The organism is Streptomyces sp. WAC03905, from assembly GCF_057371075.1.
This window is the reverse complement of the sequence record NZ_JBXYDZ010000001.1, coordinates 57,143-139,378: the sequence shown is the minus strand read 5'-3', so window position 1 is coordinate 139,378 and position 82,236 is coordinate 57,143. Positions and strand designations below refer to the sequence as shown.

Genomic DNA, 82,236 nt, shown 5'->3' with positions numbered 1-82,236 from the left:
GTCTTGGTCCGGCCGGGGGGTTTCGTCGGCGTCGGTGGTGTCTGGTGTGCCGGTTTCCCGTCCGTCTGGTCTGTCATTGCACGGCTGGTCTGGCGTGGGGGTGTGGGAGGCCTCACCGTCCGTCCCGCCGCTGTCCGCGGCTGGTCGCGGTTGTCCGCGGCTGTCCGCGGCTGGTCGTTGTCCGGCCGGCCTGTGGCGTGGTGTGGCCTGCCCGGGTGGGGTGTGCCGGACGTGGTGGGGTGTGCCGGCGGTGGGGGGAGATGGCGGTTCTGTCAGGCAGGAAACCCGCGGAAGTCAGCAGAAGGCGGCGGAAGTCGCTGGAAGTCGGCCGCCCCATGCCCCGCCTCCGCCCTCGTCCACGCCTTGCCCGCGCCCCGCCCCCCCCCCCCCCCCCTCCCCCCCCCCCCCCCGTGTTTGCCCCGTCCTCGCCCGCGCCCTACTCCGCGCCCCATCCCCGCCCCGTCTCCTCCCCCCGCCTTACCCCGTGTCCCGTCTCCGCCCCGTTACGCCCCACCCCGCGCCCCTGCCTTGGCTTGCCGGTGTGACGTGTGCCATGTGGGTCTGACCGGTCCTGTCCCGCCCATTCAGCATCAAATGGGTACAAGTCGTGCATTTGTCGCATTCAACTGGTTTGGTTTCATATGGGGGTTGAGGGTGTGTCAGGGGAGGACCGGCGGGGCATAATCGGCTCCGGTCGTCTCCGGTAGAGGGAAAGGTGTGCTGCTCCCGGCGGGGCACCACCAGCCCCCTGTTTGCACCCCCCCTTCTTTTTTTGGGGGGGGTTTTCGTACCGGACCGATCTTCAAGGCGCCCGTAGATGTCTCTGGCCCGCCGCACCCGCCCCGCGGCCGTGCTCGCTGCTCTGACCGTTGCTGCCGCTGGTGTGACGACCTGGGCCCACGGTTACGGTGCCGCTCCGGTAACGGCTGCCGCTGCCCGGGCCGCCCAGTTGCCGTCGAGTGTGACGCGGGGCACGGTCGTGCAGGTCGTCGCTCACCCCGACGACGACCTGTTCTTCATGAATCCCGACCTGAGCCGTTCCATATCCACCGGGGTGAAGGTCACCACCGTCTACCTCACCGCGGGGGAGTCCGACGGCCGTAACGAAGCCCACAGCCCCCATCTGCAGGACCCCGCCCGTCCCGCCGATCACGCCGCTTACGCCGAAGCCCGCCAGAACGGCATACGTGCCGCCTACGCCGAGATGGCCACCGGCCGGCGTACCAGCGCCTGGCAGCGTACGTCGCTGCCCACGGCCGGCGGTGGCAGCGCCGAGGTCGATGTCCTCCTGGCCCGGCCCGAGGTCAACCTCGTATGGATGCAGATGCGTGAAGCCCGCAGCATCTCCGGGGACAATCCCGACAGTCTGCGCGGCCTGTGGGACGGCAAAGTCCCCGCGCTCGGCTCCCAGCTCGCCTCCGGTACCCCCGTGCAGGCTCCTTTCACCTACACCCGTGACCAGGCCGTCCAGGCCATCGCGGGCATCCTGGCCCTCTACCGGCCCACCACCATCCGCACCCAGGACCCCACCCCGGGCCGTACCCAGCCCGCCGGCGCGTTCGCCGACCACCAGGACCACCTGTACGGGGCCCGTTTCGTGCAGGCCGCCACCGCACGTTACGCGGCCACCACCGGCCGGCCCCACTTCACGGTCCAGAACTACGTCAGCTACCCCAACAGCTCCCTGCCGCCCACCCTGGATGCGAAAGCCGCCGAGGAAAAACTCGGCTACCTCAAGACCTACGCCTGGAGCGACCACCAGGACTGGTGCGGCAGTCCCGCCGGCTGCGGCGACCGCAAGACCGCCACCCGCCCCACCGGCGCCGGTTGGAACCAGACCATCCGCTACAGCCGCGGTGAGAGCACCAGCTGGCTGACCGAGGGCACCGCGGGCAGCCTCCACGCCTTCGCCGTCCTCGACGGACAGATGGCCCACTGGTCCCGCCCCGCCCCCGACGCCGACTGGCAGGGCCCCCGCTTCCTGCCCGCCACCGCCCCCGGCACCACCCTCGACGCCGGCGCCACCACCGTGCGCCTGCCCGACGGACGCATCGCCGTCCTCGCCACCCGCACCACCCTGGCCCCCACCCCGCAGGACTACCGGCGCGAGACCGTCTACGCCCTCCAGAGCGCCCCCGGCGCCGGCTTCGCCGCCTGGCAGAGTCTGGGCACCCCCGACACCGGCGACCTCGCCGCCGCCTCCGCGATCGGCGCCCCCACCGCCGCCGCCGACCCCGCCGGCCGTATCACCGTCTACCAACGCGACTCCCGCCGCACCCTGCGCGCCCGTACCCAGAGCGCCCCCGGCGCCGGCTTCGGCCCCTGGCACGACCTCGGCGGCGCCGCCCTCCAGGGCGACCCCGTCACCGCCACCGACCACACCGGCCGCCGCCACCTCTACGCCGCCACCGACCGTACCGTCCTGGCCTGGACCCAGCCCGCCCCCGGCGCCCCCCTCGCCGGCCCCTTCCCCACCGGCCTGCCCGCCACCACCGGCGTCCTGTCCGCCACCCCCCAAGGCGACGGCATACGCCTGTCCTTCCGCACCCCCGGCACCGGCACCGTCACCACCACCCAGGCCACCGCCACCGGCGCGGCCCCCGTCCTCACACCGCCCGCCCCCACCGGCGGCGACGGCGGCTACGGAGCCGTCGCCACCACCGGCGCCCTCCTCGCCGGCCGCGCCGCCACCGGCACCGCCGCCGTCACCCTCCCCGCCACCACCCCCGCCTGGCACGAATCCCAGATGCTCTACACCGGCGCCCCCTCCGCCGTGACCGCCCCCGACGGCAGCGGCCTGACCGCCGCCCTCGGCCTGGACGCCGACCTCCACACCACCACCACACCCCCACCCACCCCCAGCCCGGCACCCGTTCCCGCCGGACCGGCCCCCACCACCCCCTGGCACCGGGCCGTACCCCCCACCGCCCTCGCCCAGGCCGCCCGCCCCCACTGAAAACACCCACCCCCGACCAGCAACCTCCGGCCCCCACACCCTCCCGCTCCCGCAGGGGCAGCAGTTCACAGCCAACCCCACCCCCCGCGGCCGAAGCCCCACCCCGAACCCCGCGCCTCAATCACCGGCCGGGGGGCTGGATGCGCCGGCCCGGTGGCTGCGCGGGGTGCGGGGTGGCTTCCGCCGGTGTGCCAGAGGCCCGGCCCGGGCCCGAGCCGCCGGGACCCCGCCCCGGACCCCGCGCCGGTGCTGCCGGGGCTCGGCCCCGGCCCCCGCGCCTCAATCGCCGGCAGGCCTGGACGTGCCCGGTGGCTGCGTGGGGGTGTGGGGCGGCTTCCGCCGGGGTTGGCAGAAGGTGACCTGGGCCGGTCCCGCCGGGGCCCCGCCCCGGACCCCGCGCCTCAATCGCCGGCGAGGCTGGATGTGCCAGGTGGCTGCGTGGGGGGCTTCCGCCGGGTGGCAGAGGGTGGCCCGGGCCGGTGTGCTGGGGCTCGGCCCCGGACCCCGCGCCCTCCCGCTCCCGCGGGCGCAGCAGTTCACAGACAGCCCCAGCGGCCGCGGCCGGAGCCCCGCCCCGAACCCCGCGCCTCGAACGCCGGTGGGGTCAAATGTGCCGGCCCGGTGGCTGCGTGGGGTGCGGGGTGGCTTCCGCCGGTGTGGCAGAGGCCCGGCCCGGGCCTGTGTGCTGGGGGCTTGGCCCTGGACCCCACACCCTTCCGCTCCCGCGGGGCAGCAGTTCGCATACGGCCCCGGCCAGCGCCCCGCCCCGAACCCCGGGCCTCAATCGCCGGCGGGGCTGGGTATAGCGGCCGCGGCCGGAGCCCCGCCTCGAACCCCGGGCCTCAATCGCCGGCGGGGTCAAATGTGCCGGCCCGGTGGCTGCGTGGGGTGCGGGGTGGCTTCCGCCGGTGTGGCAGAGGCCCGGCCCGGGCCTGTGTACTGGGGCTCGGCCCCGGACCCCGCGCCCTTCCGCTCCCGCGGGGCAGCAGTTCGCATACGGCCCCGGTCGGGGCTCCGCCCCGGGCCTCAATCGTCGGCGGGGCTGGGTATGCGGCTTGGTGGCTGCGTGGGGGTGTGGGGTGGCTTCCGTCGGGGGAGGGGGCTCAGCCTGGGCCGGTGCTGCCGGTGCTGCCGGTGCTGCCGGCGCCCCGCCCCGGACCCGGGCCTCAATCGCTGGCGGGGCTGGATGTGCCCGGTGGCTGCGTGGGGTGGTGCCCCGCAGGAGTGTCTCCTCGGCGTCCCGTCCTTCTCGGCTGTGCTGTGCCCCGGGGGGCGTCCTTGCGGGGACACTCCGCCGTGCTCCCGCCCCGCCGTACGGCCGCGAAGCCCGCCTGTCGCGGGGAGCGGGGACGGTGAGGGGTGTCCCCGCAGGACGAGCGCGCAACCCCCGGCCCACGACCGTGATGGCCCGCGCGCGCCGAGCCGAGGAGACACCCCTCGGCGGCCCCGCGCACCAGCCTCCGCCGCACTCGTACCCCGGTCCGCAAAACCGGTACGGCCCCGGACTGCTCCCCCCCGCCGGCACAGGAGACCCTGCCCCGACGTCCCGACGTCCCGACGTCCCGACGTCCCGACGTCCCGACGTCCCGACGTCCCGACGTCCCGACGTCCCGACGTCCCGACGTCCCGACGTCCCGACGTCCCGACGTCCCGACGCCCCGACGCAGCGCGGGAGTGGTATCCCCGCACCCCCGCCGGCACGGCACCGGCCCCCGCCGCAACGCCGCACACCCGCAACGCAGGACCGCAACCGCCCCCGCTACGGCCCCCCCCGCTACGTCCCCCGTTACGGCCGTGCCGGTTCCGGTGCGGGTGCGGGTGCGGGTGGTGGTGTGGGCAGGCCGCCGTCCTCGAGCGCCACCAGCGACAGCAGCACGATCGACCCCGTCCACGCCAGCGGCGCCACCGACGCCGCCCGCCCCGCCCGGTCCACCTTCTCCGGCAGCTCACCGAGCACGTTCCGTTTCGCCAGCACCCACTCCAGCACCGGCCCCGCCAGCGCCGGCCGCCCCGAGGCCGCCCACGCCAGCGCGAAGAACGCCGTACTGGGCGTCCACGCCGTCGCCCCCCACGGCGCCCCCGGGTCATCACCCGGCGTCAGCCCCCCGTTGGGCAGACGCAACGCCCGCCACGTCGCCTCCAACGCCGCCGCCACCCCCACGCCCGCACTGTTGAAAGGCGGCGCCATGAACGCCACCGCACTGTCCCGCCCGTGCCGCCCGTCCACCGTGCGCTGATAACCCAGCGGGAAGAACCGCTTCGCGATCCCCGCCGACAGCCGCCGCGCCGCCCCCGCCCACCGCGCCGCGTCCCCCGGCCGCCCCGCCTCCCGCGCCAGATCCGCCGAGGCATTGAGCCCGGCCAGCAGCGGCGCGGCCGTACCGATGTTCGCACTCGACGTCATCAGCTCCCAGTAGTCCGGAGACGCCGGAGGCAGCCCGTCCGCCCCCAGCGACCGCACCGCACGGTCGGCCGCCCCGGCCACCATCGGATACAGCGTCATCAGCCTCGCCCGCCGCCCCTGGACCGGCGCCGCCCGGTACCACTGCCACACCGCCCACGGCACCCACCCGTTCGCATCGAGCTGCCACCGCCTGCCGTCCGGCGGCCCCGAACCGTCCAGCTTCGTACGCGCCTCCCAGCTGCCGTCCCCCCGCTGCGTGGCAGCACTGTGCCGCAGGATCCGGAACGCCTCCGCGTCATGCCCGGTGTGCGCGAACGCCGCACACGCGAAACTCGAATCCCGCGGCCAGGAATACATCCAGCCCGGACTCCACCCCGCCGCCATCGCCCCGTTGGGCCGCAGCAGCGCCCGCATCGCCAGCAGCGCCCGCCCGGCCGCCGCCCGCTCACCCGCCGACCGGCCCGGAACCCGCCCCGACGCCAGCCACGCCCGGCTCTGCCCGATCTGGCGCACCGCCCCCGCATCACCGGCCGCGACCACCACCGACACCGTCCGCCCCGCCGGCAGGTACAACCACCGCCCCGACGCCAGCCGCAGCACATTGCTGCCCTCCACATACCGCGCCCCGGACGCCCGCGCCGACGAAACCCCCTCCGCGGCCGTCACATTGGACAACACCCCCACCGCCGGGGCGGTGAACCCCGACAGCGGCGCATGACCACCCGCACCGCACACCGGAACCGCCGCACCGGCCAGCACCGCCGTGGCCACCGCCCAGCAACCCAGGACAACGGGCACCGCCACTCCCTCCGCCGCACCGCGTACGCGCGGACGCTGACCCCCACTCATCCTCGAAGACCCCCGCCCGCCCCGCCAAGCAGACCCCGCCGCCCGAGTGACCCCGCCCCGCCCCCTCACCCCCACACACCCCCGACCCGCCGACCGCCGGCCCGCCCCCACCACGCCGGCCCGCCCCACCGCGTCGGCCCGGGCCACGCCACCCCGCCCCCCGCCCCTGGTCCGGTCCCACCGCCGGTCCGGCCCGCGCCGGCCCGGCCACGCCCCCCCCCGGCCTCGGGTCCCGCCCCACGCCACCCCCGCCCCGCCGCCGGTCCCGCCCCCTACCGCCGGCCGGCCACACCCACCCGGGCCCCACCCGGGCCCCGCCCGGGATGCCACCCGGCCCCCACCCGGGATGCCACCCGGGCCCCGCCCGGGATGCCGCCCCCGACGAACCGTGCACATCATGGGTGTTCGCGGGCCGTGCGATCACCACAGCCGGCCAGGGCGCACCGGCCGCCCCGGCCCCGGCCGGCGGCCCCGGCCCGACCGGCGGCCCCGCCCGCGCAGGCCGCGAACACGTGGGAAAGGGTGGCCCATGAGCACCACGGCGGCCGAGGACGAGGACCTCGTGACCCCCTGCCCACCGACCCGCCGCACCACCGGCGGCCCCCGCCACCTCCTGCGCACCCTCCTGATCACCGCCGCGGCCACCCTCACCGCCACCGCAGGAGCCCTCGTCGCCGTCGGATGCTTCCTCGGCCTCTACATCCGCCCCACCTCCGACGACTGGTGCGCCGCCTGGAAAACCCGCGACCTGGGAGTCCTCGGCATCACCGCCGACTTCTACACCACCCAGAACGGCCGCATCACCAACGCCTTCCTCAGCGGCCTCCTCTACGGCGGCGGACCGGCCGGCCCCAAAATCCTCCCCACCCTCATCACCGTCTGCCTCACCGCCGCCCTCGTCCTCCTCGGCCGCCGCCTCCTGCACGCCCTCGGCCGCACCCCGCCCCTGCTCGCCCTGACCGCCTGCGCCCTCGCCCTCCAGGCACTCCTCTACTACGCCGGCACCCGCAGCTACCAGGTCCTGCTGTGGGCCCCCGCCACCATCTCCCACACCATCCCCTCCGTCATCGGCCTGTGGGCCCTCCTGCTGGCCCTGGCCACCACCGGCCACCCCCGCCCCGCCGTCCGCACCGCAGGCCTGGCCGGCGCCCTCCTGACCGGCTTCGCCCTCGGCACCCTCAGCGAACCCTTCGCCCTCGTCAGCGCACTCCTCGCCGCCCTGACCGCCCTGCTGTGCCTGCCCCGCCTGCGCCTGGCCGCCACCTGGCGCCCCTTCACCTGGTGCCTGCTGTGGTGCACCGGCCTCGCCCTCGGCCTCGCCGTCCTCTACACCTCCCCCGGCGCCCGCTGGCGCCGCGCCCAGCAACCCGAGAAACCCCCGCTGCTGTCCCCGGACGAACTGCGCGCCACCTTCGAGGACTGGCTGCGCATGTGGGACACCGTCACCAACCAGTGGGCCTACCTCGCCGCCGCGGCCGCCGGCCTCCTGCTGGGCCTGACCGCCACCCTGCGCACCCCCCGAACCCGCCGCCCCACACCCACACCCACACCCGCGCCCGTGTCCGCGCGCGTGGCGGCCGGCGGCATGACGGCCGGGACCGGCGCCGGACGCACGACCCGGGCCGCCCTGCTGCTCCTGCCGCTGCCCGTGGTGATCCTGGGCTCCTTCGCCGTGGCCGCAGGCCTGCGCAGCGGATACGGCCCCACCGGCTGGACCTACGCCCGGACCTGGACGAGTTTCCTGCTGCCCATGGAACTGGCCCTGTGCGGCTACGGCATCCTGCTGGGCACCTGGGCCGGCTCCCGCCCGGCCGTCCGCCGCCCCGCCACCGCCGCGGCCGCCACCACCGCAGCCCTCGGCCTGACCCTCACCGCGATGGCCTCACTCGTCCCGCACCTGCAACAGCTCACCACCACCACGGTGGCCCGCTCCGCCGCCTGGGACGCCCAGAACACCCGCATCCGCGCCGAAGCAGCACGCGGCGCCACCGACATCGGCTACCGCCCCCTGCACATCGCCAGCCTCGCCGAACCCTTCTTCACCGCCGACTACGACCGCGACTGGGTCGCCGCCTGCGTCTCCCGCTGGTACCGCATCGACCGCATCCACCCCCGCTGAACCCCACGCGCCTGCCCGCGCCAGGTCGTGTCGTCACAGTCCCGTCTGCCCGATGGAGCCTGGCACGCACGCACGCACGCCGTCGTCGCTCACCAACGCACCCGCGCCGATTCCCTCCCCGCCTTGCGACCGCACGCACCAGGCCCCACCGGCCCCGCCCTTCAGGCAGCCAACGCCCCTTCAACGACACCCCCGACCCCCGATGGCCCGCGCCTAGCCCCGCACTTTCCCGGCCTGAGCCACGCGCTTGCCGGCGTCGAGCCCCGAGCGGTCGTCGTGCTGTTCGGCTCGGGCGTCGACGCGAGCCTGATCACGGACGGCTGGCCGGACGGCGGAACCCCGGGGGCACGGACCCCGCGCCCGGCGCCAAACCACATCTCCGCCTGTCCGAGGGTGCGCGCGCCTGGGCCTCGATGGCCCGCGCCGAGTCCGCGCTCCGGGACCTGCGATGGCCGCGCCGAGCCCCGCCCCAGCCCCGCGATAGCCCGCGCCTGAGCCGCACGTCTGCGTCCTTCGGCCCACCGCGCTCCCGGCCCCGGGCGGACGCCCCCGCGCCCGGTGCCGCGAGCGGGCCGCCCCGCGCGGACCACCACCGGCCACACCCTCCAAAGCACCGGCTACATCATCGGGCCCGGCCTCGGCCCCCGGCCCTCAGCCTCCAGCCCCCGGCCCCAGCCCCCGCCCCCGGCCACGGGCCCGCCCCGTTGTCCTTGCGTGAACGGGGCCCGCTGCGCAAGCGCGTCGGCCTCCCCTCCGCCGCCCGCCCCGGCCGTTCTCACGCCCGGGCCGGCCTGCCGGGTCCCCGGCCTCGCCCCCGCCGTCCTCGTGCTCGGGCCCGGCCCCCGGCCACGGGCCGGCCCCGTCGTCCTCGTGCCGGTCCTCCCCGGCACCGAACGGGGCCCGCCGCGCAAGCGCCTCGGCCTCCCTTCCGCCGCCCACCCCGGGCGTGCCCGGGCCGGCCCGCCCAGCACCCCGGCTCACCCCGGGCGGGCTCGTGCCCGGGCCGGCCCGTCCGGCACCCGGTTGTCTCACCCGCGCCGTGCCCTGGCCCGGGCCGGCCGGGGGCCGGGGTCGGTCGCCAGCCGCGCGTGCAGCTCGACGTCGTAGCGGACACCCCCGTACGCGAGCCTGCGCCGCTGGACCCCCTCGACGGCGAAGCCCGCGGCCCGGGCCACCGCGCACGACGCCGGATTGTCCACCCGGTGGCCCAGCTCCAGCCGGAACAGCCCGGCGTCCTCGAACGCCCAGGCCGCCACCGCACGGCAGCCGCCCGAGGCGACACCCCGCCCCCGGGCCGCCGCGGTCGTCCAGTACGACACCCAGCCGGTGCCGTGCCGCCGCTCGACGGAGCCGACCGCCACATGCCCCAGCACCCCGTCCGCCCCGTCGACGACCGCGAACGCGTACCCCGACCCCGCCTCCCACTCCTGCGCCCTGGCCGCCAGCCAGCGCCGCGCCGCCGCCGGCGTCACGACCGGCTCGGCGGCCTGCCGCGACATCACCGGCTCGGCGAAAGCCGCCAGTACCGCCCCGGCATCCGCCGGCGCCCAACGCCGCAGCCGCAGCCCCCGGGACACTTCCAGTCGATCACGCACCCGCGCAGTCTTCCCCGCCCCCGCACCACCCGGCCACCCGATATCCCCACCAGCACCCCGGCACCCCACCCCCGGCACCCGGCCAGGCCCGCGCGGGCCCACCGCCGGGGGCCGGGCCCCCGCCGGGGCCGGGCCCGCCGCCGGGTGCCGGCGGCCGGGTCAGGACTCGCGGTCCATCACCCGGCGGGCGGCCTCGGCCTCCGCCGCCGGCGGCGAGAGCTCATCGAGGGTGTCCAGCTCGTCGTCCGAGCCCAGCTCCTCCTCCCACGCCGCCGCCAGCCGCTCCTGCTCCTCCCGCGGCCTGCCCGCCACCGCCTCCCGCCGGTGCGGCTCCAGAGCCGCGAGGAAACGCCCGACCGCGTCATCCGTCGCCATGCCGTACTCCTTCTCACCGTGGAACGGGAAAACAAGGGCGGCGCCGGCCCCGGCGCCGCGCCCGGCCCAGCATCCGCGAACCGGACCCCGCCACCGCCCCGACACGGCACGCCGCCACCCGAATGCACCCGCCCCCGCCCCGCCACCCCTTCGCACGCACCCGCGAAAACGCCTCCGGCATACGAGAACCCCCCTACGCCCCGACGCCTCGACGCCTCGACGCCCCACGCCCTACGCCCCGGCGGCTTACGCCACCACCGCACCGGAACCCGAACCCGCCGACGCCCCCCAGTACTTCCTGACCAGCTCATAGGAACCGATCCGCTCACCCAGGTCGTAGACGGGCGTGGCCAGCATCAACTCCTGCGCCCCCGTCTCCCCGGCCAGCTGCGCCAGCCGCCCCACCACCGCCTCGGGAGCACCCACCGCCTGCTGCGCACGGAACGCCTCCAGCGCCTGCCGCTCCTGCGGCGTGAAGGGATGGACGGCCGCCTGCGCGGGCGTCGGGAACGGCGCCTGGCTCAGCCCCTTCAGCAGCCCGGCCTTGACCACGTTCATCGGCCCCGCCCGCCACACGGCCTCCTCCTGCGTCGGCGCGCACACCGTCTCCACGCACAGCATCACCCGGGGCTGCTCGCACCACCGGGACGCGGTGAACGCCGCCCGGTAACCCTCCACCGCCGCAAGGGTGTTGTCCGGCCGGATGTGGTGCGCGATCGCGACCGGCAGACCCAGGGACGCGGCCAGAGCCGCCCCCGCAGTACTGGAAGCCAGCAGCCACGGCTCCGGCAGCGGCCCGAGCGCCACCTCCTCCACCAGGAACGACAGGACCGCGGCCACGTCCTGCCGGTACTCCTCCTCCGTCGCCGGACCCGCCCCGCGGCGCAACGCCCGCGCGATGCCCTCGTCGAACGTGCCCGGACCCCGGCCGATCCCCAGGTCGACCCGGTCCTCGTGCAGGGCGGCCAGCGTCCCGAACTGCTCCGCCACCATCAAAGGCGCATGGTTGGGCGCCAGCACCCCACCCGACCCCAGACGGATCACCGACGTCGAAGCGGCGGCATGCGCCGTCAGCACCACCGGCGGGAACGCGCCGATCGCGGGGGAGTGGTGATGCTCCGCGTACCACAGACGCCGGTAACCCAGCCGCTCCATTCCCTGCGCGAAGGCCGCGGTGTCCCGCAGGGTGTCCACGGCGCGGGTGCCCGTCTGCACCATCGCGACTTCCAGCGCTGAAAGAGGTATGTCGAGCATCCCGTCAGCATAGGGATCACGCCGCCCCCCAACCCCGCCGATGATCGTTTTCACGCCACCGCGGGACAGACCAGGCGAGCAGCCCCTGCGGAACCACCGGCTTTCCGGCTAACCCGTATCCGCGAAAACGTCAAGCCCCGAATTCGCGGAACGTGACCGCCGCCGCCCCCGAAGTGCTTACTGGTGATGCGCCTCACCGGCAAGGAAACGAGGTCGCAGACAAGGGCGGAAACAATTCCACCCCGTCATGAAGGCCCCGAATTCCCGGAACCCGTACAAGGTCCGATCCGATCAGGAGAAACACCATGAACCGTAAGCTCGAGACGTCCGAGTCCACCCGCCCCAAGCGCCGCGGCTTCCGCCTCGCCACCGCCGTCGCGGCCGCCGCGATCGCCGGCGGGATCCTCATCCCCACGTCTTCCGCGATGGCAGCCCCCACCACGTCGGTAGAGAGCGTCGTCAGCCACAACAAGCACGACCACCACAAGCACGACAAGGACCACAAGAAGAAGAAGCGCAACAAGGGCGGCAACACCCAGGGCGGTACGCAGGGTGGCGGTAACGGCAACACCCAGGGCGGTACGCAGGGTGGCGGTAACGGCAACACCCAGGGCGGTACGCAGGGTGGCGGCAATGGCAACACCCAGGGCGGTACGCAGGGTGGCGGTAACGGCAACACCCAGGGCGGTACGCAGGGTGGCGGTAACGGCAACACCCAGGGCGGTACGCAGGGTGGCGGTAACGGCAACACCCAGGGCGGTACGCAGGGTGGCGGTAACGGCAACACCCAGGGCGGTACGCAGGGTGGCGGTAACGGCAACACCCAGGGCGGTACGCAGGGTGGCGGTAACGGCAACACCCAGGGCGGTACGCAGGGTGGCGGTAACGGCAACACCCAGGGCGGAACCCAGGGTGGCGGCAACGGCAACACCCAGGGCGGAACCCAGGGTGGCGGCAACGGCAACACCCAGGGCGGAACCCAGGGTGGCGGCAATGGCAACACCCAGGGCGGAACCCAGGGTGGCGGCAATGGCAACACCCAGGGCGGAACCCAGGGTGGCGGCAATGGCAACACCCAGGGCGGAACCCAGGGCTGATCAGGCCCGCCCCACAGCGCATCACCTCGCAGAGGCTCCTCTGCGAGGTGATGCCGCATGCCCGCCACACCTCCCCACCACCCCCCCTCTCAGCCGTTGCGGTCCCGACCAGGTCGGGACCGCAAACAGTGGCACCCGCGCCCCAAGGCCGCACCGGCCCACCCCCTCCCACACCCCCCACACACACCCGCTCGCCCCCCCTCACCAGGCACGACATGACCGCCCATCCGCCCGCGCATCTGTCAAGCCCCGAATCTCCGTCGCTTTCCCCCTCCGCCCGGAAAGGGCAATCTGAATACAGATAAACCGCTCGGCCACCAAGCGGAACTGAGACACCAGGCAAGTCGAATCCCCGGCTCGCAGAGATTCTCAGAAATCCGGGCCGGCCCATTCAAGGGAGATTTAAATGTCGAGGAAGAAGCACGTCGCCAACATTGCCGGTCTTTCCTGCGTCACCGCGATTCTCGCCGGAACGGCCGGGGTGGCATTCGCCCAGCCTTCCCTGGCCTCCACACTTCCGACCGCGGCTCCTGCGGCGGTGTGCAGCCTGAAGGGCGCAGAGATCCACGGCAACGGCTTCGCCCTCAAGCACACCTACGACGTCAAGCGCAACGGCAAGACCGTCGCCCGCGTCGCTGCCGGACCGAAGGGCGAGATCCGCGTCGGAGTCACCGGCAGCGGCCCGTTCTCCGTCGGCACCGTCAAGTGCACCTCCGCCGGATCCTCCGCGGCCTCCACGAAGACCGACGTGGCAGCGGCAACGGCCCGAGGCGCGGCCGCGGCCCAGCAGGCGGCCCGCGGCGGAGCTTCCAAGACCCAGGCGGCCGCCATCGGCCGGAAGGCGGCGGCCTCGGAAGCCAAGCGGCTCGGACTCGCGCCCGCCGTGGTCAACCAGGTGACCAACAACGTGACGAACATCGTCAACAACACGATCATCGGCGGCTCCAACAACACCATCGGCGGCACCCAGGTCGGCAACGGCAACACCCAGGGCGGAACCCAGGGCGCCGGCAACGGCAACACCCAGGGCGGAACCCAGGGTGGCGGTAACGGCAACACCCAGGGCGGAACCCAGGGTGGCGGTAACGGCAACACCCAGGGCGGGACCCAGGGCGGTGGCACGGGTAACACCCAGGGCGGGACCCAGGGCGGTGGCACGGGTAACACCCAGGGCGGCACGCAGGGTGGCGGCACGGGTAACACCCAGGGCGGGACCCAGGGTGGCGGGACCGGTAACACCCAGGGCGGGACCCAGGGCGGCGGGACCGGTAACACCCAGGGCGGGACCCAGGGTGGCGGGACCGGTAACACCCAGGGCGGGACCCAGGGCGGCGGGACCGGTAACACCCAGGGCGGGACCCAGGGTGGTGGCACGGGTAACACCCAGGGCGGGACCCAGGGTGGCGGCACGGGTAACACCCAGGGCGGGACCCAGGGTGGCGGCGCCGGCAGCACCCAGGGTGGAACCCAGGGCTGACCAGCGACCACCACAGCGGCCACCCGACCTTACGGCCCACGAACGGTCGAGCACGAGCGCAGCACCTCGCAGAGGCGACCACCTCCGCGAGGTGCTGCCGCGCGTTCCGCGCCCCCACACCCCGCCCCGCCCGCCCCCGCCGGATGCGGGTGTCGGCCGGACGGGGCCGGGTAGGCGACGAGTGCGGGGTGCGGTTCTGGCCCTCATGGCTGCGACGGGGACCGCATCCCGCCCAGCCCCCAGCCCCCAGCCCCGGCCCCCGGCCCGGGCCCAGGCGGCCGGTCTGCTCTCTTCGCCCCCGGCCGGGCCCGGTGGCTCAGCGCAGTGCCGGGATCACATCACGCGTCTCGTCGACCTCCAGGACCGCGATACGACGGCCCGCCGGCTCCGGCGGTGTCTCGTCCGCGCACACCGTGCCCCGCGCGGGCAGCGCCAAAGACGCCAGGTAAGCGGTGGCCAGGGCGCTGACGCACGCACTGCGGTTGTAGGCGGTGTGCCCCTCGGCCTCGAAGGTCAGCAGCCGGCCGTTCTCCAGCGTCCCGGCCAGGGCCACGGCGTCCCGGTAGGGGGTGTCGGGGTCCCCGGTCGTACCGAGGACCAGGATCGGGGCGGACCCGGCCGCCCGGTAGGAGCCCTCGAAACGGCTCGGCCGGTCCGCCTGCCACTGCACGCACGCCGGCGCATGGTTGTGGTCGTAGGCGGGCGGACCGAAACCGATCGCCGGCCCAAGCAGCGGAGCCGACGCGGCGTGCGCGCCGACCAGCACGCCCAGCAGGGTCCGGCCGGCCGGATAGACCCGGTCGGTGCACTCCACGGCCGTGTTCACGTTCAGGAAGTCGAACGACGCCGGCGACGGCGGGGCCAGCAGGAACGACGCCTGCCGGTCCTGCGCCGCCCGCAGCGCCTCACCCAGGTAGGGCCAGATCTCCCGGCCCGCGTTGATGTTGAACATCAGCCGGTAGGCGAGGGTGTAGCCGGTGGCCGGGCGGCCGCTCGCGGTGATGACCGGGTCGGCGTCCAGCGCCCGCTTGAGGGCGGCGAAGGCCTCCCGCGGCCGGCCGTCCCCGAACCCGCAGACGGCGGCGTTGCCCGCGCACCAGTCCAGGAACCGCCCGACCGCCGAGTCCAGCGCGGTGAACTGCGCGCCGTCGTAGGCGTAGGGGACGTCGGCGTAGCGGTGCGGGTCGTAGGCCCCGTCCAGGACCATCGCACGCACCCGCCGCGGGAACTGCGCGGCGTAGACGGTACCGACGTAGCTGCCGAACGAACGCCCGTAGAAGGAGAGCTGCCCCTCACCCAGCGCCCGGCGCAGCAGGTCGATGTCCTTGGCGTTCGAGCCGGTACCGACGAACGGCAGCAGGCCGCCGGAGCGTTGCCGGCAGGCAGCCGCGAAGTCCGCGCCCTGGCGCACCGCGGTCCGCAGGGCGCCCGGGCCGGGAACACCGCGCGCCGCGTCGACGGCCGCCGCGTACTGCGTGTCGTCCCAGCACTCCACCTGACCGCTGCGCGCCACACCGCGCATGTCGTACCCGACGACGTCGAAGGATTCGCGCAGGACGGCGGGCAGGGCAGCGCGGCTGTTACGGGCGAAGTCCACACCGGAGTTGCCCGGCCCGCCCGGGTGCAGCAGCAGGACACCCTTGCGGCGGGCGGGACCGGCGGCGAGGTGCCGGGTGACGGCGAGGGCGATCGTGGGCCCGGCGGGCCGGCGGTGGTCCAGCGGTACGCGGGCGGTCGCGCACTCGAAACCGTCCTGCGGGCCGCTGCAGGGCCCCCAGGACAGCACGGGCACGGGCGGGCCGTCCCACAACGCCGCCCCGGCGGGGCCGGGCGCCGCCCCCAGCAGCGCGGTGACCACGATCAGGACGAGGGTCACCGCCCCCGCCACACGCCCGCGCGGGGCGTCGGCACAACGGATCTGCATGCTGCGAACCTCCGTGATGGGCGTCGCGAACGGCCGCCAACGTAGCCGCCCGCCCTGCCGCCGTCGTCCCACCAGGAGTTGATTCCCCGTTACACCCAGCAGGTGACCCGCCCGTAACCACGCCCCACGACGGCACGGAAAGGCGCGGGGGAGTGGGGGGCCCAACCATCCGTTCGGCGGCCGGAGTCCTGTCCTGCGGGCGGCCCCCACCGGCCCCGGGAGACACCGCAGCAACCCAGCCCAGCGAGCCCCCCCCGGGACCCCCATCCCCCCGAGCCCGGCCCCGGTCCCGGCCCGGCCTCCGGGCCCCGCCTCCGGCCGCTGCCTCTGCCTCCGGCCCTCGCTCCCGGGCCCGCTCCCGCTCCCGGGCCCGCTCCCGCTCCCGGGCCCGCTCCCGCTCCCGGGCCCGCTCCCGGGCCCGGCCCGGCCTGTGCCTCCGGCCCGGCCTCTGCCTCCGGCTTCCGCTTACGGGCCCGGCCCCCGCCTCTGCCTCTCCTCCGGCCCTCGCTCCCGGGCCCGGGCCCGCCCCGCTCCCGCCTCCGGGCCGGCCTCCGCCTCCGGGCCAGCTTCCGCCGGCCCCCGCCCCCGGACCCCGCCCCCGGACCCGCTCCCGGGCCCGGCCCCCGCTCCCGGGCCCGGCTCCCGCCTCCGCCTCGGGCCCGGCCCCCAACTCCGGCCTCCCCTTCGGTCTCCGCCTCCGGACCCCACCTCCGGCCTCCGCCTCCGACCCTCCGCGTCCGACCCCCGCCCCCGGACCCGCTCCCGGCCCCCGCCCCCCGGGCTCAGCCCCCGCCCCCCACCTCCGGGCTCGGCCACCGCCTCCGCCTCGGGCCCGGCCCCCAACTCCGGCTTCCCCCTCCGGGCGCGGCCCCCGCCTCCGCCTCGGGCCCGGCCCCCAACTTCGGCCCCAACTTCGGTCTCCGCCTCCGGACCCCACCTCCGGCTTCCGCCTCCGACCCTCCGCGTCCGACCCCCGCTCCCGGGCCCGCCTCCGCCTCCGCCTCGGGCCCGGCCCCCAACTCCGGCCCCAACTTCGGTCTCCGCCTCCGGACCCCACCTCCGGCTTCCGCCTCCGACCCTCCGCGTCCGACCCCCGCTCCCGGGCCCGCCTCCGCCTCCGCCTCGGGCCCGGCCCCCAACTCCGGCCCCAACTTCGGCCTCCGCCTCCGGACCCCACCTCCGGCTTCCGCCTCCGACCCTCCGCGTCCGACCCCCGCTCCCGGGCCCGCCTCCGCCTGCCGCCCCCGCTCCTGGCCCCCGCCCCCCGCCTTCGCCTCGGGCCCGGCCCTCAACTCCGGCCTCCCCTCCGGCCTCCGCCTCCGGCCCGTCCTCCGCGTCCGGCCCCCGCCCCCGGACCCGCTTCCGGGGTCGGCCCCAGCCTTCGCCTCGGGCCCGGCCCTCAACTCCGGCCCCCCTCCGGACCCCACCTCCGGCCCGTCCTCCACCTCCGGCCCCCGCCCCCGGACCCGCTTCCGGGCCCGGCCCCCCCGCCTCCGGGCCCCGCCCCCGCCTCCGGCCCCGACCGGACTGAGCACCACCCGCGGGGCCGCGCGGCGGTGCACCGGCCGACGTGCGGCACCCTGCGGGATACTGACGCGATGCAGCACACGCCGCCCGCCGAGTCCGCCGGGTCCGCCGGGCCGTCCGGGCAGACGGCCGGACCTCCCGTACCGCCCGCCGGGCTGCCCGCCGTGCCGGCCGTCGGGCCGGCCGTCGGGCCGATAACGGCCGACGCGCCCCACCAGCCCGGGGTGGACCGGCCCCTGCTCACGCAGTCCTGGCTCGACCTGACCTTCCTGCACTGGCCCGCCGACCCCGCCGACGTCGCCCCGCTGCTGCCGGCCGGCACCACCCCCGACACCCTGGACGGCGTCACCTACGTCGGCCTCGTCGCGTTCCGCATGCACCGCGTCGGATGGCTGCGCCTGCCCGGCATCCCCTACCTGGGCTCCTTTCCCGAGACCAACGTCCGCCTCTACTCGGTCGACGACCGCGGCCGCCGCGGCGTCGTCTTCCGCTCCCTCGACGCCTCCCGCCTGATCCCGGTCCTCGCCGCCCGTACCGCCTTCCGCCTCCCGTACCAGTGGTCGCGGATGTCCGTCCGCCGCGACGGCCCCGACGACGGCCCCACCCTCACCTACACCAGCCGCCGCCGCTGGCCCGGACCGCGCGGCGCGCACAGCACCCTCACCGTGCGCACCGGCCCGCCGGTCGAGGAGCCGACCGCCCTCGAACACTTCCTCACGGCCCGCTGGGGCCTGCACAGCGACTACCGCGGCCGGCTGCTGTACCTGCCCAACAGCCACCCGCGCTGGCCGCTGCACCACGCCGAACTCCTGTGCTGCGACGAGGACCTGGTGGCCGCGGCCGGCCTGCCCGCGCCCGCCGGGCCCCCGGCGAGCGTGCTGTACTCCCCGGGAGTCCCGGTACGGTTCACCCGCCCCACCGGCTGACTTGCCCCGGCCGTCCGCCCGTTTGACCAGGCGCGGGGCATTGACAGAGCCCGCGGGCACGTGCGACAAAGTCCCCACGTCCGAGGCCGCGCGATGTCCGTTTCTCCGCGGTCCGGCGCCGCCGCAACCGCGAGACGCCGTCCCGGGACGACAGCCCGCCAGGTCCACCCCGCCGCGGTCAGCCCTCGCGTCGCGCCGGTGCGACCGACCGCGACGGACCGCGACCGACCGCGACACCGACCCACCTGAAACACGACGATCGGACCCCGACTTGACCCTCATGCCCGGATCACGCGTGCCCGGCCGGACCTGGACGGTCCGGCTCACCGGCCACGCCGATCACAGCGCCTCCGTCACCTGCAGCACCGAAGCCTGCCGGATGCCGCCCCGTTCGAAGGACACCGCGGCCCTGAAGCGGTTCGCCGCCGAACACGTCCGGGCCCACGCACGGCTGGCCACCGTCCGCCCCGACACCGCCTGCGCCTGCCGGGCCGCGCAGTGCGCGCTCCACGAGACCCGCACCCAGTGCACCGGCTCCACCCTCCTGGTCCTGGTCCACAACCCGGCCGTGGGACAGGTCTGGACGCTCACCGAGATCTGCCAGTCCTGCGCACCGCTCATCCCGCACACCGCGATCCTCGGCCGGTCCCAGCCCCAGCCCCGCACCCAGGGCCGCCCGGCCGCCGCCCCCGCCACGACCCCCGCCACGGCACCCGCGGTACCGGCGCCGGCCGCCGCACCGGCCCCGCTGCCCGTCGCGGGCGGGTTCTCCTCACCCCAGGCCGCCCCCGAGGCCCCGGCCGCCCGACGCCGCCCCCAGCGCCGCACCGCCCGCCCCCGCCGCGCCTCCTGACCGCCGGCCGCGCCGGGCCCCTCCCCGCCTCGCCGAACTGGGCGGCCCCGCCGGCCCCGCCGGCCCCGCACTGCACCCGGCCCTCGCCACCGCACGGGGCGCCCGCCACACCGAGGACCGCCTCGCCGCGGCCGACGCCCTCCTCGTCCTGGCCGCACGCGGCGAACAGGACACCGCCCTCCTGGGACGCGACCTCGCCGAACCGCTGCGCGCCTGGGCACCGTCAAACCCAACCCGCCGGCCGACACGGCCCGCACGGCCGCGGCGAGCGGAGCGTACGCGACGGCCCGGGGCGGTCCTGGACGGGGCCCTGCCCGCCGTCCTGGACGGGCCCTGCCCGCCGCCTTGGAGGACGGCCCGGCCCGCGGCGCCGGTGAACTCCTCGCCGCGGCCGCCGCCTGCGTGGAGCACCGCGGCGCCACCGGCCCGTGGCCCGAGAGCCTGACCGCGGCCGCCGCCCGCCCGGGCACCTCCCGGCTCGCCACCCGGGCCCGCCGCCTGCGCACCGCCCTGCACCCGTCCCCGCAGCCCCCGCCGCGGCCGGGTTGACCCTGCCCCCGGGGGAGAGGGGAGGGTAGCGGCCATGGAGGAAGAAGCACTGCTCAGCATCGGCGTGTTCGCCCGCCGGGCCCGGCTGTCGCACAAGGCCCTGCGGCTGTACGACCGCCACGGCCTGCTGCCGCCCGACCACGTCGACCCCGTCACCGGCTACCGCTCCTACCGGGCCGACCGGCTCGCCGCCGCCCGGCTCATCGTGCGGCTGCGCGGGCTGGACATGCCGCTGGCCGACGTCGGCCGGGTGCTGGCCGCCCCGGCGCCGGAGGCGGCCCGGCTGGTGGCCGCGTACTGGGACGACGTCGAGCGACGGCACGCGGCCCGCCGCGAGCTGGCGGCGCACCTGCGCATCCATCTGCTCGGAGACGAAGGGATCCTGGACATGTACGAGATCGAGCAGCGCGAGGTGCCGGAGCAGCTGGTCCTCACCGAACAGCGGCACATCACCCCCGAGGAGCTGCCCCACTGGATCCCCGCCGCGATGGGCCGGCTGCTGCCGGTGGCGCAGGCGCACGGGGGCGTCAGCGGCCACCCCTTCGTCGTCTACCACGGCGAGGTCACCGAGGACGGCGACGGCCCCGTGGAGCTCTGCGTCCCGGTGGATCCCGCCCGCGCCGGCCGGCTCCCGGCGCCGTGGCGCACCGAACCGGCCCACACCCAGGCCTACACCCGGCTGACCAGGGCACAGGTGGCCTACCCGCAGATCCTCTCCGCCTACGACGCGGTCCACGCCTGGGCGCAGCGCGAGTCCCGCACGGTCTCGGCGGCCCCCCGCGAGGTCTACTTCGCCGACTGGTCCGGGATCGGCCCGTCCGACCCGGCCTGCGACATCGCGGTCCCGCTGGCCGACTGATCCGGTGCGCAGCGGGGGAGGCGCGCGGGGCTGTCACGCGCCTGTGACAGTCGGCGGACAGCTTCATGAAGTCCGGCAGCCAGTCTTTTCACCAGAGAACAAAACAGACATTTCGCCACAAGTTCTCTGGAACGGTCCCCCTCCCCCCGCCTCTGACTGGAGCCACTCCCATGGTCCGCACCACCTCCCGCAAGCAGCGTTTCGCCCTGTACGCCGTCTCGGCCGCGATCGTCGGAGCGGGCGCCCTGGTCCCCACCAGCGCCTTCGCCGCCCCGACGGCGCCCACGACGACCACGGTCGCTGCCGGTCACGTGGACCACGCCCAGAGCGGTCACGACAGCCACGGCAAGAAGGACACCTGGGGGAACAAGAACAAGAAGGACAGCAAGCACGGCAAGGACAAGAAGAACACCAAGCACGGCAAGAAGGACAAGGTCCGCGACGTGGAGAACATGCCGGGCTGCAAGTTCTACAAGGGCAAGGTCTACTGCGAGCACAAGCCCGACAAGCCCGCCCCGGCCCCGGCGCCGAACCCCAACCCCGCGCCGAACCCCAACCCCGCCCCGGCCCCCAACCCCGCCCCGGCCCCCAAGGCCGGAATCTGACCCGCCGTGCGGCCCCGGCCGCACCGGCCGCCGCCCCCGCCGCACCCCCCCACCCGGGGGGCCCGGCGGGGGCGGCCGCACGCGCGCGGGACGGAGCCGGCCGGATTCGAACCGGCGTCCTCACGGTTTTGGAGACCGCGCGCGACGACCTCTGCGCTACGACCCCGCCCCGCCGGCATCCTAAGGGCCGCCGCCCGCACGGACCCCGCCGCGCACACCCTCACCGCACCGCAGGGTGCGCCGCCAGCCAGTGCCGGGCGATCTCCTCCCGCGTCGCCACCCACGCCCCGCCCCGCCGCGCGACGTGCGCGAGGAAACCGTCGAGCGCACGGATCCGCCCCGGCCGCCCGATGATCCGGCAGTGCAGGCCCACACTCATCATCCGCGGCCGCTCCCCGCCCTCGGCGCGCAGCGTCTCGAAGGTGTCGACGAGGTAGGCGAGCATGTCGTCCGCGGTCGTGAAGCCGTGGACGATCAGGAACTTGAAGTCGTTGACGTCCAGGCTGTACGGCACCACCAGATGCGGGCGCCCGCCGCTCTCCACGTAGAACGGCAGATCGTCGGAGTAGTCGTCGCTGTCATAGAGGAAACCGCCCTCCCCGACCACCAGGCGCCGCGTGTTCGCACTGGTCCGGCCCGTGTACCAGCCCACCGGCCGGCGTCCCACCAGCCGCGCGATCGTCGCCGCCGTGGCCGCGACGTCGGCCCGCTCCACCTCCTCGGGCACCTGCCGGTAGTCGATCCAGCGCCGGCCGTGGCCCGCCACCTCCCAGCCCGCGGCCCCCATCGCGCGCGCCGCCTGCGGATTGCGCTCCAACGCCTGACCCACCGCGAAAACGGTCAGCGGCGCACCGTGCGCCGCGAGCGTGCGGTGGACCCGCCAGAAACCGGCCCGCGCACCGTAGGCGAACATCGACTCCACGTTCAGGTCCCGCCCGCCCGTCACGGGGGGCGCACCGACGATCTCGTGGAGGTACCCCTCCGACGCCGCATCGCCCTCCAGGACGTTCTGCTCCCCGCCCTCCTCGTAGTTCAGCACGAGGCTGACCGCGACCCGGGCACCGCCCGGCCACGCGGCGTGCGGCGGCTCGGCGCCGTACCCGACGAGGTCACGCTGCTGCTCGGACACGGCCGCACCCTACCCCCGCCCGCCCCCGCACCCCGGCCCGCCGCTCCGCACACCCGCCCACCGCCCACCGCCCCGGCGGGCACCGGCCCCAGGGGGGGTGTTCCGCTGTTCCGCCGACTCAGACCTCCGCCGCGACCCCGCCCCGCACCCCGCCGAGACCCCCGCCGAGACCCCCGCCCAGGTCCCCGCCGAGACCCCCGCCGAGACCCCCGCCCAGGTCCCCGCCGAGACCCCCGCCCGGGTCCCCGCCCAGGTCCCCGCCCCGTGCCCGGGCGCGCTGCCCCGCCAGCGCCTCCAGGCGCTCCATCCGCTCCCGCGTCGGCCCGTCCAGCGGCACGTACGACACCAGCCGCGCACCCGACCCCGGCCCCAGCCACAACGTGGTGTGCTCCACGTGCAGCAGCCCCACGTACTCGTTGCGCAGGTACTTCGCCTTCGAGCTCTGCCCCACCACCTCGCGCCGCGCCCACACCTCCCGGAACTCCGCCGACGCCCCCTCCAGCCGCGCCAGCAGCGCCTGCCACGCCGGGTCCGTCAGATGCCCGGCCATCGCCGCCCGGAACTTCGCCGCCATCAGCCGCAGCGTCGCCGGCAGATCCACCACCGCCGCCCGCCACCGCGCATCGGTGAACGCCAGCCACATGCAGTTGCGGTCCTGCGGCGCCAGCGCGTCCATGTCCCCCAGCAGCAGCCCGTACGCCGGGTTGTGGGCGAGGATGTCGTACCGGCTGTTCTGCACGCACGCCGCAATGGGCCCCAGCTGCTCCAGCACCGCCCGCACCGCCGGCGTCACGCTCGGACACTGCGCCGGCGGCGCCGGATCCTGACTCCCCGCCAGCGCGAACAGATGCGCCCGCTCACTCACGTCCAGCAGCAGCGCCCGCGCCAGCGCGTCCAGCACCTGCCCCGACACCTGGATGTCCCGCGCCTGCTCCAGCCACGTGTACCAGGTCACCCCCACCGACGACAGGTGCGCCACCTCCTCACGGCGCAGCCCCGGAGTACGCCGGCGCGGCCCGCGCACCAGCCCCACCCGCTCGGGGGTGATCCGCTCCCGCCGGCTGCGCAGGAACTCCGCCAGCTCGTGCCGGCGCACATCACTTCCAGGGGCCACCGTGGTCATACGCCCCAGCCTGCCGCAGCGCCGATCCTGTTGCCAGGTACTCCTGGTACCCGGACAATGCCACTCTGGCAGCCGTCCGCGGCCCGGGCGAGCGTCGAGGGGTGACCGACACCCGCCTGCCCGCCTCCGCCGCGCCGACCGCGCCCGCGGACCGCCCCGCCGCCGCCCACCTCAGCGGCCCCGGACTGTTCACCGTCCTGCTCGGCGCCGCCCTGCCCCTGATCGACTTCTTCATCGTCAACGTCGCCCTCACCTCCATCGAGCACGACCTCGCCGCCGGCCCCGCCCTGCTCGAACTGATCATCGGCGGATACGGCGTCGCCTACGCCGCCCTGCTCGTCCTCGGCGGCCGGATCGGCGACAGCCTCGGCCGCCGCCGCCTCTTCCTCACCGGCCTGGCCGCCTTCGGCGTCACCTCACTCGCCTGCGGCCTCGCCCCCGACGCCCGGACCCTCGTCGCCGCACGCATCGCCCAGGGCGCGGCCTCCGCCCTCATGCTCCCGCAGGTCCTCGCCACCATCCAGGCCACCACCACCGGCCCCCGCCGGGCCCGCGCCATGAGCCTCTACGGCGCCACCGCCGGCCTGTCCATGGTCACCGGCCAGATCCTCGGCGGCCTCCTGGTCGCCGCCGACCTCGCCGGAACCGGCTGGCGCGCCGTCTTCCTCGTCAACGTCCCCGTCGTCCTCCTCGCCCTCCTCCTCGCCCTCCGCACCGTCCCCGACACCCGCGCCGGCCGCCCCGCCGCCGTCGACGTCCCCGGCACCGCCCTCCTGGCCCTCGCCCTGCTCTGCCTCCTGCTCCCGCTCACCGAGGGCCGCGCCGCCGGCTGGCCCCTGTGGACCTGGTTCTCCCTCGCCCTCTTCCCCCTCGCCGCAGCCGCCTTCTACCTCACCGAACGCCGCGCCGACCGGGCCGGCCGCACCCCGCTGGTCCCCCCGAGCCTGCTGCGCCTGGACTCGCTGCGCCGCGGCCTGCTCCTGCTGGTGCCGTTCTCGGCCGGCTTCAGCGGCTTCATGTTCACCCTCGCCGTCACCCTCCAGCAGGGCCTGGGCATGGGCCCGGTCACCGCGGGCCTGGCCCTGGTGCCGATGGCCCTGGCCTTCTTCGGTGCCTCCCTGGCCGGGCCGCGCCTGGTCAGCCGCTTCGGCACCCGCGTGATCACCGCCGGCGGCCTGGTCCAGGGGGCGGGCATCGCCCTGCTCCTGGCCACCCTCCACCACGCCGGCCCCGGACCCGGCCCGGCCGCCCTGGCCCCCGGCGTGTTCCTGGCAGGCCTGGGCCAGGGCCTGCAGCTGCCCGTCCTGATGCGGCTGATGCTCTCCGACGTACCCGCCGACCGCGCCGGAGTGGGCAGCGGCGTCATGATCACCACCCAGCAGTCCTCCCTCGCCCTCGGCGTCGCCGTCCTCGGCAGCCTCTTCCTCGCCCTGGCCCCCACCGCCGGCCTGCGCGAAGCGGCCGCCGCCACCCTGCTGGTCCAGCTCGCCCTGATCGCCCTGACCGTCCTGCTCAGTCTGCGCCTTCCCCGCATGCGCTGACCCCGCCCGGCCCTCCCGCCCGGCCCTCCCGCCCTGCCGCGGAACGCCGCCGGCCGGGGGAGCGGCGGCGGCGTACCGTGACCGCCGCCGGCGCGCGGTGCGAGACTGGCGCCGTGACAGACAGCGACCGGCAGGCCGACCGGCAGCGGGACCGGCGGCTGGAGCGGGCCATCCTCCAGCTCCTGGAGGACCGGGCCCCGACCGCGACGATCTGTCCCTCCGACGCCGCGCGGGCCGTGTACGAGGGGGACGGCGACGGCTGGCGCGCGCTCATGGAACCGGCCCGCCGCGCCGCCCGGCGGCTGGTCGCCGCCGGGAAGGTCGAGATCACCCAGGGCGGCCGCCGGGTCGACCCGGCCAAGGCCCGCGGCCCGATCCGCATCCGCCGCACCCCCTGACCCGGCCCGCACCCCCGGCCGGCCCGCAGCGCCAGGGCCCGGTCCGCCGCCACCCCCGGCCGGTCCGCCGCCACCCCCGGCCGGCCCGCCGCCGCTCCGACCGGCCCGCCACGCCCTGACCCGGCCCGCCGCGCCCTGGCCCGGGCTGCGCCCAGGATGGTCCGCTCTCCAGCCCTTATCTCCTTAGATTCCGGTGTAATTCGGACATTCGGGTCGGTCTCTTGAAGGGTACGGGTGGTCACGCGGGGTGAGATCGCGGGGGTCCGGAGGTGAGCCGCCCCATAGGACTCACGTCACACACGAACCGGGGTAGTAGACCCGGGAGGCCCTCTTCCGGCCCGGGGGATGCCGCCTCCCTGCGCGGATCCCGTCCCGTGCGCCCCCCGGGCCGGCGGTCCCCGACTGCGAAGCCCCCTAGTAATGGCGGTCGTTGCCAGGGCGGCGGGGCGTCGGTAGAACTGGATGAGTCGCCGGGCGGCACGGGTCCATCACCCGCCGCCGACGAACCCCTCTCCACCGCGTGAGTGGCTCACGCATGCCTCGGGCATGCCGCGACCGCCCTTGTCCCCTGTGGAAGGTATCTCCGTGTCCCACGCCGTCATCCGTCGCATCGCTGCTTCCAAGAAGGCCCTCGCCGGCTCCGTCGTCGCCCTGGGTGTCGCCGGGTCCATGCTCGCCGCGGTCCCCGCCCAGGCGGCCCCGACGAGCGCCAAGGCGATCGCCCAGCAGATGATCAAGGACCCGGCGCAGTTCGCGGCCTTCAGCAACATCGTGTCCCGCGAGAGCGGCTGGAACCACACCGCCACGAACGCCTCCTCCGGCGCGTACGGCCTGGTCCAGGCCCTGCCGGCCTCGAAGATGGCCTCCGCGGGCGCCGACTGGAAGACCAACCCGGCCACCCAGATCAAGTGGGGCCTGGACTACATGAACTCGCGCTACGGCAGCCCCGTCGGCGCCTGGAACTTCTGGCAGACCCACCACTGGTACTGAGCCACCACTGGTACTGAGCCGCTCCTGGTACTGAGCCGCCGGCGCAGGTCCGCCCGCAGCACTGAAGACGCCCCGCCCGGGATCTCCCGGGCGGGGCGTCTTCTTCGTGTGCGCACGGGTGCTGTCCACCTCAGCCGGCGGGCGGGCCGAACACCTCCCCGACCAGGCGCTGCGTCGCCCGGGCGAACGGCTCGGCCAGGGACTGCGCGGGGTCGTCCACGTAGTTCAGCGCGGCGGTCAGGGTCGTGCCGCCGTCGGGCGTGCTGTACATCAGCGCCGCGTGGCCGGCGATGCCGCCGTTGTGGGTGATGACGGGGCCGCGGCCGGTGTCCTGGACCATCACGCCCAGCCCGTAGCCGGCCTTCGCCTCCGGCGTGCACATCTGCTCCAGCAGTCCGGCCGGCAGCAGCCTGCCGCCGACGAGGGCGCGGATGAAGGTGTGCAGGTCCCGGGTGGTGGAGATCATGTCGCCGCCGCTGGAGATCCAGGAGGGGTTCTGGCGGGTGACGTCGACCGTCGTGGTCCTACCGTCCTCCTCGTAGCGGTAGTAGGCGTGGGCGTGCGGGGCGGGGACCTCCTGTCCGGTCTCCGGCGCCAGGGTGTCCGCCAGGCCCAGCGGCTGCAGGATGTGCTCGCGCATCACCTCGGGCAGCGGGCGGCCGGTGACCTCCTCGATCAGCAGCCGGGCCAGCACGTAGTTGGTGTTGGAGTAGCTCCAGTCCGTCCCCGGCTCGAACCGCGCCGGCTTCGACAGCGCCAGCCGCACCAGTTCCTGCGGCCGGTAGGTCCGGAACCGGCCCTCCACCCACTCCCGGCCCTGCCAGACGATCCCCGGGGTGACCGTCCCGTCCTCGAAGTACTCGCCGGTGAAGTTGAAGATCCCGCTGGTGTGCTGCAGCAGCATCCGCACCGTGATCCGCCGGTCCAGCCCGAACCCGGGCAGGTGGCCGGCCACCGGGTCCTCCAGGGCGAGGGCGCCCGCGGCCACCAGCCGCAGCACCAGGGTCGCGGTGAAGGTCTTGGTGACGCTGCCGATCCGGGTCCGCCCGTCGGCCGGCGGCGCGGCGCTCCCGCCCGGCTCGGCCGCCCCGGCGGTGCCCACCCACTCGCCGCGCGCGTCGTGCACGCGCAGCTGTATCCCGGTGATGCCGGCGGCGACGACCTCCTCCATGGCCTTCTGCAGCTCCGGCCGCTCCGGCCCGGCCCCGGCCGCCGGCGCGCCGGCGGCCTCGCGGGTGCTGTTCGTCGTCATGGTTGCTGCTCCTCAAAGGCTCGTGCGGTCAGGGCGGCAGGGCCCGCGCCCCGCGGGGCGCCGGCCCTGCGGGTCAGAGGCTGCGGGCGGTGATGTCGCCGTAGGCGGTGGTCGCCCGGATCTCGAGCCGGTCGGCGGCGCCCTCGGTGCTGTGGAGCGCGTTGTGGACCCGGCCGTAGGAGGTGCCGGCGTCCAGGGAGGCGCTGACCCCGCGGGCCGCGCCGACGAAGATCTCGCCGGCCTCGGTGCGCAGGACGACCGTGCCGCGCACCGCCTCGGCGATGCGCAGGTCGCCCTTCTGGGTGCTGATCTGCGCCGGGCCGCCCAGGCGGCCGACGGAGATGTCGCCGGCCATGAGGGCCAGGCGGGCGCCGGCGGTCTCGTCGAGCTTGACCGAGCCCTGCGCGCCTTCGAAGGAGACCTCCCCGAGCCGTCCGACGCCGCGGAACTCGGCGGCGGCCGTCTTCGCCTCGACGCGGGAGCCGGAGGGCAGCCGGACGGTCACCTCCACGGAGCCCGAGCCGCCGAGGATCCGGTTCTTCGCCGGTGCGGCCTCGATCCGCAGGACGCCGTCGGCGAAGGTGACCGCGGTCTGCTCCGCCGCCTTCACATCGCGGCCCTTGGCGGCGTCCGCGGGGAGGACCTCGACCACGGTGTCGGCGCGGTCGGCGGCGATGAGGCGCACGCGCCCCGCGGGGATGTCCAGGACGGCGGCGATCGCGGCGGGGGTGTCGAACTTCTGCATCGTTCTCTCCTCGGACTCGTTGTTTCTGATGCCCTGAACGCTACGTTGCTTTCTATGTCCCTTCAACATCTTCATTGCGTCCGACTTCAATAATGGCAGCTCAAAGCAGGGAATTCGTTGCAACGGCTCTCCCGCTTAACGCAACGTCAGACCAGGGGGCGTTGCAATGAAATGAGGGTGAACGCTAAGGTGGGGGTGCAGCCCGAAAAAGGAACGAAGGAGAGCGCGATGCCCGGAGGCAGGCTCACCCAGCCCGAACGCCAGCAGATCGCACTGGGCCTGGCCGACGGCCTCGCCTACGCGGAGATCGCCCGACGCCTGGACCGCCCCACCTCCACCGTCACGCGCGAGGTGCTCCGCAACGGCGGCCCCACCGCCTACCGTGCCGACCTGGCCCACCGCGCCACCGAACACCGCGCCCAGCGCCGCAGGACCCCCGCCCCCCGCGGCCCGGAGGCCTCCCCGCAGCCTCACGGACGCGACGCCGAGGCCGTGCACGCGTACGAGGAGACCTTCACCACCGTCCTCATGGCCTCGGGCATGCCCAAGATGACGGCCCGGGTCATGGCCTGCCTGACCCTCACCGACAGCGGCAGCCTCACCGCGTCCGAACTCGCCCGGCACCTGCAGGTCAGCCCGGCGTCCATCTCCAAGGCGGTCGCGTTCCTCGACAGCCAGGGCCTGGTCCGCCGGGAACGCGACGAACGCCGCCGCGAGCGCTACGTCGTCGACAACGACGTCTGGTACCAGTCGATGATGGCCAGCGCCCGCGCCACCGCCCACCTCGTCGAGATCGCCCGCGAGGGCGTCGGCGTCCTCGGCCCCCGCACCCCGGCCGCCACCCGCCTGGAGAACATCGCCCGCTTCGCCGACTTCGTCTCCGAAAGCATCGCCCGCGCCGCCGAACAGGCCCGCGACATCCTCCACGCCCAACCCGCCCCCGAACCCGACCCCGCACCCGGATCCGGCCCCGGCCCCGGCCCCGCGCCCGGATCCGGCCCCGGATCCCCGTCGCGGTGAGGCCGGCGCTGCGTCAGGCCGGCGGCGGGGGCGGGCCGGCCGTGCCCGGGCCGGTGGGGTCGCAGGGCCCGTCCTCGCGGGGGAAGAGGGGCGCCGAGCCGGTCATCTGCAGCAGGCGCTGGAGCTGGGGAGCCGGATCCGCCAGGTGGATCACGGTGCCGGCCTCGACGGCCCGCAGCCGCGCCGAGAGCAGCGCGTTGAGCCCCGAGGAATCACAGAAGGTGACGCGGCTGAAGTCCGTGACGATGCGGTCGGCCTGCGAGGCGCCGACGTGGGCGATGGCCCGCGCCAGCGCGCGGCTCAGGAACGGCGCGGTGACGATGTCGATCTCACCGGCGGGCCGCACCGCGACCACCCGGCCGACGATCTCGACGACGGGCTCCGCACCGGGCTGCGCACCCGTGGCCCGGTCGGGGTGTTCGGCCATGGGATCCCTCCTCGGGTCGCGACCCCGTGGGTGAAGGTCGTTCGAGAAAGCGCTCAGGAGTTGCGCTGGTCGTTGCTGTCCCGGCGGAGCCGGTCGGTGTGGCGGGTCATGGCGTCGATGCGGTCGGCGAGTTCGGTGTCGCCGGGTCCCAGGTGGGGCCGGGTCCCGGCCAGCGGCCCGACCAGGTGGGCGGCGTCGTCGCCGCCGAGGGCCAGGTTGAGCTCGCCGACGGCCTCCTCGGCGCCCGGGGGGAGGCCGGTGAGGGAGGTGACCTGGCCCGCCAGGCGGCGCAGGTCGGCCGCGTTGTCGCGGGCCCATGCGGTGACGGTGCGGTCCGCGGCCCGGGCATCACGGGTGGCCTGCACACGCTGCTCGCCGGTGCTCCCGGCGGCGCCGGGACGCAGCCGCAGGTAACGGCGCTCGGCGGCCTGGCGGCTTGCGACCCCGAGCGGGCCGGAGAGCTCGGCCCAGCTGGCCCCCTGCGCGCGGGCCGTCTCGATCAGGACGCTTTCCCAGCCGGTGAGCCGCTCGCGGACCTCGCGCAGCATCCGCAGGGCGACCAGGGCCTGTCCGGCGCCGGAGTCTCCCGCCGTCGGGGCCGCCGCCCCGCCGCGGGAGCGGTGCGCGTCCTCGACGGCCCGGTGGATGGCCTCCAGTGCCGCGGCGGCATCCGCCGCGCGGACCGGTGGGACGGGGGAAGGAATCTCGTTCACGGCGCCCTCCGAAGGCTCGTCGTCCGACACGCGTTCGCCGGTACGCACCGGCCCTCCACCCTTAGTCATCCATCGGGTGACACGCTGCTTGTCATCGTTTCGATGACATGTTACAACGGTGGCACGTCGAAGCGCACGGGCAGTTCCTGCCTGAACCAACTGGAGGTGTTTTCGCGATGCTGATGCGCACCGACCCGTTCCGTGAGATGGACCGGATCGTCCAGCAGCTGTCGGGTGCGTCGGGGACCTGGTCGAAGCCGTCGGTCATGCCGATGGACGCCTATCGTGACGGCGACGAGTACGTGATCGCCTTCGACCTTCCCGGGGTGAGCACCGAGGCGATCGACATCGACGTCGAGCGGAACATGCTGACCGTGAAGGCGGAGCGCCGGCCGGCCGCCAGGGGCGACGGCGCGCAGATGGAACTCTCCGAGCGGCCCCTGGGGGTCTTCTCCCGGCAGGTCATGCTGGCCGACACCCTCGACACCGAGCGCATCGCGGCCGACTACGACGCGGGTGTCCTGACCCTGCGGATCCCGATCGCCGAGCGCGCCAAGCCCCGCAAGATCAGCATCGGCGGCGAGTCCGGCCGCAAGGAGATCTCCGGCTGAGACCACCGCGCGGGGAAGACCACCGCGGGGAAGACCGCCGCGCGGGGAAGACCGCCGCGCGGGGAAGACCGCCCGCGGAAGACCACCGCGCGGGCCATGGCCATGGAGGGCGGGGAGACCATCCCCTCCGGCACCCGCCCTCCGGCACCCGCCCGCACCCTCCCGCCCCACCCCCCCGTCCGCCCTCTACCTCCCTTCTCGGAGGTGAGGTGCATGCCGATGCGCCCGGAAGACGGCCCCGTGGGACATCGGCGCCGTCCTGTCCGCCGTCGCCCGCCGCGGCGGGCGACACCCTCACCGCAGGGGTCCTCCGGCTCCCGCCCCGGGGGCGCACGGTCCGCCGCCCCGCCGGTCCGTCAGCCGCCGTTGCCGTCACCGCTCCCGGCCCGGCCGGCCGGTTCGTCGCCGGGAGCGGTCCCGGCCAGCTTGGAGTGCCGGTAGGAGTAGGTGAAGTAGATGACCAGCCCGATGAGGAACCACACCGCGAAGCGGATCCACGTCTCCACCCGCAGGTAGGTGATGAGCCAGACCGAGGCGACCACCCCGAGGGCGGGCGTGAACGGCATGAGCGGGGTGCGGAAGGTGCGCGGCAGGTCGGGCCGCCGGTAGCGCAGCACGATCACCGCCGTGCACACGACGGCGAAGGCGAGGAGGATGCCGATGTTCGTCAGCTCCGCCGCCTCGCCGATCGGCACGAGCCCGGCGATGGCCGCGGACGCCGCACCGACGATCCACGTGACGCGGGTCGGCACGTGCCGGGTCGGGTGCGTCTTGGCGAACCAGCGGGGCAGCAGCCCGTCACGGCTCATGGAGAACCACACGCGCGTCACACCCAGCATGAACGTGAACATCACGGTGAGGATGCCCACGATCGCCCCGACCGCGATGACGTCCGCGACCGCGTCCAGCCCGACGGCCTTGAACGCGCTGGAGAAACCGCTCTCCGGGTCGATCTCCGTGTACTCCTGCATACCCGTCAGGACCAGGCAGGCCAGCACGTACAGGACCATGGCGATGGCCAGGGAGTACAGGATCGCCCGCGGCATGTGGCGCTGTGCGTCCTTGGACTCCTCCGCCGCCGTGCTCATCGCGTCGTAGCCGAAGACCGCGAAGAAGACCGTCGCCGCACCGGTGAAGGCACCCCCCACCCCGTAGGGGAAGAACGGCGTGTAGTTGGAGGTGTCGATGTGGAAGAAGCCGACCACGATGACCAGGAGGACGACCAGGACCTTCAGGGCGACCACGGCCGTCTCGAACCGCGCGGCGCTCTTGATCCCCAGGTTCAGCAGGTACGCGGTGAACAGGCACAGCACCGCGGCGATCAGGTCGAAGCGGTGGCCGTCACCGGTCCCCGGCGCCCCCAGCATCCAGGTGGGCAGCGCCGCGCCCGTCTCCACCAGGAGGAAGTTGAAGTAGCCCGAGATCCCGATGCCGACGACCGCCACGATGGCGGTGTACTCCAGCAGCAGGTCCCACCCGATGAACCAGCCCACCAGCTCGCCCAGGACGGCGTACCCGTAGGTGTAGGCGGAACCCGCCTTCGGGATCAGCCCGGCGAACTCCGCGTAGGAGAACGCGGCCGCGGCGCTGGCCACACCGGCGATGAGGAAGGAGACCAGCACCGCGGGCCCGGCGACACCGTTGGCGACCGTCCCGGCCAGGGTGAAGATCCCGGCGCCGATGATGCCGCCGACCCCGATCGCCGTGAGCTGCCACAGGCCGAGGGTGCGGGTGAGCTGCTCGCCGAGGGCTCCCTCCGGCTCCTCGATGTGCTCGATCGGTTTGCGGCGCAGCACTCCGCGCCCCGTGCCCAGCCCGGCCATGCGCACGTCCTTTCCACGAAGGTGGTGACGGTACGTCATCATCGCGGCGCGGGCCGGGATACGGAACGAGGCGCCCCGTGGGGCGCACCTCTGAGAGCCGGGCGGCGGCGGGGCGCACGGCCCGGCCGGCCGCCGGCCCCGGCCGCCGCCGGCCCGTGCGGTACGGGTCAGGCCCGTACGGCCGCCGCCGGCCGGGGGAGCGGCCCGGACACCACCCCCTGCCAAAAAGAGGGCAGGCCGCCCCCCCCCGGGCGGGGAGGCGGCCCCTGCCGCCGGCACGTCGATCAGACGCCGGCCGCGGCGCCCCGCCTCACCACGGCCAGGGCGTTCCTGACGTCCTGCGCCACGCGGGCCGCGTCGGCGGGGTTGTGCACCACATCGGTGTGGTTCATGTCGACGACGAGGACCTCGCTGGCCGAGTAGTGCTTGTGCACCCAGTCGTCGTAGCCGGACCACAGCGTCCGGTAGTACTCCACGAGGCTCTCGTCCTGCTCGAAGTCGCGGCCCCGCAGGCCGATCCGGTGCAGCACCGTCTCGAAGTCCGCCTTGAGGTAGACCATGAGGTCGGGCGCCTTGCGGTACGGCAGGCCGTCGATCTCGCGCATCATCTCCCCGAGCAGCCCCTCGTACACCTGCATCTCCAGGGAGCTGATCCGGCCCAGGTCGTGGTTGACCTTGGCGAAGTACCAGTCCTCGTAGATGGACCGGTCCAGGACGTTGTCGCCCTGCTTGTACGCCTCCTTGATCGCGGCGAACCGGGTCTGCAGGAAGTACAGCTGCAGCAGGAAGGGATAGCGCCGGGCCTGGATCTCCTCGGGGCTCGCCGTGTAGAAGAGCGGCAGGATCGGATTGTCGTCCACGCTCTCGTAGAAGACCTCGCTGCCCAGCTCCTCGGCGAGCAGCTCCGCCACGCTCGTCTTCCCGATCCCGATCATGCCTCCGACGCAGATCACTGCCATCCCTCACTTCTCCCTGGCGGTCTTCATGTGCGTGGCGTGCGGGCCGGGCATCTCACACCACTGAGACGCACGCCGACGGCACGCGATTCCCGGGAGTTTCATGATCAGCGTCAGCCGGTCCCGTCCGGACCCGGCCGGACCGCAACCCCTGACACGGGCCGCTCTCCTCGACCGGCCGGCCCGGCCCTCCGCGGCCGCCGCACCTGCGACGACCCGCGGCCCCGCGGCCAGCCTGAATCTTAGATGACGATCTGCCCCCGCCGGCCCGCGCCGACGCCACCGCGGCACCCGGCCGTCCCAGGTCCTTGATCACGGCCAGGTCCTTGATGAGGCCCCCCCCGCGAGCGGGGTACTGCCCGGCCGGGTGTCCTCGGCGGGCCGGCTCGCCAGAACGGCGTTGATCCGCGGGGTCACGCCGGCCGTCGCGGCCCGGGCCGCGACGGCGAGCTCCGCCGCGGTCACCTCTGCCCGGGCCACGAGCCGGGCCGGTCCCGCGGCGTCGTACCGGGGCGGCCGCCACCCGCTGTCGGCCCCCCGCCCCCTCCGGCGGGCCGGCAGGTGGCGGGGGGAGCTCGCGGTGATGTCGCGGCGGGCTGCTGCCGTCGGGCCCGTTGCCCGGGGGCGGCGGTCCGAGCGCCGTCGCCGGGGGTTCGCCGGACGCCTGCGGCCCCCGGCCGGGGAGGAGGCCGGGACGCGAGGTGTCCGGGTGCCGGACGGATCCGGGCGGCAGCCCGTCGTGCGGGCGAGCCTGCCGCATGACGGGGAGGGAGGGCGTCATGCGGCGGGGCCCGCTCCGAAAGCGACCCATCCGCAGGGTGTCCGCTTCCGGTATCCACGCGTCTGTCCGGACCGCCCCGCCTCAAACCCCCTCTCCTCCGAGGAGTATGAGCAGCCGTCACATCGGCCCGCTGAGCTGCGCTCCCGCACGGCGCCGCCGAAACCCGCCCACCCGTTCGGCCGCGCCCGGCCGGCTCCCGGGGCGGCGGCGCGGCACTTCACACGACTCCGGCACCAAGCCCATTCCTTGGAGTGACGAACCGTAGCTGTGCGTGTGCGGCGGGGGCCGGCGCGGAATGTTCGATGCCGAAAAAGGAGACCGTCACCCCACGGCCTCCACCACTCGGCGAGCCGGCTGACCACGGGCACCACACCCCACGCGCCCCGCGGCGACACAAGTCGCCCCGGGCGCCGCCCGTCGACGCGGCCGGCCCCCACCCACGGGAGGACAGACATGAGGAAGCTCGCCTGGGCTGCCCGAGGTACCGCCGCGGTCGCGGGAGCACTGCTCGCCGGGGCGCTCGTGGCCCCCTCCGCACTCGCCCACGACGACCCCGCCCCCAAGGACACCCAGGCCCAGGCCGACACGTCCAAGGAATGCTCGGTGGCGCGGGACGTGAGTTCCACCGTCGTCGACTACTCCGGAGCCGGCGGCCTGTTCGAGACCGTCTTCCGCGCCGCGACCGACCGCCGGGGCCACGCCTTCCTCAACGACAGCCGCAACCCCGGTGTGTGGATCAACCTCGGCCTCCTGGCCGGGGCACCCCGGTGCGTCTCCGGCACCGCCGTGTCGGTCACCGAGGAAGACCCCGGCCACCTCTACATCACCCTCCTGGCCAGCAACGGCGTCATCCGCCAGGCCGTCTGCACCACCGCCTCCGGCACCCCCTTCACCCCGGCGAACCTCCCGGCCGCCTGCGGCGCCGGCTTCGCCCCGCTCTCCGACACCCCCGTCGTCTGACCCGGCCACAAGGGCCGCCGTGACGGCGGCCCTTCGGCGCGCCCCCGCTCAGTCGGACGGAGGAGCCGTCCCTCCCGCCGCTCCCGCTCCCACGGCCGGTGACGCCGGCCCCGGCCCCGGCCCCGGCCCCGGCTCCGGCCCCGGCCCCGGTACGGTGTCGCGCGCAGCGGCGCCAGGCCCCCCGCCCCGGACCCGCCGCCGCCCGAACGCCGGGAAGGCCAGCAGCGCGAACCCCAGGACGGCCGCCACGAGATGGCCGACCGTGGTGAAGTCCGGCAGCGGCCCGGCCGCCCACTCCGCGCCACCCAGCGGCCACCCCACAACGAACACGGCCCACGGCAGCCGCCCCCGGCGCGGCAGCGCGAGCGTGCCGACCGCCAGCACCGTCTGGGCGCCGTAGCTGACCCCGAAGTCCAGGTCCTGCCGTACCGACGCCGGATACCAGCCCTGCCGCAGCGCGACGGCGATCACGGCGGCGGTCAGCAGCGTGGCCGCGACATGCCCGCCGAGGAACACCGCCACCGCGCGCGGCGCCCCCCACCGGTGCTCCGCCCGGGCCAGAAAGCAGCACACACCCAGACCCAGGGTGATCAGGGTTCCCACGAAACCGGTCGAGGCGACGTCCGTGAGCGTTCCGTCGAAGAACAGCACGCTGCCGAGCAGCGCGGACAGCGGATGGTCCCGCAGGTTGTCCACATTGGTGCTGACGTAACCCAGCACATCGGCCGACCGGCCGGCGGACAGCACGTACCCGGTCCAGGCATGGGTGGCCAGCAGCAGGCAGACGTAGGCGAGGGTCAGCGGCGCACGGCGCGGGTACCCCCGCACGGCGCACAGCACACGGCCCCAAGGACCCGACAGCGACGCAGCGTTCATACCGTCGCATTCTCCAGGCCGGCCCGAGGGCCACGACCGGCGGGGGAACGGCTCGTTGACGGAACCTCAGAACCCCAGGCGGGAGGGGGTTTCCCAGAGGTTTCCCGTTGCCCGTTGCGGTGGGCGACCCGTGCCTGCTCGACACACCGGGGCGGCGGGGAACAGTCTCGTCAGGCACCACCACGAGCACGACACCGGCACGAGACGAGCACGACACGGGGGAGAAGACGATGACGATCCGGAGAACGGCGGTGACGGCGGCGGTGAGCGCACTCACCCTCCTGACCGCGTGGGCAGGCACCCTCAGCGCCACCGCCGCACCCGCGGCACCGGCGGCACCCCACACGGCGAAGACGGCCGGCAGCTGCGCCGTACTCGCCCCCGGAGCCTCCGCCGTGGCCGAGAAGGCCGTGACGGCCGCATGCGAGCAGATCGGCGTCTGGTACACCTGGGGCGGCGGCCACGGCCCCCGGCCCGGACCGACCTACGGCCAGGTCGACCCGAGCGACCCCGACAGCGCACACGACCCCGAACGCCTCGGCTTCGACTGCTCGGGACTGGTCCGCCACGCCTACGCCCGCGCGGCCGGCGGCGACCCGCTGACCGGCAACGCCCACCACCAGTTCCACTCGCCGCACGTGCAACAGCGGTTCACCGCCGCCCAGAAAACCGGCCCGCTGCTCCCGGGCGACCTGCTGGCCTGGGGTGCGGCGGGCTCCGTCCACCACATCGCGATCTACCTGGGCGCGGGAAAGATGGTCGAGGCCCGCGAATCGGGCACCCGGATCACCGTCAGCGACGTACGCCTGGACGGCGACTACGCCGGAGCGGTCCGCATCGCCCCGCCGGCGGCCGCACCCGGCACGTTCAGCACCTGGGGCACGGACGTGTGGACCCACCGGGAACCGTCCACCACCAGCCCCCGCGTGCACAGGTTCCCCGGCCCGACCACGGTGCGCATCGACTGCCAGAAGCACGCCCAGCCGGTGACCGCCGAGGGCTACACCAACGACGCCTGGTCCTACCTGCCCGAGTACGGGGCGTGGATCACCAACATCTACATCAAGGGCGCCGCCTGGCTGGACGGCGTACGCACCTGCCCCTGACCCCGAACACCCCCTCGGCACCCATCCGCACACCCCTGGAGGAAACATGCACGCAGGCAGGAAGATCGCCCTGGGCCTCGCCACCGTCGCTCTCGCGGGCGGCACGGCCACCGTGACCGGCCCCGCCGTCGCGACGCCCGCCACCACCGCCGTCGCGGCCGCCGAATGCGGCGTCCGCGCCGACGGCAAGCTGTGGTGCGGCAACCGGGTCGGCGCCAAGGGCTACGAGCACCGCCGCTACAACTCCGCGGTGCGCGGCCCGCTGAACACCAGCCCCAGCTGGTTCCAGTGCTGGGGCCGCGGCGACCAGCACGCCGGCGGCAACAACGTCTGGTACTGGACCCAGCTGGACAACGGCCAGTGGGGCAACGTCGCCGCCGTCGACGTCCACACCTCCGTCGACCCCGCCCCGGGCCTGCGCGAGTGCTGACCCGCCCCGACCCGACCTGACCCGCCCCGACCCGACCCGGCCTGACCCGACCTGAGACGCGCCGCGTCCTGGACGAAAAGCCCCCCAGGGGGCCCGGGGCCCGCACCGGTGAGTGCCGGTGCGGGCCCCCGCGCCCGTTCGGGCGCCGGGGGCGCGAGCCTCCCGGGCGCGGATCAGACCGCGTACCGGTCCGGCGCGAACAGCGAGGGATGCGCCGCGACCCACTCCGAGGTCCGCCGCAGCCCCTCCTCCAGCGCGACCCGCGGACGCCAGCCCGCCCACTCCCGGGCACGGGAGTTGTCCGACAGCAGCCGCTGGACCTCACTGCCCGACGGACGCAGCCGCTCGGGGTCCACCACCACCCGCGCGTCCCGGCCCGACACCGAGACCAGCGTCCGCGCCAGGTCACCGACCGAAATCTCCTCACCCGTACCGAGGTTGACCACCTCACCCAGCGCCCGGTCGCACTGCGCCACCGCCAGGAAGCCCTCCGCCGTGTCCGTCACGTACGTGAAGTCCCGGGTCGGCGTCAGCGACCCCAGACGGATCTCCCGCGACCCCGCGTGCAGCTGCGCCAGGATCGTCGGGATGACCGCGCGCGCCGACTGCCGCGGCCCGTAGGTGTTGAACGGGCGCACCACCGTCACCGGCAGCTCGAAGGCGTGGTGGAAGGAGAGCGCCATCATGTCCGCGCCGATCTTCGACGCCGAGTACGGCGACTGCGGCTGCAGCGGGTGCCTCTCGGAGATCGGGGCGGTCAGCGCCGTCCCGTAGACCTCGCTCGTCGAGGTGTGCACCAGCCGGCGCACCTCGTGCCGCCGGCAGGCCTCCGCCACGTTCTGCGTGCCCGTCACGTTCGTCTGCACGTACGCACCCGGTGAGGCGTAGCTGTACGGGATGCCGATCAGCGCCGCCAGATGGAAGACGGTGTCGCAGCCGGCCACCGCGTCACTGACCCGGCCCGCGTCCCGGACGTCGCCCGCCCACATCTGCACCGGCCCGTCGGGGTCGGCGAGGTAGCGCGCCAGGTGGCCCTTCTCGGCGTACGGCTTGTAGTGGACGAAGGCACGCACCCGCGCCCCCCGCTCCACCAGCAGGTCCACCAGCGTCGAGCCGATGAAGCCCTCCGCGCCGGTGACGAGGACGGTACGGCCGGTCCAGCTGTTCATGCACGCTCCAGAGAAGAGAAAGAAGAAGCAGAAGAGGAAGGAGAGAAAGGAGAAGGAGAGGAAGGGGCGGGGGCGGCACCGGCGACGCGCAGCACCTCGGCGGCCAGCAGCTCGGCGGCCCGCGCGTGCGGCCCCGGCTCGGCCGCCCCGGCCATCGCCGCCAGCCGGGCCGGGTCGGCCAGCAGCGGCCCCACCAGGCCCGCCAGACGCTCGGCGGTGGTCTCGGCGTCGGGCAGCAGCAGCCCCGCACCCGCGTCGGACAGCACCCGCGCGTTGTGGGTCTGGTGGTCGCCGGGCGCGTACGGGTAGGGCACCAGCACCGCCGGGACCCCGGTCGCCGCCAGCTCGGCCACGGTCGCCGAACCCGCCCGGCACACCACCAGGTCCGCGGCCGCGTACACCAGGTCCATCCGGTCCAGGTACGGCACCGCCCGCGCGATCCGCTGCCCGCCCCACGCCGCCAGATCGGCCACCGTGTCCACCAGCGCCGCCGGCCCCGTCTTCACCAGCAGCTGTACGTCGTCCCGGTCCTGCCACAGGCCCGCCAGCCCGGTCGCCGCCCGGGTCAGGCGCACCGCGCCCAGGCTGCCGCCGTTGAAGACGACCAGCCGGCGCCCCGCCGGCACCCCGAGCGCCCGCCGGGCCCGCGCACGCAGCGCCGCCCGGTCCGCGCCGGGCAGCTGCGCCAGCCCCGACAGGGCCGCGGAGATCGGCATCCCGGTCGTCAGCGCCCGCTCCCCGCCCGACAGGTGGGCCCGGCTGCGGTCGAAGGCCACCGCGACGTGCGGGGTCAGCCGGGCCGCGAACCGGTTGGCCCGGCCGGGCACCGCGTTCGACTCGTGGATCACGGCCGGCAGGCCCGCCAGCCGGGCACCGAGCACGGCCGGCGCGCTCGGATATCCGCCCATGCCCACGACGACATGGGCACCCTGCGCCCGGATCACCGAGCGCGCCTGGTGCGCCGAGCGCAGCAGCGCCGCGGGCAGCAGGTACCGCTTCGCGCCCAGCGCGGGATCGAAGGGGATCATGTCGACGGTGTGCAGGCGGTAGCCGGCCCCGGGGACCAGCTCGCCCTCCAGGCCCCGCTCGGTCCCGATGAACGAGACCACGGCGTCGGGCACGGCGGCCCGCAGGGCCTCCGCGAGGGCGAGGCCGGGATAGATGTGCCCGCCGGTGCCGCCCGCACCGATCACGACGGAAAGCGCCCCGCCCGCAGGCGTGTGGGCTGTGGTGGTGGTCATGCGCGCACACTCCCGGTGCGCCCTAAGAACGTTCTAAGAGGTTCTCTCAGAAGCCTTTGGCAGGCTGTGCCCCATGAGCTCCATGAACAGCACGGACGGCCCGGACGGTCGGGGCGGCCAGGACGGCGGCGGACAGCGCATCCTCGTCGTCGACGACGAGCCCGAGGTACGGGCGGCCGTCGAGGACGGGCTCACCGTCGAGGGATACCGGGTACAGGGCGCCGCGGACGGCCTCGCCGCCCTCTCCCAGATCGCCGCCTGGGAGCCCGACGCCGTCGTCCTCGACGTCATGATGCCCGTCCTCGACGGCCTCGGCGTCTGCCGCCAGCTGCGCGCGATGGGCGACCGCACCCCCGTCCTGGTCCTGACCGCGCTCGACTCCGTCAGCGAACGCGTCGACGGACTGGACGCCGGCGCCGACGACTACCTCGTCAAACCCTTCGCCCTCGACGAGCTGGTCGCCCGTATCCGCGCCCTCCTGCGCCGGGCCGCCCCCGGACCCGCCGGCACCACCGCCCCGCTCGCCTTCGCCGACCTCGTCCTCGACCCCGGGACCCGCACCGGCCGCCGGGGGAGCCGCCCGCTGGAGTTCAGCCGCACCGAAGCCGCCCTCCTCGAACTCCTCCTGCGCCACCCCGGCCAGGTCCTCCCGCGCGAACTCGTCCTCGAACTGGTGTGGGGCCGCGACTTCGGACCGGACTCCAACTCCCTCGCCGTCTACATCGGCTACCTGCGCCGCAAACTGGAAGCCGCCGGCGAACCCCGGCTGGTCCACACCGTCCACGGCGTCGGCTACCGGCTGGACACCCGGTGAGCGGCGGCCGCCGCCGCCTCGGCCGGGTCTGGCGCCGACGCGGCCCCCTGCGCACCCGCCTCGCCCTCTCCGTCACCGCCGCCGTCGCCCTCGTCGCGATCGGCGTGTGCGCGGCCGCGTACCTGGTGGTCCGCTCCGCCCTCTACGAGCAGCTCGACCTCAGCCTCACCCAGTCCGCCCGGCTCGCCGCCCAGCGCGACCCCGGCTCCGCCCCCGGCGTCCTGGCGGGGGAGTGCCGCTTCCTGGCCGCACCCGCCTGCGCCGAGGTCGTCCCCGCCGACCCCGCCCAGGGCCCCCGGCCCCCGGGACAGCTGCCCGTCGCCCCCGCCGCCCGCAAGGTCGCCGCCGGCACCCACGCCCCCTACTACACCAACATCACCATCGCCGGACACCCCGCCCGGATGCTCACCACCGACTACGCCAAGGGCCGCGCCCTGCAAGTCGCCCTGCGGGCCGACACCGTCCAGGACGGCATCGAGGAAGCCGCCCGGTGGCTCGTCCTGACCGCCGCCGCCGGCGTCCTGCTGGCCGCCCTCCTCGGCCACTGGGTCTCCCGCACCGGCCTGGCCCCCGTCGCCCGGCTCACCGCCACCGCCGAACGCATCGCCGCCACCCGCGACGCCCGCCACCGCATCGAACTGCCCCCACCGGGACGCGAGGACGAGATCACCCGCCTGGCCACCAGCTTCAACACCATGCTCGCCGAACTCGAACAGTCCATCGCCGCCCAGCGCCGGCTCGTCGCCGACGCCTCCCACGAACTGCGCACCCCCCTGACCGCCCTGCGCACCAACGCCGAACTCCTCGCACGCGCCGACCGCCTCACCCCCGACCAGCGCGCACGCGCCTCCGCCGCCCTGGGACGGCAACTGCGCGAAGTGACCGGACTCGTCGGCGACCTGATCGAGCTGGCCCGCGACGAAGAACCGCAGCCGCTGGTGGAACAGGTCCGCCTGGGCACCCTGGTGGAACACTGCGCCCACGCCGCACGCACGCACTGGCCGGCCGTGCCCTTCCACGTACGGGTACCGGCCGAGCCCGTCGTGGTGCCCGGGGTCCCCGCACGGCTCAGCCGCCTCCTCGGCAACCTCCTGGACAACGCCGCCAAGTTCAGCCCCGCCGGCCTGCCCGTCGAAGTCGACCTGAGCGCGGGCACCGCCGGGCGCGGCCCGGAGCTGACCGTCCGCGACCACGGACCCGGCATCTCCCCCGAGGACCTGCCCCACGTCTTCGACCGCTTCTACCGCGCCGGCACCGCCCGCGCCCTGCCGGGCTCCGGCCTGGGCCTGGCCATGGCCCGCCAGATCGCCCGCGCCCACGCGGCCGACCTGACGGCGCAGCCCGCCCCCGGCGGCGGCGCCCTGTTCCGCCTGACGTTCTGACCCCACCCGCCCCGCCCCGCCGGGCTCGGCTCACCCGGTGTCCTGCTGCGCGTCGAGCGCGGCCAGGCCCCGGGTCCACCGCGCCCGCCGCTCGTCGGCGTCCTGCTCCCACCACGGCGTGCCGCGTTCTCCCAGGGCCTCCTTCGCCGTCTGTACGCGCGCCCGCGCGCCGCGCTCGGCCTGCCGGTCCTGCGCGCGCCGGGCGGCGGCCACCGCCCGCCGGGCCGCCATCAGATGGACCCGCAGACGAGCGCCGACCGCGTCGGGAACAGCCGGATCGGTGGCACGCCAGCGGCGGCCGTCGATGACGACATGATGCCCGTCAGCCGTGGTGACGGGCCGGTTCTTCGACGTCACCGCAGGCACCTGCCCGCATCCGCGGCCCCCACACCCGCCCCGGGCGGCGAAGAACGTGCAGCCGACGCCGGAACCGGGCCGGGGCGGGCGGGCCGGGCCGGGGCGGCCGGGGCGGGTGCGCGGGCCGCGTCAGATCCAGCCGTTGCGCGCCGCGTAGAGGGCCATCTGGAACCGCGTCATCGACCCGGCCCGCGTGTTGATCGCCTCCACGTGCCGGGACAGGGTCCGGCGGCTGATGCCGAGGAGCTCGGCGATGGTGTCGTCGGTGATCCCCGTGGACAGCAGCTCCAGGATGCGCCGGTGCACCGGTTGCAGGCCGCACGGCACCCGGTCGTTGAGGTGCATCGGCAGCGCCGCCCGCCACGACGTCTCGAACAGGCCCGCCAGCGCCGACAGCAGGCTGGAGGGATGGACCATCAGCAGGTAGTCCTTGACCTCGGACTCCACGAACGACATCGACACGATGGCCAGCCGCTGGTCGTAGATGGTCAGCTTCACCGGGACCGTCGGCAGCACCCGGGCCTTTTCCCCCGCGGCAATGCACGGCTGGATGTTGACGCTGTAGTAGGCCGCGTCCTGGACCGCCGATTTGGAGTAGACCACCCGGTAGTCCACGCCACTGCCCAACTTCTCGATCTCGATCGGATTGGCGGTTCCGTGCGTGTGGTACGGAGGGGAGTCAAAACGTAATACCTCGAATTCGACGGCCTTCTCGAAATTCCAGATGCGTTCGGCGACATGCGGGCCCCGCACGACTTCGAGGAGATCCTCCATCCCCTGCGGCGCCACCGAACGCCGGTATCCGCGATACGCCTGCTTGGCCGCCTGGTGCGCCCGATGGACCTCGGCCGTCCGCGTGTGGGCCATGCTCTCCAGCGCGATCGACGGCTCCACCGGCACGTGTTCACCGCCGTCCGTCCCGGTGCCGGTGGTGGTGATCAACCCCAGCCTGCGCAGGTGCGCAAGCTGCTCCTCCAGCACGGCGTCCTTGAACGGAAGGCCGTTGCGGTGGCCGCGGCGAAGACGACCGATCTTCGTCGCCAGGCCCTCGGTGGTGCAGGCCCCGCCGCCGAGCAGCGTCACATAGAGGTCCGCCTGCATCCGGGTGAGACCGAGACGGCACAAATGCTCCCGTATATCTTCATCAGGCATCGACCCACCCCCGTGAGAACAGCGCAACCGCGTTTCCGACGGCAGCGGCGGCACCGTCGCCCACCGGCGGTCCGTCATTCGGCTGCGCGAGCGAACTGGCCTGACATCGTTGCACGTCGGGCGAAGCGGAAGCAAAGAATTCGCCCGCCGCGCGCACACCCCGCCGCGGCCCCGGGGGCCTCTCCCGCCCCTGATCGAGCACCCTCACCACCCCCTCTCCGCGGGAATGCCGCCGGCAATACCAGCCGCACCGGCCTCCCCGGACCGGGCGGCCGCCGGCCGGCCGGGAAAGGCGTACGACAGCACCGGGGGTGCCCCTCCACGCCACCGGCCACCGATGGCCACCACCCCCGGCCGCGGGGGAGTACACCGGTCGTGGCCCGCAACCACCGGGTCCAGGAACGCCCCTTCCCACCGGAGCCCCCCTTGCGCCTTGCCCTGCCCCCGTACAGGTCCGTCGCCGTCGCCGCGGCCACGGTGACGGCCGCCGCCACGCTCACCCTCGCCGTCCCTCCCGCCGAGGCCGGCCCCGCACCCGGCGCCGCCCACGGCCCCGTACGCACCGCCGCCGAACCCATACCCGGCCGCTACCTGGTCGTCTTCAAGGAAGCACCCGCCGCCCACCACGCCCCCGACCACACCGCCCGCACCGGGTCCGGGGACGCCGAACACGCGGCCGCCACCGCCACCGCCGCGGCCGCACGCACCGCACGCACCCACGGCGGCACCGTCCACACCGTCTTCAGCACCGCGCTGCGCGGCTACGCCGCCGAGATGACCGCGGCCCAGGCGGCGCGCACGGCCGCCGATCCGGCCGTCGCCTACGTCCAGCAGGACGGCCTGCACACCACCGCGGCGGGCCAGAGCGACCCGCCGTGGGGCCTGGACCGCATCGACCAGCGCAACCTGCCCCTCGACCGGACCTACACGGCCGCCGCAACCGCCTCGAACGTCACCGTGTACCTGGTCGACAGCGGCCTGCGCACCACCCACACCCAGTTCCAGGGACGGGCCACGATCGGCGTGGACAAGGTCGGCGACGGCCGGGGCGGAGCCGACTGCACCGGGCACGGCACCCACGTGGCCGCAACGGTCGGCGGCAAGGACTACGGCGTGGCCAAGGGCGTCAAACTGGTGGCCGTCCGCGTCACCGACTGCCGCGACAAGGCCGCCACCTCGGCGATCATCGCCGCCGCCGACTGGATCACCGCCCACGCCGCCCGGCCCGCCGTGGTCAACATGAGCATCAACGGCGGTGCCAACACCGCCGAGGACGACGCCATCAAACGCTCCATCGCCTCCGGCGTCACCTGGGTGGTCTCCTCCGGCAACGGCGCCACCAACGCCTGCACCAACTCACCCGCCCGCATCGGCGCCGCCCTCGTCGTCAACAACTCCACCTCCGCCGACGTCCGCCGCTCCGACTCCAACCACGGCCCCTGCACCGACCTGTTCGCCCCCGGCACGGACATCACCTCCGCCGGCCACCAGAGCGACACCGCCGAACGCCGGCTGTCCGGCACCTCCATGGCCGCACCCCACGTCACCGGAGCCGCGGCCCTGTACCTCGCCCAGCACCCCACAGCGACACCCGCCGAGGTCCACAGCGCCCTGACCGGCGCCGCGACCACCGGCAAGGTCCGCGACCCGGGCAAGGACACCCCCAACCGGCTGCTCTTCACCGGCGGCCTCTGAGCCACGCCGCGCGGGCCCCCGGGCACGCCGCCCGCCCACCCGCGCCAGTGGCAACCACGAGCCACCACCGGCCGCGTCCCGACGGTAGAACCGACCCCGGACACCGCAGCACCACCTCCCGCGGACCGTCCCCCCGCACTCCCGGCCGGTCCCTCTCGCCGCCCGCACCCCCCACCGCGCGCCGGCCGGGGGACCGGCCGGGCCCGAGCCCCCGAGCGGGCTCCCTCCCACACCCCTCATGGAGCAGACATGGACGAACCCCGACCCGCACGACGCCGCCCGGCACGGAGCCTGCTCATCGCGACCTCCCTCGCCGCCCTCATCGCCGGCGGCTTCATGGTCAACGCCTCCGCCGGCCAGGCCCCCGCCGACCCGGCGGCACAGGACGACACCGCCGTCGCACAGCTCGCCGAACCCGGCGCCACCATCACCCCCGCCGCCCTCGCCGCCGACGCCTCCAAGGCCGCGACGAAGACCGAACGCCAGCTCTGCGCCGACGGCGCCGGCTGGATGAGGCTGCGCTTCACCGGCCTCACCCTCCACGGCGACGACACCGTCACCCTCACCGGCTCCTCCGGCGGCACCTACACCCTCACCTCCCGCAACGCCACGAGCAGGGAATTCTTCACCCGCGCCTTCAACGGCAGCTGCGTGACGGTCACCCCGAAGCTCACCCGGACCGGCAGCGGCTACTCCATCGACGCCTACCAGTCCGGCAAACAGTCACTGGCAGCCGCCTCCGTCAAGGTCGCCGCCGCCGGCGACATCTGCGGCGAAGCCTGCAACCAGACCGCCCCCCTGGTCAGCGCCATGGCCCCCGCCGCCGTGATCACCGCCGGCGACAACGCCTACGAATCCGGCAAACTCTCCGAGTTCAACGGCACCTACGACAAGAACTGGGGCAAGTTCAACTCCATCGTCCACCCCTCGCCCGGCAACCACGAGTACAAGACCTCCGGCGCGCAGGGCTACTTCGACTACTACCAGGGCAAGGGCGTCCGCACCGGCGACCGCGACAAGGGCTACTACAGCGTCGACGTCGGCGACTGGCACCTGGTCTCCCTCAACTCCAACATCAGCACCAGCGCCGGCAGCGCCCAGGAGAAGTGGCTGCGCGCCGACCTGGCCGCGAGCACCAAACCCTGCACGCTGGCCTACTGGCACCACGCCCGCTTCTCCTCCGGCGACCACGGCGACAGCAGCGGCACCGCCCCCCTGATGAAGGCACTGACCGACTTCAAGGCCGACGTCGCGGTCTGGGGACACGACCACCACTACGAACGGTTCGCCCCCGCCCTGTCCAACGGCACCAGGGACACCGCCAACGGCATACGCTCCTTCGTGATCGGCACCGGCGGCCGGGCCCTCTACAGCGCCCGCACCACCTCCTCCGGCCCGTCCGAGGTGTTCAACAACAACACCTACGGCGTCGGACAGTTCGACCTGACCTCCACCGGCTACTCCTTCACCTTCAAGCCGGTCGCCGGCCGCACCTTCACCGACTCCGCCAGCGGCACCTGCCACGCCAAGGCAAACAACCCCGGCCCCGGCCCCACCCCCACCCCCACGCCCACGCCGACGCCGACGTCCACCGGCCCCACCCCCGACCCCGGCGGCCCCGCCTCGGGCGCCACCTACCAGCTCGTCAACGCAGGCTCCGGCAAGGTGCTCGACAGCCCCGCCAAGAACGGTGAGGGCGGCAACCTGGTGCAGTGGACCGGCGGCAACTTCAACAACCAGAAGTTCATCGCCACCAAGAACTCCGACGGCACCTACCAGCTCAAGGTGAAGAGCAGCGGCCTGTGCGTCGCCGGCGCCCCGGGATCCACCGGCGACGGCAGCGCGGTCCAGCAACGCACCTGCGGCACGGCGGCCGACCAGAAATGGAAGCTCACCGCAGCCGGCACCGGCTTCACCGCCACCGCGCAGCACAGCGGCAAGTGCATGGACGTCAGCGGCGGTTCCACCTCCGACGGCGCACGCATCGTCCAGAACTCCTGCGACGGACGCGCCGGCCAGCAGTGGAAGTTCAACACCACCACCTGACACCCGCCGGACCACCCCGCCCCGACCCCCTTCTCCGCCGGAGCGTCACGATGTACCTGTCACAGGCCAGAGCCACCGACCCCAGCCGCACCACCGCGGCCCAGCCCCCCACGGCGACCGCACCCCGAGCCGACACCGCCGGATCGCGGGTGCCCGCCACCGTCCTGGCCCTGGGTCTGGTCAGCCTCGTCACCGACGCTTCGGCGGAGATGGTCACCGCGATCCTGCCGATGTACCTCATGTACGGACTGGGCATCGGCTACCTGCAACTCGGCGCCCTCGACAGCCTCCACACCGGCGCCACCGCCCTGTTCCGGATCGGCGGCGGATACGCCGCCGACCGGTTCGGGCACTCCAAAGCCGTCGCCACCTGCGGCTACGCACTCTCCGCAGTCACCAAACTCGCCCTGCCCGCCGTCGGATCCGCCCCCGCCGTCGGCGCACTGGTGACCGCCGACCGCATCGGCAAAGGCATCCGCACCGCCCCCCGCGACGCGCTGATCACCGCCGCCGTCCCCGCATCCGACCTGGGCCGGGCCTTCGGCATCCACCGCGCCCTGGACACCTGCGGCGCCCTGCTGGGCCCCCTCATCGCCTTCGCCGTCCTCCTCGCCGTCCCCGGCGGCTACGGCACCGCGTTCCTGGTCAGCTTCTGCCTCGCCGCCACCGGAGTCGTCGCCATCGTCGCCTTCGTCCGCCGCGGCCCCCACCCCGCCCCGCGCGCACAGGACCCCGGCCTGCGGGCCCGCCTCACCTCCCTGCGCACCCCCGCCATCCGGCGCTGCACCCTGGCGGCAGCCCTCCTGGGCCTGCTCACCGTGGGCGACATGTCCTTCTACATCGGCCTCCAGCGCCGGCTGGACGTCCCCACCGAAGCGCTCCCCCTCCTGCCCATCGGCACCGCCCTCGTCTTCATGACGGCGGCGGTACCCCTCGGCGTCCTCGCCGACCGCATCGGCCGGTGGCCGCTGTTCCTCTGCGGCCACCTGTCGGCGCTCGGCGCCTACCTGTTCCTCTGGGCCGCGCCCCTCACCGGCTGGCCGGCCACCGCCCTCGTCCTCCTCCTCTACGGCCTCTTCTACGCCGCCACCGACGGCGTCCTCATGGCCCACATCGCACCCCTGCTGCCCCAGCAGGCACGCACGACGGGCCTGGCCGTCGTCCAGACCGCGCAGTCCCTCGCCCGGGCCGGCGGCGCGCTCGCCTTCGGCACCCTCGCCGCGTTCGGCGGACTCGCCACCGCCTTCGCCGCCTTCGCCTGCGCCTCCGCGGCCGCGGTCGCCGCCGCCCGCCTGATCCACCGACCGGGGAAGGACGCATGAACATCACCCGCACCGCGAGCGCCACCGCGCTGATCGTCGCCCTGCTCGGCTCCGCCGCCGCCACCGTCGCCTGGCAGGGAGCCGCGGCCGAACCGGGCACCGCCACCCTGCGACTCACCGAACCCGGCACGCTCCTCGTCGTCGACAGCCACGGCACCCGCGTGCAGCAGAAGACCCTGCAGGGCCGCGACCTCGGCACCGGACCGGACTGCCGCCGCGCCGCCGTCGCCGCCGGAACCCTGGTCTGCCTGCACGCCCTCCCCGGCCCCTTCTCCTCCGAGGTACGCATCTACCGGCCGGGCCGGACCGAACCCGAGGTCACCCTGCCCGTATGGGGCAACCCCAGCCGGGCCCGGGTCTCCCCGTCGGGCCACCTCGTCGCCTGGACCGTCTTCCGCTCCGGCGATTCCTACGCCGCCTCCGGCCAGTTCTCCACCACCGCCGGGATCTACGACCTGCGCAGCGGCAACCACTACGGCTCCCTGGAGGACTTCACCGTCCACGTCGACGGCGAGCCCGCCCCCTCCGACGACCGCAACTTCTGGGGCATCACCTTCGCCGCCGACGACCGCACCTTCTACGCGACGATGTCCGCCGGCGGCCGCACCCACCTCGTGCGCGGCGACCTCACCACCCGCGAACTCACCGCCCTGCGCACCAACGTGGAGTGCCCGTCGCTGTCGCCCGACGAAACACGCATCGCCTACAAGAAACGGATCGGCGCCGACTGGCGGCTGCACGTACTGGACCTCGCCACGGGCCGGGACACCGCGCTCGCCGCCCCGCCCGGCATCGACGACCAGGCCGCCTGGCTCGACGACCGCACCGTCGCCTACAGCAGGACCGAACACGGCAAACCCTTCGTCCACACCGTGCCCGCCGACGGCTCCGGACAGCCCGTCCGGCTGACCGAAGGCAGCTCCCCGACCCTGACCACGACCCGCCCCTGACCCGCCCCTGACCCGCCCCTGACCCGCCCCGCCCCTGACCCGCCCCGTCCCGACCCCGCCCCGTCCCGACCCCGCCCCGTCCCGACCCCGAGCCGGCCCCGACCCCGAGCCGGCCCGAACGCCCCGCCGATCCCCGAGCGACCGCCCCGCCGACCGCCTGACCGCCCCGCCGCCTGCCCGACTGCCCGTCGGCCCGACCGTCCCGCCCGACCGGCCGCCCCGACGGCCGTCCGGCTCACCCGTGAGGAGCAGCCCCGCCATGCACCAGCAGCACCACCGGTACGCCCACACCGGCCCGGCCCTGGTCATCCACCCCCCGCCGCCCGCCGCCGCCGGCCGCCGGACGCCCCCTCGCACCGCCCCGCCCCGCGTCCCCGGCACCGTCGTGCGGATCACGCACGCCTACGAGTACCGCGTCACCGACGAGGCCGCGCTCCTGCACGCCGCCGCCGGCCGGGGATGGCAGCCCCTGCCCGCGGCCGAACGCGGCGACGACGATCCGCACGACCTCATCGGAGCCCTGACAGTCCTCACCCGGGCACCCGACGTCGCCGGAACCCGCGCCCTGGACCACCACGGCTCCGCACACCGCCTCCACCCCGACGGCCGGCCCGCACCCGCCCGCACACCCGCCCGCCGAAGAGCGCCGACACCGGACTTCGCCACCCTCTTCGCCGTAGCCGACCCCCCGCCCGACAGCGGCCACCAGGACGCCGCAACGCTCCGGCAGCGGCTCACGCCCCGCACCGCCGACCTGCTCCACACAGCCCTGGCCGTCCTCGCCGACCAGGCCTACGACGACGCCCAGCACCTCGCCGACCGCTACCTCCCGGACGTGGGCCCCGGCGCCCTGGACGTCTTCCACCGGCTGCCCCCGTACACCTGGACGGCGGACCGCCGCTGGCGCCGCCGGATGGCCCGCGCCTTCGACGACCTGGCCGGCGACCTCGCCGGGGGCAGACACCCCGTCCCCTCCTGCACCGCCGAGGAGATGGCCCTCCACCTGGCCGCCGGCGACCTTCCCGCCCGCCTGGACGACCTGGGCGAGGACGACGACCACCACACGCTTCCCCGGCACGCGGGCGACTACGACTGCGCACCCCTGCTCGACCAGGACCACGACGTCCGCATGCTGCTCCACCCCGAGTCCACGGGCGCGGGCGGGACCGGCCGGGCCGCCTGGTTCACCCCCTTCGACGACCGTACCGGCAGAGACCCCCGGCGCGGATTCCGCCGGTAGCCCCCACAACCGCCCTGCCGCCCGGGCGTTAGCGGGCCGTGCGCCAGGCCTCGGCGAACAGCTCGTGCACCGGGACCGGCGACAGCACCCGCAGGAACGGCATCTCCGGCTCCGCACGCCCCACGCCCACCCCGTACAGGCCGAGCTTGGCGGTCTCCAGGGGCAGGTGCGGGGCCTTGAGTTCGGTCCACGGCCCCGGCACGAACACCGTCCGGCCCGCCCTGGCCCGCCGGCCGGACTCCACCGCCCCCGACGCCACCAGCTCCGCCTGGGCCGCCTTGTGCCGCGCCGGACTCCAGCCGTTCCAACGCCGCACGTTCCGGTCGGTGGGCCGCGCCAGCGCCAGCAACTGCACGTACAGCGCGGCCGCGTCGGCGCCCACCCCGAGCACGGCACCGGCCTCGGCCACCAGCTCCGCAACGCTCAGCGCCGGGTTCAGCTCGTACCCGCCGGCCGGCACCGGCGTGCCCGCGGCCCGGGCGAGCATCCGCTCGGGACCCTCCCCGCGGACCGTCAGGATCCGGCGGACCGCCGCCGGCAGATCGGTCGCCCCCAGAGCCGCGCACCGCCCCTCGGCCCGCTCGACCCCACCCGGACCGGCGAGCGCGGCCGGCCGCAGGAACACGTCCCCGCCGGGCACCGACACCACGAACAGCCCGTCGTCGTAGGCGGTGGAGACCACCGTGTCCTCCCGGTACAGGGGCTTCGGACAGGGCAGCACCGTGCCCTCGTACGGGACGAAGGCGGCATCGCCCGGCACGGCCCGCCCCAGGGCGGAGTGCCGGCCGAGCGGGATCAGGGTCCGCGGGTCGTCCATCCGCGCCCGCAGCGCGGCGTGCACCGCCGCGGCCCCGGCGGCGGCCGGATGGCCCACCGGGAAGCTCGGTCAGCGCCCACGCCACCGCCGAGGCCGGCGCCCCGTGCACGGGGTGCCGCACGAACACCGGACGGCCCGCGCTGCCGTCGGCCTCGGCGTGGTGCAGGGCGAGCCCGCCGTTGGCCGCGCCGACCAGCACACCGGCGCCGCCCGGCACGGACCGGCCGGCGCCCCCGGGGCCGCCGGTCAGCGCGAGCGCCCAGCCGGCCCCGAGCCCCAGCTCGGCCTCCAGGGCGGCGGCGAGGTCCTCGTCGACGTACTGCGAACTGCCCAGCAGCCCCGCCCACGCCCGCGCCATCCGCCCGGCGGCCGCGGTCATCCCGCCCGGCTCCCACAGCTCGGCCGGGTCGTCGGGCACGCCCGCGGCGAGCACCGCCCGGCAGCCGGCCTCCCCGAGGCGGTGGCGCAGCCCGTCGTACTCCCTGGCCATCTCCTTGTTCGCCTTGTACGGGGCCGCCCGCAGCGCCTTGAGGTGCTCGTCGTGGCCGTCGCGGTGCGGCAGTCCGCCCAGGACCAGCGCGGCGACCGCCCGCCGGACCCCCGTACGGCGTGCGAAGACCTCCACCGCCTCGGACGGCAGCGCGAGCGGCCCGCGCCGCGCCAGCAGCTCCAGCAGCAGCGGCAGCCGCCCCGCCTCGTCCCGGCCCACCACGCGGACCTCCTCGCCGGCGGCCCGCCCGCCGGCCGCGGCCTCGCCCCCGTCCCCGGCGGCGCCGTCGGCGGGCCGCACACGGCCGCCGCCGGTGCGCCAGCGGCTGCCGCCCACGGCGAACGGCTGGCCGGCCCACGTCTGCAGCAGCGCCGTGAGCGCCTCGCGGTCCTCGCCGCAGGTGGTGGCGACGACCGCCCGCCACGCCGCCGCGTCGACGGAACCGACCAGTGCGGTCCAGGGCGCCGGCGCGGCCGGCAGGGCCAGCCGCCGGGTCTCCTCGTCGATCTCGCCGCGCAGGAACCGTCCCTCGGCGGCCACCGCGGTCAGGGTCGCCGGATGCGCCCCGGGCCCGGGGGAGCCGTACGAACGCGGCCGCGGCAGCAGTCCGCCCAGCGCCGGGGCGAGCGCGGTGTCCGGCACGGCACGCGGCAGCTCCACCACCGGCCCGGACCGCATGATGCCCACCTGCCGGGAGAGCGCCTCGCGGCGCCGCAGGACGTCGGCTGCCAGCCGCGCGGCCCGTACGACCCCGTCCACCACCTTCGGGTCACGCACCTGCGGCAGCAGCCCCGCGACCTGCTCCCGCAGGGCCGGGCCGTCGCCCGGGCCCGTCCGTACGGCGGCCTCCAGCAGCGCGCGCACGGTGGCGTCCCCGACGGCCCGCAGCGCGGCGGAGGACGCGGTGTCGCGCGGGGTCAGGAAGTGCCAGAACGCGGGCGGCGGGAACGGGCCCACGCCGTGCCCCGCGGGCCGGCCCCGCCGCGAGCCCTCCGGGCCGGGGAAGCCGCGGGCCTCCCAGAGCAGCGAGTTGTCCTCGGCGGCATGGCAGCGGATCACCGTCTCGCCCGCCGTGACGGCGTCCTCGCCGCCCGCCGGCATGCGCAGGATCCCCCAGGGCCGGCGTCCCGGGCGCCCGCTGCGGTAGCGGGCGCGCCGCCCGTCGATGCCTTCGAGTACGAACTCCGTCGGGGACGGCCCCGCGTACGGGGTGCGGTACAGCACCCGGCATCCGGTGAGCGTGCCGTCCTGGCCCAGGGGAGAGGCGGCGGCGTCCGCGGGCAGGGCGGCGAGCGTCAGCTGGTCCCCGAACAGCGCCGTGCCCGGGGGCAGATCGGCGCGGTCGTGGAACGCGGGCAGGCCGGGGCCGGCGGCCCGCTCGCCCGTCACGGGATCCACCGCCGCCCAGCCCTTGCGGCCCGCGAACACCTTGGAGCTCCACACGCGGGTGCCGTCACTCATCTGGAAGTCGTAGTGGTCGGCGCCCTCGCGGCCGCCGGCGCGCAGGACGCGCTCCCCGTCGTGGCGGCCACCGCCGTCCCCGGTCTCGAACTGGTACCCCAGACCGCCCTGGATGCTGCCCCCGTACGGGCGCAGACCGTAGCTGCGCTCCGGTACGAACACCTCCTCGGGGCGGTCGGTCCAGAAGGCCTGCGTCCCGAAGGCGTCGCGGGGGTCGGTGGACCAGCTCACCAGGAACTGCCCGCCCGCGTAGTGGACGACGTGGCGGACGGCGTCCTCGGGCAGGGTGAACGCGGCAGTGGCACGGACGGAACCGGGCGCGACGGCCACGGCCCTCGTACGGCCGTAGACGGTCAGGACCGGCCAGGTACAGGTCACCCCGGCCACCCCCGAACCGTCCCGGCCTCCCTGGCCCACGCCGTCGCCTTTGTCCACGCCGTCGCCCCCGCTCACGCCGTCGGCCTTGTCCACGCCGTCGGCGGCGGAGGCGTCGGCGAGGGTGGCGAGGGCCTCCTCCAGTGCGGGCCAGCCCAGTTCCTCGGGCAGCCCGGCGCGCAGCGCCCGCGCGAGCGGGCCGGTGGCGTCCAGCGCGGCGAGGGCCCCGTCGATGCCGTCCAGGGCGGTGGCGGTGGGCCGGTCCAGCAGGGCGGACAGCTCCTCGACGGCCTCGTCGGCGGCGGCGAGCCCGCCCCCCGCGAGCGCCCCGAGCAGGCTCTCGACGCGGGTCTGCACCTCGGCGGCGATGCCCGGGTTCGCCGGGAGCCGGGTGATGGCGGTGCCGCGGCCGCGCAGCCCGGCGTGCACGGTGCCCTCCAGCCGCGGCCCGAACACCGCGTCCGCCGCGAGGGCCTTGAGGTCGCGGCGCGAGCGGTCGCCCCAGAAACACAGCCGGACCCGCTCGCCCGGGTCGACGACCGGTACGCCCTCGGCGAGGCACAGGTCCAGCAGGTCCGCGTCCAGCCCAGGATGGCGGTACCGGTCCTCGTGCAGCACCACCGGGGTCCCGGCGGCCCGCAGCCGCGGCGCGAACCGGCCGACCACGTCGAAGAGTTCCTCCGGCATCGGCTGGCGCGTCACGCCCCCGTAGGGCACCCGGCGGTGGGCGTAGGCGTGCGCGTAGCGGCCGAGCCAGCCGGCCGGGCCGCCCTGCGGGCCGATCCGGCCGGCGGCCACCGCATCGGCGGCCCCGGACCGCAGCAGGACCCGCAGCCAGGCGGCCGTGTCGTTCCTCGACTCCGGGAAGACCTCCAGGAGCGCGGCCAGCCGGTCGTCGTCCTGCGGATGGGCGGCGAGCAGGACGGCCACCGCGTCGAGGAGGGTGTCCGGCAGGGCCTTGCCCCGTGCGGCCCCGACCGTACGGGCCAGTACCCGGGCCTCCTCCGCACCGTCCAGGCCCGCGGCGCGCGCGGAGGCCCGGACCCGGCGGGCCAGATCGGCGGGCAGTTCCCCGGGCGAAGCCGCCCACGCGGCCAGGACCCCTACGAACTCCTCGTGCGCCGCGGCCGGGTCCAAGACCCCGGCCAGCCAGGCCTGGTGCCCGCTCAGCTCCTTGACCGGCAGGGCCCCCGCCCCGGCGAGCAGCGTGACGTTGCCGCGCCGCCAGGCCGGGTCCACGGGCAGGTCGTGCTCCCGCTCCGCGGCCCGGGCCAGCGCGTACGCCCGCCCCGCGGCCCGCGCGTCGAAGGACACCAGCCGGTGGGCCACCGTGTCCCAGTACCAGGGCAGATGGGCCGCGGGCAGCCGCCGCGCGGGCCCGGCCAGCGCATCCAGTGCCCGCCCCGCCTTCGGATACGCCGCCGACATCCGCTCCCGCACCTCGACGAGCACCCCCCGCGCCGCATCCTCCGCGGCCGGCCCGTACGAACGGGCCCAGTGCGCATAGGCCTCGGAACGGCCGGGGTCGGTGGGCAGCGGTACGACAAGATCCATGCCCCGATCCTGACACGCCCCACCGACACCGCCCCCGCCGTGTCATCGGGGCCGGCACGGACTCGCCCCGGCCAAGGGCGTGGTACCGGCCGTCACCCGGAACCCGGCAGCCGGCTCCCTGGGGGAGGGGCGGGCGCCGCCGGGGTGGTGGTACCGCGTGCGGCAGTTCCCCCAGGGGACGCGAACCGGCGGCCCACCGCGAGGACATGGCGGTCCACCAGGTGCAGGCGCCGGTCCGCGGCGAACTCCGCGCCGTTCCTCGTGATCGGTGTTGCCGTTGTTCCCGCCGTTGTTCTCGATGAGAACGCCGTCGCGGCCGGGGGCAGGCCGGGTAAGCCCCACAAGCCCGGCCACCACCGCCCCTCCACCGCCGGCTGAGCCGCCCGGCGGGTCAGACCGCCCCGGCGTCCGTGCGGTCCGTGCGGTCCGTGCGGTCCTCCCCGGTGCGCATGCGGCCGGCTGCTTCGAGGCGGGACAGCCGGCGGTGCTCCCTGGCGGCCCCGCGGGAGCCCGCAGCCCCGAGCGCGCAGCCGCGCCGGGGCACGGGGTACGGACGCGGGCGGCGCCGCCCCCCCCGGTGGGACCGGGGCCGGGGAAGCCCGGTCAGACCTGGCCGAGGTCCGAACTCACCCACCGCGCCGGACGCATGTGGATCACGACCTGCTCCCCGTGGTTCTTCCACGCGTCGTCGACGTAGCCGTCCACCTTCTCGGCCGGCAGGTACCGCGCCGAGATCGACTCCAGCTGCTCGCGCACGGCCGGCTCCACCGAGACGACCGGGCCCTCGACCGACACGTACCGCACCGACGGCTCCACACGGTCGACCATCAGGCTGAACCGGCCCGCGGAGGCGATCAGTTCGGCCTTGCGCGAGTCCCGCCCCGTCATGATCCAGATGTCGCCGCCGGGGGAGTAGCCGTACCAGATCGGTACCGTCAGCGGTGCACGGTCGTCGCCGGCGTCGACGGAGAGGGCGGCGATGTGGGGTTCGGCGAGGAACTGCTCACGCTCGGTCCGGGACAGTGCCACGACATCCTCCTCCAGGCAGGGCGGAAAGGCCTACCCCTCGAAAACACCGCCCCGCCGCCGGACCATTCCCCCGCCCCGAAGACACTGCGCACCCCCCCCCGCAACGCCGCCGGCGCCCGGCAGGCCGCCGCCTCGTGGTTCCCCGCACCGGCCCCGCGGCCACCGTGATCCGGACCGCGCCGGGCCGAGGGGCCGCACGGGCCCCCGCCCCGGCGATGCGGAAGCGGAATTCCGGAACATCGGATGCCGTGCAGCCCGCCGCGCCATACTGCACGCAGAACAAGCCGGTTGAGCGATCCGCCCGGGACCGGGAACACGGCGGGCGGCCCGCTCGGTGAGGGGGCGTACATGAGCGACACCATCAAGATGAGCGTTCCGGCCGAGCTCGCGGAGCTCCTGGTCGCCGAGGGGCACGCCACGCCCACCCGCGGCCGGCGCAGCTCCCAGTGGGGCCTCGACGGGGACTTCATCGGGGGGACCGCCACGGTCATCGCCCTGCTGCAGGCCCCCCAGACCATCGCCTACCTGGCCACAGCCGTCCGCTCGCTCGCGTCCCGCCGCCGGGCCGACCGCACCGAGGACCGCACCCGGATGTACGTCGAAGCCATCGGCCCGCACGGCCAGATCCGCTTCGACGGCGAGGCCACCGTGGAGGAGATCGAACGGCTGCTGCGGCGGACGATCCTTCCGGCGCAGGGCGCCGGCCCCGCCGAAGCAGCGGCCGGCCAGGCCGCCGCCCTCGACGCCGACACCGTCTGACCGCCCGCTGTGGGCACCTGGCGGGACCGTTTCGAGTCCATGGTCGTCACCGCCGTCCGACGGCACCTGGAAGTGGACCTGGTGAGCGACCTGAACGACGCCGACGCGACCGACGTCCGCGCCGTCACCCGCCTCTACCAGGTACTGGACCGGCGGCCGGTGTACTCGACCGGACTCGACCACATCGTCCAGACCGTCGACCAGCACTACTCCCACGCCTCACCCAAACCGCTCACCCGCCGCCTCCTGGCATCGCTGCTGGACGAGACCGGCGGCCACTTCGACGCACTGGGCCGTGCCGGGCAAGCGGCACAATGCCGCCGCATCGCCGCCGAGCTGGCACCGGGCGGCCCGGACCGCACGATCCTGTACCTGCTCTCCGCCATCTCCAGCGAGCAGCAGCTGCACACCCTCGGATCCCTCACGGTCGACGCCGTCCTGCGCGCGCTGCTCCACGAGGTGGGCCGCAGCGGCCCGCGGACCGGGCGCGCGAAGATCCTGGGCGCCATTGCCCATGCCGCCCACTCCACGAGCAACATCGAACGCCTCCGGGCCACCGTGGAGGCCCTGGCGACGGCCGCCGACACCCCCGGCTACCAGGCCCTCGTCACCTACTACCGCTCCCGCCTTCTGATCGCCGACGGCCGTATCGACGAAGGACTCGCCGCGGAAAGGGAGTTCTCGCGGGCGGCGGCCGGCATCGGCCCGAAGGACCGCGCCCACCAGCTGGTGGCCCCCGCACTGGCCAGCGTCACCCCGCACGACAGCGCCATGGCACACGCCTCCGAGGCCGCCCTGCGCGGCGACTACGCGGGGGCGGCGGAATGGTACGGCAGGAGCGCGCAGGAACTGCCGCCCGGACCCGCCAGGTCGGCGCTGCGCCTGTACGCCGAAGCGGCGCGGGTCCAGGGCGGCCTGCTGCCGTCACCGGCCGCCCTGCACGCCTGCCTGTCCCGGCTCTGCGCAGACGACGTCTTCGCCGCCCGCACCGTCACCGATGTCGAGCTGCTCCTCACGGGGCTGCTGATGAGGGCCGTCGACCTCCACGAGGCGGGCCACGACACGCAGATTGTCGCCGAACTCGCAGACTTCCTCGGTGAGTTCCGGGGCGGTACCGCCGTCGGCCGTCCCCAGGACAGCGGCGCCTATGACACCGACGCCCGCGCGGACATGACCCTCGTGGACTTCCTGGCCCGAACCACCGCGCCACCGCCACCGGCCGAGATCGCACGGGGACTCCCGGCACATCACGTCGTCTGGGTGCACGTCACCGGTGCCCAGGTCGGCGAGCACTACCTCACCGTCGTGACACTGCCCCCCTCGCACCCCCTTCCGCTCGTACGCCGCATCCACGTCTCGGCGGTCGACGGCAAGGCACTGGCCCAGTGCCTGGACGAGGACTCCGAGGACGCTCCCGCAGAGGCCGTGCGGCGGATCTCCGGCCTGTTCTTCGCCGATGTCACCCCCGACGCCGCGGGAGCACGCATCCTCGTGGTCCCCGACTCGGTCACCTGGGCCATGCCGTGGAACGAACTCGCCCCGCCCGGCACCACGGAGCTGACCATCAGCATGTCGGCCGGCGCGGCCCTGCGCTCCCGGCCCGCCCCGCCGCCCGTCCTGCCCCGGGTGATCGGCATCTTCGACGAGAACGAACTCGAAGGCTCCCGCCTCGAAGCGCGGGCCCTGCAACAACTCGACACCCAGGGGCACATCCGCTTCACCCGGGTGCATTCGCTGGCCGAGCTCCGCACCGCACTGGAGAGGGCCCCGTACGACATCCTCACCATGAGCGTCCACGGGACCGAGGGCGACGGCTTCGAGTACCGCATGCTGCTCCCGGACGGCCCCTCCTCGCCCGCCGCCCTGCTGCGGCTCGGGCTGCCCCCGGTGGTCGTCCTGGGCTGCTGCTGGTCGGCGAAGTCCACCGAGCGCGCCGACACCACGGCCGCCGCACTGTCCTGCCTGGTCGCCGGAGCCTCGCAGGTCGTCGGCGGGCTCTGGGCCATCGACGACGAACTGGCCGGGCGCCTCCTGGCCGACACCTACGACCGGCACCTGCGCCGGGGCGTACCCCTGGCCCAGGCCCTGCGCCAGGCCCACCTGGCCCTTCCCGCCGACCTCCGGCCCGCCGCGGCCGGCCTCGCCTTCATCGGGCGGGGCTGAGGCCCGCACCGGACCGGGCCGTGGCGGCGTGGCACCCGCCCGGCAGGGGTCAGGTCAGGCTCCACGACCAGGTGCCGTCCGCGGTGACCAGGCAGGCCAGGACCAGCAGGTCGGCCAGGCCCAGGGCGACGGCCAGGCGGGCACGGGCCGGCCGGGTGGTGCGCCGGTGCAGGGCGAGTACGCCCAGGACCACGGCGACCGGGCCGAGCAGCAGGTTCAGCACGAGCAGCCCCACCAGCCCCAGGACGAACCCGGTGACGGCCATCGCATCCGCATCGAGCCCGCGCCGACGGGCACGGGCGGCCGTAGCGGCACCGGCAGGGGTGCTCGTGCGGCCGCCGGGACGGAGCCCGGTGTTCCGGCTCATCGCAGGCCTCCGCTCTCGCGGTGGCGGCCCGACAGCCGTTCGCGGGCCGCGAAGACACCGAGCCACAGGGCGATGGCGCCACCGGCGGCCACCCCGACCGGTACCGGAAGGTGCGCCACGGCGCCGAGGAGGACGCCGAGCACCAGCAGTGCGCCTACGAGGAAGAGCATGGGATGTCCTTCCAAATCGAGTAACAGTTGTTCACTGACTACCCGGTTCAGTTACCCGGCTCCGTCGGGGTCATGCTGGCGGACCGCGAGTGTGACGCGGTTGACTTCCCGTCATGAGTCCTTCCCCCGGGGCCCGCGAGGCCCAGCGCCTGCGCACCCGCCGCGCCCTGCTCGACGCGGCCCTGTCGGTGCTGGAGGAGCGCAGCCTGGGCAGTCTCGGCCTCCGCGAGGTGACCCGGGCCGCGGGCGTCACCCCCACCGCCTTCTACCGGCACTTCCCGGACATGGACGCACTCGGGACGGCGCTGGTCGAGGAGGCACTGGCCAGCCTGCACACCACCCTGCGGGACGTCCTCGCCGCCACCGGCGACCCCGAGCGGCGCGGCGAGGCCGCGGTCGGCCTCGTCGCCGCGCTGGTACGCACCCGGCCCGCGCACGTCCGCTTCCTGGTCCGCGAACGCCACGGCGGGGTGCCGGCGGTACGCGAGGCCATCGCCGCACAACTGGACGTGTTCGCCCGCCAGACGGCGGCCGCCCTCGCCGCCGACCCCCTCGGCGACGGCTGGACCGGGCAGGACGTGACGATGCTGTCACGGCTCCTGGTCGACCACATGTTCATGACCGCCTCGGCGTACCTCGCCGCCTCCCTGCGGGGGGAGGACTGGACGGCCGCCACCGCCACGGCCCTCGGCCAGCTCCGCCTCATCCACCTCGGACGCGTGCACTGGCCGGGATGAGCCGCCCACGCCCGCCCCGCTGCCAGGGGGACGCGACCCCGCCTCAGCGGTCCCCGACAGCCCGCCGGCGCAGGGCCGGATCGGTCAGCGAGACCGGCCGCCACGCTCCGTCCGGCTGGTACAGGTTGGTGCCCGGCGGCACGATCTCGTCGATCCGGTCCAGCACCGCGTCGTCCAACGCCACCGACACCCCCTTCAGCAGCGACTGCAGCTGCTCCATCGTCCGCGGCCCGACGATGACGGAGGTGACCGCCGGGTGCACCAGCGGGAACGCCACCGCGAGCTCCGGCAGCGTGCAGCCGAACTCCGCCGCCACGTCGATCAGTTGACCGGCCGCCTCCAGCTTCGCCGCGTTCCCCGGTACGGCGGGATCGAACCGCGCCGGCGTCAGCGCCGCCCGGCCGCGGCTCAGGTCCACCTCCTGCCCGGCCCGGTACCTCCCGCTGAGGAACCCCGACGCCAGCGGACTCCACGTCAGCACCCCCATCCCGTACCGCCGGGCCACCGGCAGCACGTCCTTCTCCACCCCGCGCGCCAGGATCGAGTACGGCGGCTGCTCGGTCCGCAACCGGGCCAGACCGCGCCGCTCGGACACGTGGTGCGCCTCGGCGATCTCCTCGGCCGGGAAGGTGGAACAGCCGAATGCCCGGATCTTGCCCGCGCGCACCAGGTCGCCCAGCACACCGAGGGTCTCCTCGATGTCCGTCCTCGGGTCCGGCCGGTGCACCTGGTAGAGGTCGATCACATCGGTACGCAGCCGGGTCAGGCTGTCCTCGACCGCCCGGGTCAGCCAGCGCCGGGAGTTCCCGCCGCGGTTGCGCCCCTCACCCATCGGGAAGTGCCCCTTGGTCGCCAGCACCACGTCCTCGCGGCGCCTCCCGCGCAGCGCCTCGCCCACGATGGTCTCCGACTCGCCGGCCGAGTACATGTCCGCGGTGTCCACGAAGTTGATACCGGCGTCCAGGGCCGCGTGGACGATCCGTACGCAGTCCTCGTGGTCGGGGTTGCCGACCGCCCCGAACATCATCGTGCCCAGACACTGCACGCTCACTTCGAGCCCGGTCCCGCCCAGCACCCTGTATCGCATCGTCATACCGGCGGACCCTACGAGCTGGAGCACACTCCAACGCAACCCCCGACCACCGCTCCCCGCCCCCAGCCCCCCCGGTCCCCGGCGCCCGCCCCGCGGGGGAGAGGAACGGGCAACGTGGCGTTCGGCGGACGTCCGCGCCTTCCGGAGGCATCCGCCCCGCTTTCCGCGTGCATGAAAGGGCGGAGCGGGGAAGGTGCACGAGGACCCGTACAGGGCCCGTACACCCCAGAAGGGACGGACACCATGGCGCGACCGAGGATCGTCGTCGTCGGCGCGGGCTTCGCCGGCGTCGCCTGCGTACGCCGCCTGGAGCGGACGCTGTCACCCGGGGAGGCGGAGATCCTGCTGGTCACCCCGTTCTCCTACCAGCTCTACCTGCCCCTCCTGCCCCAGGTGGCCTCCGGGGTGCTCACCCCCCAGTCCGTGGCGGTGTCCCTGCGCCGCAGCCGCCGCCACCGGACCCGGATCGTGCCCGGCGGGGCCGTGGGCGTCGACACCCGGGCCAAGGTCTGCGTCATCCGCAAGATCACCGGCGAGCTGGTGGACCAGCCGTACGACCACCTCGTCCTCGCCCCCGGCAGCGTGACCCGCACCTTCGACATCCCCGGCCTCGCGGAACACGGCCGCGGCATGAAGACCCTCGCCGAGGCCGCCCACCTGCGCGACCACGTGATCGCCCAGCTCGACCTGGCCGACGCCGCCGCACCCGGCTCACCGGAACGGGCCTCCCGGCTCGGCTTCGTCGTCGTGGGCGGCGGCTACGCCGGCACCGAGACGGCCGCCTCCCTGGAGCGGCTCACCACCAACGCCATCACCCGCTACCCCCGCCTGGACCGCCGCGACATCACCTGGCACCTGGTCGACGTCGCCCCGAAGCTGATGCCCGAACTCGGCGACCGGCTGGGCCGGGCCGCCCTCGACGTGCTGCGCCGCCGCGGCATCCAGGTCTCCCTCGGCGTCTCCGTCGCCAAGGCGGGCCCCGAGGACCTCACCCTCACCGACGGCCGCGTCCTGCCCTGCCGCACCCTCATCTGGACGGCCGGCGTCGCCGCGAGCCCCCTCATCGCCACACTGGGCGCCGAGACCGCCAAGAGCGGCCGCCTCGTCGTCACCCCCGACCTGCGGGTCCCGGGAGCCGACGGCGCCCTCGCCCTCGGAGACGCGGCCGCCGTACCCGACCTCGCCGGCGGCGACGACGGCGCGGTGTGCCCGCCCACCGCACAGCACGCCATGCGCCAGGGCAGGGTCGCCGCCGACAACGTCGTCGCCACCCTGCGCGGCACACCCCTGCGCCCCTACGTCCACAAGGACCTCGGCCTGGTCGTGGACCTCGGCGGCCGCGACGGCGTCTCCCGCCCGCTCGGCATCGACCTGCGCGGCATGCCCGCCCAGGCCGTGGCCCGCGGCTACCACTGGGCGGCGCTGCGCACCGGCGCCGCGAAGACCCGGGTGATGACGAACTGGCTCCTGAACGCCGTGGCCGGCGACGACTTCGTCCGGACCGGCTTCCAGACGTACAAGCCGGGCACCCTGCGCGACTTCGAGTACACCGACCACTACCTCACCCCGGAGGAGGTCCGCGCCCGCACGGCCGCCGCCGCAGACTGACGAGCCCGCCCCCCCCGCCCCTGCGGCGCCGCAGGATCAGTCCTCGCCGACCTCCTCGCACGCGTCCTCGCCGAGGTCCTCGCCGACGCCGAGCCCCGCGCGGGCGAGCGCCCTGCGGACCTCCGTGACCGGGTCGGTCTCGTGGTACGGCCGCTCGCTGGTCTCGATGTGGTCCAGGAACTCCTGATAGCGCACCGCGTACGCGAGGTGGAACAGCGGCTCGACCAGCTCCAGCGCGCGTTCCGGCGCCGACCCGGGCACGTGGTCCCGCCACGCCCGCGCCCACACCCCGGCGATCTGCTCCCACCGTTCCTCGTCCACGTACTGGCGCGGGCGCAGCCCGTCCAGTGCCGGGTGGCCGAACGCGGAGTCGGCGTAGTCCACGACCACCGCCCGGGTGCCGTCGGAGCGCCAGTTGCCGGGGTGGAAGTCGCCGTGGACCAGGGTGTCCGGCAGTCCGCAGGCCGTCAGCTCCTCGACCAGTGCGGGCAGCCGCGCGGCGAGCGCCCGGGCGGCCGTCAGCTCCGCGGCCGTCAGCCGCTCCCCGGGCCGCTCCCCGGGCCGTTCCGGGGGCGCATCGGACTGCGGCCCGGGCGACGGCGCCGCGCGCTCGGACGCCAGCCGGTCGAGCAGTGCGTCGACGTGGGCGACCAGCGTGGGCGGCGTACGGTCCCGGAGCCCGGCCGCGGCGGCCCGGCCGTCGGCGGCCAGGGCCGCCTGGGCGGCGACCAGCCGGGGCACCACGGCGAGGACCTCCTCGGCGGACGGGGTCCAGAGGTCCTCCCCGGGCACGTGGTCGAGGAGCAGCCGGCCGTGCTCCGGGTCGGAGCCGAGGACGGTCGGCACCAGCGCGGGGTCGACGGAGCCGAGCAGCGCGATCACCTGGCCCTCACGGGCGTTGAAGGCGGGGCTGACCGTCTTCAGCCAGGCTTCGCCGCCGTCGGCGGTGCGGAAACGGAACAGGGCGGACAGGTTCCACGTCCGGACCTGCTCGGGCCTGCCGACGGCCGCCCGGCCCGCCGCGTCCAGCGTCCCGCCGGCCCAGGCCAGTGCCTCCCGCAGCCCGGCCGCCGTGGCCCAGCCGGCCCGGCGCTCGGCCGGACCCAGCAACGCGGCGACGTCCGGCCCCATCTGACACGGTGTCGAGCCGGCCGGCCGCTCCAGTGCCTCGGCGTGGTAGACCACGTGCCCGCCGTGCCCGCTGCTGCCGTCGCTCGGCGCGTGGGCGAGCCGGAGCACCACCACGGGCACCCCCAGCTCCCGCGACACCCGCTCGACCACCGGCGCGGCCGACGACCACCACCCCCCGTCCACCTCGTAGGGGCCCCACAGCCCGAAGTACTCGCCCCCGTGGGTGAGATGGACACCGACCGTACGACCGCTCGCCTGTTGCATCCGGGCACGCTCTCCCATCCGGCCCGTCCGCGCGACCCCTTTTCCCGCGCCCGCCCTGCCGCGTTCGTCGCGATCATGTCACCGATGTGCGACAGCGTTGTCAGGGAACGGGCGCATCCCTCCCGGCCGGCCCGCGGCCCCCGCATAGTGATCATGCAGGGCCGGGCCCGACCACCACGGCCACGACCGAGACCGCACCACGCAAAAAAAGGGGACCCACTCATGTCTGGCAACCGCCGCAGGACCTTCCTCGTCACCGCAGCCCTCGCGGGCGGCGCCCTGCTGATGACGGCCTGCCAGGACACGGACGCGGACCCGGGCACGGGCGCCGGCGCCCCGCAGACCTCCGCCTCCGCCACCGCGGCGCCCGGCACGGCCACTCCGTCCGGCGCGCCCAGCGCCACGGCCAAGGACAACAACAACGGCGGTGGAACCGGCGGCGGCACCGGCGGCGGGCAGAAGCCCGCCGGGCAGGTCTGCGGCGCCAACGACATCGCCTGGAACACCCGGTCCGAGACCCAGGCCGGCGGATACATCCTGGTCAGCGCGAAGGCGAAGCCGGGCATCACCTGCGTCCTGCCCGCCGCCCTGCCCACCGTGGCGTTCGGCTCCGACGGCACGCAGGCCGGCCCCGCCGAGCAGTCCACCGGACAGCCGATCACCCTGTCCGGGAACACCACCGCCTACGCCGGGGTGAACCCCAAGACCACCCACACCGACGACGGCAAGGAACTGGACAGCATCATCGTCGCCGTCGGCGACAACGACCCCGACCCGGTCTCCCTCCCCGTCGGCACCATCACCGTCGACAAGCCGGTCGTCACCAACTGGCACACCTCCCCGAAGGACGCCGTCCCCTCCCAGTGAGCCCACCCGGACCGGAATCCCCTCAGTGGCCGCCGGACTTGGGCGCGGCGGGCCTCGTGTGCCAACCGCTCTGACTCGAGTTCGGCGAAAGCCCCGGCACCGTGCCGCTTCGGCACTACCCTGACGGAAGTACGTCGTATGGGGCACATCGCCCCCGGCGTCCATGGGGGGATCATGCCTTTGCTCTTCGGGCGCGGCCGGTCCGCGTTCGCCGTTCCGGTCCCGCAGCCGGGCGACCCGGAGCCCTACGACCGGCAGAGCCTGGAACGAGTCGGAGGGGCGGTGTTCGCCGCCCTGCCCGCCCAGACGCGCGGAAGCCGCGCGTTCCAGGAGCTGCTGGCGGACTTCGACGCGGACCCGCAGAAACTGGCAGCCCGTCGGCGCGGTGCCGCGATCGGCACCGGAGTGGGCATCTCCGATCTGCCCGTGTACGTGCTGCCGGCCGTGGCCTGGGTACTCGGCGTGGTGGGCGAAAGGGCCACCGGCAGCGCGGCCGCTGCGCTCGGCGAGGCGGCCCGCCGGAAGGCCGCCACCCTGCTGGGAAGCATGCGACAGCCCAGGGCGGACCGGCGGGAAGGCTCGGACCTGCCGGCGGAGCCGACGGTGCGGGTGGAGTCGGGGGCGGACGCGGAGCACGTCCCGGCGCGGGAGCCGGCCGCGCCGGGGGAGGGGCGGACGGCCTGGACCGAGGAGGAGCGAGCGGTGTTCGTCACGGCGTTCCAGGTCGTATTCGTTCAGCGGCTCGGTCTCGAGGCCGATCCCGCGGCGACCCTCGCGCAGACCATCGCCGCGGCTCTCGACGGCCGGCCCGAGCCCGCACCGGGCGAGTGACGCGACTCGACGGCCCGGCCCCCACGGCAGAGGCTGAGGCTGAGCACACGACCCGTGCCGCCGCACCCGGGTCGGTCCGCCGGGCGGAGGGGGCACTGCGTCTCCTACGGTCGCCGTCAGGTAGCCGGTACGCCCTGCTCGTCGGGGTCCTGCTGCTGGTCGGAGCCTTCGCGGGGCAGCTCGTCCACAACCAGTTGTTCGGCGAGTCATGGGCCCGGACCCGGCAGTCCTGCTCCGAGGAGGCCCAGCGTCGCTACCCCCTCCCGACGGCGGGGGAGGCGGACCCGGACAGGTTCACCCGGGGGCAGTGGAGCATGCGCTGTGCGCAGCCCGCCGCGGAGCGTGGTGTCGTGGTGTCGCTGGCCGGCTCGGCCGCGGTGCTCGTGCTCGCCGTCGGGGGCCTGTGGCTGCTGCCCCGCCGGGCGTTACGCCGGGCCGGGCCCCTGGCACCCGCTCCGGCCGGCGCACAGGAGCAAGTGGAACAGGCGTGCAGAGACCTGCGGGCCCGAAGCCGTCCGCGAGTGGCCCAGGCGCGCGACGGGTGGGAGGACCCCTTCACCGCAGGAGCGCCGGGCGCCCCCGTCGTGGTGCTGCCCGCCGGCTTCAGCGCCCTGGAGCCCGAACGGGCCGAGGCGGTCATCCGTCACGAAGCCGCCCACGTGGCCGCCGGAGACGTACGCCTTGTGTGGCTGACCCGCAGCGCGCTGGCGGCGGCCCTGGCCGTCCTCGCCGCACCTCCGGCCGGCCTGGTGGTGGAGAGGCTGCAGAGGGGGCGGGCTCTTCGGACCATCCTCACCGACCCGTTCTGGGGCGCCTACGCGGGTCGCTCCCTCCTGCTCCTCGCTCTCGTCCTGATCGCCTCCCAACTGGTGCTGCGCTCCCGCGAGCACGAGGCAGACATCCGCTCCGTCGCGGACCGTTCCCACGCCGGGCTCAGGGCCGTCCTGGCCGCAGCCGAGCGCACCGAGCGGATCAGGGCCCTCGACCAAGGGTGGTGGCGCTCACCCGGCGGCCCGCGGTCCCTGATCGCCAACCATCCACGCCCCGGCCGTCGACTGGACGTCCTCAGCCCCGTCCGTCCGCACCCGGGCCCGTCCTGGCCGGACGCCGCCGTCGCCGGCCTGTTCGGCGTCGTCACCCTCGACCTGACCGGCCAGCTCGCCCAGGCGGGGTTTCCGGGGACCCGGTTGGCGCCCTACGTGACCCTGGTCCCGGCCCTGATGGCAGGGACCCTGATCGCCATGGCCTGGGGCGTACGGGTGTGGCAGGCCGCCTGGCACGACCGGGAGGCTCCTCCCGTACCGCGGCGTGCGTTCGCTGCGCTGGCGGCTGGTGCCGGGCTGGGGTTCCTCACCAGGCTCGGCGACACCGGCTCGTTGCTTTCGTCCGCCCCCGCCCTCACCTGGAACTCTGCAGCCGTGGTGCCCACGGCTCTCTGCGTGGCAGCGGCCGTGAGCGCGGCCTTGGCCCGCAGCTGTGTCCGGGCCCTGTCTGCGCGGAGCCGTCATGGCTCGCGGCTGCAGATCCTGTTCCTTGCCGCCGTTCTCGCCAACGTGCTGCTCTTCGTGGGGGTACTGCGAGCCGCGCAGGAAATCGCCCTGATCACGTACAGCATGCCCAAGGACCCCTGGTTCTGGCTGACGATGGAGGGCATCCACTCGTTCCACGGCGTCACCGACGCCGTCATCGTGGCCCTTCTGGCACTGCTCGCGCTGGGAGGGGGCCTGCGCCGGGCCACGGCCGCCCGTTCGACCCGGCGGCTCGTGCTGCCGCTGGCGGTGGCTCTGGTCACGACGGCCGGCACGCTGGGCGCCCGCTGGATCAGCCGGCACAGCCAGGCACGGGACGGGTTCAACGCCACCGTCCAGTACGACTCGATGGCCGCGGCCGCCGCGGGCCTGGTGTGCCTCCTGGTCCTCTGCACGGTGTGCGGCAGGGAGGGCCTCGTACCGGGGCTCTGGTCGGCGCCCCTGACCACCGCACTCGTCACCGCGGCCCTGTGGACCCGGCACATGGGCCCGGCGGCCCTTCACGAGTTCGGGCCCGCGGAGTTCTTCACGGACCCGCTCGCCCAACTGGCTGTCCTGGGAGCCCCGGCCGTACTGGTGGTGTCGCTGCTGCCGGCCTGGCGCCCCGGCCGGGCCGCGTGGTTCCTCGCACCCTTCCTGGGGGTCGGTGCGGCCACCCTGCTGACGGCCGGGCTCGTGCGCACCGACGCCTTTCTCTACCACCTCCCCTTCTGAGGACCCGGCGGCCGTGTCCCACCCCACGGGGATCCGTACGGACGAACGCCCGGGCAACTACCGCAGGGCGAAGAGCATGTTGGCCGAGTTGTAGTAGTCGGGCAGGTGCACCAGCTCCGAACCCGGGCGCGGTGGATCGGACTTGGGCCAGTTCCGCGGGCCCAGCAGGTGGTCGGCGTAGTCGGTGTGCGTGACGCCCGGCACCAGCCAGACGCGGTACGTGCCCGGCATCCCGTCCGGTGCGAACCGCCAGAGCTGCGTCGTACCGTCCGCACCGCCGCGGCAGGGGCGCAGGGCGACCGCGACGACGTTCCCGCCGCCGGTGGTTCCGTCCAGGCAGGTGCCGCTGTCGGCGTTGCGCAGCTGGTAGGCGTTCTGCCGGGCGGGCAGCCGCTGCCAGCTCTGGTCGGCCTTCCCGGTGCACTTCTCCAGCCGCAACGGGCCGGCCGACCCGGGACCGCCGATGCCCACGCACAGCCCCGACGTCACGTGGGCCAGGGCGGAGCCGCCGCCGCGGCCCGGCGAGGGCGACGCCGATGACGACGCGGTCGGAGCGGCGGGGGAGGCCGACGCCGACACCGGGGCGGAGGGCAGACCGGTGGCGGGGGCGGTGGCGAACGCCGCCGACCCGATGGCCCCGATCTGCTCCGCCTGCGGGGGCGTGGGGAACCCCGCCCCCGCAGGCGTTCGGACAGGATCCGGGACCGGGCCGGCCCGTTCGCTCCCGGAGTCGGCCGGCAGCAGCGCCACCACGGTGGCCGCCGTTCCCGCCACGGCCGCCGCGGCCACCCACTTCACGGCGCCGGCCTTGGCCCCGCCGGCCTGCGTACCGTTCAGCGCGGCCGCGGCCAGCTGCGTACCGCCCCCGCCGCCCAGCGAGGCCAGGAAGGACGCGGGGTTCCACAGCAGGATCCCGCCCAGCAGCAGCACCCCCAGACGGCCGTTGACGTCGCGCAGCTCGCGCTCGGCCCGCGCGCAGTGCTCGCACCCCTGCAGATGACGGCCCAGGTCCCGGGTGAGGCGGGTGCCCGGGCGGCGCAGTCTGGCGGCGATCTGCCCCCCGTAGTGCCGGCACTCCTCGCTCGCGGCCCGGTCCAGATGGGCGCGCAGGTACGCCTCCCGCAGGCCCTCCCGGGCCCGCGCGACCAGGGAGCCGACGCCCCCCGCCGATATGCCCAGCCGCACCGCGGTCTCGGCCGCCGGCTCGCTCTCGACGACGGAGTGCCACAGCACGGCCTGCCAGCGCTCCGGCAGGGTCCGGTACGCCCCGCAGGACCAGCGACCCCTCTTCCGCCGCGAAGACGGCGTCCTCGGTGTCCTGGCCGTCGGAGAGCTGGGCGGCCCACTCCTCGAAGTCGTCGGACAGCCGGGTCCGGGCGGCGTCCCGCGCCCACGAGGCCGCCAGGCGGCGCACACAGGTCAGCAGGTAGGGCCGCCAGGCGTGTTCGGGTCCGGCACCCCAGGCGATGGCCCGGTAGGTCCGCGCGAACGCCTCGGCGGCGAGGTCCTGCGCGGTCGGCAGGTCCCGGCAGCACGTACGGGCGTAGGCGACCACCGAGGAATGGTGACGGGCGAACACCTCGTCCATCACGTCACTGACCGCCGCGTCGGGCTCCGAGGTGCGCCCGCGCAACAGGGCACAGAGCTCCCCGTCGCTGAGACTCTGCAGCTGCTGCTGACGGGCGGTACCCGTAGAACTCAACACGTGCTCCTGTGTGCCCTGTTGATGCACCGGCGTATTGACGCCGATACATCCGTCATGAGGGTGCGACACTGCGCCCAAGCGGAATTCGCGCAAGTGTGCACGGTCGTCGGGGTGCAGGCAAGCAGACCACTCTCGGTGGTGACAAAAGAATCCCGCCGTCCGGCGCGGGCCGATCGCCGCAAACCCCCAGGTGAACGGGCCGGGCCCGCACGGCGCCCGAAGGCCGGTCATTCTTCAACAACCCTGCGTAATGGGTGGGTTGAGGTTGCGGGCGCGATGCTCCGCAACCGCCGCCGCCCGCCCGGCCCGCCGGCCCACGGCCCCGCCGCTCCGCCCGCCGCACCGGAGTCAGGAGAATCACACCGAACGGAACGCCCACCGCACCGCACGGACGCGGGCGGGACGGGGGCGGGACGGGGGCGGGGCGGGTCCGGCGGGTCCGGGTTCAGAGCCCGGACGTGCGCAGTGCTGCGACGAGGAAACCCGATCCGATCACGACGAAGAGGGCGCCGATCCCGACGAAGAGCCACCACAGGCGGCTGCTCTGGGCCGGGAGCGTCCAGCGGGTGGGCCGCGCGGGGTCGTAGCGCACCTCGACCCGGGTGCCGACGGCCGGGATCCTGTCCCGGGAGCGGGCCATGTCCGTCCGGGTCTCCATCGCACGGCCGTCGGCGGTGGTCCAGGCGATGACCGGGTAGTACACGGTCGTGCCGGAACTGCGGAAGGTGCGGGTGCCGCCCTCGCCCGGACCCTCCAGCTCCGTCGCCGCGTGGCGGACCACCACCCCCCGGGCCCGCGCCCCGTGCCGGACCAGGGTGCGTACCCGGCGCACCGTGCGGTACGCCGCCGCGCCGGCGACGGCCCCGGCCGGAATGAAGATCAGCGCAAGGAGCCAGAGGGTCTGGGACGTGCTCATGCGGGGGTCAGCTCCTGCGGGCCAGCGGCCGGTCCGCGAAGCTCACCCCGGCCAGGCCGTGGGCCAGCAGGTTGCGGATGTTGCCGTGGTCGGTGCCGTCCGGCGACGCCAGCACGCTGCGGTAGTGCTCGCCGAAGGCCAGCAGCGCCTCCTGGTCGTCCAGCCCCTCCAGCACGGCGAGCCCCAGGGTCTTGCAGGACCCCTCGTTCTCACCCGCGGCGTTCTCCATCTCCCCGTTGCGGAACGCCTGCGGCCGGTAGTCGTAGTGCGCGGCGACGAAGGCCAGCGTGTCGGCGAACTCGTGCCCGCCCGACGCGAGGCTCGCCCGGAACGAGTCCAGATCCGTCATGTCGGCTCCCTGGGTTGAACAGACGATCCGGTTGCCGTCCGTGACCGGAGGACCATACCCCCCTCCAGGCGGCCGGACGGAAACCGTCCACCCGTCGAACACGCCGCATCCGCGCAGCTCACCACGGTGTTCAGGGACGGCCACCGCCCACCGCCCCCGGGCGGGCCGGTCCACCGGCAGCTGCCGCCTCCGCCCGGTGTCCCGCGGAGTCGCCGGACGGCACCACCCCGCCGCCGCCCTCGTCCGAGCCCGCAGCCCCGCCGGCCGGTCCCCGCCACGGGCACCGTCGAAGCGACCCCGCCCCAAGTGGGCGCGACAGGACCGGATGACGGCCGGACCGCCCGGCGTAAACTGCCCGCAGGGGGCATGATCCGCGTGGTCAGCCGGGACGTCGATGGCGGGGGCCGATGACACACGCAGGGAATACCGGTCCGCCGGGCGGCAGCACCGCCGCGGGGACTGCCGCCCCGCCGCCCGCGGCCGCCTGGGACTCGGCGCTGTCGAGCCAGGAGTTCGCCGCGATCGGCGGCGCCGGATTCCAGCCGGTCGGACAGGTCCTCGGCACCGCCGTCTTCAACATGGGCTGCACGGGGGCCTGGGGCTGCCCCGGCAACTGGTCGGTCACCGACGACGGCACCGCGGCGCCGGCGTCGAGGTGGGCGCCCTCCCACGCGCAGTGGGTGCGGACGATGTACGCGGCACGCCGCACCGCACTGGCCCGCGCGGTGGCCGAATGCGACGCGCTCGGCGGCGACGGGATCGTCGGCGTCGAACTACGGGCCGAGGCGTTCCCCGCCGGGGGAGTGGAGTTCACCGCCCGGGGCACCGCGGTGAGGGCCCGCTCCCGCATCCGGCCGCGCACCCCCTTCACCTCCCACCTGGGCGGCCAGGACTTCGCCCGTCTCCTGCACACCGGGTGGGTTCCGGTCCGAATCGCCTTCGGAATCGCCTTCGCCGCCCGGCACGACGACTGGCGCTCCTCCTTCCGGATCCCTTACACCACCCGCACCCGCAACCAAGAGGTCGACTGCTACACGCAGTTGACCGGACACGTCCGTCGCGAGGCCCGCCGGCAACTGCTCCTCGACACCGAGAAGCACGGCGGGGACGGGGTGGTGGTGGACGACACCGCGCTCCGCGTGGAGGAGAGCGAGTGCCCCTCCTACGGATCGTCGCGCGACCTCACCGCGGAGGCCGTCTTCGTCGGCACCTCGATCGCCCGGTTCGGCCGCTCCGAACGGCCCGCCGGCACCAGACCACCACTGACCATCATGAGACTGGAGCGCGAGCGCTGAGATGACCGAACGAACGGGGCGGGACACGATCGGGGACACCGCAGGACCCACGGAGGGGGACGACACGGCGCAGGACGCCATGCGCCGCCTCGCGGGGCTCCGGCCGGGAGGGAAGGGCTCCCTCTTCACCTCGGACCTCACCGTGAACGAGTTCCTGCTGGTGCGCGAGGCCGGCTTCCGCCCGCTGGGCCTGGTCCTCGGATCCTCCGTCTACCACGTCGGCCTCCAGCTCGGCCGCTGGTCGAAGAACCAGGAACTGACCAAGCTGTCGCAGGCGATGTACCACGCACGCGAACTGGCCATGACCCGGATGGAGGCCGAGGCCGCCGCCCTGGGCGCGGACGGGATCGTCGGCGTGCGGCTGGACATCGAGTTCAAGGAGTTCGGGTCGGACATCGCCGAGTTCATCGCCGTCGGCACAGCGGTCGTGGCGGACGGCGCCGACCCCGGACCGGGCGGGACCTGGCTCAACAACAAGGGCCGGCCGTTCACCTCCGACCTGTCCGGCCAGGAATTCTGGACCCTGATCCGAGCCGGCTACGCACCCCTGGACCTGGTGATGGGGACGTGCGTCTACCACGTCGCACACCAGCGCTTCACCCAAGTACTGGGCAACGCGGGACGCAACGTCGAGATCGAACCGTTCACCCAGGCCCTCTACGACGCACGCGAACTGGCCATGAGCCGCATGCGGGCGGAGGGCGAGGCCCTGGAGGCCGAAGGCATCGTGGCCGTACAGCTGAAACAGCACACACACGGCTGGGGCGGCCACACCACCGAGTTCTTCGCCCTCGGGACCGCGGTGCGTCCCCTGCGCGACGACCACGTCATCGACCGGCCGGCCCTGGTGGTGAGCCTCGATGGCTGAGCAGGACGTGGAACTGCTGGCCGCCGCGCTGCGCCGGGACAGCGCCGACCTGGACGTGTACGCGCGGGTGCTGTCGGCGAACCTGGCGGACTCGCTGCCGGCCGGCGCCGTGCGGATCCGGCGTACGCGCTCCCTCGCGGACCGGCTGGCCGGACGGCAGGGACCGGTCGCGGAACTGGACATCGCGCTCGGCGAGCAGAGGCTGGCCCTGCGCACGGACCGCGGCACGGTGGTGGGGGAGATCCTGCACGAGGTCCGGGGCATCGTCCTCTCCCGGCGACCGGTGGAGCTGGACGAGTGGGTCGAGGCCCTGGCCCGTTCCCTGGCCGCCGCCGCGGCCTCGAACGCCCGCGCCCGCGAGGCCCTGGAGCGCTTCCTGGCCTGAGGCCGACGAGCACACGGGTGCGCCGGGCGGAGAAATCACAGCCGATGACGCTCACGTCTCGTCACGCCGTCCCCCAGGGCTTAGGGTGCCGGTACCCCGGCCGGGTCTCAGCGTGGAAACCGATGCCACTCCGCTGGAGGATGACTCTCCGTGTCGCACGTTTCACCACCTTCCGGCACCACCCCCGACGCCGAACCGGCCCCGCCCGCCCCCACCGCGTACGGCGAGGTCAAAGGATGGTTCTCGGCGTACGACCAGCTGCTCTTCGACTGGTTCCTGACACGCCAGAACAGTGATCGGGGGCAGCCGGGCGACCTGCTGGAACTCGGCGCCTTCATGGGGAAGAGCGCGATCTTCCTCGGCCGGTACCTCCGCCCCGGCGAGGAGTTCACCGTCTGCGACCTCTTCGACTCGCCCGCCACGGACGACTTCAACATCTCGGAGAACCGCAGCTCCTACCCCACCCTCACGCGACGCGGCTTCGAGACGAACTACCTGGCCTTCCACCAGACGCTGCCGACCCTGATCCAGGCCCCCACCTCGGTCGTCGCCGACCAGGTCAAGCCGGCCAGCTGCCGGTTCGTGCACATCGACGCCTCGCACCTCTACGAGCACGTCGTCACCGACATCGCCTCCTCGCGCCTGGTCGCCACCCCCGACGCCGTGGTGGTCTTCGACGACTACCGCTCCGAGCACTGCCCCGGCGTCGCGGCCGCCGTCTGGACCGCCGTCGTCACCGGCGACCTGCACCCCATCTGCGTCTCGGCCTCCAAGCTCTACGCCACCTGGGGCGACCCGGCCCCCCACCAGGCGGCACTGCGCGCATGGCTGGAGGAACGCACCGACCTCTGGCACGGCGTGGACGTGATCGACGGCCGCCCCCTGGTACGCATCGGCGACCACGGCGTGACCGCCCCGCAGCCCCCGCAGCCCCTCCACCCCGCCCCGCAGCCGGAACCGGCCCCCGCCCCGCCCGCACCCGCCCGCAGGCCCGGTGCCCGCTGGCGCAAGCTCGCCAAGGACCTGCTGCCGCCCGTCATCACCCGCGCGATCGTCACCCGCAACCGCAACCGCAACCGCAACCGCAACCGCCGCCGCAGCCCCTGACCGACACCACCCCGCGCCCGCGCTCCCTCAGGGCCCTGCCGTCAGGGCGAGGGCGGGGGAGGGGGCGTCCGGGTGAGGGTCCGGGCCGCGGCGAACTCCTCGTGCCAGGCCTGGTCGGCCAGCTCCAGGTAGCCGTACGCGTCCTCACCCACCGGGATCCGCAGCGCAGTGGGGTCCGCGGCCGCGACGATGTCCAGGACCCGCGCGGCGAAGTCCTCGGGCCGCCCGGTCTCGGGGTGGTCCGCGAGACCCCGCGCGCCCTCGAGCATCTCGCGGTTGGTCACGTCGTAGGCCGGGATCCGCCGGTGCGCCTGCGTCATGGACGTGCCGTAGCGCGTGGCGAACATGCCCGGCTCGACCACCGTGACGCGGATGCCGTGCGGCGCGCCCTCGACGGCCAGGGCCTGGCTCATGCCCTCCAGGGCGTGCTTGCCGGCGACGTAGGCGCCCAGACCCGGGAACGCCATCCGCCCGACCACGGAGGAGACGTTGACGATGTGGCCGCGGCCCTGGGCCCGCATCAGCGGCAGGACCAGGCGGGCGAGCCGCCACGGCCCCACCACCAGGGTCTCCAGCTGGTCGCGCAGCTCCGCGTCCGAAACCTCCTCCACCGCACCGAACAGCCCGACACCGGCGTTGTTGACGAGGACGTCGATGCCGCCCAGCCGGTCGGCGGCCAGACGCACGGCCTCCTCGCAGGAGGCGGCGTCGCGCAGTTCGAGCGGGACCGGCACGACACGGCCCGGCCAGGCGGCGGCGAGGTCCTCCAGGTCGGCGGTCTTGCGTGCGGTGACCGCCAGTTCGTCCCCCGCCCGCGCCACCGCCGTTGCCAGCGCGTGCCCGAGCCCCGAGGAGCACCCTGTGACCAGCCAGCGTCGTCCCATCGTTCCCCCGTGACCCTCGAGCGTTCCGCAACTGCGGTGATGACGGTCATGGTGCTGGCGCACGGCCACGCGGTCATCCCTCCCGCAGGGGGCGTGCGGAGGCGTGAGGGCGCACCCGCGGCGCGCCGCGCGCGGAGCCCGCCCCCGCAGGAGCCCGGCCCCTGCGGGGGCGGCCGGCTCAGACGGCTTCGGTCGCGAAGAGCTCCAGGTGGGAACAGTGCGGGCAGCGGTACGCCTCGATGCGCCGCCGGGGCCGGCCCAGCCGTCTGGCATTCCCGAACAGCCCGCGCTCCAGCGGCCCGGCGATCCAGCGCGCGTACCCCCGCGCCCCCTCGCCCGCGTCCTCGACGAAACCCGGCTCCAGGCCGACGCCCCCGCAATACGTACACCTCATCGAATCCACCGCACGAGTGTAGGAACCGAACCGCCCCCGGGCGGGCGTTTCACCGCCCCGTCGGCCCCCGCGGCCTCCGGCGCCGCTTCTGGTACGCCTCCCGGAGCGCGCCCGCCAGCCCCAGGAGCACCGCCGCCCCGACCGCCACCCCGGCCGCGGTGCGCAGGCCCCAGCCGTGGACGTCCCCGGCGGCCCGCGGGGAGACCTTGCCCAGCGGGTCGTGCACCACCGCCAGCGACCCGCCCTCCTCCGCGAGCCGCGAGGAGGTGTCCAGGTGCTCCGGGCCGCCCGCGGGGCAGTCCAGGCGGTGGTCGTAGGAGGTCCGGGTCGTGGAGGTCCAGTGGCCCTCGGCGTCCATGGAGGACTCCGTCTCGGTGTGCTCGGTGACCTCCAGCACGACGCAGCTGATCTCCACCCCCCGGTCCTCCAGCGCGCTGTGCCCCACGGACGCGAGTGCCAGGACGGCACCGAGACCGGCCGGCAGGGCGGACAGCGCGATCAGCGACGCCCCGCGCCGTGCGGCGCGGGCCGCGTGCCCGCCGAGCAGGACCAGCGGCAGCAGCAGCCCGCCGAGGAAGAACGCCCAGTCGCCCAGCGACCCGTACGCCGACTTCCACGCCACCGCGAACGCCAGGGCCGCGGCCAGCGGCGGCGCGGCCAGCGCCACCGCGGTCCGCCGGAGCCCCCGCCCCCAACCCCCGTGCCGGCCCGCCATGTCCGCCCGCCCCCGTGGCTCGTCCGTGTGCCCTCCAGGTAACCGCGACAGCACGGCGCACGTAAAGAGCACGGCGGACGCCGGAGACCCCCGTCAGCGCTGCCGGGAGCCGCACCGGATGTGTGAGACTCCCCCCCTGAATGATCACTCGGGGGGAGTCACGCGTTGAACGCGCTGTTGAAGAGGGTGTGGATCGCACTGGCCGCGGCCCTGCTGGTGAGCCTGGCCGCCACGGTCATGCCGGACCGCATCCAGATGACCGACGAGGGGCGCATCCACCTGGGCGCGCCCGCACGCACACCGTCCCCGTCCACGGCTGCGCCCGCACCGGAGTCCACGTCACCGCCCCTCACGCGGGACGCCGTGGACGAGGCGATCCGGACCGCGGTCGGCGCCGCGGGCCTGGACCCGGCGCAGGGCCGCCCGACCGTCGCGGCCGACGCCGACTCCCGGCGGACGGGCTGGAGTGCCGTCCGCGACAAGAACACCGCACCGTCGGAGATGGACGCGCTCTGCGCGGACCTGGAGCGCCAGGGCTGGACACTGAACCCGAACCCGAAGGGCGACCGTCCCGACGCCCGCAGCTACAAGCTCGGGGGCTGGTACCTGGTGGTGACCACGCGAGGCAGTACCCAGGCGCCGTCCACCGACTCCGCGCCGACCGACGCGCAGGTCTCCCTGACGCTGACCGGGATCCAGCTGAACCTCTCCGACATCCCCCTCCCCGAGGTCACCCTCCGCATCCGCTGACCCGCACCGGCCCGCCGCCCTGGAGCCCCGCGGCCCAGGGGGCGAGCCGCAGGGCTGCAGGACTCCTGCAGAGGTCCCGCCCGCCGCTGCCCGCCACCCGCCCGCGCCGGCCCCGTCAACAGGGGGCCGCGATGTCATCCTCCGGAACCGAAGGGCCGCCCGGCGGCCGGACGGCGCGCGGATCCCAGAGCAGGCGGGGCGCGCACGGGAGCGCGACCCCGCGCGAGCGCCGGTATTGCCGCTCCAGTGCGCCGGCGGCACCCCCGTCCGGTGCCACCATGCGTCCCGAACAGCGGGTCAGCGACGAGAGGTCTGCAACGTGATGCCTCAGGCGACCGGGAACCCCACCCGGCAGCTCTCCGACGGGCAGCGGAAGAACACCCCCCGCACCCCCGACACCACCACCGGCGCCCTCCCTGACGACGACCCCGCGGGCGACGACCCCGCGGGCGACGGCCCCGCGGGCGACGGCCCCGCGGGACGCCCCCCGGCCGCCACCGCCACCGCCACCACCCGCACCGACACCGAACTCCTCATCGCCGCCTCCGTGCTGCTCGCCGACGCCGCCCTCGCCGCCCGGCAGGCCGGAGCCGACCTCACCGCAGCCCTGACCGCGGGCCGCTTCGCCCAGCAGGCCCTGCGCCGCCCCGCCTGGGCCCTCGGTACGGTCCTGTCCTGCGCACGCGCCCTGACCAGCCCGACCGGTCTCGGCTTCGGCCCCAACGGCGGCGTCATCGGCGAACTCGCCCGTATCGCGGGCAACGTGACCCGCCTGCGCCCCGCAGCCGTCGCCATGGCCGTCGACGCCTTCGCCCTGCGCATCGAGGCCGCGACCGTCACCCACCCCAACCTGGACTCCGCCCACGCCCGCCGCTTCACCGGCGCCGTCATCGCCGGGGACCGGCTGGAGACCGTCCGCGCCCTGCACGCCCTCGTGGAACGGCTCGGCGTCACCCGCGCCCTCACCACCGTCAGCCCCGTGATCATGGAACTCCTCGCGCTGACCGGCCTGCTGGACGAGAACCCCGTCAACGACGACTTCTCCTGGGTGACGCTCGCGGGCGGCGTCCCCACCACCGACCCGTTCCTCGGACTGCCCAGCTCCCTGCTCGCCCACCTCAACCCCGGCCCCGGCCGCGCCGAACGCGCCGACGCCGACCCCATCCTCGCCAAGGTCCTCGGCACCTCCCGCAACGACATCGTCAGCTACATCAACGACATCGGCGCCCTCGGCAACCACGGCCTGGTCCTCCTGCGCCGCGTCGCCTGCGCGGACGGCACGACACGGCACGTGCTCCTCCTGCCCGGCACGAGCTTCGCCCTGCTCAGCAACAGCACCCCGCAGGACCTGGTCGGCGCCTTCGACGGCTGCCTGCGCACCGACACCACCTACACCCGGGCGGCGAAGAAGCTCCTGCGCCGGGCCGGCGTACCCGCGGGATCGGAGCTGATGCTGGTCGGCCACAGCCTCGGCGGCCTGACCGCGATGAACCTGGCCGCCGACGTGGACGTCGCCTCCGAGTACACGGTCACCCACGTGGTGACGCTCGGCTCCCCGATCGACGCCAAACGGCCCGCCGACCACACCACCCGCGTCATCAGCCTGGTCAACAAGCACGACGTCATCCCGATGCTGGACGGCCGCGGCCCGGCCTCGCCCCACGACCTGCCCGCCGGCTGGGTCGAACTGGCCTGGCTCGACGAGTCCTACGACTACCCGCTCTCCCACGCCCCCCAGGCCTACTCCGACAGCCTGCGCGGAGAGCTGGCCCACTACCGCGAACAGGTCAACGACCTCATCCGGCGCTACGACGGCGACATCACCGCCAACCAGCCGTACATGCTCCGCGACAGATGACCCCACCGGGCGCCGCCGCCCGCCCGGGCAACCCGCCGCGCGCCGCCCGCGGCCCCGCCACGGTCCCGCCGCGCGCCGCCCGCGCCCCGGCCGCACGCCCGAGTCCCCGCAGCACGCCCGAGTTCCCCGCCGTGACCCCGCCCGTGCCCATCGCCCCGCCCCTGCCCGTGCCTTCGCGCGACCCGAGGGAGAACGCCCCCGATGACCACCCCCGCCACCGCCCGGCCGCTGGAGAACGCGGTGTTCGGCGCGGCCATGCTCGCCCACCGCCTGCCCTGGGCGGACGCACCCGCCCGCGCCCTGGGTCTGGACTCCCTCACCCGTGAGGGCGCGGCCCGCAAGGTCCTCGCGCACCTGCGCCACAGCCGTTCCGGACGCCCCGTCAGGCTGCGCACCCCGTTCGGTTCGTTCCTCGTCCCCCTGGCTGCGGCCGACACCGCCGCACTCCTGGCCGAGGGCGCCGCGTCGGACGCGCTCGCCCCCGCGGTCCGGCTCGATGCGGCCGGCCGCCGGCACGGCCTGCACCCGCACGTCCCGCTGCCGCCCGACGCCGCCCCCTCCGCGGCGGTGGTCCGCGGGCCGCTGGCCGAGGAACTGGAGCAAGTGGCCGCCGCCGCACGCCGGGACGGCCACGTCCTGCCCTGGCAGGCGTGGCGGCCCGGTCTGCTGCGTGCTGCCCGCCGGGTGGTGGCGGGCGGGGCCGCGGCGGACGACACCCTGCTGACCGAGGTGCTCCTCAGGACAGCCCGGGCCGCGGGCGGGCACGCGTACGAGGGCCGGGCGGCGGCCCTGAACCGGCGGCTCACGCCCTACCTGGCCGACCCGGACCCCCGCTCCGTGGCCGCCGGCCTGGACCGCGGCCACGCCGCCGGGCCGCTGGTGCCCGCCGCCCGTACCCAGGGCGCACCGTCCGCGGGGCCCGACGGGACGGGGGAGGCACTGGCCCACACCCTGGCCGTGGTCTCCGAGGCGGCCGTCACCACCGCCCTGCAGGCCCTCGCCCTCACGGCTGCGGGCGTACCGGGGGCCGCGGGCGGCCCGGCCGGAGCCGTGGCGCTCGCCCTCGACCACTTCCCGCCCGTCGAAGCCGCCGTGCACCCGGTCCGCGCCCGTTTCGTGTGGGACGGACTCGCCGTCGACGCGGGCACCGAGATCCTGGCCGCCCCCGGCTGGCTCCGGGACCCCGCGGACACCGCGTCCTGCGCGGGCGCCGGCGCAAGCCGGGGCACCCTCGCCCACGACGGGCCCTCGCCGCTGTGCGGATCCGCCACCGGCTGCCCGGCCACCGCCTTCGCTGCCCTGGTGGCGGAGGAGATCGTCCGGTTCTTCACCGGGACCGCCCGGCCCGCCCTGCTGTCCCCGGCCCTCACCCCGGACCGCATGCCGTTCACCCTCGCCCCGCACACCGTCCGGGTCGCCCTCCCCGAAGGCGC

The 82,236-nt window shown here is 75.0% G+C and carries 66 protein-coding genes, 1 tRNA gene and 2 pseudogenes (1 of these 69 running past the window's edge); 37 read left to right on the top strand and 32 right to left on the bottom strand.

Features of this window, described 5'->3' with window-relative positions; all coding sequences use genetic code 11:
- Positions 1-979: 979 nt before the first annotated feature.
- Positions 980-2,956: a PIG-L family deacetylase gene (locus tag AC2RP6_RS00600; RefSeq protein WP_486444342.1), complete on the top strand. Its 1,977-nt coding sequence runs from the start codon at positions 980-982 to the stop codon at positions 2,954-2,956.
- A gap of 1,786 nt (positions 2,957-4,742) precedes the next feature.
- Here AC2RP6_RS00600 and AC2RP6_RS00595 read toward each other — a convergent pair.
- Entirely contained in the window at positions 4,743-6,158 is a 1,416-nt protein-coding gene (locus tag AC2RP6_RS00595) for a glycoside hydrolase family 15 protein (protein WP_486444341.1), read from the bottom strand.
- A gap of 580 nt (positions 6,159-6,738) precedes the next feature.
- Here AC2RP6_RS00595 and AC2RP6_RS00590 point away from each other — a divergent pair.
- Positions 6,739-8,328 carry a DUF6056 family protein gene (locus AC2RP6_RS00590; protein ID WP_486444340.1) on the top strand — a complete coding sequence of 530 codons (1,590 nt, stop codon included), beginning with the start codon at positions 6,739-6,741 and terminating at the stop codon, positions 8,326-8,328.
- A gap of 1,028 nt (positions 8,329-9,356) precedes the next feature.
- Here the strand turns inward: AC2RP6_RS00590 and AC2RP6_RS00585 are convergent.
- The 3 genes from AC2RP6_RS00585 to AC2RP6_RS00575 all read right to left on the bottom strand — a co-directional run bounded on the left by AC2RP6_RS00585 (position 9,357) and on the right by AC2RP6_RS00575 (position 11,552).
- Positions 9,357-9,923, bottom strand: coding sequence for a GNAT family N-acetyltransferase (locus tag AC2RP6_RS00585; protein WP_486444339.1), 567 nt, complete (start codon positions 9,921-9,923; stop codon positions 9,357-9,359).
- A 159-nt stretch (positions 9,924-10,082) separates the two neighbouring features.
- Positions 10,083-10,298, bottom strand: a complete 216-nt coding sequence (locus AC2RP6_RS00580) for a hypothetical protein (RefSeq protein WP_486444338.1) — start codon at positions 10,296-10,298, stop codon at positions 10,083-10,085.
- Between the two features lie 246 nt (positions 10,299-10,544).
- A complete protein-coding gene (locus AC2RP6_RS00575; RefSeq protein WP_486444351.1) occupies positions 10,545-11,552 on the bottom strand; it encodes an MsnO8 family LLM class oxidoreductase in 1,008 nt (335 codons plus the stop codon).
- Between the two features lie 305 nt (positions 11,553-11,857).
- Between AC2RP6_RS00575 and AC2RP6_RS00570 the strand changes: the two genes are divergently transcribed.
- On the top strand, positions 11,858-12,649 hold the full coding sequence (locus tag AC2RP6_RS00570) for a hypothetical protein (RefSeq protein WP_486444337.1): 792 nt from the start codon (positions 11,858-11,860) through the stop codon (positions 12,647-12,649).
- A gap of 406 nt (positions 12,650-13,055) precedes the next feature.
- Positions 13,056-14,126: a hypothetical protein gene (locus AC2RP6_RS00565; RefSeq protein ID WP_486444336.1), complete on the top strand. Its 1,071-nt coding sequence runs from the start codon at positions 13,056-13,058 to the stop codon at positions 14,124-14,126.
- A gap of 316 nt (positions 14,127-14,442) precedes the next feature.
- Here the strand turns inward: AC2RP6_RS00565 and AC2RP6_RS00560 are convergent, their stop codons facing one another.
- Positions 14,443-16,050: an alpha/beta hydrolase gene (locus AC2RP6_RS00560; protein WP_486444335.1), complete on the bottom strand. Its 1,608-nt coding sequence runs from the start codon at positions 16,048-16,050 to the stop codon at positions 14,443-14,445.
- Positions 16,051-17,741: 1,691 nt separating this feature from the next.
- Between AC2RP6_RS00560 and AC2RP6_RS00555 the strand changes: the two genes are divergently transcribed.
- The 5 genes from AC2RP6_RS00555 (at position 17,742) to AC2RP6_RS00535 (ending at position 21,369) form a co-directional block, all read left to right on the top strand.
- A complete protein-coding gene (locus tag AC2RP6_RS00555) occupies positions 17,742-18,503 on the top strand; it encodes a YqjF family protein (RefSeq protein WP_486444350.1) in 762 nt (253 codons plus the stop codon).
- A gap of 280 nt (positions 18,504-18,783) precedes the next feature.
- Positions 18,784-19,356, top strand: coding sequence for a hypothetical protein (locus tag AC2RP6_RS00550; RefSeq protein ID WP_486444334.1), 573 nt, complete (start codon positions 18,784-18,786; stop codon positions 19,354-19,356).
- Positions 19,357-19,701: 345 nt separating this feature from the next.
- Entirely contained in the window at positions 19,702-19,905 is a 204-nt protein-coding gene (locus tag AC2RP6_RS00545) for a hypothetical protein (protein ID WP_486444333.1), read from the top strand.
- 34 nt (positions 19,906-19,939) lie between these two features.
- Positions 19,940-20,764, top strand: coding sequence for a MerR family transcriptional regulator (locus tag AC2RP6_RS00540; RefSeq protein WP_486444332.1), 825 nt, complete (start codon positions 19,940-19,942; stop codon positions 20,762-20,764).
- Positions 20,765-20,934: 170 nt separating this feature from the next.
- A complete protein-coding gene (locus AC2RP6_RS00535) occupies positions 20,935-21,369 on the top strand; it encodes a hypothetical protein (protein WP_486444331.1) in 435 nt (144 codons plus the stop codon).
- Between the two features lie 91 nt (positions 21,370-21,460).
- Here AC2RP6_RS00535 and AC2RP6_RS00530 read toward each other — a convergent pair.
- The 3 genes and pseudogenes from AC2RP6_RS00530 to AC2RP6_RS00520 all read right to left on the bottom strand — a co-directional run.
- Positions 21,461-21,535, bottom strand: a tRNA-Trp gene (locus AC2RP6_RS00530).
- Positions 21,536-21,589: 54 nt separating this feature from the next.
- Positions 21,590-22,498, bottom strand: coding sequence for an allantoinase PuuE (gene puuE, locus AC2RP6_RS00525; RefSeq protein WP_486444330.1), 909 nt, complete (start codon positions 22,496-22,498; stop codon positions 21,590-21,592).
- A 274-nt stretch (positions 22,499-22,772) separates the two neighbouring features.
- Positions 22,773-23,621 (bottom strand): annotated as a pseudogene (locus AC2RP6_RS00520) (MmyB family transcriptional regulator); the annotation flags it as partial.
- A gap of 116 nt (positions 23,622-23,737) precedes the next feature.
- On the opposite strand from AC2RP6_RS00520, the gene AC2RP6_RS00515 reads away from it, so the two are divergent.
- The 3 genes from AC2RP6_RS00515 (at position 23,738) to AC2RP6_RS00505 (ending at position 26,550) form a co-directional block, all read left to right on the top strand.
- Positions 23,738-25,162, top strand: a complete 1,425-nt coding sequence (locus tag AC2RP6_RS00515; protein ID WP_486444349.1) for an MFS transporter — start codon at positions 23,738-23,740, stop codon at positions 25,160-25,162.
- Between the two features lie 113 nt (positions 25,163-25,275).
- Positions 25,276-25,560, top strand: a complete 285-nt coding sequence (locus AC2RP6_RS00510; protein ID WP_486444329.1) for a DUF3253 domain-containing protein — start codon at positions 25,276-25,278, stop codon at positions 25,558-25,560.
- 585 nt (positions 25,561-26,145) lie between these two features.
- Positions 26,146-26,550 carry an aggregation-promoting factor C-terminal-like domain-containing protein gene (locus AC2RP6_RS00505; protein ID WP_486444328.1) on the top strand — a complete coding sequence of 135 codons (405 nt, stop codon included), beginning with the start codon at positions 26,146-26,148 and terminating at the stop codon, positions 26,548-26,550.
- 130 nt (positions 26,551-26,680) lie between these two features.
- On the opposite strand, the gene AC2RP6_RS00500 is transcribed toward AC2RP6_RS00505, so the two are convergent.
- Positions 26,681-27,802 carry a serine hydrolase domain-containing protein gene (locus AC2RP6_RS00500; RefSeq protein ID WP_486444327.1) on the bottom strand — a complete coding sequence of 374 codons (1,122 nt, stop codon included), beginning with the start codon at positions 27,800-27,802 and terminating at the stop codon, positions 26,681-26,683.
- A gap of 73 nt (positions 27,803-27,875) precedes the next feature.
- Positions 27,876-28,547: a DUF4097 family beta strand repeat-containing protein gene (locus AC2RP6_RS00495; protein ID WP_486444326.1), complete on the bottom strand. Its 672-nt coding sequence runs from the start codon at positions 28,545-28,547 to the stop codon at positions 27,876-27,878.
- A 228-nt stretch (positions 28,548-28,775) separates the two neighbouring features.
- On the opposite strand from AC2RP6_RS00495, the gene AC2RP6_RS00490 reads away from it, so the two are divergent.
- Positions 28,776-29,567, top strand: a complete 792-nt coding sequence (locus AC2RP6_RS00490) for a helix-turn-helix domain-containing protein (protein WP_486444325.1) — start codon at positions 28,776-28,778, stop codon at positions 29,565-29,567.
- A gap of 13 nt (positions 29,568-29,580) precedes the next feature.
- On the opposite strand, the gene AC2RP6_RS00485 is transcribed toward AC2RP6_RS00490, so the two are convergent.
- Together AC2RP6_RS00485 and AC2RP6_RS00480 are read right to left on the bottom strand one after the other, a co-directional pair.
- Positions 29,581-29,994, bottom strand: a complete 414-nt coding sequence (locus AC2RP6_RS00485; RefSeq protein WP_486444324.1) for an STAS domain-containing protein — start codon at positions 29,992-29,994, stop codon at positions 29,581-29,583.
- Positions 29,995-30,047: 53 nt separating this feature from the next.
- Positions 30,048-30,707, bottom strand: coding sequence for an HSP18 transcriptional regulator (locus tag AC2RP6_RS00480; protein ID WP_486444323.1), 660 nt, complete (start codon positions 30,705-30,707; stop codon positions 30,048-30,050).
- Positions 30,708-30,883: 176 nt separating this feature from the next.
- Here AC2RP6_RS00480 and AC2RP6_RS00475 point away from each other — a divergent pair, with 176 nt between their 5' ends.
- Positions 30,884-31,318 (top strand): Hsp20/alpha crystallin family protein, encoded by a 435-nt coding sequence (locus tag AC2RP6_RS00475; RefSeq protein ID WP_486444322.1) that lies wholly within the window; start codon positions 30,884-30,886, stop codon positions 31,316-31,318.
- Between the two features lie 356 nt (positions 31,319-31,674).
- On the opposite strand, the gene AC2RP6_RS00470 is transcribed toward AC2RP6_RS00475, so the two are convergent.
- On the bottom strand, positions 31,675-33,141 hold the full coding sequence (locus AC2RP6_RS00470; protein ID WP_486444321.1) for an amino acid permease: 1,467 nt from the start codon (positions 33,139-33,141) through the stop codon (positions 31,675-31,677).
- 284 nt (positions 33,142-33,425) lie between these two features.
- Positions 33,426-34,100 (bottom strand): deoxynucleoside kinase, encoded by a 675-nt coding sequence (locus tag AC2RP6_RS00465; protein WP_486444320.1) that lies wholly within the window; start codon positions 34,098-34,100, stop codon positions 33,426-33,428.
- 1,231 nt (positions 34,101-35,331) lie between these two features.
- On the opposite strand from AC2RP6_RS00465, the gene AC2RP6_RS00460 reads away from it, so the two are divergent.
- On the top strand, positions 35,332-35,838 hold the full coding sequence (locus tag AC2RP6_RS00460) for a hypothetical protein (protein WP_486444319.1): 507 nt from the start codon (positions 35,332-35,334) through the stop codon (positions 35,836-35,838).
- A gap of 48 nt (positions 35,839-35,886) precedes the next feature.
- Here AC2RP6_RS00460 and AC2RP6_RS00455 read toward each other — a convergent pair whose 3' ends face one another.
- Positions 35,887-36,714 carry a rhomboid-like protein gene (locus tag AC2RP6_RS00455; protein ID WP_486444318.1) on the bottom strand — a complete coding sequence of 276 codons (828 nt, stop codon included), beginning with the start codon at positions 36,712-36,714 and terminating at the stop codon, positions 35,887-35,889.
- Positions 36,715-36,944: 230 nt separating this feature from the next.
- Between AC2RP6_RS00455 and AC2RP6_RS00450 the strand changes: the two genes are divergently transcribed.
- The gene (locus AC2RP6_RS00450) at positions 36,945-37,820 is read left to right on the top strand and encodes a C40 family peptidase (protein ID WP_486444317.1); all 876 of its coding nucleotides are present in this window, start codon (positions 36,945-36,947) and stop codon (positions 37,818-37,820) included.
- Between the two features lie 46 nt (positions 37,821-37,866).
- Positions 37,867-38,250 (top strand): hypothetical protein, encoded by a 384-nt coding sequence (locus tag AC2RP6_RS00445; protein ID WP_486444316.1) that lies wholly within the window; start codon positions 37,867-37,869, stop codon positions 38,248-38,250.
- Between the two features lie 173 nt (positions 38,251-38,423).
- Here AC2RP6_RS00445 and AC2RP6_RS00440 read toward each other — a convergent pair whose 3' ends face one another.
- The gene (locus AC2RP6_RS00440) at positions 38,424-39,419 is read right to left on the bottom strand and encodes an SDR family NAD(P)-dependent oxidoreductase (RefSeq protein WP_486444315.1); all 996 of its coding nucleotides are present in this window, start codon (positions 39,417-39,419) and stop codon (positions 38,424-38,426) included.
- Complete coding sequence (locus AC2RP6_RS00435) at positions 39,416-40,660, bottom strand: UDP-N-acetylglucosamine--N-acetylmuramyl-(pentapeptide) pyrophosphoryl-undecaprenol N-acetylglucosamine transferase (RefSeq protein WP_486444314.1); 1,245 nt, start codon at positions 40,658-40,660, stop codon at positions 39,416-39,418. The genes AC2RP6_RS00440 and AC2RP6_RS00435 overlap by 4 nt, the downstream gene beginning before the upstream one ends.
- An 82-nt stretch (positions 40,661-40,742) precedes the next feature.
- On the opposite strand from AC2RP6_RS00435, the gene AC2RP6_RS00430 reads away from it, so the two are divergent.
- Positions 40,743-41,474 (top strand): response regulator transcription factor, encoded by a 732-nt coding sequence (locus AC2RP6_RS00430; protein WP_486444348.1) that lies wholly within the window; start codon positions 40,743-40,745, stop codon positions 41,472-41,474.
- Positions 41,471-42,856 (top strand): sensor histidine kinase, encoded by a 1,386-nt coding sequence (locus AC2RP6_RS00425; protein ID WP_486444313.1) that lies wholly within the window; start codon positions 41,471-41,473, stop codon positions 42,854-42,856. The genes AC2RP6_RS00430 and AC2RP6_RS00425 overlap by 4 nt, the downstream gene beginning before the upstream one ends.
- 30 nt (positions 42,857-42,886) lie before the next feature.
- Here AC2RP6_RS00425 and AC2RP6_RS00420 read toward each other — a convergent pair whose 3' ends face one another.
- Entirely contained in the window at positions 42,887-43,213 is a 327-nt protein-coding gene (locus AC2RP6_RS00420; RefSeq protein WP_486444312.1) for a hypothetical protein, read from the bottom strand.
- Between the two features lie 129 nt (positions 43,214-43,342).
- Entirely contained in the window at positions 43,343-44,365 is a 1,023-nt protein-coding gene (locus AC2RP6_RS00415) for a helix-turn-helix domain-containing protein (protein WP_486444311.1), read from the bottom strand.
- A gap of 426 nt (positions 44,366-44,791) precedes the next feature.
- Here AC2RP6_RS00415 and AC2RP6_RS00410 point away from each other — a divergent pair, with 426 nt between their 5' ends.
- The 4 genes from AC2RP6_RS00410 (at position 44,792) to AC2RP6_RS00395 (ending at position 50,378) form a co-directional block, all read left to right on the top strand.
- Positions 44,792-46,060 carry a S8 family peptidase gene (locus AC2RP6_RS00410; RefSeq protein ID WP_486444310.1) on the top strand — a complete coding sequence of 423 codons (1,269 nt, stop codon included), beginning with the start codon at positions 44,792-44,794 and terminating at the stop codon, positions 46,058-46,060.
- A gap of 249 nt (positions 46,061-46,309) precedes the next feature.
- Positions 46,310-48,106: an RICIN domain-containing protein gene (locus AC2RP6_RS00405; RefSeq protein WP_486444309.1), complete on the top strand. Its 1,797-nt coding sequence runs from the start codon at positions 46,310-46,312 to the stop codon at positions 48,104-48,106.
- A 50-nt stretch (positions 48,107-48,156) separates the two neighbouring features.
- Entirely contained in the window at positions 48,157-49,428 is a 1,272-nt protein-coding gene (locus tag AC2RP6_RS00400; RefSeq protein ID WP_486444308.1) for an MFS transporter, read from the top strand.
- Positions 49,425-50,378 (top strand): TolB family protein, encoded by a 954-nt coding sequence (locus AC2RP6_RS00395; RefSeq protein WP_486444307.1) that lies wholly within the window; start codon positions 49,425-49,427, stop codon positions 50,376-50,378. Before AC2RP6_RS00400 ends, AC2RP6_RS00395 begins: the two co-directional genes overlap by 4 nt.
- Positions 50,379-51,464: 1,086 nt before the next feature.
- Here AC2RP6_RS00395 and AC2RP6_RS00390 read toward each other — a convergent pair.
- Both AC2RP6_RS00390 and AC2RP6_RS00385 read right to left on the bottom strand, forming a co-directional pair.
- Positions 51,465-56,315: a hypothetical protein gene (locus AC2RP6_RS00390; protein ID WP_486444306.1), complete on the bottom strand. Its 4,851-nt coding sequence runs from the start codon at positions 56,313-56,315 to the stop codon at positions 51,465-51,467.
- 603 nt (positions 56,316-56,918) lie between these two features.
- A complete protein-coding gene (locus AC2RP6_RS00385) occupies positions 56,919-57,344 on the bottom strand; it encodes a pyridoxamine 5'-phosphate oxidase family protein (RefSeq protein WP_486444305.1) in 426 nt (141 codons plus the stop codon).
- A gap of 348 nt (positions 57,345-57,692) precedes the next feature.
- Here AC2RP6_RS00385 and AC2RP6_RS00380 point away from each other — a divergent pair, with 348 nt between their 5' ends.
- Both AC2RP6_RS00380 and AC2RP6_RS00375 read left to right on the top strand, forming a co-directional pair.
- Positions 57,693-58,103 carry a hypothetical protein gene (locus tag AC2RP6_RS00380; protein WP_486444304.1) on the top strand — a complete coding sequence of 137 codons (411 nt, stop codon included), beginning with the start codon at positions 57,693-57,695 and terminating at the stop codon, positions 58,101-58,103.
- Between the two features lie 9 nt (positions 58,104-58,112).
- Positions 58,113-60,266 carry a CHAT domain-containing protein gene (locus AC2RP6_RS00375; protein ID WP_486444303.1) on the top strand — a complete coding sequence of 718 codons (2,154 nt, stop codon included), beginning with the start codon at positions 58,113-58,115 and terminating at the stop codon, positions 60,264-60,266.
- Positions 60,267-60,315: 49 nt separating this feature from the next.
- On the opposite strand, the gene AC2RP6_RS00370 is transcribed toward AC2RP6_RS00375, so the two are convergent.
- Both AC2RP6_RS00370 and AC2RP6_RS00365 read right to left on the bottom strand, forming a co-directional pair.
- On the bottom strand, positions 60,316-60,633 hold the full coding sequence (locus AC2RP6_RS00370; RefSeq protein WP_486444302.1) for a DUF4190 domain-containing protein: 318 nt from the start codon (positions 60,631-60,633) through the stop codon (positions 60,316-60,318).
- The gene (locus AC2RP6_RS00365; protein ID WP_486444301.1) at positions 60,630-60,803 is read right to left on the bottom strand and encodes a hypothetical protein; all 174 of its coding nucleotides are present in this window, start codon (positions 60,801-60,803) and stop codon (positions 60,630-60,632) included. Before AC2RP6_RS00365 ends, AC2RP6_RS00370 begins: the two co-directional genes overlap by 4 nt.
- 113 nt (positions 60,804-60,916) lie before the next feature.
- Here AC2RP6_RS00365 and AC2RP6_RS00360 point away from each other — a divergent pair, with 113 nt between their 5' ends.
- Positions 60,917-61,540, top strand: coding sequence for a TetR family transcriptional regulator (locus tag AC2RP6_RS00360; RefSeq protein WP_486444300.1), 624 nt, complete (start codon positions 60,917-60,919; stop codon positions 61,538-61,540).
- Between the two features lie 43 nt (positions 61,541-61,583).
- Here the strand turns inward: AC2RP6_RS00360 and AC2RP6_RS00355 are convergent, their stop codons facing one another.
- On the bottom strand, positions 61,584-62,627 hold the full coding sequence (locus tag AC2RP6_RS00355) for an aldo/keto reductase (protein ID WP_486444347.1): 1,044 nt from the start codon (positions 62,625-62,627) through the stop codon (positions 61,584-61,586).
- Between the two features lie 249 nt (positions 62,628-62,876).
- On the opposite strand from AC2RP6_RS00355, the gene AC2RP6_RS00350 reads away from it, so the two are divergent.
- Complete coding sequence (locus AC2RP6_RS00350; protein WP_486444299.1) at positions 62,877-64,241, top strand: NAD(P)/FAD-dependent oxidoreductase; 1,365 nt, start codon at positions 62,877-62,879, stop codon at positions 64,239-64,241.
- A gap of 36 nt (positions 64,242-64,277) precedes the next feature.
- Here the strand turns inward: AC2RP6_RS00350 and AC2RP6_RS00345 are convergent, their stop codons facing one another.
- Positions 64,278-65,636 (bottom strand): phosphotransferase, encoded by a 1,359-nt coding sequence (locus AC2RP6_RS00345; protein WP_486444298.1) that lies wholly within the window; start codon positions 65,634-65,636, stop codon positions 64,278-64,280.
- Positions 65,637-65,858: 222 nt separating this feature from the next.
- On the opposite strand from AC2RP6_RS00345, the gene AC2RP6_RS00340 reads away from it, so the two are divergent.
- The 3 genes from AC2RP6_RS00340 to AC2RP6_RS00330 all read left to right on the top strand — a co-directional run bounded on the left by AC2RP6_RS00340 (position 65,859) and on the right by AC2RP6_RS00330 (position 69,577).
- Positions 65,859-66,503, top strand: a complete 645-nt coding sequence (locus AC2RP6_RS00340; RefSeq protein WP_486444297.1) for a DUF4232 domain-containing protein — start codon at positions 65,859-65,861, stop codon at positions 66,501-66,503.
- A gap of 174 nt (positions 66,504-66,677) precedes the next feature.
- Positions 66,678-67,334: a hypothetical protein gene (locus AC2RP6_RS00335; RefSeq protein ID WP_486444296.1), complete on the top strand. Its 657-nt coding sequence runs from the start codon at positions 66,678-66,680 to the stop codon at positions 67,332-67,334.
- Complete coding sequence (locus tag AC2RP6_RS00330) at positions 67,331-69,577, top strand: M48 family metalloprotease (protein WP_486444295.1); 2,247 nt, start codon at positions 67,331-67,333, stop codon at positions 69,575-69,577. Before AC2RP6_RS00335 ends, AC2RP6_RS00330 begins: the two co-directional genes overlap by 4 nt.
- Positions 69,578-69,634: 57 nt before the next feature.
- Here the strand turns inward: AC2RP6_RS00330 and AC2RP6_RS00325 are convergent, their stop codons facing one another.
- From AC2RP6_RS00325 to AC2RP6_RS00310, 4 genes and pseudogenes are all read right to left on the bottom strand, one after another.
- On the bottom strand, positions 69,635-70,993 hold the full coding sequence (locus tag AC2RP6_RS00325) for an RICIN domain-containing protein (RefSeq protein WP_486444294.1): 1,359 nt from the start codon (positions 70,991-70,993) through the stop codon (positions 69,635-69,637).
- Positions 70,959-71,165: pseudogene (locus AC2RP6_RS00320) on the bottom strand (RNA polymerase sigma factor); the annotation flags it as partial. The pseudogene AC2RP6_RS00320 and the gene AC2RP6_RS00325, both read right to left, overlap by 35 nt.
- A gap of 562 nt (positions 71,166-71,727) precedes the next feature.
- Positions 71,728-72,198 carry a DUF3592 domain-containing protein gene (locus AC2RP6_RS00315; protein WP_486444293.1) on the bottom strand — a complete coding sequence of 157 codons (471 nt, stop codon included), beginning with the start codon at positions 72,196-72,198 and terminating at the stop codon, positions 71,728-71,730.
- Between the two features lie 7 nt (positions 72,199-72,205).
- A complete protein-coding gene (locus AC2RP6_RS00310) occupies positions 72,206-72,547 on the bottom strand; it encodes a HopJ type III effector protein (protein ID WP_486444292.1) in 342 nt (113 codons plus the stop codon).
- 407 nt (positions 72,548-72,954) lie between these two features.
- Between AC2RP6_RS00310 and AC2RP6_RS00305 the strand changes: the two genes are divergently transcribed.
- From AC2RP6_RS00305 to AC2RP6_RS00290, 4 genes are all read left to right on the top strand, one after another.
- On the top strand, positions 72,955-73,842 hold the full coding sequence (locus tag AC2RP6_RS00305; protein WP_486444291.1) for a heavy metal-binding domain-containing protein: 888 nt from the start codon (positions 72,955-72,957) through the stop codon (positions 73,840-73,842).
- A gap of 1 nt (position 73,843) precedes the next feature.
- On the top strand, positions 73,844-74,710 hold the full coding sequence (locus AC2RP6_RS00300) for a heavy metal-binding domain-containing protein (protein ID WP_486444290.1): 867 nt from the start codon (positions 73,844-73,846) through the stop codon (positions 74,708-74,710).
- A complete protein-coding gene (locus tag AC2RP6_RS00295; protein ID WP_486444289.1) occupies positions 74,703-75,095 on the top strand; it encodes a hypothetical protein in 393 nt (130 codons plus the stop codon). Before AC2RP6_RS00300 ends, AC2RP6_RS00295 begins: the two co-directional genes overlap by 8 nt.
- Before the next feature lie 150 nt (positions 75,096-75,245).
- Positions 75,246-76,202 (top strand): class I SAM-dependent methyltransferase, encoded by a 957-nt coding sequence (locus AC2RP6_RS00290; protein ID WP_486444288.1) that lies wholly within the window; start codon positions 75,246-75,248, stop codon positions 76,200-76,202.
- Between the two features lie 41 nt (positions 76,203-76,243).
- Here AC2RP6_RS00290 and AC2RP6_RS00285 read toward each other — a convergent pair whose 3' ends face one another.
- The 3 genes from AC2RP6_RS00285 to AC2RP6_RS00275 all read right to left on the bottom strand — a co-directional run bounded on the left by AC2RP6_RS00285 (position 76,244) and on the right by AC2RP6_RS00275 (position 78,147).
- Complete coding sequence (locus AC2RP6_RS00285) at positions 76,244-77,086, bottom strand: SDR family oxidoreductase (RefSeq protein WP_486444287.1); 843 nt, start codon at positions 77,084-77,086, stop codon at positions 76,244-76,246.
- A 178-nt stretch (positions 77,087-77,264) separates the two neighbouring features.
- Positions 77,265-77,480, bottom strand: a complete 216-nt coding sequence (locus tag AC2RP6_RS00280; RefSeq protein WP_486444346.1) for a hypothetical protein — start codon at positions 77,478-77,480, stop codon at positions 77,265-77,267.
- Between the two features lie 49 nt (positions 77,481-77,529).
- Complete coding sequence (locus tag AC2RP6_RS00275; RefSeq protein WP_486444286.1) at positions 77,530-78,147, bottom strand: hypothetical protein; 618 nt, start codon at positions 78,145-78,147, stop codon at positions 77,530-77,532.
- A gap of 213 nt (positions 78,148-78,360) precedes the next feature.
- Here AC2RP6_RS00275 and AC2RP6_RS00270 point away from each other — a divergent pair, with 213 nt between their 5' ends.
- The 3 genes from AC2RP6_RS00270 to AC2RP6_RS00260 form a co-directional block, all read left to right on the top strand.
- Complete coding sequence (locus AC2RP6_RS00270) at positions 78,361-78,945, top strand: DciA family protein (protein ID WP_486444285.1); 585 nt, start codon at positions 78,361-78,363, stop codon at positions 78,943-78,945.
- A gap of 322 nt (positions 78,946-79,267) precedes the next feature.
- Positions 79,268-80,803, top strand: a complete 1,536-nt coding sequence (locus tag AC2RP6_RS00265; protein WP_486444284.1) for a lipase family protein — start codon at positions 79,268-79,270, stop codon at positions 80,801-80,803.
- Between the two features lie 201 nt (positions 80,804-81,004).
- A protein-coding gene (locus tag AC2RP6_RS00260) for a cytochrome P450 family protein (RefSeq protein ID WP_486444283.1) crosses the window boundary here: on the top strand, positions 81,005-82,236 show its 5' portion. Its footprint extends 235 nt past the window's final position; only the first 1,232 of its 1,467 coding nucleotides appear in the window; the start codon lies at positions 81,005-81,007; its stop codon lies off the right edge, out of view.

Excerpts from the sequence above, each read along its gene's own strand:
- AC2RP6_RS00590 (WP_486444340.1), top strand. The coding sequence starts at position 6,739 with ATGAGCACCACGGCGGCCGAGGACGAGGACCTCGTGACCCCCTGCCCA.
- AC2RP6_RS00580 (WP_486444338.1), bottom strand. The coding sequence starts at position 10,298 with ATGGCGACGGATGACGCGGTCGGGCGTTTCCTCGCGGCTCTGGAGCCG.
- AC2RP6_RS00575 (WP_486444351.1), bottom strand. The coding sequence starts at position 11,552 with ATGCTCGACATACCTCTTTCAGCGCTGGAAGTCGCGATGGTGCAGACG.
- AC2RP6_RS00570 (WP_486444337.1), top strand. The coding sequence starts at position 11,858 with ATGAACCGTAAGCTCGAGACGTCCGAGTCCACCCGCCCCAAGCGCCGC.
- AC2RP6_RS00565 (WP_486444336.1), top strand. The coding sequence starts at position 13,056 with ATGTCGAGGAAGAAGCACGTCGCCAACATTGCCGGTCTTTCCTGCGTC.
- AC2RP6_RS00560 (WP_486444335.1), bottom strand. The coding sequence starts at position 16,050 with ATGCAGATCCGTTGTGCCGACGCCCCGCGCGGGCGTGTGGCGGGGGCG.
- AC2RP6_RS00550 (WP_486444334.1), top strand. The coding sequence starts at position 18,784 with ATGCCCGGATCACGCGTGCCCGGCCGGACCTGGACGGTCCGGCTCACC.
- AC2RP6_RS00540 (WP_486444332.1), top strand. The coding sequence starts at position 19,940 with ATGGAGGAAGAAGCACTGCTCAGCATCGGCGTGTTCGCCCGCCGGGCC.
- AC2RP6_RS00535 (WP_486444331.1), top strand. The coding sequence starts at position 20,935 with ATGGTCCGCACCACCTCCCGCAAGCAGCGTTTCGCCCTGTACGCCGTC.
- AC2RP6_RS00500 (WP_486444327.1), bottom strand. The coding sequence starts at position 27,802 with ATGACGACGAACAGCACCCGCGAGGCCGCCGGCGCGCCGGCGGCCGGG.
- AC2RP6_RS00495 (WP_486444326.1), bottom strand. The coding sequence starts at position 28,547 with ATGCAGAAGTTCGACACCCCCGCCGCGATCGCCGCCGTCCTGGACATC.
- AC2RP6_RS00490 (WP_486444325.1), top strand. The coding sequence starts at position 28,776 with ATGCCCGGAGGCAGGCTCACCCAGCCCGAACGCCAGCAGATCGCACTG.
- AC2RP6_RS00485 (WP_486444324.1), bottom strand. The coding sequence starts at position 29,994 with ATGGCCGAACACCCCGACCGGGCCACGGGTGCGCAGCCCGGTGCGGAG.
- AC2RP6_RS00475 (WP_486444322.1), top strand. The coding sequence starts at position 30,884 with ATGCTGATGCGCACCGACCCGTTCCGTGAGATGGACCGGATCGTCCAG.
- AC2RP6_RS00470 (WP_486444321.1), bottom strand. The coding sequence starts at position 33,141 with ATGGCCGGGCTGGGCACGGGGCGCGGAGTGCTGCGCCGCAAACCGATC.
- AC2RP6_RS00465 (WP_486444320.1), bottom strand. The coding sequence starts at position 34,100 with ATGGCAGTGATCTGCGTCGGAGGCATGATCGGGATCGGGAAGACGAGC.
- AC2RP6_RS00460 (WP_486444319.1), top strand. The coding sequence starts at position 35,332 with ATGAGGAAGCTCGCCTGGGCTGCCCGAGGTACCGCCGCGGTCGCGGGA.
- AC2RP6_RS00455 (WP_486444318.1), bottom strand. The coding sequence starts at position 36,714 with ATGAACGCTGCGTCGCTGTCGGGTCCTTGGGGCCGTGTGCTGTGCGCC.
- AC2RP6_RS00450 (WP_486444317.1), top strand. The coding sequence starts at position 36,945 with ATGACGATCCGGAGAACGGCGGTGACGGCGGCGGTGAGCGCACTCACC.
- AC2RP6_RS00445 (WP_486444316.1), top strand. The coding sequence starts at position 37,867 with ATGCACGCAGGCAGGAAGATCGCCCTGGGCCTCGCCACCGTCGCTCTC.
- AC2RP6_RS00440 (WP_486444315.1), bottom strand. The coding sequence starts at position 39,419 with ATGAACAGCTGGACCGGCCGTACCGTCCTCGTCACCGGCGCGGAGGGC.
- AC2RP6_RS00435 (WP_486444314.1), bottom strand. The coding sequence starts at position 40,660 with ATGACCACCACCACAGCCCACACGCCTGCGGGCGGGGCGCTTTCCGTC.
- AC2RP6_RS00430 (WP_486444348.1), top strand. The coding sequence starts at position 40,743 with ATGAACAGCACGGACGGCCCGGACGGTCGGGGCGGCCAGGACGGCGGC.
- AC2RP6_RS00415 (WP_486444311.1), bottom strand. The coding sequence starts at position 44,365 with ATGCCTGATGAAGATATACGGGAGCATTTGTGCCGTCTCGGTCTCACC.
- AC2RP6_RS00405 (WP_486444309.1), top strand. The coding sequence starts at position 46,310 with ATGGACGAACCCCGACCCGCACGACGCCGCCCGGCACGGAGCCTGCTC.
- AC2RP6_RS00400 (WP_486444308.1), top strand. The coding sequence starts at position 48,157 with ATGTACCTGTCACAGGCCAGAGCCACCGACCCCAGCCGCACCACCGCG.
- AC2RP6_RS00395 (WP_486444307.1), top strand. The coding sequence starts at position 49,425 with ATGAACATCACCCGCACCGCGAGCGCCACCGCGCTGATCGTCGCCCTG.
- AC2RP6_RS00390 (WP_486444306.1), bottom strand. The coding sequence starts at position 56,315 with ATGGATCTTGTCGTACCGCTGCCCACCGACCCCGGCCGTTCCGAGGCC.
- AC2RP6_RS00380 (WP_486444304.1), top strand. The coding sequence starts at position 57,693 with ATGAGCGACACCATCAAGATGAGCGTTCCGGCCGAGCTCGCGGAGCTC.
- AC2RP6_RS00370 (WP_486444302.1), bottom strand. The coding sequence starts at position 60,633 with ATGAGCCGGAACACCGGGCTCCGTCCCGGCGGCCGCACGAGCACCCCT.
- AC2RP6_RS00365 (WP_486444301.1), bottom strand. The coding sequence starts at position 60,803 with ATGCTCTTCCTCGTAGGCGCACTGCTGGTGCTCGGCGTCCTCCTCGGC.
- AC2RP6_RS00360 (WP_486444300.1), top strand. The coding sequence starts at position 60,917 with ATGAGTCCTTCCCCCGGGGCCCGCGAGGCCCAGCGCCTGCGCACCCGC.
- AC2RP6_RS00355 (WP_486444347.1), bottom strand. The coding sequence starts at position 62,627 with ATGCGATACAGGGTGCTGGGCGGGACCGGGCTCGAAGTGAGCGTGCAG.
- AC2RP6_RS00350 (WP_486444299.1), top strand. The coding sequence starts at position 62,877 with ATGGCGCGACCGAGGATCGTCGTCGTCGGCGCGGGCTTCGCCGGCGTC.
- AC2RP6_RS00345 (WP_486444298.1), bottom strand. The coding sequence starts at position 65,636 with ATGCAACAGGCGAGCGGTCGTACGGTCGGTGTCCATCTCACCCACGGG.
- AC2RP6_RS00340 (WP_486444297.1), top strand. The coding sequence starts at position 65,859 with ATGTCTGGCAACCGCCGCAGGACCTTCCTCGTCACCGCAGCCCTCGCG.
- AC2RP6_RS00335 (WP_486444296.1), top strand. The coding sequence starts at position 66,678 with ATGCCTTTGCTCTTCGGGCGCGGCCGGTCCGCGTTCGCCGTTCCGGTC.
- AC2RP6_RS00315 (WP_486444293.1), bottom strand. The coding sequence starts at position 72,198 with ATGAGCACGTCCCAGACCCTCTGGCTCCTTGCGCTGATCTTCATTCCG.
- AC2RP6_RS00310 (WP_486444292.1), bottom strand. The coding sequence starts at position 72,547 with ATGACGGATCTGGACTCGTTCCGGGCGAGCCTCGCGTCGGGCGGGCAC.
- AC2RP6_RS00305 (WP_486444291.1), top strand. The coding sequence starts at position 72,955 with ATGACACACGCAGGGAATACCGGTCCGCCGGGCGGCAGCACCGCCGCG.
- AC2RP6_RS00300 (WP_486444290.1), top strand. The coding sequence starts at position 73,844 with ATGACCGAACGAACGGGGCGGGACACGATCGGGGACACCGCAGGACCC.
- AC2RP6_RS00295 (WP_486444289.1), top strand. The coding sequence starts at position 74,703 with ATGGCTGAGCAGGACGTGGAACTGCTGGCCGCCGCGCTGCGCCGGGAC.
- AC2RP6_RS00285 (WP_486444287.1), bottom strand. The coding sequence starts at position 77,086 with ATGGGACGACGCTGGCTGGTCACAGGGTGCTCCTCGGGGCTCGGGCAC.
- AC2RP6_RS00280 (WP_486444346.1), bottom strand. The coding sequence starts at position 77,480 with ATGAGGTGTACGTATTGCGGGGGCGTCGGCCTGGAGCCGGGTTTCGTC.
- AC2RP6_RS00265 (WP_486444284.1), top strand. The coding sequence starts at position 79,268 with ATGCCTCAGGCGACCGGGAACCCCACCCGGCAGCTCTCCGACGGGCAG.